We start from the raw sequence: 114,909 nt of genomic DNA, 5'->3' as shown, positions 1-114,909 counted from the left end.
AGACCCAGGCGACCTGCAGGGTGTCCCAGAGCAGCGGCAGGGTCACCCGGAAGAACATGTTCACCCGGTTGGCGCCGTCGATGGTGGCCGCCTCGTAGATGTCCTTCGGGATCGAGGCCATGCCCGCGGAGAAGAGCACCACGTAGAAGCCGACCGCCTGCCACACCAGCACCGCGATGACGCACCAGAGGGCGATGCCGGGGTCGGCCATGAACAACAGCGGTTCGAGGCCGACCGCGCCCAACGTCGCGTTGAGCAGGCCGCTCTCGTCCGGGGCGTAGACCCGGCCGAAGATCACGGCGACGATCACGACCGCCAGGATCTGGGGGAAGAAGAACACCACACGGTAGAACTTCGACCCCCAGACCCCGGTCATCGCGCCGCCGCGGCCGCCCCCGCCCACGTTGAGCATGAAGGCGAAGAAGAGCGCGAGCACGATCGTGATCAGCGGCATGGCCAGCAGCAGCACACCGTGGTGACGCAACGCCGTCCAGAAGACGTCGTCCTGCAGCAACCGCTCGAAGTTCTGCAGGCCGACGAAGCTCGGGTTGGCGTCCACCCCCCGCCAGCTGGTCATCGCGACGTAGAACGCCTGGGCGTACGGAGCGATGACGAAGGTCACGTAGATCGCGACCGGCGCCGCGAGGAACCCGACGATGAACGGGTACTTGCCGTGCCGCATGGTCCTATCTCCTACGCCGGCTCAGCGCTTGAACTTCTCGATGGACGAATCCTTCTTGACCGCGTCGGCGGCCTTCTGCATGCGGTCGCAGAACTTCTGTGCGGTCCCGCCCCGGAACATCAGCTCGTTGGTGGCCGACCGCGCCTCGTCGTCGAGCTTCTTGTACCAGGTGTCGAAGCGGTAGGCGAAGTAGTCGCTGCCGGCGGCGGTGAGCATCGCGTTGCTGCTGGTCAGGCCCGGCGAGATCTCCAGCCCGTCGACCGCGCCCTTGACCACCGTGAGCACCTTGGTCAGCTGGGTGAAGCCCTTCGCGCCCTCCTTGGAGAGCATGTGCCGCAGGTACTCCATGCCGCCGCGCGGGTTCTTGCCCTTGGCGGCCACGAAGTACATCTCGCCGGCCGCGGCGTAGACCGCGGTCTGCGGCAACTTGTCCGCGCCGGTGACGCTCGGAGTCGGCATGACGGCGTACTTGAAGCCGGGCGGGGTGTCCTTGGCCTGCTCGTTCTCCAGCCACGACCCGCTGGGGTAGAACGCCACCTTGCCCTGGTTGTGCTGCAGCTGAACCTCGGTGTGCTTGAGGCCGAGGTGCGCCTTGTTGCCGTACTTGGCGCCGATCTCGGCCCACGCCTCGGCGGCCTGCTTCACCGCGTCGGCCTGCCAGGCGCCGTCCTCGAGGTTATCGATGTTCTTGAGGACGTCCGGGCCGCCGATCTTCGCGGCGCTGGTCAGCATCACGAGGTACTGGTAGTAGGCGGCGTTCGCGCCCGCGTACGAGTAGGGCGTGATGCCGGCGGCCTTGATCTTGTCGCAGAGCGCCGTGAACTCGGCCCAGGTCTTCGGCGCCGTCCAGCCGTTCTTCTCGAACAGCGCCGCGTCGTACCAGAGGCCGAAGACGGTGAACGCGTAGTTCAGCACGTACGGCTTGTCGTTGAAGGTGCCCTGCGCGATCGTGCCCGGGATCAGGGTGTCCTTCACCTTCATGCCCGGCTGGTCCAGCGACTCCGCCTCGAACAGCTCGGTCAGGTCCTGCACCTGGCCCGCCTGCACCAGCGCGCCCTGGTCCATCAGCTTGGAGCCGGCGTTGTTGACCATGTCCGGCGGGGTGTTGCTGGTGAACCGGGGCTGCAGGACCGTGCCGACCTCCTGCGTCTCGGAGAACTTCACGTTCGCCTTCGGGAACTTCTTCTTGTACGACGGGATGTGCACGTCGGTGGCGTACTTGCTGCCCAGGCCGCCGTTGAAGATCACGATCTCCAGCTCGGCGTCCTCCTTGACGCCCAGCGGGTTGTCCGCGCTCTTCTCGCCCTCGGCCTTGGGCCCGGAGTCGCCGCCGCCGCTGACACAGCCGGCGAGCAGGCCGGCGGCCGGGGTGGCGAGCAGGCCGGCGGCCGCGGCCCGCTGCAGCAGACTGCGCCGGCTGAGGTCGGACGTGCTGTCGGGGGTTACAGACATCTCTGGCTCCTCGGATCGGAAAAATCGCGTCGGGTCAGGCGGTCCGCCGAATGCGCCCGGCGTACCGCGACTCAAGAGCATGGTTGTGGTCGTCCCCGCCGGGGACGTTCGCGGAGAGGTAGATCGGGGGCGCCTCCCCGGCGAGGTGGAACCGTCGCACGACCTCCGCGGTCAGCAGCTGCGCCAGCAGCGCAGCGGTGACCGATGAGACCGCGCAGACCGCGCCGCCGCCTTCCAGCGGCAGCAGTGCATCGCCGTACGGCGCGCCGTTGTCCAGCACGACGTCCGCGAGTTCGGCGAGCCGTCGACCGGACGGGTGCCGCGGGGGCACCCGCGCGGTGTGCTCGACCGAGGTGACCGCGATCAGGTGATGACCGCGCTCCTTGACCAGCCTCGCCAGCTCGACGACCGAGCCGTTGATGCCGGACTGGGACGCCACCACGAACACGTCCCGCGGCTGCGGGGCCGCGAGCGCGTAGATCTGGTGGGCGATGGTGGGGTCGCGCTCGAGCTTGGGGTCGTCGAGCACCCGCGGTGCGGCGCCCCCGTACACGACGAGGTCGCGCACCGCGAGCTGGTTGGTGGGGACCAGGCCGCCGGCCCGGGCCACGAGCTCCGCGGCGAAGACCTCGGAGTGGCCGGCGCCGAAGGCCTGGAGCACGCCGCCGTCGCGAAGGCTGGCGGCGATCAGGTCGGCCGCCCGGGCGATGCCGGCGGCCTCGCGGTCGACGAGCCGGTCCAGGATCGGGCGGAGGGCGGCGACGTACCCCTGCATGCTGATCATGCCGATCGCACCTCCTTGCCGGCCTTGTGGCCGTCGACGGCCCGGGCGGTGCTCCGGAACGCGGCGTGCGCCCGGTCGTGGGTGCGCTGCGCCACGGCGATGTAGAGCAGGTCGAGCACGACGAGCTGCGGATGCCGGGCCGAGAGCGCGTCGGGCCGGAACGTGGTCGCCTGGGTGGCGGTGACCAGCACGATCTCGGCGAGCTCGGCCAGCGGCGAGCGCGGGAAGCTGGTCAGCGCGACCGTGGTGGCGCCGTGGCTGCCCGCCTCCGCGAGCATCTCGATCGTTTCGCGGGTCTGACCGCTGTGCGAGATCCCCAGCGCGACGTCGCCGGCACGCATCAGGGCGGCGCTGGCCAGACCGTTGTGCACGTCGGTCCAGGCCCAGGCCGGTACGCCGATGCGGTGCAGGCTGAACTGCAGCTCCTCGCCGACCAGGGCGCTGCCGCTGGCGCCGAAGATGTTGACCCGCGACGCCCCGGCGACCGCGTGCGCGGCCCGCTCCACCTCCGCGAGGTCCAGCAGCGCGGCCGTGTCGTGCATCGCGCGGGTGTCGGCCGCCATGATCTGCCCGAGCACCCGCTCCAACGGGTCGCCCGGCTGGATCTCGCGTCCGATGTCGACGGTCCAGCCCGCGGACCGGGCGCGCCCGGTTTCCGCGGCGATCCCCAGCCGCAGGTCGGCGTAGCCTTCGAAGCCCAGCGCGCGGCAGAACCGCGTGACGGTCGCCGGCGATGTGCCGCTCCGCTCGGCCAGCTCCACGATGGTCGCCCGGGCCGCCGCGCCCGGGTCGGCGAGCACCTGCTCGGCGACGCGCCGCAGGGCGCCGGTGAACTCCGGCAGCCCCGACCGCACCCGCGCCAGCACGCTGTCGGTCGGCGACAGCCTGGCGGTCACCGGGGCATCGACCACCGCGGTCCGCGCGGCGGTCTCGGCCTCGTGATCAACCATCGGCGGTCGCCTTTCGGAAAACGTTCTTTACTGATAGTGGTAAAAGTTCTTACTGCGGGCCCTCTCTTGTCAATACCGTGGGCGAAGTTTTCAAACTGTTACCTGCCCCGGGGCTTGCCGCACCGGCCCGACGGTCGCAGCATTGTCCGAGGTAACCGGGGCGATGGAGGGCGCACGACGGATGTCAGCGGCGATCGTGGTGGGCCTCGACGTCGGCGGCTCGACGACCCGGGTGACCGTCGTCTCCGTGCACGGCGAGTGGCTCGGCGCCGGGCGGGCCGGGGGCGGCAACCCCACCACCCACGGCGCCGAACGCGCCGCCGAGCAGCTGCGGGCCGCGCTCACCGAGGCTCTGTCGAGTGTGGACCCCGGCGACGCGCGCGCCGGGGTGATCGGGCTCGCCGGCGCCGGACGACTGCTCGCCGACCCGGCCGGGCGCGCCGCCTTCGACGCCGTCTGGCGCGCGGTCGGGCTCCGCTGCCCCTACACGGTGCTCGGCGACGCCCTGGTGGCGTACGCCTCCGGCACCCCGGCCCCGGACGGCACCGTGCTGATCGCCGGGACCGGGGCCATCGCCGCGGCCGTGCGCGCCATGACCCTCGACCGGGTCGCCGATGGCCACGGATGGCTGCTCGGCGACGCCGGCTCCGGCTTCTGGCTCGGACGCGAGGCCGTCCGGCACACCCTGGCCGGGCTCGACGCCGGCGGCGGGCCCACGCCGCTGGCGGCCCTGGTGCTGACCCGGCTGCTCGGCTCCACCGCGATCGCGCCGCGCCGGCGCGACACCGTCGACGCGGTCGTGCAGACCGTCACCCGGCGGCCCCCCATCGAACTCGCCGCGCTCGCGCCGCTGGTACTCACCGCCGCCGACGACGGCGACCCGGCCGCGACCGCGATCCTCGCCGACGCGGCCCGGCACCTTGTCACCACCGCGGCCCGGATCCGCGCCGCCGACGAGACCGGCCCGGTCGTGCTCGGCGGCGGGCTGCTCACCGGGCACACGCCGCTGGCCGACGCCGTGACCGCGGCGCTGCGGGACCGCTGGCCGCAGGCGCCGCTGCTGGTCGCCGGCGACGGCGCCGCCGCCGCGGCCTGGCTGGCGGCGCGCTCCCTGCCCGGCGTGGACGCCGACGCCCTGCACCACCGGCTGCTCCCGCAGAGCGGTGCGTGACGGTGCCGCGCGCCGGCACCATCAACTCTGGGTCGGGAAGCCCAGATTCACCCCACCGTGCCGCGGATCGAGCCAGCGGCTGGTCACCACCTTGCCCCGGGTGAAGAAGTGCACGCCCTCCCGGCCGTGCGCGTGCGTGTCACCGAAGAGCGACGCCTTCCACCCACCGAACGAGAAGTACGCCATCGGCACCGGGATCGGCACGTTGACGCCGACCATGCCGACCTCGACCTCGTGCTGGAAGCGCCGGGCCGCGCCACCGTCGTTGGTGAAGATCGCCGTGCCGTTGCCGTACGGGTTGGCGTTGACCAGGGCGAGCGCCTCGTCGTAGGAGGCGACCCGGACCACCGACAGCACCGGCCCGAAGATCTCATCCGTGTAGATCGACATCTCCGGGGTGACGTGGTCGAAGAGCGTCGGCCCGAGCCAGAAGCCACCGGGCTCGCCGTCGGGCTCCACCGTACGGCCGTCCACCACCGCCGTCGCGCCCGCGTCCACACCGGCCTTCACATAGGAGACCACGCGGTCCCGGTGGGCGCCCGTGACCAGCGGCCCCATCTCGCAGCCCGGCCGGCGCCCGTCGCCGGTGCGCACCCCGTCGAGCCGCGCCGCGATCCGGGCGACCAGCTCGTCGGCGACCGGCTCCACCGCCACCACCACCGAGATCGCCATGCACCGCTCCCCCGCCGAGCCGAACCCGGCGCTCACCGCCGCGTCGGCGGCCAGGTCCAGGTCGGCGTCGGGGAGCACCACCATGTGGTTCTTCGCCCCGCCCAGCGCCTGTACCCGCTTGCCGGCCGCGGTGCCGCGCTGGTAGACGTGCCGCGCCACCGGCGTGGAGCCGACGAACGACACCGCCCGCACCCCGGCATGGTCCAGCAGCGCGTCGACCGCCTCGGCGTCGCCGTGCACCACGTTGAAGACCCCCGGCGGCAGCCCCGCCTCGGCGAACCACTGCGCCAGCAGCGTCGGCGCGGACGGATCCTTCTCCGACGGCTTGAGCACCACCGCGTTGCCGCAGGCGATCGCGATCGGCACGAACCACAGCGGCACCATGGCCGGGAAGTTGAACGGGGAGATCACCGCCACCACGCCGAGCGGCTGTCGCAGGCTGTAGGAATCGACCTCGGTGGAGACGTTCTCGCTGAACCCGCCGCGCAGCAGCGTCGGGATGCCGCAGGCGTACTCGACCACCTCCAGCCCGCGCTGCACCTCCCCGGCGGCGTCGGAGAGCACCTTGCCGTGCTCGGCGGTGATCGCCGCGGCCAGCTCGTCACGCCGGGCGTGCAGCAGCTGGCGGAAGGCGAACATCACCGCCGTGCGCCGCGCCAGCGACGCGTCCCGCCACTGGCGCGCCGCACCGGTGGCGACGTCGACCGCCGCGGCGACGTCGGCGGTGGAGGCGAAGGCGACCTCCGCGCTGACCTTGCCGGTGGCGGGGTCGTAGACGTCGCCCCGGCGGGTCGACCGACCGGTCCACGGCGCGCCGCCCACGAAATGATTGATCATGACGCAGCGCCGATCGCGTCGACGAGAATCGCCAGGCCCTCGCGCGCCTCGTCCTCGGTGAGCGTCAGCGGCGGGCCCATCCGGATCACGTTGCCGTACAGGCCGCCCTTGCCGACCAGCAGCCCGCCGCGGCGGCACTCGTCGAAGACCCGCGCCGTCGCCACCGGATCCGGCTCCCGGGTGCCCGGCCGGGTGAACTCGACGGCGAGCATCAGCCCCTTGCCGCGCACCTCCGCCACGATCGGGGACCGCGCCGCCGCCGCGCGCAGCCCGTCCCGCAGCACCGCGCCGACCCGCGCCGCGTTGGCCTGCAGGTCGTGCGCCAGCAGGTAGTCGAGCACCGCGTTGCCGGCCGCGGTGGAGACGGGGTTGCCCCCGAAGGTGGAGAACGAGATGGCGGGCACGCTCTCCATCACCTCGGCGCGGCCGACCACGCCGGCCAGCGCGAAGCCGTTGCCGATCCCCTTCGCGAAGGTGAGCAGGTCCGGCGTCACCCCGTGCGCCTGGTAGCCCCAGAAGTGCTCGCCGGTGCGGCCCCAGCCGGTCTGCACCTCGTCCGAGATCAACAGGATGCCCGACTCGTCCAGCACCTTCTTCCAGGCGCCGAAGAGCCCGTCCGGCGCGTGCACGAAGCCACCGACCCCCTGGACGGGCTCGGCGATCAGACACGCCACGTCGCCGGCCGTCTGCGTCGCCAGCACCTCGCGCAGGTCGTCGACGGCCGCCTCGACGTGCGCGTCATCGTTCAAATGCGACAGCAGGCCGCGCAGCCGGTCGCCCGAGTGCAGCCAGCTCACCTGCAACGGGTTGAGCCCACTCGCCGACCAGCCGCGGTTGCCGGTGGCGCCCATCGTGCCGTACGACCGGCCGTGGTAGCTGTTGCGGACCGCGAGGATCTGGTGGGAGCGCCGGTAGTTGGTGGCCATCAGCAACGCGGCCTCGTTGGCCTCCGTGCCCGAGTTGGTGAAGAAGACGCGGGCGTCCGGGATGCCGGAGAGCCCGGCGATCTTCTCGGCCAACTCGACCTGCTGGCGGATCAGGTACAGCGTGGAGGTGTGCACCACGCCGGTGCGCAGCTGCCGCTCGACCGCCTCCCGCACCTCCGCGATGTCGTAGCCGAGCATGTTGGTCAGCACGCCACCGAAAAAATCCAGATAGGTGCGCCCGGCCGCGTCGGTGACGCGGCGGCCCGCACCCGAGACGATCTCGATCGGTTCGTCGTAGTAGAGCGGCATCCAGGACGGCAGCACGGCCCGGTGCCGGGCCAGCAGATCGTCGGTCGTCATAGTGAGCAACCCCTCGCCGGGTACGTCGATCACTGCACGCTTTCACCGCCGACGCCACCCGGGCAACTGCCAGCCTGTCGCACACCGATGCCGATGCGCTGACAGACCGTCAACCCGGGTCCTGCCCGGTCCGGCGACGGCACGCCGCACTCCCCGACCCGCCGCACTCCCCGACCCGCCGCACTCCCCGACCCGCCGCGCTAGCCTGGTCCCCGCGGCGCCGTGCGGCCTTTGCGGAGCGCCACGAACAGCCGCCACCCGATCAGCAGCGCCGCCGCGGTCACGGCGCAGCGCCGTCTCCACCGTCACAACCTAGGGGCGCACGAGCAGGCGGGTTGGTTCCGACCCGTCCGGCTTTTTTCCGCGCGGGTCAGGCCGTGTCGCGGATGGCCTGCACGAACACCTCGGAGCGGTGCTCGAAGTTGCGGAACCGGCCGTAGCTGGGCGCCGCCGGCGACAGCAGCACCACCCCGCCGACCGGGGTCAGCTTGCGGGCCAGCCGCACCGCCGCGACGAGATCGTCGGTGACCTCCGTGCGGACCTCCGGCAGGTCGCGCAGCGTCGCGATGATCCGCTCGCCGCTGTCCGGGATGCCGATCACGGTGAGCCTGCGCGTCGCGAGGTGCTCGCGCAGCGGCGTGTAGTCCAGACCCCGGTCGGTGCCGCCGACGATCACGGTCAGCGGGCGGTCGTCGTACGCGTCGATCGCGTGCATCGCCGAGTACGGGCTGGTCGACAGGGTGTCGTCGACGAAGGTGATGCCGGCCGGATCGAGGATCTCGGCGAGCCGGTGCGGCAGCCCGGCGAACGCGGCAACCGCCCCGGCCAGCGTTTCCCGCTCGGCGACGCAGTCGATCCCGAGCGCCTCCAGCACCGTCAGCGCGACGCAGAGGTTGCGCTCGTTGTGCCGGCCGACCAGCGGCAGCGCGGCGCGCGGGAAGAGCGGCAGGTCGGCCCGGAAGACGTACGGGGCGCCGTCGGGGCCGGGCGCGACGTGGTAGCCGGGGGGCACCGCCGCCGCGACCGCCGGGCGGTCGCCGATCATCGCGGTCAGCCGCTCGTCGGTGCCGTTGAAGACGACGGTCTCCGGGTCGTGCGCGATCAGGTTCAGCTTGTCGCGGTAGTACTCGGCCTCCCCGCCGTGCGCGTCGAGGTGTTCGGGGAAGAGCGAGGTCACCACCGCGACGCGGGGCGAGTCGGCCAGGTCGCTGCACTGGTAGCTGGAGAGCTCCAGGACGTACAGGTCGCTTTCCGGCAGGTCCAGCAGCGGCACCCCGATGTTGCCGCCGAAGACGTTGGGCCGGCCGACGGCGGTCAGCAGGTGGCTGATCAGGCTGGAGGTCGTGCTCTTGCCCTTGCTGCCGGTCACCCCGACGGTGCGGGCGGCGTGCTCGGCCATCCACAGCGCCGTGCCGCCGGTGATCGTGACCCCGCGCCGACGCAGCTCGATCACCCACGGATGGGTCTGCGGCACCCCCGGCGAGCGCACCACCACGTCCGCCCCGGCGAGCTTGGCGAACGCCTCCTCGCCGGTGAACAGCGGCGCCGCCGCGGCCAGCGCGCCGTCCCACGACAGTGAGAGGAAATTGGCGCTGTCGTCGACGGCGACCAGCTCGGCCGGGGAGTGCGCGGCGATCGCGGTGACGGCGGCCCGGCCCTCCCGGCCGGTCCCCCAGACGGCGACGGAACGGCCGCGAAGGTCAGCCAGGCGCACCGGAACTCCTTCTGTCAAAACGGGCACGACTAGTATGGCTCGCCGGAACACAGTGAGGAGCTACGGGTGGCGCACGAGCAAATCCGGCAGATGACCGAGTTCGGCTTCCCTTCCTACTCCTTCGATCCCGGCACCGGCGTGGCCAGCTTCGAATACGCGCTGACCGGCCCCGCGGGGGACCTGCGGTTCGCCGAGGAGATCACGTTCCCGCTCCCCGCGGCCGCCCCGGACCCGGCGACGCTGTCGAGTTTCCACCGGGTGCTCGAGCTGCTGCACCTGGTCGCCGGGGTGAGCTACTACAAGGTCGCCGCCCCGCCCCGGCTGGTGGCGCCGGCGCCGCTGTCGGCGGCCGCCGTCGCGCTGATCGAGGCCGTCTACACCAAGGGCCTCGCCGAGTACGCCTACCGCAATCAGCTGTCGCACGTGCTGGAGCTGACGCTGACCGTCCCCGACGGGGTGGCGGCCACGCCGGAGCCGGTCGACACCAGTGACCGTCGGCCGCTGTCGGCCGTCGGCGGCGGCAAGGACTCGATCGTCAGCCTGGAGGCGCTGCGCCGCGCCGGCTTCGACCCGGTCCCGTTCTCGGTCAACCCCAACCGCGTGATCCTGTCGGTCAACGACGCCTCCGGGCTGCCCGCGCTGGCCGCCCGCCGCCGGATCGACCCGCAGCTGTTCGAGCTGAACAACGCGGGCGGCTACAACGGGCACATCCCGGTCACCGCGATCAACTCGCTGATCGCGGTCGCCACGGCGGTGCTGCACGGCCTCGGCCCGGTGGTGATGTCCAACGAGCGCTCCGCCTCCGACCCGAACCTGATCTGGAACGGCCACGAGATCAACCACCAGTGGTCGAAGGGGGTCGAGGCCGAGGCGCTGCTGCGCGCCGCGCTCGCCGCGCACGCCGGGCTCACCGAGCCGTACTTCTCGCTGCTGCGGTCCCTGTCCGAGCTGCACATCGCCAAGCTGTTCGCGCAGTTCACCGGGTACGACGCGGTGGTCACCAGCTGCAACGCGGCGTTCAAGCTGCACGGGGCGAGCGACCGGTGGTGCGGCGACTGCCCCAAGTGCCGGTTCGTGTTCCTGGCGATGGCGCCGTTCATGCCGCGGCCGCGGCTGGCGGAGATCTTCGGCGTCGACCTGTTCGCCGATCCGGCGCAGGTCCCCGGCTACCTGGAGCTGCTCGGCATCGACGCGCACAAGCCGTTCGAGTGCGTGGGTGAGGTCGAGGAGTCGCTGGTGGCGCTCGGCCTGCTCGCCGAGCAGGAGCAGTGGCGCGACGCCCCGGTGGTGCGGGCGCTGATGGCGGCCGTGCCGGAGTCGGCGTGGGCGGCGGCGTCCCGCTCAGACGTGCTCACGCCCGGCGGCCCGCACTTCGTCCCACCGGCGTACGCCAAGGCGCTCACCGCGCTCGGTTGACCGATCCTGCCGCTAGCCGGCGAGCGCGTTCAGGACCTGCTCGCCGTACTTCGACAGCTTGTTCTCCCCCACCCCGCTGATCCGGCCGAGGTCGGCCAGGGTCTGCGGGGAATCGGTGGCGATCTGACGCAACGTCGCGTCGTGGAAGATCACATACGCCGGCACCCCCTGTTCCTTCGCGGCGGCCGCCCGCCACGCGCGCAGCCGCTCGAACAGCGGCACGGCGGTCGGGGGAAGGTCAACGGCGCCCTTGGCCGACCGCGACGTGGGCGTGCGCGAGCCGGACGCGGTGCGCGTCGGCTCCCGCCGCATCGTCACCTGGCGCTGCCTGCTCAGCACGTCCCGGCTCGATTCGGTCAGCACGAGCGTGCCGTAGTCGCCCTCCACCGCGAGCAGCCCCTGCGCCAGCAGCTGCCGGACCACGGCCCGCCAATCGGCCTCGCTCAACTCGGTGCCGACGCCGAACACGGTGAGGCTGTCATGGCCGTACTGGGAGACCTTGTCCGTTTTCCGGCCGAGCAGGATGTCGATCGACTGGCCGGCGCCGAACTTCTGGTTGCGCTCGCGGTGCAGGCGTAACACGGTCGAGAGCAGCTTCTGCGCCGCGACCGTGCCGTCCCAGGACTCCGGCGGGCTCAGACAGGTGTCGCAGTTGCCACACGGGGTGGCCCGCTCGCCGAAGTACGCGAGCAGTTGGACGCGACGGCACTGCACCGTCTCGCACAGGGCCAGCATGGCGTCGAGGTGGGCGGCGAGGCCGCGGCGGTGCGCGAGGTCGCCCTCGGAACTGTCGATCATCTTGCGCTGCTGCACGACGTCCTGCAGGCCGTACGCCAGCCAGGCGGTCGACGGCAGCCCGTCACGGCCGGCCCGCCCGGTCTCCTGGTAGTAGCCCTCGACCGACTTGGGCAGGTCGAGGTGGGCGACGAACCGCACGTCGGGCTTGTCGATGCCCATCCCGAACGCGATCGTCGCGACCATCACCAGGCCGTCCTCACGCAGAAAGCGCTTCTGGTTCGTCGCGCGCGTCACCGCGTCGAGTCCCGCGTGGTACGGCAGCGCCGGGATCCCGTTCTGGGTCAGGAACTCGGCCGTCTTGTCCACGGACGCCCGCGACAGGCAGTAGACGATGCCGGCATCGCCGGGGTGCTCCGTGCGGAGCAGGTCGAGCAGCTGCTTGCGGGGCTCCCGCTTCGGCACGATCCGGTACTGGATGTTGGGCCGGTCGAAGCTGGCCACGAAATGGCGGGCATCCTCGAGCTTCAGCCGCGACGCGATCTCCGCGCGGGTCGCGCTGGTCGCGGTGGCCGTCAGGGCGATCCGGGGTACGGTCGGCCAGCGCTCATGGAGCATGGACAGCGCGAGGTAGTCGGGGCGGAAGTCGTGCCCCCACTGCGAGACGCAGTGCGCCTCGTCGATCGCGAACAGCGCGATATCGCCGCGGTCGAGGAGCGCGACGGTGGAACCGGTCCGCAGCGCCTCCGGCGCGAGGTACAGCAGGTCGAGCTCACCGGCAAGGAAGGCCGACTCGACCCGGCGGCGCGCGTCGAGATCCTGCGTGGAGTTGAGGAAGCCGGCCCGCACCCCGAGCGTCGTCAGGGCATCCACCTGGTCCTGCATCAACGCGATCAGCGGCGAGATGACGACCCCGACCCCGTCCCGGACGAGCGCGGGGATCTGGTAGCACAGCGACTTGCCGCCACCGGTCGGCATGAGCACCAGCGCATCGCCGCCGCCGATGACCTGGTCGATGATTTCCCGCTGGTTTCCGCGGAACGTGTCGTAGCCGAAGACGCGCCGCAGCGTCCGTAACGCTTCGTCGGTCAGTTGATCGGTCGGGGATGCCACCGGGGGATTTTACGGGAGCGCGGGGGCGGCGCCCATCCGGCCGCGTTACTTGTCGCGGACCGCGTCCAGGGCCAGCAGGGCGACGTGCAGGGACAGGCAGGTCTCGACCGCGTCCAGGTTGACGTCGAGGATGCGGCCGATCCGGAACAGCCGCTCGTAGAACGCCGGCCGGGACAGGTGCGCCGCCGTCGCCGCCGCCGACTTGTTCCGCCCGTGATCCAGGTACGCGCGCAGCGTGCCGAGCAGCTGTTCGCGCGGATGCTTGGCGTCGTACGCCAGCAGCGCCCCGAGCTCACGCTCGACGAACGTCTGCAGCCGCGGCTCCTCGCGCAGCAGGTGCAGCAGGCCGGCGAGGCCGACGTGCGGCAGCCGGAACACCGGCATGTCCCGGGGGTCGCGCCGGGCGGCGTCGGCGATCTGCCGCGCCTCGATCAGCGACCGGCGCGCCTCGCGCGGCGCCGCCACCCCGGTACCGGCGGCGACGATCAGGCCGCGGCGGCCGCTGCCCGCCGGGTCGGCGTCACCGCGCAGCCGGTGCAGCGCGGCGGCGAACGCCGACAGCGCGCGCTCCTCCTCGGCCGCGCCGCGCAGCGTCAGCAGCGCCCCCACCGCGTGCTCGTCGAGCGCGCTGGCCAGCCCGGACAGCTTCGCCTCCCGCAACGCCTGGCTGACCGCCTCGGCCAGATCACGCAGCCGCGCCTGCGCCGCCTCGGTGCCCGGCTCCGCCGCCGGGTCGTCCGTGCGCGGCCGGACCACCACGCCCACCAGGTGCCGACGCTCCAGCGGCACCCCGAGCGCGCGGGCACGCAGCGCCACCTCGTCGACCGGGCGGGCGTGGTCGAGCAGGGCGGTGAGCAGCGTGCGGTGGATCTGGCGTTCCAGCCCCTCGGCGTCGCGCCGGATCAGCCGACCCAGCGCCAGCGTGGAGGCCGCCCGCTCCACCAGGATCGTCAACCGGGTCGGCGGACGGTCGGCGGCCTCGGCCGCCACCCCGGGGGCGGGCCAGCGCAGCAGCAGCCGTCCCCAGTCCTGGCCGCGCGCGCCGACCGTGGTGACCAGCCACCCGGCGTCCGGGTCGTACGCCGTGCGTCCCGCCGGCTGGATCCGCCGCGAGTGCTGCTCCCAGCCGTCGAGCAGCAGCTCGGCGCTGTCGCCCGCGCTGTCGTACGCCAGCACCTGCCGCGACAGGTTCTCCAGCACCACCGGGCAACCGGCCAGCGTGGCGGCCTGCTGCACCACCTCGGCCGGCTCGGCGCCCTCCACCGACAGCTCCGTGAAGCGCTGGTGGATCTCCTCGGTGGCACGCAGCTCGGTCAGCTGCGCGTCGACGATCAGCGCGTGCACCGCCTCGGTGATCCGGACGAACGGGGTGGGCCGGCGCAGCTCGACCAGGGGCAGTCCGTGCCGTTCGGCCGCGGCGGCCATCACCCGCGGAACGCAGCTGTCGTAGCGGCGGCCGAGCTCGACGACCAGCCCCGCCACACCGACGTCGGCGAGGTCGCCGATGAACGCCCGCAGGCCCGCGTCGTCGGCGGGCAGCCCGATCCCGGTGGTGAGCACCAGTTCGCCGCCACCGAGCAGCGACGCGATGTCGGGCACCTCGGCGACGTGCACCCAGCGCACCGGCCGGTCCAGGTGCGCCTCGGCGGCGACGACCCGCGGACCGCCGTGGCGCACGGGGTCGAGGCCCAGAACCTCACGGACGGTAGGGAACACGGCGATCACGGTACCCGTGGGCACGGACCGGAGCCGCCACCCGCTACAGCGGGTCGTCCCGGCCGAGCTCCCAGAACGCCACCGCGGCCGCCGCCGCCACGTTGAGCGAGTCCACCCCGCGCCGCATCGGGATCGCCACCCGCTGGTCGCTGGCGTTCAGCGCGTGCCGCGACAGCCCCGGCCCCTCCGCGCCGAGCAGCAGCGCGGCGCGGGCCCGCTGTTGCGGGGTGAGGCGCTGGATCGGCAGCGCGTCCGGCGCCGGTGTCAGGGCGAGCACCGCGAAGCCGGCCTCGCGCACCCGCGCCAGGCCGTCGGGCCAGGGCGCGAGCGTCGCGTACGGCACGGCGAACACCTCGCCCATGCTCACCCGGACGCTGCGCCGGTAGAGCGGGTCGGCGCAGGACGGCGACAGCAGCACCGCGTCGACGCCGAGCGCGGCGGCGCCCCGGAAAACGGCGCCGAGATTCGTGTGGTTGTTGACGTCTTCCAGGATGGCGATCCGGCGGGCGGTCGCCAGCAGCTGCTCGGGGGTTGGCAAGGGCCGCCGGTGGAACGATGCCAGCACCCCGCGGTGCACGTGGAAGCCGGTCGCCCGTTCCAGCACGTCGGGGTTGGCCGCGTAGACGGGGGCGTCGTGGGTCTGCAGGTCGGCCAGCTGATCCACGCGCTTCGCGTCGACCAGGAACGACCGCGGCGGGTAGCCGGCGCGCAGCGCCCGGCGCAGCACCAGCTCCCCCTCGGCGATGAACAGGCCGTGCGGCGGCTCCCAACGGGTACGCAGCTCGACGTCGGTCAGCGCCCGGTAGTCGGCGATCCGCTCGTCGTCAGGGTCGGTGATCAGTTCGACGGACACACCGCCGATTCTCGCCGGTCACGCTCCGGCGTCGCCGTCGTGGGTGGCGACCGGGGCGTACGCCGCCGGCCGGCCGGCCGCCGCGCCGTCGGAGCCCTGCCGGACCGGCGGCCCGGCCAGCTCGGGACCGCCGACCGTCGGGATCAGCCGGCCGGCGGTCCAGGCCAACCCGATGCCGGCGGCCACGGCGAGCATCGCGCCGACGGTCTGCAGCGGGCCGATGAGCAACCCGGCGACGCCCAGCATCGGCGCGGCGACGATCAGCATCACGCCGTCGACCAGGGAGAAGAGCCGCGACCGCACCACGGCCCACCCGACGAGCAGCCAGCCCACGCTGTAGAGGCTCGCCCCGGCCAGCGTGAACGCGCCGGAGGGGATCACGCCGACCCGGGTCCGGCCGGGCAGCACCACGAATGACAGCATCAACGCCGCGCCGACCAGCCCGACGACGAGTCCGAGCGCGGCGCTGCGCCGCCCGCGGGCCCCGGCATGGATGGCGGCGACCGCGACCAACGCGATCAGGCCCAGGCAGAGCGCGGCGACCCAGCCGATCAAGCGGACCGGCTGGCCGTGCGCCAGGTACGACGACGGGCCGCCGGCGTGCAGGTCGCCGAGGGTGCTCGCGCCGTAGAGCAGGCCGTACACGGGCAGGACCCAGACGGCGGCGCGGGTGAACTGGCGTAGTGACTCGGCCCAACTGCCGTTCGTCGCCGGGGTGCGCGCCCGGTCGGGGCCGGCGGCGGCCAGCACCGCCACCCCGGCGTCGCTGCGGGCGACGACCCGCAGCGACGCGGTCCGCATCACGGCGTAGGCCGTCCTGGGGGGTCGCGTGTTTCGCGCGGTCTGGCTCATCGGGGCACGCGCCTCCTCGCCGCCGCCGAGGGCGTGCGGCTCCCCGGCGCCGGTAACCGGTCCTGGTACGACCCGATCGTGGCAGGCGGGCGGCGCGGACGGGCGGAGTTCAGCGTTTCCGCGACAGCCCGGCGCGGGCGACTGACTACCCGGCGCGCGGCGCCGGTCGCTACCGGCCGGCGCACCCCGCGCGACCGGGGCGCCAGGCCCGCGCCTGGCGCCCCGGTCGCGGGTGTCAGGCCTGCTCGGTCCGGCGGGCGGCGACCGGCGTCGCGGCGCCGGAATCACCGGTCACCGGCGCCGCCGGGACGGCCTCGGCCGCGGGCAGCCCCTGCGGTGCCGTGCCGGAACTGACCTGCGCCTCGGCGGCGCGTACCTCGTCGGTCACCCGGCGCGCCTCCGCCGCGGCGGCCTCAGCGGCCTCGACCGCCTCCCGCTCGACCGCGCCGGCGTCCACAGCCGCCGACGGGACGTCTCCGGCCATCTGGCTCAGCCCGCCGAGCGCGCCGCCGAGCCCCTCCAGCGCCTTGGTCAGCTCGGCCGGCACGATCCACACCTTGTTGGCCTGGCCGTTGGCGATCTGCGGCAGCGCCTGCAGGTACTGGTAGGCGAGCACCTTCTGGCTGGGATTGGCCTGGTGGATCGCGTCGAAGACCGTACGGATCGCCTTGGCCTGCCCCTCCGCCTGCAGGATCCGGGCCTGCCGGTCGCCGTCGGCGCGCAGCACCGCCGCCTGCTTCTCACCCTCGGCGGTCAGGATCTGCGACTGCTTCTGGCCCTCGGCGTTCAGGATCGCCGCCCGGCGGTCCCGCTCGGCGCGCATCTGCTTCTCCATGGAGTCGCGGATGCTCGGCGGCGGTTCGATCGCCTTGATCTCGACCCGGGTCACCTTGATGCCCCAGCGGCCGGTCGTCTCGTCGAGCACCCCCGAGAGGTGGCGGTTGATCTCCTCGCGGCTGGTCAGCGCCCGCTCCAGGTCCAGCGAGCCGATGACGTTGCGCAGCGTGGTCACCGTCAACTGCTCGATCGCCTGCAGGAAGTTGGAGATCTCGTAGGTGGCGCGCACCGGGTCGACGACCTTGAAGTAGAGCACGGTGTCGATCGAGACGACGAGGTTGTCGGAGGTGATCACGGGCTGCGGCGGGAAGCTCACCACCTGCTCGCGCATGTCGACCTTGGTGCGCACCGCGTCGATGAACGGCACCAGCAGGTTCAGCCCCGGGCTCAACGTGCGCTTGTACTTGCCGAGGCGCTCGACGACGTCCATCCGCTGCTGCGGCACGATCCGCACGGCCTTGACCAGAGTGATCACCGCCAGCAGGGCGATCGCCCCGACCAGCACCGCGACCACGGCTTCCATATCCTCACCTTTTCCCGACTAGGGGTTGTCGTCCCGCCAGACCATGGCGGTCACGCCTTTGACCTCGATCACCCGCACCCGCTCCCCGGTCGCGAAGACCTGGGTGCCGTCGTATGAGCGCGCGGTCCACAACTCGCCGTCGATCTTGATCATGCCGCCGTTGACGTCGACCGGCTCCACCACCATCGCCGTGGCGCCCTCCAGCGCCTCCACGCCGAACGCCTTCTCGTCGCCCTCCAGCGCCGGGCGCACCCGGCGCTGGATCGCCGGCCGGGCCACCGCGACGGTCAGCGCCGACACCACGGCGAAGACGATCACCTGCACCAGCACGGGCGCGCCGAGCGCCGCGGCCGCCGCGGCGGCGGCCGCCCCGACCGCGAACATGATCAAGAACAGCGTCGTGGTGAAGACCTCCGCCACCGCGAGCAGCACACCCAGCACGATCCAGATCACGGGCTCCACGGATCGATCGTGACATACGCGCGCACGTGATCACGATCGGTGAAGCTGACCATGAAGACGGTAACGTGAGCCGCGTGGCGGCCGTTGAGCCGGATGGTGTCCGCACCGCGCCGAGCAAAGGAGTCCCCCACCGTGTCGCTGTTGCCGGAAACCGCCCGCCTCGTCGATGCCCTCGTCGCCGAGGCGCAGTCGGTCGGACAGGTCCCCTCGCTGGTCCTCGGCGTCGTCCGCGACGGGGCGCTGGCCCACTTCACCGGCACCGGCGAGCAGCCCCGCCCCGACCCGGGCACGCAGTACCGGATCGGCTCCATCTCCAAGACCATGACCGCCGCGCTCGTGCTGCAACTGCGCGACGAGGGGCGCCTCAGCCTCGACGACCTGCTCTACCGGCACCTGCCCGGCACGCCGGTCGGCAGCGTCACGCTGCACCAGCTGCTCGGCCACGCCGGCGGCCTGCAGCGGGAGCCGGAGGGCGAGTGGTGGGAGCGCAGCGAGGGCGTCGACGTCGACACCCTGCTCGCCGGGCTCACCCCCGACAAGGTGGCGTTCCCGCCGCACCGCAGCTACCACTACTCCAACCTGGCGTACGGGCTGCTCGGCGCCGTCCTGGAGCGGATCACCGGGGAGGAGTGGGCGACGCTGCTGGGCAAACGGCTGCTCGACCCGCTCGGCCTGCGCCGCACCTCGTACCACCCGGTCGAGCCATACGCCCGCGGCTACGTCGTGCACCCCTGGCACGGCACGCTGCGCGAGGAGCCGCGCACCGACACCGGGGCGATGGCCCCGGCCGGACAGCTCTGGTCCACCGCGACCGACCTGGCCACGTGGGCGGCGTTCCTGGCCGACCCCACGCCGAGCGTGCTCGCCCCGGAGACCATCACCGAGATGTGCGCGCCGGTGGTGATCAGCGACCTCGAGTCGTGGACGCACGGGCACGGGCTGGGCCTGGAGCTCTACCGGGTCGGCGAGCGCGTGTACGTCGGCCACAACGGGTCGATGCCCGGCTACGTCGCCTCGCTGGCGGTGCACCGCCCGTCGCGCACCGCCGTGATCGGCTACGCCAACGCGTACGGCCTGCGCGACGGCTCGCTCGGGGCGCTCGGGCTGCGCGCGCTCACCGCCGTGCTCGACCGGGAGCCGGCGCGGCCCCAGCCCTGGCGGCCCGGAACGCCGCCGCCGGAGGAGATCGCCCCGCTGCTCGGACGCTGGTGGTGGATGGGGCGCGAATACCAGGCGAGCTGGGACGCCGAGCGGGACGAGCTGGTGTTGACGTTGACGCGCCCGGCGGGCGCCGCGCCGCAACGCTTCGCGAAGGAGCGCGCCGACCGCTGGCGCGGCCGGTCCGGCGCGAACGACGGCGAAATCCTGACCGTACGCCGGGACGCCGCCGGGGCGCCGGTCGCGCTCGACATCGCCACCTTCGTCTTCCACCGCGACCCGGACAGCGTGGCCTGAACCCGGTGGCGCTGCCGAGGAAGGGCTCGCGCCCGATCACCGTCGACGGGGTCGACTACCGCTGGATGGTCCGCCGGCGCGCCAGCGCGGGACCCGCGCCGCTGTCGTTCGTCGTCGAGCACGCCGACGATCCCGGCGCGCTGCTGGTGGTGTCGCTGCCGTGGGCGCACCCGCGTCCCGGTCAGGGGCGGCCGGGCGAGGTGGTCCGACCCGGGATCGTCGCGTCGGCGATCACCACCGCGCGGGACCGCGGATGGCACCCCGATCAGCCCGGTCCGCCGTTCCCGCTCAGCGGGGACGACCTGTCGCCGCTGTCGTGATCCCCGTGATCAGGGGGCCGGTGCGGCGCCGCGCCGACGACACGCGCGAGCCCGTCCCTGATCACCGTGATCAGGGAGGCGGATCAGGTGGGGTCGGTGACGAAGTCGATCAGGCGTTCCATGGCGTTGATCAGAGGGGTTTCCACGTCGTGGAAGCTGTTCACGCTGGCCAGGATGCGGCGCCACATGTCGGCCGGCTCGGCCACGCCGACGGCGGCGCAGACGCCCTCCTTCCACGGCCGGCCGGGCGGCACCACGGGCCAGGCGCGCAGGCCGACCCGCTCCGGCTTCACCGCCTGCCAGATGTCCACGTACGGATGGCCGGTCACCAGCACGTGCGGCGAGGTGACCGCGGCCACGATCCGGCTCTCCTTCGAGCCGGCCACCAGGTGATCGACGAGCACCCCCAGCCGCCGCCCCGGCCCCGGCCCGAACGCCCGCACCTCCGCGGCGAGCGCGTCGATGCCGTCCAGCGGCTCCACGACCACGCCCTCGATGCGCAGGTCGTCGCCCCAGATCCGCTCCACGAGCGCGGCGTCGTGGATGCCCTCCACCCAGATCCGGCTCGCCTTCGCCACCTGGGCGCGCACACCGGCGACCGCCACCGAGCCGGACGCGGTGCGCCGGGGCGCGGTCGCCACGGCGGTCGGGGCGGGCCGGCGCAGCGTCACCGGCCGGCCGTCGAGCAGGAACGCGGCCGGCATCAACGGGAAGTTGCGACGGCGGCCGCGCCGGTCCTCCAGCACCACCGCGCCGGCCTCCCAGCCGACCACGGCCCCGCAGAAGCCCGAATCGGCGTCCTCGACCACCAGCTCCGGCTCCGCGTCGACCTCGGGCACCACCTTGCGCCGCCGCCAGTCGCCCGAGAGCACGTCCTCGTACCGTCCGTCCCGCACCACGCCCATGGACGCTAGTCGCCGACGGCCCGCCACGCCGATCGGCGCGCCGGGTGAGACGTGACCCGGCCCATGGTGAGCAGCGCGTCGCAGCCGAGACAACACGCTCGGTGCCCCGTACCCTTGCCTGCATGTCTCCCGCAGTGGGCGCGGCGACCCTGGCGTCGCGCCGCTCCAGCCGCTTCGTCGCGTGGGCGCGCGCCTGGCGCGCCGGCCTGGTCCCGTACGACGACATCGCCGACGAGATCGCCGGTGACGAGGAGCACCTGGTCGCCGACGCCCCCGGCACCTGGACCGACGTGCCGCTCCGCGAGGCGCTGCCGACGCTGTCCAAGCTCTCCCCCGACGACATCCGGCTCGCCCTACCGGCGCCGGGCGACCCGCGTGGCCTGCCCGGCCCCGGCCCGTTCACCAACGCGGCGACCGTCGCCGGCGAGGCGGTGATCGCGCGCGGGCTCGGGCTGATTCCCGAGGTACGCAGCCACACCTCCGGTTCCGGGGTGACCTTCGAGACGGTGCTGTGGCGGGTCTACCCGCTGCCGGAGAACGCCCCGGCCGCCGCGCTCGCCGGGCCGAGCCCCGCCGAGGCGGAGGGCGAGCTGGCCGCCGCGCTCGCCGAGGCGACCGCGGCGCTGACCCGACTCGACGTGGCGCACTGGCGCCCGGAGCTGGCCACCGCGCTGGCCGCCCTGCGCCGTCCGGACAGCTCCAGCGAGCTGCCGCCGGGCTTCGACCCGCGCGCCCGCCGCCTCTTCGCCCGCGCCAGCGTCCTGGACCGTGTCCTCGTCCTCGCCGAGCACGTCGCTCCCGGCGGCGCGGTCAACAACTACGAGGTCCAGCAACGCGACGCGGCGCTGCGCCCCCTCACCACGGCCTGCCGCCGCGCCCTGGTCGCCGCCTGCAACGCCCCGCTCCGCCCCTAACCCGAGATCCGCGTGATCAGGGACCGGCTCCGCGTGTCGTCGGCGCGCCGCCGCGCCACTCCGCTGATCACGGCGATCTTCGGTCAGATCTCGTCGATGAGATCGGCGACGGAGTTGACGATGCGGGACGGGCGGTACGGGTAGCGGTCGATCTCCGCACGCGTGCTGATCCCGGTCAGCACCAGGATCGTCTCCAACCCCGCCTCCAGGCCGCAGAGGACGTCGGTGTCCATCCGGTCGCCGATCATCGCGGTGGTCTCCGAGTGCGCCTCGATCGTGTTGAGCGCCGAGCGCATCATCATCGGGTTGGGCTTGCCGACGAAGTACGGCTCCACCCCCGTCGCCTTGGAGATCATCGCCGCGACCGAGCCGGCCGCCGGCAGCGCCCCCTCCACCGACGGGCCCGTCGGATCGGGATTCGTGCAGATGAACCGCGCCCCGTCGTTGATCAGCCGCACCGCCTTCGTGATCGCCTCGAAGCTGTAGGTGCGGGTCTCACCGAGCACGACGTAGTCCGGCGAGAAGTCGGTCAGCACGTACCCGACGGCGTGCATCGCGGTCGTCAGCCCCGCCTCGCCGATCACGTACGCGGTGCCGCCCGGCCGCTGGTCGGCGAGGAACTGCGCGGTGGCCAGAGCCGCCGTCCAGATCGCGTGCTCCGGCACCTCGAAGCCCATCCGGGTCAGCCGGGCCTGCAGATCGCGCGGGGTGTAGATCGAGTTGTTGGTGAGCACCAGGAACGGCTTGCCCGAGGCGCGCAGCCGATTGATGAACTCCGGCGCCCCCGGCACCGGCTGCCCCTCGTGCACCAGCACGCCGTCCATGTCGGTCAGCCAGCTCTCGACCGGCTTACGCTCCTTCACCCCGTCACCCCCGAACCCGCGCGGGCGCGGTGCAGCAGTCGGCCGGGCAGGTGTCCCAGATCGGCAGCTCACCGAGCCGCTCGCGCCGCTGTGTGCCGGGCCCGCCGAGCCGCTCGAGCACCAGCTCGCGGACCATCGCCACGAACCGCGGATGGACGCCGGGCGTGCCGGCGCGCGCGAAGTCGAGGCCGAGCTGCTTCGCGGTCGTGGCCGCCTCGGTGTCGAGGTCCCAGACCACCTCGAGGTGATCGGAGACGAAGCCGATCGGGCTGACCACGACCCCGGTCACCCCGGCCGCCGGCAGCGTCGCCAGGTGATCGTTGACGTCCGGCTCCAGCCACGGCACCTGCGGCGGGCCGGAACGGCTCTGCCACACCAGGTCGTACTCGAGATCCGGCGCGGCGGCGGCCGCGACCAGCCGCGCGGTCTCCCGCAGCTGCGCCTCGTACCGGCCGCCCTCCGGGCCGGCCGTGGCGGCCATCGAGGTCGGGATGGAGTGGGCGGTGAAGACCAGCCGGGTGGTGGCGCGCCGCGCCGGGTCGAGGGTGGCCAGCGCCGCCCGGACCGCCTCCGCGTGCGGCTCGACGAAACCGGGGTGGTCGTGGAAGTGCCGCAGCTTGTCGATCACCGGCGCGTCCGGGCCGACCGCGGCCCGGGCGGCGCCGATGTCCTCCCAGTACTGCCGGCAGGACGAGTATCCGCCGTACGCGCTGGTCGCGAAGCCGAGAGCGCGGGTGACCCCGTCGTCGCGCATCTGCGCGACCGTGTCGGCGAGCATCGGGTGCCAGTTGCGGTTGCCCCAGTAGATCGGCAGGTCGATCCCGTTGGCGGCGAAGTCGGCGCGCATCGCGGCGAGCAGGTCACGGCACTGCTGGTTGATCGGCGAGACCCCGCCGAAATGCAGGTAGTGCTCGGCCACCTCGGCCAGCCGCTCGGGCGGGACCCCGCGACCGCGCGTGACGTTCTCCAAAAAGGGCAGAACGTCGTCCGGGTGTTCCGGGCCGCCGAAGGAGAGCAGCACCACTGCGTCGTACGCCATGGTCACCATTCTTCCCGTCCCGCCGCTGCGGCCGCGGGGCAGGGCCCCGGTCGAGTGACCCGGCGCCCATCGCCGCTTCAGGCGCCGAGCGCGTGGTACCCGCCGTCGACGTGAACGATCTCCCCGGTCGTGGCCGGGAACCAGTCGGAGAGCAGCGCCAGGCAGGCGCGCGCCGCCGGCTCCTGGTCGGTCAGCGACCAGCCCAGCGGCGCCCGCTCGGTCCAGGCGTGCTCGAACTGCTCGAAGCCGGGGATCGACTTGGCGGCCATGGTGCGCAGCGGTCCCGCGGAGACCAGATTGCTGCGGATCCCCTTCGGCCCCAGGTGCAGCGCCAGGTACCGCGACGCCGACTCCAGCCCGGCCTTGGCCACGCCCATCCAGTCGTAGACCGGCCACGCCTTGGTGGCGTCGAAGGTCAGGCCGACCACCGAACCGCCGGGCGACATCAGCGGCAGCGCGGCCATCGCCAGCGACTTGTACGAGTACGTCGAGACGTGCAGCGCCGTCGACACGTCCTCCCACGGCGCGTCCAGGAACCCGCCACCGAGGCAGCTGGCCGGCGCGAAGCCGATCGAGTGGACCACGCCGTCGAGCCCGTCGACGTGCTCGCGCACCTTGTCGGCGAGCCCGGCGAGGTGCTCGGGGTTGGTCACGTCGAGCTCGATCACCGGGGCCTCGGCCGGCAGCCGCTTGGCGATGCGCTCCACCAGCGACATCCGCCCGAAGCCGGTGAGCACGACCGTGGCGCCGTTCTCCTGCGCGAGCTTCGCGACCGAGAACGCGATCGACTGGTCGGTGATGACGCCGGTGACCAGCAGCCGCTTACCGGCGAGCAGTCCAGACACGTGCGGTTCCTCCGTACTCGTTAGTGGCCCATGCCCAGACCGCCGTCGACCGGGATGACGGCGCCCGAGACGTAGCCGGCGGTGTCCCCGGCGAGCCAGGTGACGACCCCGGCGACCTCGTCGGGGGTGGCGAACCGCCCGGCGGGGATCGCCTTGCGGTATTCGGCCTTGCGCTCGTCCGGCAGGGCGGCGGTCATGTCGGTCTCGATGAAGCCCGGTGCCACGACGTTGGCGGTGATGTTACGGCTGCCCAGCTCACGGGTGATGGAGCGGGCGACGCCGACCAGGCCCGCCTTGCTGGCCGCGTAGTTGACCTGGCCCGGACTGCCGTAGAGGCCGACCACCGACGAGATGAAGATCATGCGGCCCCACCGGGCCCGCACCATCTTGGTGGCGGCCCGCTTGGCGCACCGGAAGGCGCCGGTGAGGTTGGTGTCGACGACACTGCTGAACTGCTCCTCCGACATGCGCATCAGCAGCGTGTCGTCGGTGATGCCGGCGTTCGCGACCAGCACCTCGACCGGCCCGAGCTCGGCCTCCACCGCGGTGAACGCGGCGTCGACCGCCGCGGCGTCGGTGATGTCGCACTGCACGCCGAACAGGTCGCCGTCTCCGACGCCGCTGCCCCGGTGCGTGACGGCCACCCGGTCGCCCTGCTTCGCGAAGGCCTGCGCGATCGCCAGTCCGATCCCCCGGTTGCCCCCGGTGACCAGCACGGTTCGGGCCACGGTCTCCCCCTTCAACTGCTCACGTGCGCCGCGCGCCCGTACGGCACGCCTCGCGCGGATGGTGCGCGATGGACACTAGGGGTTACTGACAGGTAAGCCATAACGCCGGGCAGGTCGCGCGCGGTGCGGCCGCCGGCGCTCACCCCCGACGGACTGTCCACTCGGCCCATGCCGCGGCGCCCGCCGCAGGGGTGTACGATCACTGCGGTTCTGAGCCCGGTACGACCGACGGAGGTGATCGCTGTGCGAGATAGCGATCCTCCCAGTCGCAGCCGGGCCGTCGGTCAGCCACGCTGAGCACTCCGCCCTCAGCCCGGTGAGCTGATCCCACTCGCTCCCACACACCGCCTTGCGCGCGTCCCGACCCCTCGGTCGGGGCCCCGCCCGGGTGCACCCGGCGCGGGCGCCGGTGGGGGCCGGCCCGGCTGTGACTTCCGCGCGATTCCCGCCCCCTCGCGCGCACCGGTCGGGCGTCTCCACCCCGACCGGCCGTGCCCCGCCGCCACCGGAGAACCGCCGATGAACCGCTACGTCGCCCCGCTGGGCTTCACCCTCGCCGCCGTCTGGGTCGTGGTCGTCTTCGTCCTCGCCAGCGGCACGCACTGACGCCCCCGTCCCGGTCGATCAAGGGGCCCGCGGCCGGCAATGCCCGGTCGGGCACCGCCGGCCCCTTGATCAACGCGAGCAGCGCGGGCTCAGGGCAGCCTTGAGGTCCACAACAGACTCATGGCGGCCGCGGAGAGCGCGAAGAGCAGCGCCACGCCGGCGTACCACTGGGTCACCTCGCGCGGCACGGTCTGCCGGCCGATCGAGCTCCCCATGTCCTCGTAGACCTGCTTGAGCTCGCTCGCCGACGCCGCCTCGTAGAAGAAGCCGCGCGTGGTCTCCGCCAGCCGCGCCAGCGCGAGCCGGTCCACCGGCACCCGCTGCACCTGCCCGCCGATGTCCACCTCGCCGGCGTCCGTGCCGAACGCGATCGTCGAGACCGGCACGTTCGCCGCCGCCGCGGCCGCGGCCGCCTCCTCGACCGAGCGGCCGGAGGTGCGGTAGCCGTCCGAGAGCAGCACGATCCGCGCCGGCGGCAACCCCTCGGCACCGGCCGCCGGCACCGAACGGATCGCCTCCATGCAGGTGAACACCGCCTCCCCGGTCGCGGTCGCCTCCGCCAGCGTCAGCCCGTCGATCGCCTGCGTCACCGCCGCGCGGTCCTTCGACGGCGGCACCAGCACGTTCGCCGACTTGGCGAACGCCACCAGCCCCAGGTTGTAGCTCTCCGGCAGCTCCGCCACGAACTGCTTCGCCGCCTCCTGGGCCGCCTCGATGCGGCTCGGCGTCACATCGTGCGCCTCCATCGACAGCGACACGTCGATCGCCAACATGATCGTCGCGCGCTCCAGCGGCTCCTCCGTGTCGATCGACGGGCGGGCCATCGCGGTCGCCAACGCGAGCAGGCTCAACAGGAACGCGGCCGGCGCGAGGTGACGCCGCCAGCCCAGGCCGGCCGGCGCCAACGTCCGCAGCAACTCCACGTTGGTGAACCGCACCGCGTACGAGCGCCGGCGAAACTGCCGCCACACGTACGCCCCCGCGACGGCGAGGACCGGCAGCAGCGCCAGCAGCCCCCACGGCTGCAAGAAGCGGATCATCGTGCCCCACCTTCCACCCACGCCGGGCGCGGCGCGCGGACCGTCCCGCGGGTCCGGGCGTGCCGCTGCCCGGCGACGAACCGGACGATGTCCAGCAACCAGTCCGAGTCGGTGCGCAGCCGCAGGTGCGCCGCGCCCGCGGCCCGCAGCTCGTGCGCGATCTCGGCGCGTTGCGCGGCCGCCGCCTCGGCGTACCGTCGCCGCAGCCGCGGATCGGCGGTCTGCACCTCGTGCAGCTGCCCCGTCTCCGGGTCCACGACGGCGAGCACCCCGACGTCCGGCAGCTCCAGCTCCCGCGGGTCGACCACCTCGACCGCGAGCACGTCGTGTCGCACCGCGAGCTTGCGCAGCGGGCGTCCCCACTGCGGCGGCGGCGCGAGGAAGTCGGAGATCACCACGGCGACACCGCGGCGCCGCGGCGGCCGGTTGAGCGCGTCGATGAGCGCGCCCAGGTCGCTGCGCCCGGGCCGCGTCCCGGTGCGCGCCACCGCCCGCATCAGCGCCTGCGCCTCCTTGCGGCCCGGCCGGGCCGGCATCCGGACGATCCCGGCCCCGCGCGCCGGATCGCCGGTGCCGATCACGGCGCCGACCCGGTTGCCTCCGCGCACCGTCAGGTGCGTCATCGCCGCCGCCGCGGCCACCACCAGATCCCGCTTGAGCATCCGCGCCGTGCCGAAGTCGAGGCTGGCCGACAGGTCGATCGCCAGCCAGGTCTCCAGCTCGCGGTCGGCGACGGTCCGGCGTACGTGCGGCAGCGTGGTGCGCGCCGTGACCGGCCAGTCCATCCGCCGCACGTCGTCGCCGGGGAGGTACTCGCGCGACTCGCCCGCCTCGCTGCCGGGCCCCGGCAGCAGCCCCACGTAGTCGCCCTGCAGCAGCCCGTCGAGCTTGCGGGTGACCAGCAGCTGCAGCCGGGACAGCACGGCCTCGGTGCGCGCCGGCGTGACCCCGGACGGGGTGGCGCCGGCCGGGATCACGGCAGCCGTCCGGGCCAGGCGCCGGCCGGCTGGGCCCCCGGCGGGGCGGGCGGCGGCACCGGTGCCGCGTTCTGCCGCGGCGCGACCGACGGCAGCGGAATCGTCGACATGATCCGGCCGACGATGTGGTCGGCGGGCACGTCGTCGGCGAGCGCGTCGTAGCTGAGCACCAGCCGGTGGCGCAGGATGTCCGGGGCGATGTCCTGCACGTCCTGCGGCAGCGCGTAGTCGCGGCCGCGCAGCAGCGCCAGGGCGCGGGTGGCCCGCACGATGCCGAGCGAGGCGCGCGGGCTGGCCCCGTACTGGATGAGCTGCGCGACGTCGGGCATGCCGTGCTCGGCCGGCGAGCGGGTGGCCAGCACCAGCCGCACCGCGTAGTCGACGAGCGCGTTGTGCACGAACACCTGGTCGGCCTTCCGCTGTAGGGCGACCAGGTCGGTCGGGTGGAACACGCGCACCGGCTCCGGCGGGGCGACGCCCATCCGGTAGACGATCTCGCGCTCCTCGATGTCCGTCGGGTAACCCACCACGATCTTCATCAGGAAGCGGTCGCGCTGCGCCTCCGGCAGCGGGTAGACGCCCTCCTGCTCGATGGGGTTCTGCGTCGCCATCACGAGGAACGGGTTCGGCACCCGGTGCGTCTGCCCGCCGATCGAGACCTGCTGCTCGGACATCACCTCCAGCAGCGCCGACTGCACCTTCGCGGGTGCCCGGTTGATCTCGTCGGCGAGCAGGAAGTTGACGAAGACGGGCCCCAGCTCGACGTCGAACTTCTCGCTGGACTGCCGGTAGATGCGGGTGCCGATGATGTCGGCCGGCACCAGGTCGGGGGTGAACTGGACGCGCGCGAAGCTGCCCCCGACCACCGTGGCGAGCGTCTCCACCGCCAGCGTCTTGGCCACCCCCGGCACGCCCTCCAGCAGGCAGTGCCCGCGCGCCAGCAGCGCGACGAACATCCGCTCGACCATCCGGTCCTGCCCGACGATCACCCGCTTCACCTCGAACAGCGCGCGTTCGAGCAGGGTGGCGTCCTGGGCCGGGGTGGTCGGCGGGGCGGCGGGGGCGCCGTCGGCGGCGGAGGGGCCGGCGGATTCCACCGTCGGGGTCGGCGCATCGGGCATGGTCGGCTGGGCCACCGGTCCTCCACAGCGGTCGGTCGTCATCGAAAAGGGTGGCGTGCTGCTTCCGCCGCAGCAAGCCTCGCATGCCGCTGGGACGAACCGGGCGCGGAGAACCGGAATTCCAGCGGGCGGGCGTCGCTGACCAGCGCGGAAACACGGGGGGACACGAACGGGATTTTCGCGTGTACGATTCAGCCGTCGCCGGGCGGCTTCCCCCGTGGCCGCCCGGCGCACAATCCCCTCGCCGTGGCCCGGCTCCCGCCGTGGTCCGCGCAGTCCGACGCGCGGCGGTCGCTCCGTAGACTCGTGCCCGTGACCGACAACCCGCCGCTGATCTGTTCCGCCCGCGGCTGCCCGGCGTCGGCCGTCTGGTCGCTGCAGTGGAACAACCCGAAGATCCATACGCCGGAGCGGCGCAAGACGTGGCTCGCGTGCGGCGAGCACCGTGAGACGCTCGGGGAGTTCCTCGGCGTCCGCGGCTTCCTGCGCGACGTGGCGCCGGTGCGGTGATCCCCTACGCTCGGGGCGTGACCGACGAGCGCACCGACCGCGTCGAGCCGACGGCCGGCCCGATCGACCCGCTGGAGCCCTGGCCCGAGACCGTGCAATGGCGGCCGGTCTCCCCCGACCTGATCTGGGTCGAGCTGGTGCGCCTCGCCGCCACGATCGCGGTGTTCCTGGTCGGTCTCGGCATCGGTTGGGCGCTCACCGGACACCGGCTGTTCGGGTACGCCATGGCGGCGCTGCTCGCGCTCGCACTCTGGCGGGTCGGCGTGATCGTGCGCGCGGTCCGCGCCTGGGGCTACGCCGAACGCGAGGACGACCTGCTCGTCCGGCACGGGCTGCTGGTCCGCCGGCTGTCGATCGTGCCGTACGCCCGGATGCAGTTCGTCGACGTCACCGCGGGGCCGTTGGAGCGGGCCTTCCAGCTCGCCACCGTGCAGCTGCACACCGCCGCCGCCGCGAGCGACGCGCGGGTGCCCGGGCTGCGCCCGGCCGACGCGTCCCGGCTGCGTGACCGGCTCACCGCGCTCGGCGAGCACCGCACGGAGGGGCTGTGAACGACCCGGGCCAGTGGTCCGACGGCGCCGCGGCGCACCACTCCCCCGGTCCGGCCCCGGAGTCGGCGCCCTGGGCCGTGACCGGTCCGGACGCGCCGCCGCCGACCGAGCCCCGCAAGCGGCTGCACCCGCTCAGCCCGGTGCTGCACGGCGCGAAGTCGCTCGCCGTCATCATCGCGGCGCTCTCCTGGCAGACGCTGTCCCGGGTCGGGCTCGGCTGGTTCGTCGCGATCGTCGTGGTCTTCCTGATCGGCGCGCTGGTGCTGTCGGTGGTGGCCTGGTTCAACACCGGATACCACGTCGTCGGCCGCGAGCTGCGCATCCACGAGGGGCTGCTGTGGCGGCGCACCCGCGCCATCCCGCTGGAGCGGCTGCAGGCCGTCGAGGTCGTACGTCCGCTGCTGGCGCAGCTCACCGGCCTGGCCGAGCTGCGCCTGGAGGTGGTCGGCGGGGGCAAGACCGAGGCGCCGCTGGCGTACCTGACGGTCAGCGACGCGGCCGTGCTGCGGGAGCGGCTGCTGGCGCTCGCCGGCCGTCGCCCCCCGCAGGCCGCGGCCGCCGCCGGCGACCCCACCGCCCCGGCGGCGCCGGCACCCGGCCGGCTCCTGCACGGCGTCGCCAACCGGGACCTGGTGATCAGCCAGCTCCTGACCCCGCAGGCGCTGCTGCTCCCGTTCGGCCTGGCCTTCGTGGTCGCCCAGTTCGTCTACGAGGCGACCTGGTCGTTCATCGCCGTGGCCAGCACGCTGACCGCGATGGCCGGCGTGCTGCTGCAGCCCGCCCGCCGGGTGCTCGTCGACTGGAACTTCCGGCTGGCATGCGACGACACCGGGCTGCGGGTGCGCCAGGGCCTGGTGGAGACCCGGTCCCAGACGATCCCGTTGAACCGGGTGCAGGGCGTGCGCGCGACCTGGCCGCTGCTGTGGCGGCCGCGGCGCTGGCTGCGGCTGCGCCTGGAGGTGGCCGGGTACGGCATGCCGGACCCGCAGGAGAACCCCGCCGACCGGCTACTGCCGGTCGGCGATCTCCCCACCGCGGAGTTGGTGCTGGCGGAGGTCCTGCCCGGCGTGCGGCTCGCCGCGCTGCCGCTGACCGCGCCGCCGCGGCGGGCCCGTTGGCTGCACCCGCTGGCCCAACCGACGCTCGGGGCGGCGCTGGCCGAGCAGGTCTTCGCCGTCCGGCACGGCCTGCTGACCCGGCACGTCGTCGCGCTGCCCTACGCCCGCATCCAGAGCGTGCGGGTGGTGCAGGGGCCGCTGCAGCGACGGCTCGGGCTGGCTTCGGTGCACGCCGACGCCGCCGGCGGGCTGACCGCCGTGGCGGGCGACCGGGACGTGACCGAGGCGCGGGCGCTGGCCGTCGAGCTGACCGCGCGGTCCCGCGCCGCCCGCGCTACGACGTGACCGACGGCTCCGCGGCCGGCGGGCCCTCGACGCGTCCCGTCGTCCGCCGGCGCCACCACCGCTCGGCGAGCCCGACCACCAGGAAGGTCATGCCCACGTACGCCCAACCGACGAGCACGTCGATCACGTAGTGCTCGCCGGCGTAGACCAGGGTGAAGGTCATCGCGAGCGGGTAGGCGAGCAGCAGCGGCCACCACCGCCGCCGCACCGAGCCGAGGAAGAACACCACCACGAACAGGGCGAAGGCGGTGTGCAGCGAGGGCATCGCGGCGACGGGGTTGGACGCGATCTGTCCGGCGTTGAGCAGGTTGCCGGCGCCGTGCATGCCGAACGCCCGCCACCCGCGCGTCGAGATCCGCGCAACCTCCTCCAGCAGCCCGTACTTCGCCGCCCACCACGGCGGCGCGGCCGGGTAGAGGAAGTAGGTCACCAGTCCGGTGGCGCACAGGAAGGCCCACCGCCGCATGAACGCCGCCCAGCGATCCCGGTTGCGCAGCCACAGCACCACGGCCGCGGCCAGCGCAACCACGAAGTGTGAGAAGTACACCCAGCTGGCCAGCACGTCCCACCAGCGCACGGCCTCCGGATCGTAGAGCCGCTCCTGCAGCCACACCGTCGGCACGTCGCCGCCGAGCAGCCACCCGAACATCCACCGGTCCGCGGCGACCAGCTCCAGCACGTGCGGCGTCGCGCCGTTGTCGGCGAAACCGCGCGACAGGTTGTAGGCGGCGAGCAGCAGCACGACCGGCAGCCAGTCGCGGGCGAAGCGCAGATGCGTACGCCAGGGCCGGTGGCTGTTCCACGCGACCGTCGCCGTCCAGAGCCAGACGAAGGCGTACAGCGGATCGGTCGGGAGCCCGATGCCGAACCAGCCGGCGACGAACGCGACACCCCAGACGGACATGGCGACGAGGCGCCGGCGCCGGGGCGGCTCGGACGGGGACGGCGGGTCGGCCGGCGGCACGACTGGCGCGGGCTCGGTGGAGGTGACCATAGGGGGTTCAGGTTAACGGCGGCCCACGGCACGGCGAACGAGGCCACCGGGCGGAGTGGCCGGTCACGCCGCTTATGGTCCGACCGTATCGAAAACGCCTACCCTGAACGTCATGGAGCAGAAGCGGGATCCCGGCTTCACGGCCGGGCTGAGCGCCCACGTGGAGCTGACCGTCACCGACTCCGACACCGCCCAGGCGGTCGGCTCCGGCGACGTGCCGGTGCTCGGCACGCCGCGGGTGCTCGCCCTGGTCGAGGCGGCGACCGTCGCGGCGACCGCGACCCGGATGCCGCCCGGGATGACCACCGTCGGCACCCGGGTCGAGCTCGACCACCGGGCGCCGACCCCGGTCGGCCGCACCGTCGTGGCCCGCGCCCGGCTCGCCAAGGTCGACGGGCGGCGGCTGCTGTTCGAGGTGTCGGTCAGCGACGGGGCGACCGTCGCGGCCGAGGGGCGGGTCGAGCGGATCCTGGTCGACCGACATCGCTTCGTGGAGCGGGCCGTCGGCGACCCCGGCCCGGCCGCCAAGGGCGCCGGAACGGCGTGACGCCGACGTTCGTGGAGATCGCCGACGGCGTGCACGTCCTGCGGTATCCACTCCTCGACGTCAACGTCACGCTGGTCGTCGGCGACGGCGCCGCGCTGCTGGTGGACACGCTGTCGACCGCCGCGCAGGCGCGCGAGCTGGTCGCGGCGGCCCGGGCCGTGACCCCGCACCCGTGGACGATCGTCAACACCCACCACCACTTCGACCACTGCTTCGGCAACCCGGTCGCGGCCGGCGACCCGCCGGCCGAGATCGTGGCGCACGAGCAGACCGCGCTGCTGCTGCGCGACGGCGCCGACGCGGTGCGCCGGGAGGCGTACGAGGAGATGCTGCCGCTGGACGGCGCGCTGGCCGCGCAGCTCGCCGGGGCGCCGGTGCTGGCGCCCACCCGCACGGTGGCGCAGCGCTGCACACTCGACGTCGGGGGGCGACGGGTGGAGCTGGCGCACCTCGGACGCGGGCACACCGCCGGGGACCTGGTGGCACACGTGCCCGACGCCGACGTGCTGATCGCCGGCGACCTGGTCGAAGAGGGCGCCCCGCCGGCGTTCCGCGACTCGTTCCCGCTGCAGTGGCCGGAGACCGTGGCCGCGCTGCTGCGGCTGACCGGCCCCGGCACGACGATCGTGCCCGGGCACGGCGCGGTGGTCGACGAGACGTTCGTCCGGGCGCAACACGCGGATCTCGTCACGCTGGAGTGGCTGATCCGCGACGGGTACGGCGACCGGGTCCCGGCCGAGCGGGTGGCCGCCCGCGCCCCCTTCGGCACCGACACGGCGCTCCCGGCCGTACGCCGCGGCTACGCCGAACTCGACGGCCGCACCTGATCCGGCGATCGACCGTCACATGCCTTCCGCCCGGAATCGACGGGCGACGTCGGCGCGGGTGGGCATCGCGACCGCGCCGCCCGGGGACTCGCACACCAGCGCCGCCACCCGCAGCGCGAAGGCGACCCGGGGCAACCAGCCGGACGCGTCGTCGGGAAGGCCCTCGGCGAGCAGTTCGGCGATCAACGCGGCCATCACCGAGTCCCCCGCCCCGGTCGCGTCGACGGCCTCGACGGCCGGAGCCTCGACGAGCACCGTCCCGTCCCCGGCCGCGACCACCGCCCCGGCCGCGCCGCGGGTGACCACGACCGCGCCGGCGCCCGCGGCGCGCAGCCGCCGCGCCGCCTCCTCCGGCGAGGCGCCGTCGTAGAGCACCTCGGCGTCGGCGGCGCTCAGCTTCACCAGGTGCGCCGTCGCGGCGAACTCGGCGACCACGGCGCGGAACCCGGCGAGCGCCGCCGCGTCGGGCAGCATCCGGGGTCGCACGTTCGGGTCGAAGACCCGCAGGCCCCGGGTCGCCGCCCAGGCCTGCCGGGCCGCGGCGAGCACCGGCGGGCAGAGCAGCGCGATCGACCCGCAGTAGAGCACCGCGGCGTCGGCGACCAGTGCCGGATCGACCGAGTCCGGGGCGAGCAGGCCGTACGACGGCGGCTCGCCGTAGAAGCGGAAGTCCGGTTCGGCGCCGGTGAAGGTGGCGACGGCGAGCGTGGTCGGCGCGGCGACCTCGACCACGCCGCGGACGCCGACGCCGGCCGCGTCGAGGAAGGTACGGATCCGGCCGGCGAGGACGTCGTCGCCGAGGGAGCCGGCGAACTCGACGGCGCCGCCGAGCCGGGCGACGCCGACCGCGACGTTCAGCGGCGCCCCGCCGATCGCCTGCCGGTAGACGAGCTGCCCGTCGCACTCTCCTTCGAGCAGGTCGACGAGCGCCTCGCCGAGCACCACCGCATAGCTCATCGCGCTTCCTCCCCTCCCGCGCCGAATGACAGCATGCCCGCTGTCGGGCCGTGGCGGAACCGGCGGGCCCCCCAGTATCGACGTCTGACTATTGATTCGGGCCCCGATCCGTGATGGGATGACGGTGCCGAGGCAGCGCGGGGGCTGACGCGCTGTGCCGGGCGCCGGCAGAAAGTCACGCGAGGGCAGCGGTCCACGACGGACCTTCCATTTCCATGTCCGCAGGATCCCCGTGTCCGCACGTCCGGACGCGCCCCCACCCTGCGGCACTGCTCTCCCAAGGAGTACTCGGTGAAATCTCTTCGCAGAGCGGCGGTGGTCGCCGCCGCCGCGGCGCTCGCCGCCGGCATGCTGGCGGTGGTGAACCCCACCCCGGCGCAGGCGCACGGCGCGGCCATGGTGCCGGGCAGCCGCACGTACCTGTGCTGGAAGGACGGGCTGTCGCCGCAGGGCAACATCGTTCCGCAGAACCCGGCCTGCGCGGCCGCGGTCGCGCAGAGCGGCGCGAACTCGCTCTACAACTGGTTCAGCGTGCTGCGCTCGGACGCCGGCGGCCGCACGGTCGGCTTCGTCCCGGACGGCCAGCTGTGCAGCGGCGGCAACAGCAGCTTCACGGGCTACAACCTGGCCCGCACCGACTGGCCGGTCACGCACCTCACGGCCGGCGCCAACTTCAACTACCGGTACAGCAACTGGGCCCACCACCCGGGCACGTTCTACTTCTACGTCACAAAGGACAGTTGGAGCCCGACGCGGGCGCTGGCCTGGAGCGACCTGGAGAGCGAGCCGTTCCTGACGGTGACGAACCCGCCGCAGAGCGGCGCGGTCGGCACCAACGAGGGCCACTACTACTTCAGCGGGCGGCTACCGTCCGGCAAGAGCGGCCGGCACATCATCTACTCCCGCTGGGTCCGCTCGGACAGCCAGGAGAACTTCTTCGGCTGCTCCGACGTGGTCTTCGACGGCGGCAACGGCGAGGTGACCGGCGTCGGCGGTGGCGGGTCCACCCCGCCGCCGACCAACCCGCCGACCAACCCGCCACCGACCAACCCGCCCACCAACCCCGGTCCGGGTAGCTGCGCGGCCACCTTCCGGGTCACCGGCTCCTGGTCCGGCGGCTTCCAGGGCGAGGTGACCGTGACCAACCGCGGCAGCTCGGCGATCAGCGGATGGACGACGAGCTGGACCTGGCCCGGCGGCCAGAGCATCAACAGCCTCTGGAACGCCAGCTACACCCAGAGCGGCAGCAGCGTGACCGCCAGGAACGCGGCCCACAACGGCAGCCTGGCGCCGAACGCCTCGGCCACGTTCGGCTTCACCGGCACGGGTAGCAGCGCCACCCCAACGGTGAGCTGCGCCAGCTCGTAGCGGCGACGAACGCCACCGGGGCCCGGCGCCGTGCGGCGCCGGGCCCCGATCGTCGCGCCGGTATCAGGAGACCATCGACCCGACGACCGGCTTGGTGAGCAGCGCCGACTGGTTGCGCTGGATGCCGGGGTCGAGGGAACGCTCGACGAAGATCGCGTGCCAGATGCAGAAGATGAGCACGGTCCAGACCTTGCGGGAGTGGTCCGCCTCCTCGCGCTTGTGCTCCTCCAGCAGCCGCATCGCGTACGACAGGTCGAGCAGCTCGCCGGCGCCCGAGGTGGCGAGCACGTGCCGCGCCCACTCGTACATCTCGCCGCGCAGCCACACCCGCGTCGGCGTCGGGAAGCCGAGCTTGCGGCGGTTGACGATCGGCGGCGGCACCACGTCCATCAGCGCCTGCCGCATCGCGTACTTGGTGGCGTCGGAGCGGGGCGGCAGCTTCAGGTCGACCGGGATGATCGAGGCGACCTCGAAGACCTCGCGGTCCAGGAACGGCACCCGCACCTCCAGCGAGTGCGCCATGGAGATCCGGTCGGCCTTGACCAGGATGTCGCCGCGCAGCCACGTGTAGAGGTCGACGTACTGCATCTTGGTCACGTCGTCGAGTTCGGGCACCTCGGCGTAGATCGGTGCGGTGACGTCGGTGTAGCGCACCGACGGGTCGTAGCGGCGCAGCAGTTGCCGCTTCTCCTCCTCGGTGAACATCCGGGCGTTGCCGTAGTACCGCTCCTCGATCGGGGTGGTGCCCCGCTCCAGGAAGCTCTTGCCCTTCACGCCCTGCGGAATGACCTTGGAGACCGCCCGCAGCCCCTTCTGCATGGAGTCGGGCAGGCTGTTGACCGCGTTGAGCGAGAGCGGCTCGCGGTAGATGGTGTAGCCGCCGAAGAACTCGTCGGCGCCCTCGCCGGAGAGGACCACCGTGACGTGCTCGGCGGCCTTCTTCGCCACGAAGTAGAGCGGCACCAGCGCCGGGTCGGCGACCGGGTCGTCCAGGTGCCACACGATCTTCGGCAGGGCGTCGATCATGTCCTGCGGCCCGATCTTCGTCGGGATCGTGGTGACGCCGAGGTGTCGCGCGGAGTCCTGGGCGACGTCGATCTCGGAGTAGCCCGGCACGTCGTAGCCGACGGTGAAGGTGAGGATGTTGGGGTTGAACTCGCGGGCCAGCGCCACCACGGCCGTCGAGTCGATGCCGCTGGACAGGAACGAGCCGACCGGCACGTCCGAGCGCATGTGCATCCGGACGCTCTCGCGCAGCGTCTCCCGGATCCGGTCGTAGAGCTTCTGCGGGTCGTCCACCGGTCCGGGATGGAAGACCGGGCGGTACCAGCGGCGCACCCGGGCGCCCTCCGCCGCCGACCAGGTGAGGGACTCCCCCGACCCGATCCGGTTGATCCCCCGGTGCAACGTGCCGGGCTCGGGCACGTACTGCAGGGTCAGGTAGTGGGACAGGTTGGCGGTGTCGATCCCGGCGTCGCCGGTGTTCGCGGCCGCGGAGAACGGCAGCAGCGCCTTCTTCTCCGAGGCGAGGTAGACGCCGTCGGCGGTCTGCAGGTAGTGCAGCGGCTTGATCCCGAAGTAGTCACGGGCGGCGAACGCGCGACGCTGCTCCCGGTCCCAGATCACGAACGCGAACATCCCGCGGAGCCGCTTGAGCACCGCCTCGCCCCAGTAGTGGTAGCCGGCGACGATCACCTCGCCGTCGCCCTGGGTGGCGAACTCCGCGCCGAACTCGCGGATCAGCTGCTCCCGCAACTCGATGTAGTTGTAGATCTCGCCGTTGAACGTGAGCAGGTAGCGGCCGTTCGCGTACGCCAGCGGCTCCTGACTGGAAGCCACGTCGATGATCGCCAACCGCTTGTGGGCGAAGACCGCGTCCGCGAAGTGCCCGGAGGCGTCCGCGACGACCTCGACACCGGTCTCGTCGGGTCCCCGATGGTGCAGGCATTCCAACGCGCTGGAGATCGCATCGCGGTGCGCGCCGGCGTCGCCGCGGGCGCTGAAGAAGGCCAGGAGTCCGCACATGGCAGACATCTTTCCACGCGCGGCCCGCGCGTCCGCCGGCACCGCTGCGGGCACCCCGCGACCGGCTCCGCGCCCGCGCGGTACGGTTCGGGGGCGGGAAACCGGACGGAAGGCGGCGGCATGGGCGAGGAGCGGACCGAGGGCACGGCCGGGCAGGCGCGCACGGAGTCGCATGATCCGGACTTTCCGGAGAAGTTCCTGCAGTTCATGCGGAGCGGCTGGCGCAACGACGACCTGACGGTGACGCCCCGCGCCGAGGTGCCCAACTACGCGAAGCGGCGCGCCGCGCTCTCCGCCGCCTTCGGTGGGCAGACGCTGGTGATCCCGACGGGCACGGAGAAGGTGCGCGCGAACGACACCTACTACCCGTTCCGCCCGGGCAGCGACTTCGTCTACCTCACCGGCGACCACGACCCCGACGGCGTCCTCGTGATGCGCCCCAACGGCGACGGCCACGACGCCGTCCTCTACACCCGGCCCCGCTCGTCGCGGGAGAACGACGAGTTCTTCCGCAGCCGCGACGGCGAGCTGTGGGTGGGCCGCCGGCTGGCCCTGGAGGAGAAGGCGGCCGAGCTGGCCGTGGAGACCGCCCCGCTGAGCGACCTGCCGGCGGCGCTGGCCGACTGCGCGCCGCGCCGGACCCGCGTGCTGCGCGGTCACGACGCGTGCGTCGACGCGGCGGTCCGGCCGTACGACGCCGACGGGGCGGGCGCTCGCGACCGGGAGCTGGCCGCGACGATCGCGGAGCTGAAGCTCGTCAAGGACGAGTGGGAGCTGGCGCAGCTGCAGGACGCGATCGACGCGACGGTGCGCGGCTTCGAGGACGTGGCGCGGGTGCTGCCGGCCGACCGCTCGGTGTCGGAGCGGCTGCTGGAGGGGGTCTTCGGGCTGCGCGCCCGGCACGACGGCAACGACGTCGGCTACGGCTCGATCGTGGGCGCCGGCCCGCACGCGACGATCCTGCACTGGGTGCGCAACACCGGCGCGACCACGCCGGGCGAGCTGCTGCTGATGGACATGGGTGTGGAGAACCGGCATCTCTACACCGCCGATGTCACCCGCACCGTGCCGGTCTCCGGCACCTTCACCCCGCTGCAGCGGCAGGTCTACGACATCGTCTACGCGGCGCAGCAGGCCGGCATGGAGTTCATCAAGCCGGGCGTGAAGTTCTCCGACGTGCACCGGACCTGCATGCGGGTGCTCGCCGAGGGCCTGGCCGAGCTGGGCATCCTGCCGGTCAGCGTCGACGAGGCAATGGAGAAGGAGTCGACCGTCTATCGGCGCTGGACGCTGCACGGCTTCGGGCACATGCTCGGCATCGACGTGCACGACTGCGCGCGCGCCCGCGCGGAGCGCTACCGCGACGGCGAGCTCGGCGAGGGGTACGTGCTGACCGTGGAGCCGGGGCTCTACTTCCAGCCCGAGGACGACCTGGTGCCCGAGGAGCTGCGTGGCATCGGCATCCGGATCGAGGACGACGTGCTGGTCACCCCGGCCGGCGCGGTCAATCTGTCGGCCGGCCTCCCGCGGCGCGCGGTCGAGGTGGAGGAGTGGCTGGCGGCCCAACGCGAGGCCGGCCCCCGCCTCCCCGGCTGACCTCCGGGTTGATCAAGGGGTCGACAGGAGCGGACCGCCGGCCCCTTGATCGACCGCGACCGGGCGGTGTGAGGGGGGGCCGGCTGGGGCAGCGGTTCAGCGCGTGTCGCGGTTCCCGCCTACCCAGGCTAACGGGCAGATTCCCCTACGATGCTCCTAAATCGGACCGATTGGCGTGTGGTCGATCGGTGCCGACGGGGGGACATATGACAGCGATCTTGATCGCCGACGACGATCCGGACATCCGGGACCTCGTCGCCTTCAAGCTCGAGCAGGCCGGGTACGACGTGCGCGCCGTCGACAACGGACTCGCCGCGCTCTCCGCGGCCCGCGAGAACCCGCCCGACCTCGCGGTACTCGACGTGATGATGCCGGGAATGTCCGGCGTGGACGTCTGCCGCGAGCTGTACGCCAACCCCGCCACCGCCACGCTGCCGGTGATCCTGCTGACCGCGCGCGCCCAGGAGGGCGACGTGGAGGTCGGCTTCGGCGCGGGCGCGGTCGACTACGTCATCAAGCCGTTCAGCCCGCGCGAGCTGGTCAGGCGCGTCGAGGCGGTGCTCGCCCGGACGCGGGCGTGACGTGGTCGGGATCGCCACCGGCGCCCTGCTGGTTCTCACGGCGGTCACCGTCGTCCTCGCAGCGGTGATCATTTTCGGCCGCGCGGCGCGCCGGATCGGCGACGCCCGGCGCGCCCGTCTCGCCGCGCCGGCCCGTCGTGCTCTGCTCGCGCTCGCCGCCGGCGACGACGAGCAGGCGAACTTCACGACGCTGGCGAGGCTGGAACCCGGCGTGTGGCGCGCCGTCGAGCCCACCGCCGTCGCACTGCTCGGCAAGGTACGCGGGGAGGCCCGCGCCGTGCTGGTCTCGGTCTTCGAGGAGCGCGGGTCGGGCGAACGGGCGCTGCGGCAGACGCGCCGCGCCGGGGCGGTGCGGCGGGCCCGCGCCGCCGAGGTGCTGGGCAACCTGCGGCGGCGCGACGCCGTGCCGACGCTGGTCGCGCTGCTCGCCGACCCGGACCCCGACGTGCGCGCCGTGACGGCCCGTGCCCTGGGCCGGATCGCCGACCCGACGGCTGTGCCCGCGCTGCTGGCCAGCCTCGTCGGGCCGCGGCCGGTTCCGCCGCAGGCGGTCGCCGACGCGGTGCTGCGGATCGGCGCCGACGGCCGGGACGCGCTCGTCGGGGCCCTCGACCACCCGGCCGAACTGGTCAGGGTCACCGCCGTCGAGGTGCTGGGCCTGGTCGGCGCCATCACCGCCGCGGGCCGCGTCATCGAGGTGCTGAGCGGCGACGCGTCGCCCGCGGTGCGGGCACGCGCGGCGGTCACGCTGGGACGGCTCGGCACCCGGCAGTCGCTGGGCCCGTTGCTGACCGCGGTCGAGCCGACCCAGCCGCCGGCCCTGCGCGCCGCCGCGGCCCGCGCGCTCGGCGACCTGGGCGCGGTGGCGGCCGCCCCCGCGCTCGGCACGCTGCTGGCCGATCCGGACCACGACGTCGCGCACGCGGCCGCGTACGCGCTGCTGCGAATGGGCGACGCCGGGCGGGCGGCGCTGGCGCGCGCGGCCCACGCCGCACCGGCCGGGTCCGACCCGCCGGTCGAGACCGCGACGGCGCGGGCGGGGGCGTACGCCCGGGAGGCGCTGGCGGTCGCCGAGCTGGAGGCGCGCCGACGCGTCGGCGCGGCCGCGGCCGCGGCGGTGCGGTGATGACGACGGACGGGGTTCTCGACGTCGTCCGGGACGTGCTGCGGGTGACCGACGGCGTGATTCTCGGCTACTTCCTGTTGATCAACACCAGCTATCTGATCCTCATCGCGCTGGCGACCGTCGAGTTCGCGCGGCACGTCCGCCGGGCGCCGCTGGCCGGTTTCGAGGAGACCTACCGGTCGCCGCTCACGCAGGCGATCTCGGTGGTCGTGCCGGCGTACAACGAAGAGGTCGGCATCGTCGAGTCGGTGCAGGCGATGCTCGCGCTGCGGTATCCGGCGTTCGAGGTGGTGGTCGTCGACGACGGCTCCACCGACGCGACGTTCGAGCGGCTCGCCGCGGAGTTCGACCTCGTGGAGGTGCCGCGCGTGATCCCCGACGCGGTGCCCACCCGCGGCGCCGTCCGGTCGGTGCACGTGCCGCGGCTGCGACCCGAGCCGCTGGTGGTGGTCCGCAAGGAGAACTCCGGCCGCGCGGACGCGCTCAACGTCGGCATCAACGCCGCCCGGTCCCCGTTGGTCTGCATGGTCGACGCGGACTCGCTGCTGGACCCGCAGTCGCTGCTGTCGGTCGCCAAACCGTTCGTCGACGACCCGTTGCGGGTGGTCGCCGCCGGTGGCGTGGTCCGGATCGCGAACGGCTCCTCCGTGGTCGCCGGCCGCATCGTCGAGACCCGGATGCCGCGCGGCTGGCTGCCCCGCATCCAGGTCGTCGAGTACCTCCGCGCGTTCCTGCTGGGGCGCACCGGCTGGTCCCGGTTGAGCGGGCTGCTGGTCATCTCCGGGGCGTTCGGGCTGTTCCGCCGGGACGTACTGCTGGAGGTCGGCGGCCTGGACCCGGACAGCATCGGCGAGGACGCCGAACTGGTGGTCCGCCTGCACCAGCACCTCCGGCGCGCCCGGCGCGACTACCGGATCGTGTTCGTGGCCGAGCCGGTGTCCTGGACCGAGGCGCCGAGCACACGGTCGGTGCTGGCGAGCCAGCGGCGGCGCTGGCACCGTGGGCTGAGCGAGATCATGACCAAGCACCGGCGGATGATCGGCAACCCCCGGTACGGGCGGATCGGGCTGGTCGCCCTCCCCTACTACCTCGTCTTCGAGCTGCTCGCGCCGCTGGTCGAGCTCGCCGGCCTCGTGCTGGTGCCGCTCGGGTTCGCGCTCGGCGCGGTGGACTTCGGGTTCGCCTGGCGCTTCGTTCTGGTGGCGTACGGCTACGCGATGCTGATCAATCTCGTCGCGTTGGCGGTGGAGGAGTACACGTTCCACCGGTACTCGCGCTGGCGCGACCTGGCCGCCGCCGTCGCCGCGTCGATCCTGGAGAACATGGGATACCGGCAGCTGACCGCGGTGTGGCGGGTCCAGGGCGCCTGGTCGGCGCTGCTGCGCCGCCGCCACGAGTGGGGGGTCATGACGCGGACGGGTTTCGGCGGCCCTCCCACCTCCGACTGATCCGCCGGCTCAGCGGGCCACGGGTGCGCGCAGTTCGGCGGCGAGCGCGTGCAGGAGCGGGGTGAGCAGCGCGAGCTCATCGTGGAGCCGCCGCAGGGTCGGCTCCGGGTCCGGCAGCGCTCCGCGGCAGGCCCGCTGCTCGAGCTCGTCGAGCAGCCCGGCCAGGATGGTCGCGCCGAGGTTGGCGGCCGAGCCCTTGAGCGCGTGCGCGCCCTCCCGCACCGCGACCGGGTCACCGTCGCGCAGCGCGTCGCCGAGCCGCGCCAGCGCCTCGGGCGCCCGGGTCGTGAAGGAGCCGAGAATTCTGACCAGCAGCGCACGTCCGGCCTCCCCCTCGTCCGGGTCGCCCAGTTCCGCGAGGCGCTCCCGCAGGTCGGCCTCGCGTGGGTCGTTCCCTCGTGGGTCGGCGGCCGTCGGCGGCGGCGGTCGGTCGTCGGCGGCGTCGCGGGCGAGCGGACGCAGCGGGGCCAGCACCGTGGCGAGTTCGTGCGCCCGGACGGGCTTGGCGAGGTAACCGTCCATGCCGGCCGCCGCGCAGGCGGCGCGGTGCTCGGGCAGCGCGTTCGCGGTCAGAGCGACGATGCGGGGCTGCCGGTGGGCGGGCAGTTCGGCCCGGATCCGCCGGGTGGCCTCCAGCCCGTCGAGGACCGGCATCTGCACGTCCATGAACACGACGTCGTAGTCCGCGCGGTGCAGGGCCTCGACGGCCTCCGCGCCGTTGGCGACGGCGTCGACGCGGTGGCCGAGCCGGGACAACATCAGCCGCGCGACCCGATGGTTGACCTCGTTGTCCTCGGCGACCAGGACCCGCAGCGACGGGGTCCGGGGCGTGGGCGGGGCCGCCGGCTCCGGGGCCGGCGCGGGCTCCGGCCGCTCGACGGCCGGACGCAGCAGGGCGGTCAGCGTGAAGACCGAGCCCGCCCCCTCTTCGCTGCGCACGGTGATGTCGCCACCCATCGCCCGGGCGAGCCGGCGGCTGATCGCCAGCCCCAGGCCGGTGCCCCCGTACATCCGGGTGGTCGACGCGTCGACCTGACTGAAGGATCGGAACAACCGGTCCATCCGATCGGCGGGGATGCCGATGCCGGTGTCCCGCACCGCGACCCGCAGCCGCACCGCGTCGCCGGTTCGCTCCGCGCCGACGGTGGCGACCACCTCGCCGCGCTCGGTGAACTTGACCGCGTTCGAGAGCAGGTTCACCAGGATCTGCCGCAACCGCGTCACGTCACCGCGCAGCAGCGTCGGGCAGCCCCGCTCGACCCGACCGACCAGCTCCAGGCCCTTCCGGGCGGCGGGGACCGCGACCAGCGCGAGCGCCCCCTCCAGACACTCGCGCACGTCGAACGCGGCGTCCTCCAGGTCCAACTGGCCGGAATCGATCTTCGAGAAGTCGAGAATGTCATCAATGATGACGAGCAGCGCCTCACCGCTGTCCCGGACGGTGGTGACGTACTCGCGCTGCGCGGCCGTCAGCTCGGTCTCCAGCAGCAGGCCGGTCATGCCGATCACGGCGTTCATCGGGGTGCGGATCTCGTGGCTCATGGTGGCCAGGAACTCCGCCTTCGCCGACGCGGCCGCGAGCGCCTCGTTGCGGGCGACCAGGATCGCCTCGTTGGCGGCGCGGACCCGCCGGTACAGCAGGGTCACCTCGCGCAGCAGCGACGCGAGCACGACCAGCGCGGCGAGCAACGCCAGCACCCGGGCGCCGTACCAGCCGATCGTGTACCGGGACCGGGCGAACAGGGTCAGCATCGTGTCGCCGCACGACGCGGCGACGGCCACGAACGCCCACGCTTCCAGCCCGGGCGCCGTGCCGCGTCGGAACCGGGTCGCGGCCAGCAGCAGCGCCGCCGCGTTCACCGCGATGATCGCCGGCCCGAACTGCCGCGTCAGAATCGAGTAGTCACCGTTACGGATGATCACGGGTACGTGCGGGTGGCCCGCGGTGACCAGCCACGTCACCCCGACCACGCTCACCAGGACCAGCCCGGCGACGACGGCGATCGCGCCGAACCGGCGCCGTACGGGGCGGTGCCGGGGGCCCCGGGCCCACGCCTTCGCCGGCCACGGCGCCATCGCCACCCCGATCAGCAGCGGGAATCCGACGTGCCACGCGGTCCACAACCACGGAGCGCTGCTCGGGACCGCGTTCAACAACCCGGTCGGGGTGAACAGGCCGGGGAAGACCATCGCGTGCGGCACGATCACCGCCGACGACCACAGGTACGCCGCGGCCAGCGCCAGCAGCCGGGGCGAGGAACCCGCGGCGAACTGGTTGAAGAGCAGGAGTGCGGTCAGCAGGTCCAGCACCCAGATCACGGCCAGGAACGCGGGCAGGAACGCCGGCACCGACCCGAGCTGCCGATCGGCGAGCAGCCAGAGCACGATCGTGAGGCCCGCGGCCGCGGCAGCGAGCAGCACCGGGGCGCGGCCGGCCCGGACGGGCCCGCCCGAGACCAGGGGCGGAACGGACAACGTCATGGAGAACCAATCGGCTCCGATCAGACAAAGTCACACAATATCGGAGCCTTCCTCGCGCTATTGGAAAAATGTCCCAGCCTGGGCCCACGTGACACCGACCGGACCGACCACATCGGCTGATCAGCGTGCGGCGGCCAGCTCGACGGCGAGCGTGGCGACGAGCTCGGCCGCGGGCAACGGGCGGATGTCGCGCCACCCCTGGCCCGTCCACAGGTGCACCGTGTCGGCGTCGCCCCGCTCGGCCGCGGCGGCGCGCAGCGGACGCGTCAGATGGTGCACCCACGGGTACGCCGCCGGGGCGTCGGCGGTGTGCTCGCGCAGGAAGTCGTTGACCAGGCCGCGCGCGGTGCGGCCGGTGAACGCCCGGGTGAACGCGGTCGCCGTGAAGCGCGGGTCGGCCAGGGCGCGCCGGTGGGTCTCGCTGGTGCCGGCCTCCGGGCAGCACAGGAACGCGGTGCCGAGCTGCCCGGCGACCGCGCCGGCGGCGAGCGCGCCGGCGATGTCCGCGCCGGTCATCAGCCCACCGGCGGCGATCACCGGCGGCGGCGCGGTCGGGGCGAGTTCGGCGAGCAGCGTCGCCAGCGGACGCGCGGCGCCGCCGAGCGGCGTGTGCGGATCGTCGTCGAAGCAGCCCTGGTGGCCGCCGGCCTCGGCGCCCTGCGCCACCAGCGCGTCCGCCCCGACCCGCTGCGCCTGCACCGCCTCGGCGGGGCTGGTCACCGTCACCGCGACGAGGCTGCCGGCCCCGTGCAGCCGCTCCACGTCCTGGGCGGAGGGGCAGCCGAAGGTGAAGGCGACCATCGGCACCCGCGCCGCGACCAGCAGCTCCAGCTTGCCGGCGTACCCGTCGTCGTCCCAGCGCCCGTCGCCGAGCGGGACGCCGAGCCGCTGCGCGACCGGCGCGAGCCGCAACGCGTAGCGGTCGAGGGCGGCGACGTCGACCGACGACGAACCGGGGACGAAGACGTTGACCCCGAATGGCCGGTCGGTGAGCGCGCGGGTCCGGGCGATCTGCGCCTCGAGCTGCACGGCGCTGCGGTAACCCGCGGCGAGGAAACCCAGCGCGCCCGCCTCGCCGACCGCGGCGACCAGCTCGGGCGTGGACGGGCCACCGGCCATCGGCGCGACGACGACGGGCAGCGGCACACCGAGGCGGGCGAGCGGACCGGATGGCATGTCGCCCAGTCTGCCCGCCCGCCGGTCGGATCACGCGGTGCGGCGCGGAAGACGAGTCCCGGTCACTTCTGGACGAAAACCGCCACGCTGCGGGCCGGCACGGTGAAGGTGCCGGTCGCGGCGTCGAAGCGCGCGGTGCGCAGCGCCGGATCGGCCGACGTGGCCAGCACCGGGTGCAGCGCGACGTCCGCGCCGCGCAGCCCCCCGACGGTCTGGGTGACGGTCGACGGCGTGGCGTTGAAGACCACGGTGATCGAGCTCCACCGCTTGTCGAGGCCGGTGCCGTCGAGCCGCATGGTGAGCACGCCGGGGGTCTCGCCGGTGCCGGAGAGCGGGAACGACACCCGCTGCTGCACCTGCGCAGCGGTGGTCAGCCCGAACACCGGTGACGAGGCCCGGATGCGGAGCAGTTCGGCGTAGCGCGCGTCGGCGAGGTTGATCGCCGCGCAGTCCGGCACCAGCTTCGGGTCGGCCAGCAGCGGTTTCGCGTACGGCCACTTGTCGCGGTTGTCGGCGGCCGGGGGCAGCCCCGCGCCGAAGCCGTTGCCAGCCGCGCAGTCCCAGCGGATCTGGTTGAACCAGTCGCCGGAGTTGAAGGAGTTGCGGTCCAGCGACTTGGATCGCAACCGCTCGGAGCCGGTGGTGACGAAGCCGGTCCCCTGCCCCATCACGACGGTGGCCAGCGCCAGCACCTGCATCCGGGCCCGGTCGGTCGCGGAGGTCGCCGCGGGCAGCTTGTACGCGAGCGCGTCGTACAGGATCTCGTTGTCGTGCGCGTCGACGTAGGTGACCGCCTCCCCCGGCGCCGCGGTGTAGCCGGCGGGCGCGCCGTTGTAGTCGATCTCGGCGCCGGTGACGGTCCGGCCCGACGAGTCGACGAACCGGTAGCCGGCGAGGTTGCCCACCAGCCCGACCTTGATCTGATCGTGTTGCCGCAGCAGTCGGGCGCGCTGCGCCGCGGGGTCGCCGTTGACGTCGTCGCCGTTGGGGTCGGTGAAGAGCCCGGAGGCGAAGCCCTGGCTGCGCGGGTTGGCGTCGAACGGCCCGCCGCCGCGGACGGCGTCGCGGAGCCGGTCGTTGAAGGTCCCGATCCCGGTGCCGGCCATGTTGGCCTGGGTGGCCTGTTCGAAGCGGGCGTCGCCGGCGACCTCGCCGAAGTCCCAGCCCTCCCCGTAGAGCAGGATCGACTTTCCGTCGACGCCGTCGCGGGCGACGGTGAGCGTGTCGAGCGCGGCCCGCACGGCCAGGATGTTGGCCTTGGGGTGGTGACCCATCAGGTCGAAGCGGAAACCGTCCACCTTGTACGCCCTGGCCCAGGTGACCAGCGAGTCGACCACCAGCTTGCCCATCATCGCGTGTTCGGGGGCGGTGTTGGCGCAGCAGGTGGAGGTGGCGACGGCGCCGTCGTCGAGCAGCCGGTGGTAGTAGCCGGGCACGATCTGGTCGAGCACCGACTTCGGGTCGGTGCCGGACGCCGAGGTGTGGTTGTAGACGACGTCCATCACCACGCGCAGCCCGGCCGCGTTGACCCCGGCGACCATCTGCCGGAACTCGCGGGTGCGCGCCGCGCCGGCCGGGTCGACCGCGTACCCGCCCTCCGGCACGGTGTAGTGCAGCGGGTCGTACCCCCAGTTGTAGCCGTCGGTCTCCGCGACCGCGGCGACGCAGGCCTGCTGCTGGTCGGAGTCGGGCGGCAGCGCGGCGAGGTCGCAGGCGGGCTGCTTCTGGTCGGCGCGGCGTTCCGGGATGGTGGCGAAGTCGAAGGCCGGCAGCAGGTGCAGGTGGGTGACGCCGGCGTCGGCCAGCGCCGTGAGGTGGCGCATGCCGGCGGTGGTCGGGTCGGTGAACGCCAGGTAGGTGCCGCGACGGTCGGCCGGCACGGTCGCGTCGGCGATCGAGAAGTCCCGGACCGAGAGCTCGGAGATCTGGGTACGCGTCGCGGGCACGGCCGGCGGCTTGGGCACCGTCGCCCAGCCGGCCGGGGCGAGCGCCCGGTCGGTCAGGTCGACGAGCTGGCTGTGCGTGGAGTCGGCGGCCAGCGCCAGCGAGTACGGGTCGGTGACCGCCGCGGTGATCACCTTCTGCGCGGCCGGCTGCCACGCCCGCACCTGGTAGCGGTAGTACGCCCCGCGCCACTGCCGGTCGCCGGTCACCGACCAGACGCCGGTGGCGTCGTCGCGGCGCATCGCCACGGTGCGGGGCGTCGCGGTCGGGGTGTCGAAGAGCTGCAGGCTGACCCGCTGCGCGGTCGGCGCCCAGAGCGCCAACTTCGGCCGGCCGCCGGCGAAGGTCGGGCCGAGCCGGCTCTTCGTCGCGGCGGCGTAAAGGTCGTCGAGGACGCCGGGAAGTTGCACGCCGGTCGCGGCGAGCAGGTTGCCCTCGTGGTCGCGCTCGGTGACCAGGACCTGTCCGCGCAACGCGCGGGCCAGCGTGGCGCGGTCGGTGGCGTCGACGGTGAACGCGGCGTAATCCCACAGGTGCGGGAAGGCCGCCCGCTGCGCCTCGGTGAGCCCGTTGCGCCGCGCGGACAGCGGGATCGCCGAGTACGTACCGGTGAGCTTGCCGTCCGCGATCGCCAGCCCGCCGTTCGGGGACCAGACCAGCTCGTAGCGTTTGCCGTCGGTGGGCCCTGTCCGCCAGGCGACGGTCGTGCGGTCGATCCAGTGCGCCCGCTGCTTGGTGACGTCGAGGTCGCGCCCGGCGGTGGCGGTCACCGGCAGCAGCCGCCCGGGGGTTGCCGACAGCAGCCACGCCTCGCGCCCGGCGGTGGCGAAGTCGAGCCGCTGGTCGCCCGGAAGGTCCTTCGTGTCGCCGGAGTGGATGATGTAGTTCAGCCCGGTGGCCCCGGCGGCGAGCGGCACCCGGAAGGTGACGCCGTACGCGTCCCGCGCGGCCGGTGCGAGCGGGGTCGACCAGTCGGTGGGGTTCGCCGCGCCGTCCCAGACGTGCAGGCCCCAGCCGTCATAGTTCCCGTCGGCGCGCCGGTAGTGCAGCACCGCGGTGTCGGTGTCGACGGGCGGATCCGGTTGCCCGGTGGCCGCCTGGCGGCTGAGGTGGAGCGCCGGGTCGCCCTGCTTGACCCAGACCTCGCCGGTCTTCGTCACGTCGACCGTGCGGTCGACCGCGCCGTCCTTGTTGCCCGCCCGGTCGACGACCAGGAAGCCGACGGACCTGGCGCCCGGCTTGAGCTTGACCCAGGCGAACCGTCCGTAGCTGTCCTCCCCGACGAACGGCTGTCCGGCCGGCCACGTGGTCTGGTACGCCGGGTCGATGTCACCCCAGGCGTACAGCCCCCAGTCGTCGTAGCCGCCGGCGGGGCGCTGGTAGTGCACGACCAGCCAGTCCCGCGAGGCGGCCGGCGGCGGGGTGCCCACCGTCGCCCGGGATTTCGCCGTCGCGGTCCGGCCCTTGCTGTCGCGCACCACCGCCTTGTACTCGATCGGCGTGCCCGCGGGCAAGCCGGTCAGGTCGTGGAACACCCGATAGGGGGCGCGGTCGGCGGTGCCGAGCAGCGTCCACGCGCCGCGGCCGACCCGGGCCGCCACGGTGACCGTCGACAGCGGGTCGCCGGTGACCTCGGCGACGATCTCGGCGCGGGTGGCGACGGCGGCGCCGTCGGCGGGCCCGGTGATCCGCACGGTCGGCGCGGCGGCCGGGGTCGGGATCGGCGCGCCGGCCCGGTGGACCACCGCCGACAGCGCCGGCACGGTGAGGGTGAGCTTCCCGTCGCCGTCGGCGGCGGTGGTGTCCGAGGCGCCGTAGACGCCGCGGAACGCCGTCCCGGCCGACCAGGTGTCGAGCGTGACCCGCTGCGCGGTGGTCGCGTTGTTGACCGCGACGACGTACTCGACGCGGTCGCGCGGGTCGATCCGGGAGACGGCGAAGACGCCGGGGCCGTCGGCCGCGTGCCGGGTGACCTGGACGCCGTCGCGCAGCGCCGGGTGCGCCCGGCGCAGCGCGCCGAGTTCGGCGATCGCCCGGTAGAGCGGGTGCGCGGTGTCGTACTGGTCGGCGGCGTGGGTGCGGTCGGTGCCGAGCAGGTCGTCGTCGAGGTAGTCGGCGACCTCGGAGGCGAACATGTCCTGCCGGGCGTCCTTGTCGCCGCCGGCGCCGGTGAAGCCCTGCTCGTCGCCGGAGTAGATCACCGGCTGGCCGCGGGTCAGGAACATCAGCTGGTGCGCGAGCACGTCGCGGCGCAGGTGGCTGGCCGGGTCGGTGCCGCCGGTGGCGATGAACGTGCCGATCCGGCCCATGTCGTGGTTGCCGAGGAAGGTCGGCAACCGGCCGGCGTCGGTGCCGCGGGCGGTGTAGAGGTCGTCGCGGGCGTACAGGTCGGCGAGCGCCCTGGCGGAGCCGTCGCCGGCGACGTAGCCACGGGCCGCCTCCTGGAATGGGAAGTCCAGCGTGGCCGGCAACTCACCCTGGCGCACGTAGGTCGAGGTGAGCTCGGGGTCGCCGCTGTAGACCTCGCCGAACATGAAGAAGTCGGGCTTGCCGGCGCGCCGGGCGGCGTCGGTGACGCCGCGGCTGAACTGCGGCCAGAACTCCATGTTGACGTGCTTGACGGTGTCGATGCGGTAGCCGTCCACCCCGGTCTTCGCGACCCAGTCGGAGAAGATCTTCGTCATCCCCCGGACCACCTCGGGCCGCTCCGTCCACAGGTCGTCGAGGCCGAAGAAGTCGCCGTACTCGCTGTTCTCGCCGGCGAAGGTGGAGTCGCCGCGGTTGTGGTACATGGTCGGGTCATTGAGCCAGGCCGGCGCCTTGACGGTGGCGTCGGCCGGGGTCGGGAAGACCGGCGTGTACGGGAACGACGTCGCGTTCACGGCCGGGAACGGGCGGCTGCCGTCGGCGTAGTTGCGGTCGTCGAAGGCCCTCCCCTGCGCGTCCCGGTACGGCTTCGTCGCCTTGTCCACGTAGGAGTACTGGTTCTCCGCGTACCGGATCACGTCCGCGGTGTGGTTGGTGATCACGTCCAGGTAGATCTTGATGCCGCGCTGGTGCGCGAGCTTCACCAGCCGCTTCAGGTCCTCGGTGGTGCCGAAGTGCGGGTCGATCCGGGTGAAGTCGGTGATCCAGTAACCGTGGTAACCGGCGGAGATCTCGGCGCCGCTGCCCTGCACGGGACGGTTCTTGAAGACCGGGGCGAGCCAGATCGCGGTCGTGCCGAGGCCCTGGATGTAGTCGAGGCGGTCGATCACGCCCTGCAGGTCGCCGCCGTGGTAGAAGCCCTTGTCGGCCGGGTCGTGGCCGGTGCGCAGCCGGTCGCCGGTCAACCCGCCCCGGTCGTTGCGCGGGTCGCCGTTGGCGAACCGGTCCGGCAGGACGAAGTAGAACTGCTCGGCCCGGTCGCGGGTCGCGGCGCCGGCGTTCGCCAGCGTCGCCGCCGACGGCTCGGCGCTCCACCGCGCGGCGCCCGGGGCGGCGGGCGTGGGCGTCGGGTGCGGCGGCGCCGCGGCCGCCGGGGACGCGGTCAGGGTGAGGGCGAGCAGCGCGACGGCGGCGAGCAGACGGGTACGGGGGCGGGGCGAGGTAGGCATCGACGGCCCTTCCTGTGTCGCTGGCTGCCCGCACGCTAGCCGTTGCCGAAACCGTCTGCAATACCCTGCAAATAAAGTCGTAACCCGTGCATCATCTTGCGCAAGTCGCCGTGCGTTCCGTCCCGGCGCGGGAAAAACCAGGCGCGCCCGGCCGGTCGCTGTCGGTAGCATCCGCCGGGCCCCGCAGGGACGGAACCATGGAAAGCAGACGTGCGATGGAACGGGTGACCGAGCAACAGATCCGCCGGTCGATGGTCAACTGCTCGCGCGGCGAGGCGTCGGGCATGTCGCTGCCAAAGGAGCTCGACCAGCTCGATTGGGCGAGCTGGGACTTCCTCGGCTGGCGCGACGCGAAGGCACCGCTGCGCGGCTACATCGTCGGCTGGCGCGACGGACAGCCGGTCGGGATGGCCCTACGCGCCGCCGACTCCACGATGGGCCGCGCCCGCAGCGCGATGTGCTCGCTGTGCCGCTCCGTGCACTCCGCGGACGCCGTCTCGCTGTTCACCGCCCGCCGCGCCGGCGCGGCCGGCCGCAACGGCAACACCGTCGGCATCTACATCTGCGCGGACCTGGCGTGCTCGGCGCACATGCGCGTCAAGAAGCCGGGCGCGCCGATCCAGCCGGATCAGGGGATCGACCTGGCCGAGCGGTCGAGGGCGCTGCTCGCGCGGCTGGACGCGTTCCTCGACGACGTGCTGCGGGCGTAGCGGCGCGGTCAGCGCATGTGGATGACGGTGCAGATGGCCGGGCCGCGCTCGGCCATCCGCAGCAGGTAGCGGAAGCCCTCGCCGGGCACCGACCGACCCTGGCTGTCCAGGTACTCCCACTCGACGGTGACCATCGACAGCGCGGTCGACAGCCGCTGCACGTCCAGGATCCGGGCGTGCGCGGCGACCAGCTCCCGATCCTGGTAGCCGGGAGCGGCGCCGATGAAGGACAGCGCGATCGCCGCCGCCGAGGTGAAGGAGAAGCTGTAGCCGTCGGTGATCACGATGCCCGGCAGCGCGTAGCAGCGTGCGATGGCGGGCACGTCACCGGCGGTCAGGGCGGCCCCGTACCGGTCGAAGAAGTCGCTCAGCGTCGCCAGTTCGGTCGAGGTGTCCACGGCCGCTTCCATTTCCGGCGCGTCACCTCGGCAAACCTCCGGCCCGCGGTTTCATGATCGCGAAGCAGCCGGCGCGCCATGACCGCCCGGATCCCTCGCGATCACGCGTCGGGCGGGATCCGCACCGCGATCTCGGCGCCCAGGCGCACGCCCGGCGGCAGCGGAAGGTCGTCGCCGCTCCAGAACCGCCCGGGGTCGTACCAGTTCGGGCGGCGGCCGGCCGGCAGCAGCCCCATCGCCTCGTACGTCACCGCCACCACCTCCGCGCAGTACGCCGTCTCCAGCGTCGCGTCGCGACGTCCGCGTCCGACCGCCGGCACCCGGCCGCGCAGCCACCGCCACGCGAGCTGGGCGGTCGACGGGAACGGCGTGCCGTCGAGCCGGGCGACGGTGCGCAGCGCGGCGTTCTCCATCTCCCGGGTCGCCGGCGGGTCGAGTTGGCGCAGCCAGGCGCGCTGGCCGTACCGACGCGCCCAGACCAGCACGGCGGAGCGCAGGTCGTGCAGTTGGACTCCCCGCTGGTGCGCCCCGGCCCAGAGGTCGGGCAGCGAGCGCCCGAGCTCGGCGTGCCACATCAGCGGGGGCAGGTCGTCGATGACCACGGCCATGCCGACGTGGTTGACCGGGCTGTTGGTGGTGAGCTGGATGGCGCGGTCGGGCCCGCTGCGCCCGCGGAAGACCCAGACGTCTCCGGTGCGCGTCAGGTCGACGGCTTCATCGAGACCGATCACCCTGCCTACGATAGGCGGATGCGGGGTCGGATGCGTTGGTGGAAGCTGCTCGGGCTGGCCGGATTCGTCGGCGTCGCCGCGACCGGAGTCGTCGTCGCGCGCGCCGAACGGCGCCGCCGGGCGTACACCCCGGAGGAGATCCGCAGTCGGCTCCGCGAGCGGATCACGGAGCCGTCCGGCTCGGATTCGTAGCCCCCGCCCCGCCAGTGGCGCGGGGGCGCGGGCGCGGCGTGCTGGATCATGATGGGCACCCCGGTGTCCCAGAGCGTGGGGCACGCTTGCGTTACTAACAAGACGGACGTACGGTTTTGTAGATGCACGAGGGTGGGCGGTAAGTCTCACCTAAGGCGCGACGTGCGGTGACCCGTACGAAAGACTGCTCAGGACTATTCACGGTCGCTGGTGTGAAGGAGTACGACGTGGCGAGCCTCGACACCTTCGGTGCGAAGAGCCAGCTCCGCGTCAACGACGCGAGCTACGAGATTTTCGGGATCAGCAAGGTCGACGGGCACGAACGCCTGCCGTACAGCCTGAAGATCCTGCTGGAGAACCTGCTGCGCACCGAGGACGGCGCGAACATCACCGCCGACCACATCCGGGCGCTCGGCGCGTGGGACCCCACCGCCGAGCCGAGCGTGGAGATCCAGTTCACCCCCGCGCGGGTGCTGATGCAGGACTTCACCGGCGTGCCCTGCGTGGTCGACCTCGCCACCATGCGGGAGGCGGTCCGCGAGCTCGGCGGCGACCCGACCAAGGTCAACCCGCTGGCCCCCGCCGAGCTGGTCATCGACCACTCCGTCATCGCCGACCTCTTCGGCCGCGAGGACGCCTTCGAGCGCAACGTGGAGCTGGAGTACGAGCGGAACAAGGAGCGCTACCAGTTCCTGCGCTGGGGCCAGAGCGCGTTCAACGAGTTCAAGGTCGTCCCGCCGGGCACTGGCATCGTGCACCAGGTGAACATCGAGTACCTGGCCCGCACCATCATGGAGCGCAACGGCCAGGCCTACCCGGACACCGTGGTCGGCACCGACTCGCACACCACCATGGTCAACGGCCTCGGCGTGCTCGGCTGGGGCGTCGGCGGCATCGAGGCCGAGGCCGCGATGCTCGGCCAGCCGGTCAGCATGCTGATCCCGCGGGTCGTCGGCTTCAAGCTCTCCGGCGAGATGCCGGCCGGCACCACCGCCACCGACCTGGTGCTGACCATCACCGAGATGCTGCGCAAGCACGGCGTGGTCGGCAAGTTCGTCGAGTTCTACGGCCCCGGCGTGAGCGCCGTGCCGCTGGCCAACCGGGCCACCATCGGCAACATGTCCCCGGAGTACGGCTCCACCGTCGCGATCTTCCCGATCGACGAGGAGACCGTGAAGTACCTCAAGCTCACGGGGCGCACCGACCAGCAGGTCGCGCTCGTCGAGGCGTACGCCAAGGAGCAGGGACTCTGGCACGACCCGGCCGCCGAGCCGAACTACTCCGAGCGCCTCGAGCTCGACCTGTCGACGATCGAGCCGTCGCTGGCCGGCCCGAAGCGCCCGCAGGACCGGGTGCCGCTGGGCAACGCCAAGACGATGTTCCGCTCCTCGCTCAAGGACTACGTCGCCGACCACGAGCTGGGCAGCTCCGCCGACGGCGAGGGCGGCGTGCGGAACAACCCGCCGTACGGGGTGGCGGGGCGCGCCGACGAGGCGAGCGCCCAGTCCTACCCGGCCAGCGACCCGCCGGCCGCCGACGCGGCCAACGACCCGGAGGACCGCCCGCACGACCCGGTCGAGGTCGGCCAGGGCGGCGGCGGCCGGCCCGCCAAGCGGGTCCGGGTCACCGGCGAGGACGGCACCGAGTTCGAGCTCGATCACGGCGCGGTGGTAATCGCCGCGATCACCTCCTGCACCAACACCTCCAACCCGCAGGTCATGCTCGGCGCGGCGCTGCTCGCCCGCAACGCCGTCGAGCGGGGCCTGACCCGCAAGCCGTGGGTGAAGACCACGCTGGCGCCCGGCTCCAAGGTCGTCATGGACTACTACGACCGCGCCGGACTCACGCCGTACCTGGAGAAGCTCGGCTTCCACCTGGTCGGCTACGGCTGCACCACCTGCATCGGCAACTCGGGCCCGCTGCCCGAGGCGATCTCCGCCGCGGTCAACGAAAACGACCTCGCCGTCGTGTCGGTGCTCTCCGGCAACCGCAACTTCGAGGGCCGGATCAACCCCGACGTCAAGATGAACTACCTCGCCTCCCCGCCGCTGGTGGTGGCGTACGCGCTGGCCGGCACGATGGACATCGACCTGGCCAACGAGTCGCTCGGGACCGGCGCCGACGGCCAGGAGGTGTTCCTGCGGGACATCTGGCCGAGCAACGCCGAGATCCAGGACGTCATCGCCTCGGCGATCGGCGCCACCGGCTTCGGCCAGGCGTACTCGGACGTCTTCGCCGGCGACCAGCGCTGGCAGTCGCTGCCGACGCCGACCGGCGACACGTTCGCCTGGGCGGACGAGTCGACGTACGTGCGCAAGCCCCCGTACTTCGAGGGGATGGCGCACGAGCCGCGGCCGGTCAGCGACATCGCCGGCGCCCGGGTGCTGGCCAAGCTCGGTGACTCGGTCACCACCGACCACATCTCGCCGGCCGGCGCGATCAAGGCCGACTCCCCCGCCGGCCGCTACCTGGCCGAGCACGGGGTGCCGCGGCACGAGTTCAACTCGTACGGCTCGCGGCGCGGCAACCACGAGGTGATGATCCGCGGCACCTTCGCGAACATCCGGCTGCGCAACCAGCTGGTGCCGGGCGTCGAGGGCGGGTTCACGGTCAACCACCTGACCGGCGAGCAGACCACCATCTACGACGCCTCGGTGGCGTACGCCGAGGCCGGCGTGCCGCTGGTGATCCTCGCCGGCGCGGAGTACGGCTCGGGCTCCTCGCGGGACTGGGCGGCCAAGGGCACGATGCTGCTCGGCGTGCGCGCGGTGATCGCCGAGTCGTACGAGCGGATCCACCGCTCGAACCTGATCGGCATGGGCGTACTGCCGCTGCAGTTCCCGAAGGGGCAGAACGCCGAGTCGCTCGGGCTGACCGGCGCCGAGACCTTCACCATCACCGGCGTGGAGGCGCTCAACGAGGGCCGGACCCCGCGCACGGTGAGGGTCACCACCGACACGGGGATCGAGTTCGACGCGGTCGTCCGCATCGACACCCCGGGCGAGGCCGACTACTACCGCCACGGCGGCATCCTGCAGTACGTCCTGCGCAAGATGCTCCAGTCCTAACCCGCACGCGGAGTGGGGCCCGGGCGCTGCGCGCCCAGGCCCCTCTCCGCGTCTCCCCCGCCGATCTTGCACTTCTGGCCGCCCTTTCGCCCGCTTTTGAGGCGCTTCACCGGGGCCGTAACTGCAAGATCGACGGGGGCAGGGCGGGGCGGGATGACGCACGCTGTGCCAGGCTCGGGGGCATGGACGATGCGGCGGTGCTGAGGCGGATCCACGAGCTCGTCGACGAGGAGCACCGACTACGCGGTCAGCTGACCAGCGGGGCGATCTCGTCCGAGGACGAGCAGGCGCGGCTGCGCGAGCTGGAGGAGTCCCTCGACCAGTGCTGGGACCTGCTGCGGCGCCGGCGCGCGGCCCGCAACTCCGGCGACGATCCGGACCGCGCACAGCCACGCGGCAAGCCCGAGGTCGAGGGCTATCTGCAGTAACGGATCGCGGCATGCCCGGATCGCCAGAGCGGACGCGTCACATCGTCAGGCGGCGGCGAGCACGGTGGCGAGCGCCGCGATCACGCTCTCGCTCATCCGGGTCGGGGCGAAGCGCGTCTCCAGCCAGCTCCGCCCGCGGTGCAGCCACACGCTCGGCAGCCCCATCGCGGCGGCACCCCCGATGTCGGCCTCGGGGCTGTCGCCGATGATCCAGGCGCCATCGAGCCGCATCCGGACCCGTTCGGCGGCGAGCGCGAAGATCCGGGGATTCGGCTTGCTCACGCCGGCCTCCTCGGAGATCACCCAGTCCGCGACGTAGCGGTCCAGGCCGGTCCTGCGGATCTTCGCATCCTGCTGTCGGACGGCGCCGTTGCTCACCACCACCGGGATCCAGCCGGCGTCGTCGGCGATCCGCAGCGCGCAGGCGACCAGCGGGTCGAGCCGGGTGTACTCCACGACGCCGTCATGCAGCGCCTCGACGAGATCGAGCACAGAGTTCCGCAAGCGGTAACGGTCGCGGATCGCGTCGGCGAGATCCCATCGGTCGGTCAGACCATCGGCATCAACGGAGAGTAACCAGTCGATGTCACGCGTTGGCGCGTCGATGGCGGTCAGAAAATCCGTTCCCCAAGCCCGAAACGCCCCGGCCCGATCGAGCAGGGTGTTGTCCAGATTGAGGAGCAGGAGCGGCACTCGGGCACCCTACGTGACCTGTGCCACGTCACAACAGACCCGTCGTGTTAACAAAAATTAGCCCCCCAGCACGGTCCGGGCCTCCCCCTGATCGGCAAGCCGGTCCCGCAGCATGCTGTGCGCGGCCCGCGTCGCGGCGAGCTCGGCCGGATCGAGCACCGCCACCAGCACCGCCTCGCCGGAGTCGCCGCCCCGGACCAGCGGCCGGCCCTCCGGGTCGTACACCGCCGCCCCGCCGTTGAACCGCCACGGCTCCGCGCCGCCGACGGCGTTAGCGAACACGACGTACATCGTGTTGTCCAACGCCCGCGCCGCGTAGTAGAGATCACGGCGGTGCTCGGAACCGACGACGTAGCCGCTCGGGCACAGATAACCGTGCGCCCCCGAGGCCGCGGCGGCCCGCCCGTGCTCCGGGAAGCAGCCGTCGTAGCAGACCCCGAGCCCCAGCCGCCAGCCGTCGACCGCCAGGGTCGCCCCGCGCCGCCCCGGCGCGAACAGCTCGTTCTCGTCCGGTCCCCACAGGTGCTGCTTGTCGTAGGCGGCCGCGATCCCGCCGGCACGGTCGACGACAAGCGACGCGCACGCCGGGCGCCCGTCGTGGTGCCGCACCGCCGCGCCGACCACCACCACCACGCCGCGGTCCCGCGCCGCCGTCGCCAGCGGGTCGAGCCGCGCGTCGGCGACGCGGCGGGTCTCGTCGGCGGCGAGGTAGGTGCCGTCGGGATCGGCACGCAACGTCGGCGGATGGTAGGCCGGCAGGAACAGCTCCGGGAGTACGACCACCGCGGCGCCGGCGTCGGCAGCCCGGTGGACGAGACGGGCGGCGGTCGCGGCGTTGCCGGTCAGGTCGCCGGGGACGGGCTCGGCCTGCACGGCGGCGACGGCGAGCGGGTGACCGGGAAGAGCGTCATCGGCTGCGGACACAGCTGGATCGTAACGGGCGCAACTCAACAAGCCGTACGTACGGATTGCATAGGCCCCCGCCACCTGCCACGATCGACTCATGCCCCGGGTGAGTCAGGACCAACTCGACGCGCGCCGCCACGAGATTCTCGCGGCGGCCCGAGACAGCTTTGCCCGGCACGGCTACGAGGGCGCGACCGTCCGGGTGCTCGAGGAGGCGACGGGACTCTCCCGCGGCGCCATCTTCCACCATTTCCGCGACAAGGAGTCGCTGTTCCTCGCCGTCGCGGAGGACGACGCGGTCGCGATGGTGGAGACGGTCGCACGCAACGGCCTGGTGCAGGTGATGCGCGACCTGCTGGAACGCGCCAAGTCCCCGGACACGACGGGCTGGCTCGGCACCCAGTTGGAGGTGTCGCGGCGGCTGCGCACCGACCCCGCGTTCGCGAAGCGCTGGTCCGAACGGTCGGCGGCGATCGCCGAGGCGACCCGGGAGCGGCTGCGCCGACAGCGCGACGCCGGGGTGCTCCGCGACGACGTGCCGATCGACGTGCTCGCGCAGTTCCTCGAGCTCGCGTACGACGGTCTCGTGCTGCACCTGGCGATGGGGCGCCCCGCCGGCGACCTCGGGCCGGTGCTCGATCTCGTCGAGGAGGCGGTCCGCCGGCCAGCCGCCAAGAGCTGACCAACCCGGCCGCCGGTAACCCATCTTGGCAGCGTGGCACGCCTGTCCCACAATGAGGCCCAGCCACCTCTTTGGACGACAGGAGCACCGACGATGACGGTCGTCGCCGCCCCCGGGGACACCTGGGGCATTTCCGGTCCCGCGTTCCTGCTGATCTTCTCTCTCGCGGCCGCCGCGCTGGTCCTGGCCGCCCTGCTGCACCGCAACCTCATCTTCGCCGGCCCGCGGGACCGCCGCGCCCCCCAACTGACGCCGGAGCAGGCGGCCTACCTCAACGGCGGCGACCGGCTCGCCGTTTACACGGTCGTCGGCGGCCTGCGCGCGGCCGGCGCGCTCGGCACGGCCCCCGGCGGGTCCCTCACCGTCACCGGCCCGATGCCGACCGGGAGCACCCCGCTCGCCCAGGCGGTCTACAACGTCGCCGCGCAGGGCACCCGGACCCGTGCCCTGGCGACGCACCCGTGGGTGACCGCCGCGCTCGGGCGGCTGCGCGACGGGCTCGAGCGGGACGGGATCGCCGCCTCCGCGGCCCAGCGCCGCGCCGCCCGCCGGATTCCGCTGCTGCTGCTGGCCCTGGTCGGCCTCGGCGTGGTCCGACTGGTCGCCGGGTTGGCCGCCGACCGGCCGGTCGCGTTCCTGGTGCTGCTGCTGTTCGCCGTCACCGGCGTGACGCTGGTGCTGCTGGTCGCGGTGCCGCGGCAGACGCGGGCGGCGAAGGCGGCGCTGCGCGAGCTGCGGACCACCCACCGGCACCTCGCGCCCGCCAGTTCCCCGGCGTACGCCACGTACGGCGCGACCGGCGTGGCGATGGGCGTCGCGCTCTACGGCACCGCCTCGCTCTGGGCGATGGACCCGGCCTTCGCCCAGCAGGCCGAGATCGAACGCCAGATCCAGAACGCCAGCAACGGCGGCACCAGCTCGTGCGGTGCCGGCAGCTCCTGCGGCGGGGGCGGCGGCTGTGGCGGCGGAGGGGGCTGCGGCGGATGACCGCCCAGCCGTACGGCGTGGGGATCGGGTGGCGGCCGGAGATCGACGGCTTCGTCGCCGAGCTGCCCGGACTGCGGTTCGTCGAGGTCGTCGCCGAGGGCGTGCCCGGCACGGGACCCGTTCCCGACGGGCTGGCCGCGCTGATCGCGCGGGGCGTCACGGTCGTACCCCACGGGGTGCGGCTCTCCCTCGGCGGCGCCGAACCGGTCGAGCCGCAGCGGGTCGGGCACCTGGCCCGGGTCGCCGAGCTGCTCCGGGCGCCGCTGGTCAGCGAGCACATCGCGTACGTCCGGGCCGGCGGGATGGAGGCCGGACACCTGCTGCCGCTGCCGCGCACCCGGGCCGCCGTCGACGCGGTGGTGGCCAACGTCGCGCGTACCCGGGCCGAGCTGCCGGTGCCGATCGCGTTGGAGCCGATCGCGGCGCTCTTCGACTGGCCGGACGACGAGCTGACCGAGGCGCAGTTCCTCACCGAGATCCTCGACCGCACCGACGCGTTGCTCCTGCTCGACATCGCGAACGTCTACGCCAACGCACGCAATCGCGGCACGGATCCGCTCGCGCTGCTCGACGCGCTGCCGCTGGACCGGATCGCCTACGTGCACGTCGCCGGCGGCGACGAGCACGACGGGATCTACCACGACACGCACACCCACGCGGTGCCGGAGGCGGTGCTCGCGCTCATCCGCGAGCTGTGCGCCCGGCAGCGACCGCCGGCGCTGCTGCTGGAGCGCGACGGCGACTACCCGCCGGCCGACGTGCTCCGCGCCGAACTCGATGCGATCGCGGCCGCCGCCGACTACCCGACGGTGACGTGACCGGCGGGCACGACCTCGCCGCGCGGCAGGCCGAACTGGTCGCCGCGCTGGTGGCGGGGGCGCCGATCCCGGCCGGTTTCGACCAGCGGCTCGTCGGCGCCGCCCGCGCCGCGCTGCTGCGCAAGCGCGCCGGGGAGGTGGCACGGCACTGGCCGCTGCTCGCCGCGGCGTTCGGGCCGCGCTGGCCCGCCACATTCGCGCGGTGGGCGGCGGGACGGCCGACGCAGGGCGGGCTGCGCGACGGCTGGGATCTGGCGCGCACGCTGGTCGGCCGGGACGAGCTGCCCGCCGCCGCGGTCGAGGAGTTGGCCGTCCGCGACGCCGGCTGGCGGTACGACGGCACGTCCGCGCCCCGGCGCCGCCGGCTTCCGGCGCTGCGGCGTACGCCCGGCGCTGTCGTGCTCCAGGTGGCGGGTCGGGTGCGCGTGCTGCGGCCGGGCGGGGGCGGGTAGCGCGGCGACCGGCGCGGTACGGCAGGATCGGCACATGGATCTCGGGCTCACAGACCGCGTGTACGTGCTGACCGGCGCCTCCCGGGGCCTCGGGTTCGCCACCGCCCAGGCGCTGGTGGCCGACGGGGCGCGGGTCGTCATCTCGTCGCGGGACGAAACGAAGGTGACCGATGCCGTCGCGACGCTCGGCGGCCCCGACCGCGCGGTGGGCGTCACGGGCGACCTGGCGGAACCGGAGCTGGCGCAGCGCCTCGTCGACCTGGCGCGGGAGCGTTTCGGGCGGCTCGACGGCGCGCTGATCTCGGTGGGCGGGCCACCGCCCGGCACGGCGGCGCAGGCGACCGACGAGCAGTGGCGGAACGCGTTCGAGACGATCTTCCTCGGGATGGCGCGGGCCGCCCGCACGGTGGCGGCGGCGTTGTCCGACGGAGGCGCGATCGGGCTGGTGCTCTCCACGTCGGTGCGCAGCCCGATCGCCGGGCTCGGCATCTCCAACGGGCTGCGGCCGGGGCTGGCCGGCATGGCCAAGGACATGGCCGACGAGTACGGCCCGCGCGGCGTACGGGTGATCAGCCTGCTGCCGGGGCGGATCCTGACGGATCGCAACCGGGAGCTCTTCGGCGCGGCCCCCGACCCGGAGGCGGCGCGGGCCCAGGCGGAGGCGGGCATCCCGCTGCGCCGGATCGGTGACCCCGCCGAGTTCGGCCGGGTGGCCGCGTTCGCCCTCTCCCCCGCCGCCAGCTACCTGACCGGCATTTCGCTCCCGGTCGACGGCGGCGCCCTCCGCCCGCTCTGACCACCCTGATCCGCGTTGTGCAGCGATAAGCCCGGGATCGTCGCGATCACGGCGGGCGCCGTGTGGTGAGGCCGACGCGGGAGGATCTCATCGCGGCGGCGGGGCGGACGATTGCGGACGTTCTTCGTCCGGATTTGACCGTGCTGTTCTGCGGGATCAACCCGAGCCTTTACTCGGCGGCCACCGGGCACCACTTCGCCCGCCCGGGCAACCGCTTCTGGCCGGCGCTGCACCGCGGCGGATTCACGTCGCGGCAGTTGGCGCCGGCCGAGCAGCACGAGTTGCTCACCGCGGGGCTGGGCATCACGAACCTGGTCGCCCGGGCCACCGCCCGCGCCGATGAGCTGCACCCCGACGAGCTGGCCGCGGGCGCGGAACGTCTCACCGAGAAGGCGCGGCAGCACCGGCCCCGCTGGGTGGCCGTGGTCGGGGTGACGGCGTACCGGATCGGGTTCGGCCGGCCGAAGGCCGCGCTCGGGCGGCAGCCGGAGACCGTGGCGGGCGCGGGACTGTGGGTGCTGCCCAACCCGAGCGGCCTCAACGCGCACTACACGGTGACGACGCTCGCCGCGGCCTTCGCTGAGCTGCGGGCCGCGACGCTGGTGCCGTCGCCGCTCAGTCGTCGTAGCCGTGCGGCGGAATCGTGACGACCGGCTCCGGCCCCACCTCGTCGACGTACGGCGCCGGCGAATCGGCGACCGCGAACTGGGTCCGGTAGAGCTCGGCGTAGAGCCCGCCGGCCGCGACCAGCTCCTCGTGCCGCCCGCGCTCCACGATCCGACCGCCGTCGACGACCAGGATCTGATCGGCGTCACGGACGGTGGAGAGCCGGTGCGCGATCACCAGGGCGGTCCGCCCGGTCAACGCGACCGACAGCGCGCGCTGCACCGCCGCCTCCGACTCCGAGTCGAGGTGCGCGGTGGCCTCGTCGAGGATCACGATCGACGGGGCCTTGAGCAGCAACCGCGCGATCGCGATCCGCTGCTTCTCCCCGCCGGAGAACCGGTACCCCCGCTCCCCCACCATCGTGTCCAGGCCGTCCGGCAGCGAGCGCACCAGGTCGGCGACCTGCGCGCCGCGCAGCGCCGCCCACAGCTCCTCGTCGGTCGCGTCCGGCTTGGCGTACCGGAGGTTCTCCGCGATCGTCTCGTGCAGCAGGTGCGAGTCCTGCGTGACCACGCCGATGGTGTCGCGCAGGGAGGCCATCGTGGCGTCCCGGACGTCCACCCCGCCGACCCGGACCTCGCCGGAGGTCGCGTCGTAGACCCGCGATGCCAGCATCGCGGTGGTGGACTTGCCGGCCCCGGAGGGACCGACCAGCGCCACCATCTGCCCGGGCTCGACGGTGAACGAGACCCCGCGCAGCACCGGCTCGGCCACGGTGCGGTCGAGCGCCGCGACGTCCTCCAGCGAGGCGAGCGAGACCTCGGCGGCGCTGGGATAGCGGAAGTGCACGTCCCGGAACTCGAGTCGACCGGAGCCGGCCGGGATCGCGACCGCATCCGGCTTCTCGGCGATCGACGGGTTGAGGTCGAGGACCTCGAAGACCCGGTCGAAGGAGACCAGAGCGCTCATCACGTCGACCCGGACGTTGGAGAGCGCGGTGAGCGGGCCGTACAGCCGGGTGAGCAGCAGCGCGAGGGTCACGACGGTGCCGGCGCTGACCGCGCCGGTGACGGCGAGCCAGCCGCCGAGGCCGTACGTGAGGGCCTGGGCGAGCGAGGCGACCAGCAGCATCGCCACGAAGAACACCCGTGAGTACATCGCCGACTGGATGCCGATGTCCCGGACCCGCTCGGCCCGCTCCGCGAAGCGACGCGCCTCGACCTCGGGCTGTGCGAAGAGCTTGATCAGCAGCGCGCCGGCGACCCCGAACCGCTCGGTCATGGTGGCGTTCATCCGGGCGTCGAGGTTGTACGCCTCGCGGGTGATCTCGGCCAGCCGGCGGCCGACCCGGCGGGCCGGCACGATGAAGATCGGCAGAAGGATCAGCGAGAGCGCGGTGATCTGCCAGGAGAGCGTGAACATCACCGCCGCGGTCAGCACCAGCTGGATCACGTTGCTGACCACGCCGGAGAGCGTGGAGGTGAAGGCGCGCTGCGCGCCCAGCACGTCGTTGTTGAGGCGACTGACCAGCGCCCCGGTCTGGGTGCGGGTGAAGAACTGCAGCGGCATGCGCTGAACGTGGTCGTAGACCCGGGTGCGCAGATTGAGGATGATGCCCTCGCCGATGCGCGCCGAGTACCAGCGCTGCGCCAACGACAGCAGCGCGTCGGCGATCGCGAGCCCGGCTATGAACAGCGCCAGCCGCACCACGATCGTGCCGGCCTCCGGGCCGCCGCGCGTGATCGCGTTGATCACGTCACCGGCGAGCACCGGGGTGGCGACTCCGATGACCGCCGCGACCACCACAGTGACCAGAAAGACGGCGATGTCGCGCCGGTACGGCCGCGCGAACGCGGTGATCCGCCGGGCCGTGCCGCGGCTGACGCGGTGGCCTCGTACGTCGTCGCCGTGCCGCATCGACCGCAGCATGCTCCAGCCGCCCATGCCACCGGCGCCCATGCCACCGCCGCCCATGCCACCGGGCCCGGCCATCGGGTTGGGAGACACCCGTTACCTCCGTGTCGTCGTCAGTCGGCTTCAGTCTCGCCGACGACTACGACAACCACGGAAGTAACCGCCTTCTTCCCGACACGGTCCTTACAGCCCGCGGCTACTCGCCGTGCCCGGCCAGGTCCCGCAGCCGGCGCGTCTGCGCCTCCCGCTCGGCCCGCTGCTGATCGGCGTGCGACCGACCGGACGCCCCGGCGAGCAGCGCCTTGATCTCGATCACCGCATCCCGGTTGCCGGCCAGCAGCGCGGCGGTCAGGTCCCGCACCGCGGAATCGAGCTCCGCGCGGGGCACCACGACGTTGGCCAACCCGATCCGTTCGGCCTCCGCGGCATCCAGGCGCCGCCCGGTCGCACAGATCTCCAGCGCCCTGGTGTAGCCCACCAGCTCCACCAAGCGCTTCGTGCCGGCCAGATCCGGGACGAGCCCGAGCATCACCTCGGCCATCGACAGCCGCGCGTCGTCGGCGAGAACCCGCAGGTCGCAGGCGAGCGCCAACTGGAAGCCGGCGCCGATCGCGTGTCCCTGCACGGCCGCGATGGAGATGATGTCCGGCCGGTGCAGCCAGGTGAACGCCGCCTGGAACTCCGCGATCCGGTCCGCGCACTCCTCCGGGGGCAGGCGAACGAGATCGACGAAGGATGACCCGTCGGCGTGTTGCGACGGCGCCGGCGCGGCGCCGCCGGCGACGCCGCCGGCGACCGAAAGGTCGAGCCCGGCGGAGAACGCCCGCCCCTGCCCGCGGACCACCACCACGCGTACGTCACCGGGAAGTTCGCGCGAAAACGCGAGCAGCGCCCGCCACATGGCCGGGGTCTGCGCATTGAGCACGTCGGGCCGGTCCAACGTCACCGTTGCGACCGGCCCGTCGCAATCCAGCCGCACTCCGCCGTTCGACGTCATCTGGGGCACGCGCCGACGGCGGAGGCGGAACGGGCTGATGTGCTGGTCACGCCTTCTTACGGCGACGCGCGCCGCCGCGCTGGCGCAGTTGCACGCCGGATTCGGTGAGCACACGGTGGACGAACCCGTATGAACGGCCCGTGGAGGCCGCCAGAGCACGGATGCTCTCTCCCGAGGTGTACCGCTTGACCAGGTCCTTCGCGAGCGTCTGCCGCTCGGCACCGACGATTCGGCGACCCTTCTCAGTGCTGGTGGCTGTGCCAGTGGCTGCCATCTTGATTCCTCACGTCCCAGACTGTGCGGTTCGGTACGGTCCCACCTATTAGACCGCCTCGGACGATCATGCGCTAGATATCGAATGTTCGCCAACCGACACGCACAGCACTGTCGCTAACCCGATAGCGTGTTGCGGCGTGGTATGTGAAGGGTCTGAGACATGTCGCCGAAACGCCCGGCGCGACCTGCGCTTTGGTTCGGCCTGACATTTTTCGGAATGACGTTCACCTATTTCGGGGCACGGCGCGGCACACGGCTCCGCGCGGGCCGCGTGCCGTTTCCGGAGGCACCGCGCCGGCCCCGGCGGCGTCGCTCAGGCGAGCTCCACCAACTCCAGCAGGTCATCGCTCCAGGCGTCCTCGTCGCCGTCGGGCAGCAGGATCGCCCGGTCCGGCTTGAGCGCCTGAACCGCGCCGGGGTCGTGGGTGACCAGCACGATCGCGCCGGGATACCGCGCGATGGCGTCGAGCACCTGCTCGCGACTGACCGGATCCAGGTTGTTCGTCGGCTCGTCGAGCAGCAACACGTTGGCGCCGGAGCAGACCAGGGTGGCCAGCGCCAGCCGCGTCTTCTCGCCGCCCGACAGCACCCCCGCCGGCTTGTCGACGTCCTCGCCGGAGAAGAGGAACGCGCCGAGGATCTTGCGCAGGTCCGTGTCGGACTGCTCGAACGCCGCGCTGCGCATGTGCTCCAGCACCGTACGGTCGACGTCGAGCGTCTCGTGCTCCTGCGCGTAGTAGCCCAGCCGCAGTCCGTGCCCGGGCCGCACCTCGCCGGTGTCCGGCTCCAGCAGCCCGCCGAGCATCCGCAGCAGAGTGGTCTTGCCGGCGCCGTTGAGGCCGAGGATGGCTACCCGCGAGCCGCGGTCGACCGCGACGTTGACGTCGGTGAAGATTTCCAGCGAGCCGTACGACTTCGACAGGCCGGCCGCGGTCAACGGGGTCTTGCCGCACGGCGCGGGATCGGGGAAGCGCACCTTGGCGACCCGGTCGGCGACCCGCACCTCCTCGAGCCCCGCCATCAGCTTCTCGGCGCGGCGCGCCATGTTCTGCGCGGCGACGGTCTTGGTCGCCTTGGCGCGCATCTTGTCGGCCTGCGCCATCAGCGCGCCGGCCTTCTTCTCGGCGTTGGCGCGTTCGCGGCGGCGGCGCCGCTCGTCCGTCTCGCGGGCCTCCAGGTACGCCTTCCAGCCCAGGTTGTAGACGTCGACCACCGACCGGTTGGCGTCGAGGAACCAGACCTTGTTGACGACGGCCTCGAGCAGCGAGACGTCGTGGCTGATCACGATCAGGCCGCCCTTGTGACCGGAGAGGAACCCGCGCAGCCAGGTGATCGAGTCGGCGTCGAGGTGGTTCGTCGGCTCGTCGAGCAGCAGGATGCCGCCGCCGTTCTCGCCGGCGTCCCGGAACAGGATGCGGGCCAGCTCGATGCGGCGGCGCTGGCCGCCGGAGAGGGTACGGATGGGTTGGGCGAGCGCGCGGTCCGGCAGGCCGAGATTCGCGCAGATCCGGGCCGCTTCGGCCTCGGCGGCGTACCCGCCGAGCGAGGCGAACTGGTCCTCGAGCGCGCCGTAGCGACGGACCAGCTTGTCGTCGGCGCCGTCGGCGAGCCGCTCCTCGAGCGTCTTCATCTCGGCCATCAGCACGTCGAGGCCGCGCGCCGACAGCACCCGGTCCCGGCCGGTGACCTCCAGGTCGCCGGTGCGCGGGTCCTGCGGCAGGTAGCCGATCGCGCTGCGCCGCTCGATCTGCCCGGCGTAGGGAATGCCCTCGCCGGCGAGCACCTTCAGCGTCGTGGTCTTGCCCGCGCCGTTACGGCCGACCAGACCGATGCGGTCTCCCGGCTGGACGCGCAGCGTCGTGTCGGACAGCAGGATCCGGGCGCCGGCGCGCAGTTCCAGGCCGGTGGCAGTGATCATATCCTCGGACTCGCTCTCCAGGGCTCGAAGGCTGACTCACGGCACAGAAGAACGCCGACGGGCGGTGAGGTCTTCCCGTCGGCGCTGGGCATTCAGCCTCGGCAGAGCAGCACGCGGCCATTGTACCGGCCGCCGTCAGACCACGAACCGGATTACCGATCAAGATCAACGGGTACGGATCGGCAACGGCGATTGCATCACGGGACGGATCGGCGATCGGGGCTGCCATGGAACTCAACGAGAACGCGCGCATCGACACGAGTCAGGTGGAGGACCGCCGCGGCGGCGGCGGCGGACTGGCCGGCAGCGGCATTCCGATCCCGATCCCGACCGGCCGGGGCGGCATCGTCGGTCTGATCATCGCGGCGCTCGTGGCGCTGGTCGGCGGCGGATTCGGCATCAACGCGGCAACCAGCGGGGGCGGCGATCAGGGCGACAACGCCGCGATCGAGCAGCGGTGCGCCGCGAACGACGCGCTGCAGCAGCTGGACTGCCGCAACACGCTGTTCGTCAACTCGATCCAGGCGTACTGGCAGACCGCGCTGCCGCAGCACTTCGGGGAGCGCTACCAGCAGGCGGACACGGTCTTCTTCCAGCAGGCCGTGAACACCGGCTGCGGCGCGGCGGATTCGGGCGTCGGTCCGTTCTACTGCCCCGCCGACCGGCACGTGTACATCGACCTCGGCTTCTATCAGGTGCTGGCCCAGCAGCTCGGCGCGCGCGGCGAGTTCGCCCAGCCGTACGTGCTCGCGCACGAGTACGGCCACCACGTGCAGACCCTGCTCGGCACCGAGGCGCAGATGCGGCGTCAGCAGCAGCGGGACCCCGGCAACGCCAACCGGCTGTCGGTGATGCTGGAGCTGCAGGCCGACTGCTACGCGGGGGCCTGGGCACGGAACGCGACCGGCACGGCCGACGCCGGCGGCCAGAAGATCTTCAAGAGCATCAGCGCGGCCGACATCCGCGAGGGACTCGACACCGCGGCGGCGATCGGCGACGACACCATCCAGCGGAAGTCCGGCGGACAGATCAACGAGTCGAAGTTCACGCACGGCAGCTCGGCGCAGCGACAGCAGTGGTTCAACCAGGGGTACGAGAGCGGCGACCCGAAGAGCTGCGACACCTTCAACGGCCAGGTCTGACGCCGCCGCCCCGCGCGCGTCAGCGCCAGCGGCACGGCCACCCCGGCCCCGCGCTCGCGCGCGGGGCCGGCGCGGTTCCGGCGGAGGTGCGGCGCGGGTCCGGCGGGGTGCGGCGCCGGGTCCGGCGCACCGCCGCTCGGTCCGGGATACCGCGCTCGCCACCTTTGCTCTGCTTACCTAGCGGAAACGCCCGGCGTCCGGTAACCGGACGGCGGGTGTTTCCCATGCGTAAGCAGAGCAAAGGGGGGCGGCGGGTAACGGTCGGGGCGCGGCGGACGGCGCGGACGGCCCGGCGGACGGACGACGCGGCGGGCAGAAGGCGCCGCGGACGGACGGCGCGGCGAGCGCCGCGGACCGGCGGACGACGGCGCGGCGGGCGCGCGGAAAGCGTTAGGCGGGCTGCGGGTCGCGGACGACGATCCGCACGGCGCGCGCGGCGCCGATTGCCTCGACCAGGACAGCGTGCCGCGGCTCGGGCACGTCGAGCAGCCGCTCGACCCGGAGCGCCGCGAGCGGGGCGAGCCGACGATCGCCGAGGATGGTGTCGACGGTCCGCCGGTCTCCCCCGCAGACCAGCGCGGCGAGCGACCCGACCTCGGGGAGCAGCAGCCGCACCGCGAGATCGGCCGCGTCGCCGGCCGCCGCCTTCGCCTGGTTGTCGCGACGGCGCGCGAACCGCTGCTGCGACCAGCCGCCCGCCGCCGTACGGCCCTGCACGTACCGGCTGTCCACCTTGGACGCGACAAGACGCTCACCGTCGGCCACCCCGACGGCGACGGCCCCCTTGCGGGCGAGCAGCAGCCCGAGCCGGCGGGGCGTCGCCGCAGCCGCCAGGAAGCCGGGCAGGCCGACGTCGGTCGGCGCGCCGGGCGGGGCGTGCAACTCGGCGGTGGCGCCGTCGGGAGCGGTGAGCAGCACGCCGTACCCGAACGGCGCCGCTTGCGGCGCGCCGTGCCGGCCCGCGAATCCCTCGATCCAGCGCGACACCCGGGCCGGGTCGACGTCCACCCACCGCCCGCCGCCCGCCGCCGGACGGCTGCTCATGATGGAACCTCCGTGTCCATGCCCAGACCGTACGCGCGGCCGGGTAGCAGCCAGACAGTGAGGACGCCGATCACCGTCGCCCGATCGAGAAGGTTTTCGCCGGGACATCGACCGCCATGCGTCTTTCCGGCTACCATCCGGTAACCAAAACGTTTCGGTCTCCTGCCGCCGCGGCGGCGGGCCCGGCCTCCGCCGGGAGCTCCACGGTCACTGTCCCCGCACCGATGGAGGGGATCCCGCCCATGAGCCGACGTGTCATCGACCGGACCCTCGCGGCCGCCACCGCCGCCGCCACGGCGGTCGCCCTCAGCCTCGTCGTCCCCGCCGGCGCGCCGGCCGCCGCTTTGCCGCCCGCCCCGGCGGTCGCGTCGTTCGCCGCCGACGACTACTGCCTGGGCCAGTGCGCGGACATCCTCCCGCCGGGCCAGAACGGCAACGCGACCCTCGTCGACATCCGCGGCCACCAGACCCTCGGCACCATGCCGCGGCACACCGGCGACCAGCTCGACCGGTACGCCGACCTCGTCTACGGCTACGCGGGGCTGCGCGAGGACCAGCTGGACCGCTTCTTCAACGACGCCTCGTTCGGCGTCCCGCCCGGACAGGTGGAGCGCACATACTCCCCCCGCGCGGACGTGACGATCGTCCGGGACACGGCCACGGGTGTCCCGCACATCACCGGCACGACCCGTGCCGGCACGATGTTCGGCGCCGGCTACGCCGGCGCCGAGGACCGGCTGTTCACCATGGACCTGTTGCGACACGTCGGCCGGGGCACGCTGACCTCCTTCGCCGGCGGCGCGCCCGGCAACCGGGCGCTGGAGCAGAGCGTCTGGCGCAACTCGCCGTACACCGAAGCCGACCTGCAGGCGCAGGTGGACGCGCTACGCCGGCAGGGCGACCGGGGCGAGCTGCTCCACGGCGACGTGCACAGTTACATCGCCGGGGTCAATGCGTACATCGACAGGTGCATGGCCCGCCGCAACTGCCCCGGCGAGTACGTGCTGACCGGGCACCTCGACGCGATCACCAACGCCGGCGGGCCGCAGCGGTTCACGATGACCGACCTGATCGCGATCGCCGGCGTGGTCGGGGGGCTGTTCGGCGGGGGCGGGGGCGCGGAGATGCAGTCCGCGCTGGTGCGGATCGCGGCGCGGGCGCGATACGGCCCGGCCGAGGGAGACGCCGTGTGGCGCGGCTTCCGGGCGCAGAACGACCCCGAGACGGTGCTGACGCTGCACGACGGGCAGAGCTTCCCGTACGGCGACGCCGCCGACGACGCGCCGAGCGTGGTGCTACCGGACGCCGGCTCCGCGACCGTCGAGCCGGTGACCCGCGCGCCCACCGGCTCGGCACGGTCGGCCGCCCCGGCGCCCGGCGCCGACCTCGCCGCCGCGCTGGCCGGACTGACGCTGCGTCGCCCCGGCATGTCGAACGCGGTGGTCGTCTCGGGCGCGCACACCACCACCGGAAACCCGGTCGCCGTGTTCGGCCCGCAAACCGGCTACTTCGCGCCGCAGCTGCTGATGGTCCAGGAGCTGCAGGGGCCGGGGATCAGCGCCCGCGGCGCCGCGTTCGCCGGCCTCAACCTCTACGTGCTGCTCGGCAGGGGCCAGGACTACGCGTGGAGCGCCACCTCGTCGATCCACGACATCACCGACACGTACGCCGTGCCGCTGTGCACGGTGGACGGCAGCGCGCCGACTCTGGCCGCCACCCACTACCGGTACCGCGGCCAGTGCGTGGCGATGGAGAAGCTGTCGCACGTCAACCGCTGGTCCCCCACGGTCGCCGACCCCACCCCGCCCGGCTCGTACGAGCTGGTGGCCTGGCGCACCAGGCTCGGGCTGGTCGCCTGGCGCGGCACCGTCGACGGCGTCCCGCACGCCTTCGCCCAGCTGCGCTCGACGTATCGCCACGAGGCGGACTCGGCGATCGGGTTCCAGATGTTCAACGACCCTGCCGCCATGGGCAGCGCCCGGGCGTTCATCGATGCCGCCGCGCACATCGGTTACACGTTCAACTGGTTCTACGTCAGCTCGACCGAGGCCGCGTACTTCAACTCCGGGCTCAATCCGGTGCGTCCGGCCGGCGCCAACCCGAACCTGCCGATGCGGGCGGAACCGGCGTACGAATGGGAGGGGTTCGACCCGGCGGCCCACACGGCCCGCTATGCGCCGCCGGCGCAGCATCCCCAGTCGGTGAACCAGGACTACTACGTCAGCTGGAACAACAAGCAGGCGAAGGACTTCGGGGCGGCGGACGGCAACTTCAGCTTCGGCTCCGTGCACCGCGGCGAGCTGCTCGACGCGCCGGTGCGGTCGGCGCTGGCGGCCGGGCGGAAGTTCGACCGGGCTGGCCTGACGCGGCTGGTCGCCGAGGCCGGCGTGACGGATCTGCGCGGGATCGCGCCGCTGGACGCGCTGCTGCGGGTGCTGACCGCACGACCGGTCACCGATCCGGCGCTGGCGACGGTGATCGACCAGCTGAAGGCATGGCGGCAGGCCGGCGCGAAACGCGAGGAGACCGCCGCCGGGTCAAAGACGTACCGGCACGCGACCGCGATCCGGGTCTTCGACGCCTGGTGGCCGCTGCTGGTCCGGGGGCAGTTCCGCGCCGGGCTCGGCCCCGAGCTGTACCAGGCGCTGGTCAACGCGTTGCAGATCAACGAGTCGCCGTCGGGGCAGCAGCGCGGCGACGTCTCCACGCTGCCCGGCTCCGCCAACGAGGCGCAGGCCCACAAGGGATCGTCGTTCCAGTACGGCTGGTGGGGGTACGTCGACAAGGACCTGCGGGCGCTGCTCGGCGAGCCGGTGTCCGGCGGACCGGGGCGGGTGTACTGCGGCGGCGGCGCCCTGGACGCGTGCCGGCAGATGCTGCTCGACACGCTGCGGGCGGCGGCCGCCCAGCCGGCGACCGAGGTCTATCCCGGTGACGAGCACTGCGCGGCCGGCGACCAGTGGTGCGCGGACGCGATCGTGCAGTCGCCGCTCGGCGGGATCACGCACGACCCGATCGCGTGGCAGAACCGCCCGACCTACCAGCAGGTGGTGTCGTTCCCGGCCCGGCGCGGCGACCACGTCGGCACGGTCGACGCGCTCGGGGGCACCCGCCGCGTGGCGGATGCCCCCGATTGGACGCGCGGAGAACTCAGACGTTGAAGCCGAGCGCCCGGAGCTGCTCGCGGCCCTCGTCGGTGATCTTGTCGGGGCCCCACGGCGGCAGCCACACCCAGTTGATCCGGATGTCGGAGACCAGCCCGCCGCCCGGTCCGGTCGTCAGCGCCTGGCGCGCCTGGTCCTCGATCACGTCGGTCAGCGGGCAGGCCGCCGAGGTCAGCGTCATGTCCAGGGTCGCCACGTTCTCGTCGTCGACGTGGACGCCGTAGACCAGCCCGAGGTCGACGACGTTGATCCCCAGCTCGGGGTCGACGACGTCCTTCATCGCCTCTTCGATGTCCGCGATCGCCGCCTTCTTACCGGCTGCGGGTTCTGCCGCCGCCGGCGTCGCGGTGTCCTGCTCGCTCATGCCTTCACCTCCGGGCTCACGCCCACACCGGCGCGCGCCGCGGCGTCCTTGAACGCCATCCACGGCAGCAACGCGCATTTCACCCGCGCGGGATAGCGGGCCACCCCGGCGAACGCCACCCCGTCACCGAGCACGTCCTCGTCCGGCGTGACCTGGCCACGCCCGGACATCAGCTCCAGAAACGCCTCGTGCACCTCGAACGCGGCGTCGACCGGCCGGCCGCGCAGCAGCTCGTGCAGCACGCTCGCCGACGCCTGGCTGATCGAACACCCCATGCCGTCGTACGACACGTCCGAGATCCGGTCGCCGTCGACGGCCACCCGGATCGTCACCTCGTCGCCACACGTCGGGTTGACGTGGTGCGCCTCGCCGGACCGGTGCGGGGCGCCGTCCGCCGACAGAGCCGGCTCACGCAGCCCCCGGCCGTGCGGGCGCTTGTAGTGATCCAGGATGATTTCCTGGTAGAGCTGGTCGAGCTGCATTACGCGAAGACCTTCCGCACCTGTTCGAGGCCGCGCACCAACGCGTCGATCTCGTTGGTGGTCGTGTAGAGGTAGAACGACGCGCGGGTGGTCGCCGGCACGCCGTAACGCACGCAGACCGGCCGGGCGCAGTGGTGCCCCACCCGGACCTCAATCCCTTGGGCGTCGAGCACCTGCCCGACGTCGTGCGGGTGGATCCCCTCCAGCGCGAACGAGATCGTGCCGCCCCGGCCGACCGGCACCGTCGGACCGAAGATCCGGAGCCCGGGCACGGTCGCGAGCGCGTCCAGCGCGTACGCGGTGATTTCCTTCTCGTGCCACTGGATCGCCCGCATGCCGATCCCGGACAGGTAGTCCACCGCCGCGCCGAGCGCGACCGCCTCGGCGATCGGCGGCGTGCCGGCCTCGAACCGCGCCGGCGGGGGCGCGAAGGTGGAGCCGGTCAGGGCCACGGTCTCGATCATCGAACCGCCGCCGAGCACGGGCGGCATCGCCGCCAACAGCTCGGCGCGACCCCAGAGCACCCCGATGCCGGTCGGGCCGCACATCTTGTGCCCGGTGAACGCGATGAAGTCGACGTCGTAGTCGACCACGTCCATCGGCATGTGCGGCACCGACTGCGAGCAGTCCAGCATCAGCAGGGCTCCGACTTCCCGGACCCGCTCCGTGATCCGGGAGGTGGCGTTCACGGTGCCCAGGATGTTGGACATGTGCACCAGCGAGACGAACTTCGTCCGCTCGTTGATCAGCTCGTCGAGGTTGGACTCGTCGAGCCGCCCCTCGTCGGTGACGTTGAACCAGCGCAGCGTGGCGCCGGTCCGCTCGCAGAGCAGTTGCCACGGCACCAGGTTCGAGTGGTGCTCCATCTCGGAGATCACCACCTCGTCGCCGGGGCCGAGCCGGAACCGCGGATCGCCGGCGGCGCTGGCCGAGGCGTTGGAGAAGGCGTACGCGACCAGGTTGATCGCCTCGGTGGAGTTCTTGGTGAACACCACCTCGTCGGGGCTGGACGCGTTGATGAACGCGGCGATCTTCGCCCGCGCTCCCTCGTACGCCTCCGTCGCCTCCGTGCCCAGCGTGTGCACCGAGCGCGAGACGTTGCCGTTGTGCCGCTCGTAGTGCTCGCGCAGCACGTCCAGCACCTGCCGCGGCTTGTGCGAGGTGTTGGCGCTGTCCAGATAGACCAGGGGGTGGCCGTTGACCTCCCGACTCAGGATCGGGAAGTCGGCGCGCACCGCTTCGACGTCGAAGCGGGGTACGTCGTCGAACTGCGGCATCCCCTCAGGGATCACGATGGTGGTCATCGGGACAGCACCCTTCCTCGAACGGACCGGACCAGGCGAACGGGTCGGCTCAGGCCTTCGCCGCGCCCGCGCCCGCGACGTACCGCTCGTAGCCCTCGGCCTCGAGCTTCTCGGCCAGCTCCGGGCCGCCCTCCTCAACGATCCGGCCGGCGACGAAGACGTGCACGAAGTCGGGCTTGATGTAGCGCAGGATGCGGGTGTAGTGCGTGATCAGCAGCAGGCCGGTCTCACCGGTGTCGCGGACCCGGTTGACGCCCTCGCTGACCACGCGCAGCGCGTCGATGTCGAGACCGGAGTCGGTCTCGTCGAGGATCGCCACCTTCGGCTTGAGCAGCTCCAGCTGCACGATCTCGTGCCGCTTCTTCTCACCGCCGGAGAAGCCCTCGTTCACGTTGCGCTGCGCGAACGCCGGGTCCATCTGCAGACGCTCCATCGCGCCCTTGAGCTCGCCGGCCCAGGTGCGCAGCTTCGGCGCCTCGCCGTCGACCGCGGTCTTGGCGGTGCGCAGGAAGTTGGCGACCGAGACGCCGGGCACCTCGACCGGGTACTGCATGGCCAGGAAGAGGCCGGCGCGGGCCCGCTCGTCGACGGACATCGCCAGGACGTCCTCGCCGTCCAGCGTCACCGAACCACCGGTGATCTCGTACTTCGGGTGGCCGGCGATCGAGTAGGCCAGGGTGGACTTACCCGAGCCGTTCGGGCCCATGATGGCGTGGGTCTCCCCCGACCGCACGGTCAGGTCGACCCCGGCCAGGATCGGCTTGAGCTCGCCCTCGGGCAGCTTCACCGACACCTGCAGGTTTCGGATCTCCAGAACGCTCACGGTGCTGTTACTCCATTGCTCGGGGTCAGACTGATGTAGATGCCGCCGTCGCGGATCTCGACGGGGTAGACGGGCACGGGTTCGGTGGCGGGCAGCCCGGTCGGCTCACCGGTGCGCAGGTCGAACCGGGAACCGTGCAGCCAGCACTCCAGCGTGCACCCCTCCACCTCCCCCTCCGACAGCGCCACCGCGGCGTGCGAGCACTCGTCCCGCACCGCGTAGAACTGGTCGTCCTCGGCGTGCACGATCGCGATCTGGGTGCCGTCGACGTCGGCGCTGATCGCCGTGCCCTTGGGCACGTCCTCCGTCGAACAGATCAGCACGGGCTCGGACATGATCAGGCAGCCGACTTCTGCAGGCGCTGCTCGATCGCGTCGCCGAGCCGCTCGCGCAGCGCCTCGACCGGGACCTTGTTGAGCAGCTCGGCGAAGAAGCCCCGCACCACCAGCTTGCGCGCCTCGCCCTCGGGGATGCCGCGCGCCATCAGGTAGAACAGCTGCTCGTCGTCGAAGCGGCCGGTCGCGCTGGCGTGCCCGGCGCCGGCGACCTCGCCGGTCTCGATCTCCAGGTTCGGCACCGAGTCGGCGCGGGCGCCGTCGGACAGCACCAGGTTCCGGTTGATCTCGTACGTGTCGGTGCCGGTCGCCGCGGCACGGATCAGCACGTCGCCGACCCAGACGGTGTGCGCGTCGTCGCCCTGCAGCGCGCCGCGGTAGCCGACGTAGCTGCGGCAGTCCGGCACGGTGTGGTCGACCAGCTGCCGGTGCTCCTGGTGCTGGCCGGCGTCGGCGAAGTACAGGCCGTAGAGCTCTGCCTCGCCGCCCCGCCCGGTGTACTCGACGGTGGTGAACTGACGCACCGCGTCGCCGCCGAGCGTCACCTGCACGTGCGTGACCTTCGCGTCCCGGCCGAGCCGCACCTTCAGGTGCTGCGCCTGCACCGCGTCGGCGGCCCAGTCGGTGACCGTGACCAGCGTCAGCTTCGCGCCGTCGGCGACGGCGACCTCGACGTTGTCGGCGAGGGTGGCCGAGCCGACGTGCTCAAGCACGAGGGTGACCTCCGCGAACCGGCCGACCTCGACGAAGGTGTGCCCGTACGCGACGCCCTCGGCGCCGCCGCCGACCACCCGCACCACCGCCGGCTCGGCGACCTGCGCGTCGGGCGCGACCGTGACCAGCAGCGCCTGCTCGGCGCGGCCGTAGGCCAGCGCGCTGATCCGGTCGAACGGGGTGAGCACGCTGCCGACGCGCGGGTCGGCCTTGTCGATCATGGCGGCCGTGACGCCGTCCGGGAGCTGCGCGTACTCGTGCGTGACCGACGCCGTCGCGGCCGGCTCACCGCCGGCCAGGCCGCGGAACCGCTTCAGCGGGGTGAAGCGCCACTCCTCCTCCAGGCCGGTCAGGGCCGGGAAGTCGGCGACGTCGTACGAGCGCAGCGCCTGCGACTTGGTCGTCGGCGGCGCGAAAGCCTGTGTGCTCATCTCTTCCTTGGTCTTTGTCTCGCGAATGTCGACCTGGACAGTGCGCCCGGGCGGGGCGCCGTGCGGGGGCGATGGGCTCCCGGTCCACCGGCCCCCGGGCCGTCGGCCCGGGGGTCGGCCGCGGGCGGCGTCAGCCGACCGCGCCCTCCATCTGCAGCTCGATCAGGCGGTTGAGCTCCAGCGCGTACTCCATCGGGAGCTCCTTGGCGATCGGCTCGATGAAGCCGCGCACGATCATCGCCATCGCCTCGTCCTCGCTCAGGCCCCGGCTCATCAGGTAGAAGAGCTGGTCCTCGCTGACCTTGGAGACGGTCGCCTCGTGCCCCATCGCCACGTCGTCCTCGCGGATGTCCACGTAGGGGTACGTGTCGGAGCGGGAGATCGTGTCGACCAGCAGCGCGTCGCACTTCACCGTCGAGGCGCTGTGGTGCGAGCCCTCCAGCACCTGCACCAGACCGCGGTACGAGGTGCGGCCACCACCGCGGGCGATCGACTTGGAGACGATCGTGCTCGAGGTGTGCGGCGCGGCGTGCACCATCTTGGCGCCGGCGTCCTGGTGCTGGCCCTCGCCGGCCATCGCCACGGAGAGCACCTCGCCCTTGGCGTGCTCGCCGGTCATGAAGACCGCCGGGTACTTCATGGTGACCTTGGAGCCGATGTTGCCGTCGATCCACTCCATGGTCGCGCCCTCGTGGCACACGGCGCGCTTGGTGACCAGGTTGTAGACGTTGTTCGACCAGTTCTGGATGGTCGTGTAGCGGCAACGGGCGTTCTTCTTGACGATGATCTCGACGACCGCGCTGTGCAGCGAGTCGGACGAGTAGATCGGGGCGGTGCAGCCCTCGACGTAGTGGACGTACGCGCCCTCGTCCACGATGATCAGCGTCCGCTCGAACTGGCCCATGTTCTCGGTGTTGATCCGGAAGTAGGCCTGCAGCGGGATCTCGACGTGGACGCCCTTGGGCACGTAGATGAACGAGCCACCGGACCACACGGCGGTGTTGAGCGCGGCGAATTTGTTGTCGCCGACCGGGATCACCGTGCCGAAGTACTCCTGGAAGAGCTCCGGGTGCTCCTTGAGGGCGGTGTCGGTGTCGAGGAAGACGACGCCCTGCTCCTCGAGGTCCTCACGGATCTTGTGGTAGACGACCTCGGACTCGTACTGGGCGGCGACACCGGCGACCAGCCGCTGCTTCTCCGCGTCGGGGATGCCCAGCTTGTCGTAGGTGTTCTTGATGTCCTCGGGAAGCTCGTCCCAGGTGGTCGCCTGCTTCTCGGTCGACCGGACGAAGTACTTGATGTTGTCGAAGTCGATGCCGGTGAGGTCGGCGCCCCAGGCGGGCATCGGCTTGCGGTCGAAGAGGCGCAGCCCCTTCAGTCGCAGGTCGAGCATCCAGGCCGGCTCGTTCTTTTTGGCCGAGATGTCGCGGACCACGGCCTCGCTGAGCCCCCGCTGAGCAGCCGCACCGGCCACGTCGGAGTCGGCCCAGCCGTATTCGTACTTCCCCAGGGCAGCGAGCTGCTCCTCCTGGGTCAGGGGCTGGACGATCTGCTCGGTCATCTATCTGTCCTCACAGTGGTGACGGTGGTGTTACCGGTCGGAGCGCGTCGGGGATCGGGAATGTGCGTGGTGCACACCCCGTCGCCGTGCGCGATGGTGGCCAGGCGCTGCACGTGGGTGCCGATCAGGCGGGAGATGACCGCCGTCTCCGCCTCGCACAGCTGAGGAAACTCGGCGGCCACGTGCGCCACCGGGCAGTGGTGCTGGCACAGCTGGCCGCCGGAGGCGATCGTGGACGCGTTGGCAGCGTAGCCCTCGGCCGTGAGCGCCCCCGCAAGCGCCTCCGCCCGCGCGAGCGGGTCCGGGCCGGCGCCCTCCATGGCGGCGCGGCAGCGCGCCTCCAGCGCGGCGACCTGCTCGGCCGCGAACGCCTCGACGGCCTCGGCGCCCCCGTGCCGGGAGATCCAGCGCAGGGCCGCGGTGGCCATGCCGTCATAGGTGTGGGTGCCGCAGCGGATCCGCGCCGCGTCGGTCAGCACGAAGACCTTGGCCGGACGGCCCCGGCCGCGCTGACCGCGCACCGGCTGTTCCCGCGCGACGACGTCGCCGTCGGCGAGCAGCGCGTCGAGGTGCCGGCGGATCGCCGCCGGGCTCAGCCCCAGCTCCGCGCCCAACTGGGCGGCGGTCGCCGCCCCGTGCTCCAACAGCAGCTGCGTCACCCGGTCCCGGGTGCGCCCGTCGGAGCCGGCCGGATTCGCCGGGGAGCTGGCGGCGCCGACGACCGGATCGGTCGCCGGCTGAGGCTCGGAGAGCACCGCCAGGTTTTTCACAACGCCAACGTTACGTATTTCGCGACCGACCCGCAAACGCGAGCCCCGGTGATCCCCACCACCGGGGCCCACCGGACGCGCCCGAACGCAGAACTACGCTGCGTAGGATTGCGCGCGTGAAGCGATCCGACCGGTTTCCGGTCAGCACCCACCTGCTCCGGCGTATCGCGCTCGCCTCGCTGATCGCCAATATCGTGATCGTGGTCACCGGCGCGGCCGTCCGACTCACCGGCTCCGGGCTCGGCTGCCCGACCTGGCCGCGCTGCACCGACGATTCGTACACCGCCACCCCGGCGATGGGCATCAACGGCGCGATCGAGTTCGGCAACCGCCTGCTCACCTTCGCCGTCGCCGCCGCCGCGCTGGCCGGGCTCGTCGCCGCGCTGCTGCACCGGCCGCGCCGCCGGTCGGTCGTGCTGCTCGCCGGCGGCGTGCTGGCCGGCATCCCGGCCCAGGCCGTGATCGGCGGCATCACCGTGCTGACCAACCTCAACCCGTGGGTGGTCGGCCTGCACTTCCTCGCCTCGATGGGCGTCATCGCCGTCGCGTACGCGTTCTGGCGGCGCGTCGACGAGCCCGACACCCCGGCGATCCCGGCCGTGCCGTCCCCGATCCGCGCGCTCGCCGGGCTCACCGTCGTGGCCAGCGCCGCCGTGATCGTCGTCGGCGTGATCGTGACCGGCAGCGGACCGCACGCCGGCGACGCCGACGCCAAGCGCAACGGGCTGGACCCGGCGACGATCTCCCAGGTCCACGCGGACCTGGTCTTCCTGCTGCTCGGTCTCTCCGTCGCGCTCTGGCTCGCGCTCAAGGCCGTCGGTCCCGCTTCCGCGGCCCGCGCCGCCGGCGTGCTCGTCGTGGTCGAGCTGGCCCAGGGGATGATCGGTTTCGTCCAGTACTTCACCGGCCTGCCGGTGATCGCGGTCGGCGCGCACATGCTCGGCGCCTGCCTGGTCTGGGTCGCCACGCTCGCCGCGCTCTGGTCGACCCGCACCCGCCGGCCCCGCACCGACGACGCCGCCACCGCCTCCGCCCGCGCCGCCGATCAGGGACTGGTTCACGCGCCCTGACCCCGGGCGGGGATCCCGTCAGGGCAGGCGGCGGACGATCGCGTCGGCGAGCCGGTCGGCCGCACCGTCGGCGTGGCCCAGGAAGAGCGACGGCTCGGTCAGCTCCAGCTCGACCAGGATCGGCGTGCCGTCCGCCCCGGGGATCAGGTCGACGCGGGCGTAGAGCAGCGGCTCCATGTCCTCCGGCAGCGCCGCGAGGACCTGACGGGCCGCGGCGTGCTCGGCGTCGCTCGGGGTCCGCGGCGTGATCTTCTCGGGCTGGTAGAGCGAGTTGGTGGCCGCGTCCGGACCGGTCAGCATCGCGCCCTTGCGGATCGCGTGACTGAACTCCAGCCCGTCCGGGCCGGCGAGGAAGAGCAGGGCGGTCTCGCCGTACGTGTCGACGGCATCGAGGTAGGGCTGCACCATCACGAGCCGGTCGGCGGCCTGCAGCCGGGCGACGTGCGCGACGGCGAGCGCGCGCTGGTCGGCGTCGGCCAGGTCGTAGCGGCCGGTGTCCTGGCTGCCGGCGCTCACCGCGGGCTTGACGACGTACTCCCCCGTCTCCGGCGGCGTCCACTCGTCAGCGGCGCCGAGCCAGTCGGTCGGCACGGTCGGCACGCCCGCCGCGGCGAGCTCGCGCAGGTAGCGCTTGTCGGTGTTCCACCGGACGGTCAGCGCCGGGTTGGCCAGCGCCGGGACGCGGCGCGCCCAGGCGACGAACTCGTCGCGCCGCGGCACGTAGTCCCACGGCGAGCGCAGCACCGCGAGGTCGTAGTCGCCCCAGTCGACGTCGGGGGCGTCCCAGACGACCGGCTCGGCGACGACGCCGCGGGCGGCCAGCGGTGCCAGAACGAGCTGGTCGTCCGGCTCGAGCTCGGGAAGGTCGGCGCAGGTAACGAGAGCGACCCGGGCGCGGGCCCGGGTCGCCGTACGGTCGTGCTCGGATGTCACAACTGGTGCCTGTCGGTCGGAAAGGGATGGGAAGCGCGCCGCAGGCGCACCGGGGGGTGGGAAGCGCGCCGGAGGCGCATCGGGGGGGTGGGAAGCGCGCCGGAGGCGCATCGGGGGGGGTGGGAAGCGCGCGAGCGCGCTCGCCGGAGGGGGATTCGAATTCAGCGGGCCAGGGCCCGGCGGGACATCGAGCGCCAGATATCGGCGTTGGGCGCCATCTCGTCCATCAGCTCCCGCTCCCAGCCGTTCTCCACCGCGACGCCGGCCTTGACGCACGCGGCGCGCGCGACGTCGGTGCCGTCGGCGAACTGGTCCGCCCAGACGCCGTCGGAGCCCACCAGGACGATCCGGGCGCCGCGCTTGCCGACGTACTCGATGACGGCCTTGGCGCCACCGTGCGCGGAGGCGAAGGACTTGATGCCGCCAACCAATCCGCTGGGCGCCCCGGGGAGCGTCTCGGTCGCCAGCGTCGTATCGGAACCATCTGCCATGAGCCGAGCCTATGCAGACCAGCCGCGGTAAGTCGTTCACCTACTGGGGGATTGTGACGCCAATTACCTACGGGTTTAACAATTGCCAGGGAACGTTTAGCCCGATTTTTCCGACACGGGTGCCGGATTTGGCATCAGGAAATGAGCGCGGCAAGGGATTCAAAGCATTAATCGGGCATTCCGCCCAAACACGATCGGGTTACAAGAGCGCGTCGACGGCGACCGCGACGAACAGGATCGTCAGGTAGGTGGTCGACCAGTGGAACAGCCGCATCGGCCGCAGCGGCTCACCCCGGCGCGCCCGCCCGGCCAGTCGGTGCGCCTCCAGCAGGAACAGCGCGCCCACCACGACGGCGGTGAGCCCGTAGACCGGGCTCATCCCGAGCGGCCACACGGCCAGCGACGCCGCGACCGTCAGCCAGGTGAAGAGGACGATCTCCAGGTTGACCCGGCGGACCGAGGCCACCACCGGCAGCATCGGGATACCGGCCCGCGCGTAGTCGTCCTTGTACTTGATGGCCAGCGCGTAGAAGTGCGGCATCTGCCAGAAGAAAACGACCGCGAACAACGCCCAGGCGGCCGGCGACAGCCCGCCGGTGACCGCGGCCCAGCCGATGAGCACCGGAGCGGCGCCGCAGATCCCACCCCAGAACGTGTTCTGCGGCGTCGTGCGCTTGAGCCACATCGTGTAGATGACGTCGTAGTAGACGATGGCGGCGAGCGTCAGCGCGGTCGCGAGCCAGTTCGTGAAGGCCGCCATCAGGGCCACCGAGACGGCGGCGAGCACCAGGCCGAAGACCAGCGCCGCGCGCGGGGTCACCGTGTGCGCCGGCAGCGGTCGGCGCTTGGTCCGACGCATCAGCTGGTCGATGTCGCGGTCGATGTAGCAGTTGAGGGCGCTCGCCGCCCCGGCCGCGAGCGCGCCGCCGACCAGCACCACCGCGACCAGCCAGAGCGAGGGCAGGCCACCGGCCGCGAGCATCATCGCCGGCACGGTGGTGACCAGCAGCAGCTCGACGATCCGCGGCTTGGTCAACGCCACGTACGCCTTGATGATCGCCGGGATGTCCCGCCCACCCGCCGCGGCGGCGCCCTCCGGCCCGGCGGTCGGCGACCCGGCAACCGGCTCGGCCGCATCCTCGGACGGACCCGCCGCCCGCCCGTAGGCAGGGCGCTCGGTGATCATGCTCACGGATTGCACCTTCCGGCGTCGGCGCTGGCGATCGGACGGCGGGCCCCCGCATGGTCAGCGCGCCGAACGACAGCGTACGCGCAGGCATTCGCCCTGCCCGGCCGACCCTTCACGGGTGCGGGCGATCACACAATCGGGCGATCCGGGCCTCCCCGACCGGCTCGACCACGCCACACCGCACCGGGTTGACGTGATCGGCGCACGGAGGTTTAGAAGGGGCCGATAGGGTCATCAGAGAGGGTTCCGCCCACCTGCCGAGGAGCACAACCATCGTGGCTGCCACAGATTCCGCGCAAGCGCCCTTGAATTGGTCTGATCTGGACCGCCGAGCGGTCGACACCGCCCGCGTGCTGGCGATGGACGCCGTCGAGAAGTCGGCCAACGGTCACCCGGGCACGGCGATGAGCCTCGCGCCCGCCGCGTACCTGCTGTTCAACCGCGTGATGCGGCACGACCCGAGCGACGCCGGCTGGGCCGGCCGCGACCGCTTCGTGCTCTCTGCGGGTCACTCCAGCCTGACGCTCTACATCCAGCTCTACCTCTCCGGCTACGGCCTCAGCCTCGACGACCTCAAGTCGCTGCGGCAGTGGGGCTCGCTCACGCCGGGGCACCCCGAGCACGGGCACACGCTCGGCGTCGAGACCACCACCGGCCCCCTCGGCCAGGGCGTGGGCAACGCGGTCGGCATGGCGATGGCGGCGCGCCGCGAGCGCGGCCTGCTCGACCCGGACGCCGCCCCCGGCGGGTCGATCTTCGACCACCACGTCTACGTGATCGCGTCCGACGGCGACCTCGAAGAGGGCATCAGCCACGAGGCGTCCTCGCTCGCCGGGCACCAGAAGCTCGGCAACCTGATCATGATCTACGACGACAACGAGATCTCGATCGAGGACGACACCCGGATCGCGAAGAGCGAGGACACCGCCGCGCGCTACGAGGCGTACGGCTGGCACGTGCAGACCGTCGACTGGCGCGCGGGGCACGACGCGGGCGACGGCGAGTACCGCGAGGACATCGAGGCGCTCTACGCGGCGCTGCAGGCGGCGAAGGCCGAGACCGGCCGTCCGTCGATGATCGTGCTGCGCACGATCATCGGCTGGCCCGCGCCGAACAAGCAGAACACCGGCAAGATCCACGGCTCCGCGCTCGGCGCCGACGAGGTCGCCGCCACCAAGCAGGTGCTCGGCTTCGACCCCGGCCAGAGCTTCGCCGTCGACGACAAGGTCCTGGCCCACGCGCGCGAGGTGCTCGACCGGGGCCGGCAGGCGAACGCGCGCTGGAAGGACGACTTCGCGGCCTGGGCGCAGGCCAACCCGGAGCGCAAGGCGCTGTACGACCGGCTCGCCGACCGGTCGCTGCCGACCGGCTGGACCGAGGCGCTGCCGAGCTGGCCGGCCGATCCGAAGGGGGTCGCCACCCGGGCCGCCTCCGGTCAGGTGCTCAACGCGCTCGCCCCGGTGCTGCCCGAGCTGTGGGGCGGCTCGGCCGACCTGGCGGAGAGCAACAACACCACGATGAAGGGCGAGCCGTCCTTCATCCCCGAGGAGTTCGCCACCAGGGAGTTCCCGGGCAACCCGTACGGGCGCACGCTGCACTTCGGCATCCGCGAGCACGCGATGGGCGCGATCATGAACGGCATCGCGCTGCACGGCGGCACCCGGCCGTACGGCGGCACGTTCCTGGTCTTCAGCGACTACATGCGCCCGTCCGTGCGGCTCGCGGCGCTGATGAAGCTGCCGGTGATCTACGTCTGGACGCACGACTCGATCGGCCTCGGCGAGGACGGCCCCACCCACCAGCCGGTGGAGCACCTCTCCGCGCTGCGCGCCATCCCCGGCCTCGACGTGGTCCGGCCCGCCGACGCCAACGAGACGGCCTGGGCGTGGCGGATGGCGCTGGAGCACACCGACCGCCCCACCGCGCTGTCGCTGACCCGGCAGAACGTGCCGATCGTCGACCGTGAGAAGTACGGCTCGGCGGAGGGCGTCCGGTACGGCGGGTACGTGCTGGCCGACGCCGGCAACGCCCAGCCGCAGGTGATCCTGATCGCCACCGGGTCGGAGGTGCCGCTGGCGCTGACCGCCCGCGAGCGGTTGGAGGCCGAGGGCGTCCCGACGCGGGTCGTCTCGATGCCCTGCCAGGAATGGTTCCGCGCCCAGGACGAGGCGTACCGCGAGTCGGTGCTGCCGCGGGGCGTGCGGGCGCGGGTCAGCGTCGAGGCCGGCATCGCGATGTCCTGGCACGACCTGGTCGGCGACTGCGGCGAAACCGTCAGCCTTGAACACTTTGGGGCCTCCGCGCCGTACACCGTGCTGTACGAGCAGTTCGGCTTCACCCCCGACCGCATCGTGGCGGCGGCGCACGCGTCGCTGACCCGGGTCGGCGACATCACCGGTAGCACCACCGGAAACTGAGGGAGACCGCACTATGACTGACCGTTTGGGCGAACTCACCGCCGCGGGGGTGGCGGTCTGGTTGGACGATCTGTCCCGGTCGCGACTGACCGGCGGCAACCTCGACCAGCTGCGCCGGGAGAAGCACGTGGTGGGGGTGACCACCAACCCCACCATCTTCGCCAAGGCGCTCAGCGACGCCGACGCGTACAACTGGCAGCTGCGGGACCTGGCCGCGCGCGGCGTCACCGTCGACGAGGCGGTCCGGATGCTGACCACCTACGACGTGCGGTGGGCCTGCGACGTGATGCGGCCGGCGTACGACGCGTCGGCCGGCGTCGACGGGCGGGTCTCGATCGAGGTGGACCCGCGGCTGGCGCACGAGACGGAGAAGACCGTCGCCGAGGCCAAGGCGCTGTGGTGGCTGGTGGACCGGCCCAACCTGTTCATCAAGATTCCGGCGACGCTGGCCGGCCTGCCGGCCATCACCGCCACGCTCGCCGAGGGGATCAGCGTGAACGTCACCCTGATCTTCTCGCTGGAGCGGTACACCGCCGTGATGGAGGCGTTCCTGGCCGGGCTGGAGCAGGCGAAGGCGAACGGCCACGACCTCACGAAGATCGGCTCGGTCGCGTCGTTCTTCGTCTCGCGCGTCGACACCGAGATCGACAACCGGCTCGACAAGATCGGCGGTGACGCGGCGAAGGCGCTGAAGGGTAGGGCCGGGGTCGCCAACGCGCAGCTGGCGTACGAGCGCTACACCGAGGTCTTCTCCTCCGAGCGGTGGCAGGCGCTGGCCGACGCGGGCGCCCACCCGCAGCGCCCGCTCTGGGCCTCCACTTCGACGAAGAACCCCGACTACCGGGACGTCATCTACCTCGAGGAGCTGATCGCTCCGGGCACCGTCAACACGATGCCCGAGTCGGCGATGAACGCGTACGCCGACCACGGCGAGACCCGCGGCGACACCGTCACCGGCTCGTACGGGACGGCCCGGAAGGTGATGTCCGACCTCGCGGAGGCCGGCGTCGACTTCGGCGACGTGGTCGCGGTGCTGGAGCGCGAGGGCGTGCAGAAGTTCGAGGCGAGCTGGCAGGAGCTGCTCGCCGGCGTCCGCGAGTCGCTGGAGGCCGCGGCGGAGGGCTCGCGCCGTCCCAACGCGGCCGCCCAGGGCCACGGCGAGAAGGCGGAGCAGGCGGGAGGCAACGCGTGACCGACTTCCTGGACGGCGGCGTCGAGGCGGCGGCGGGGCTCGCCGTCTACGGCGCCGAGGCGATCGACAAGTCGGCGCCGGCCTCGACCCGGGAGGCGCTGGTCGCCGACGGGGTGCCGGCCCAGCTGGCCGGCAAGGACCCGACGCTGTGGGGCCCGGAGGCCGAGGCCGAGGCGCGGATCCGCCTGGGCTGGGTGGACACGCACCGGCGCAGCCGCGAGCTGCTCCCCCAGCTCGCCGAACTGCGGGCCGAGCTGGGCGACCTCGACCACGTGGTGCTCGCCGGCATGGGCGGCTCGTCGCTGGCGCCCGAGGTGATCACCCGTACGCTCGGCCGGCCGATGACCGTGCTCGACACGACCGATCCCGGCCAGGTGCGGGCGGCGCTGGGCGACCGGCTGGAACGCACCGTCGTCGTGGTGGCCAGCAAGTCGGGCTCGACGGTGGAGACCGACAGCCACCGGCGCGCCTACTGGCAGGCGTTCCTCGACGCCGGAATGACCGAGGCCGAGGCGGGGCGGCACTTCGTGATCGTCACCGACCCCGGCTCGCCGCTGGAGGAGACCGCCCGGCAGATGGGCGCGTTCGTGGTGCTCGCCGACCCCGAGGTCGGCGGCCGCTACTCGGCGCTGACCGCCTTCGGGCTGGTCCCGTCGGCGCTGGCCGGCGTCGAGGTCGGCTACCTGCTCGACGAGGCCGACGCGCTGGCCGAGTCGCTCGGCCGGGACGCCGACAACCCGGCGCTCGCGCTCGGCGCGGCGCTCGGCACCGCCGCCACCACCGGCCGCGACAAGGTCGCGCTGATCTCGGACGGCACCGGCATCGACGGGCTCGGCGACTGGGCCGAGCAGCTGATCGCCGAGTCGACCGGCAAGGGCGGGCTCGGCATCCTGCCGGTCGTGGTGGAGAGCCCGGAGAGCCCCGGCGCGACCGGCGACGACGTGCTGACCGTGACGTACGGCGGGTCGCAGGCGCCGAACGCGGTGCCCGGCGGCGGGGTCCGGCCGCACCTGGCGGTCAACGGACCGCTGGGCGCGCAGTTCCTCGCCTGGGAGTACGCCACCGCCGTCGCCGGCCGGGTGCTCGGCATCGACCCGTTCAACCAGCCGAACGTGACCGAGTCGAAGGAGAACACGGCGCGGCTGCTGGAGTCGGGGCTGCCCGCCGAGAAGCCGGCGTTCGCCGAGGGCGCGATCGAGGTGTACGGCCCGGCCGGCGGCCCCGGCACGGTCGCCGAGGCGGTGCGCTGGCTGATCGGCAGCGTGATCGACGAGGGCTACATCGCGATCATGGCCTACCTGGACCGCGCCGCCGACGCCGACGCCGCGCAGCTGCGCCCGCTGGTGGCCGAGGCCGCGCGCCGGCCGGTCACCTTCGGCTGGGGGCCGCGGTTCCTGCACTCCACCGGCCAGTACCACAAGGGCGGACCGCAGGTCGGCTCGTTCCTGCAGATCACCGGGGCGGTCAACGAGGACCTGCCGGTGCCGGGCCGCCCGTACACCTTCGGGGAACTGCAGGCGGCGCAGGCCGCCGGCGACCGGCAGGCGCTCGCCGCCCGGGAGCGGCCGGTGCTGCGGCTGCACCTCACCGACCGCGTGGCGGGTCTCGCACAGCTGGTTGCCGCGATTCGCGGCCTCGCGGGCTGACAATGATCAGCACGAGCACGATCTGAAGGAGGCGACGTGAACCCGTTGCGCGACCCGCAGGACCGGCGGCTGCCGCGCATCCCGGAGCCCTGCGCTCTGGTGATCTTCGGCGTGACCGGCGACCTGGCCCAGAAGAAGTTGCTTCCGGCCGTCTACGACCTGGCCAACCGGGGGCTGCTGCCGCCCGGCTTCGTCGTGCTCGGCTTCGCCCGGCGGGACTGGGGCGACGGTGACTTCGAGGCGCTGGCCTACGAGTCGGCCCGCAAGTACGCCCGTACCCCGTGGCGGGACGAGGTGTGGGGGCGGCTGGCCGGCAACATCCGCTTCGTCGGCGGCTCGTTCGACGACGACGCCGCGTTCGACAAGCTCGCCACCTGCCTCGACGACCTGCGCGCCAGCCACGGCATTCCGGGCAACGCGGCGTTCTACTTCTCGATCCCGCCGGCCGCGTTCCCCACGGTGCTCAAGCAGCTCGCCCGCACCGGGATGGCCGACAACGACCGCTCCGGCGGGTGGCGCCGCGTCGTGGTGGAAAAGCCGTTCGGGTACGACCTGCCGTCGGCCAAGGCGCTCAACGACCTGGTCGACGACGTGTTCACCCGCGACGACGTCTTCCGGATCGACCACTACCTCGGCAAGGAGACCGTCCAGAACATCCTGGCGCTGCGGTTCGCCAACAGCCTGTTCGAGCCGCTGTGGAACTCCACCTACGTCGACTCCGTGCAGATCACGATGGCCGAGGACGTCGGCATCGGCAGCCGCGCCGGCTTCTACGACGCCGCCGGCGCGGCGCGCGACGTGGTGCAGAACCACCTCCTCCAGCTGCTCGCGCTGGTCGCCATGGAGGAGCCGACCAGCTTCGACGCCGCGGAGATCCGCGCCGAGAAGCTGAAGGTGCTCAGGGCGATCAGCCTCCCCGAGGACATCGCCGCCGGCTCCGTGCGCGGGCAGTACCTGCCCGGCTGGGTGGCCGGTGAGCGGGCCGTCGGCTACCTGGAAGAGCCGAACGTGCCGCAGGACTCGACGACCGAGACGTACGTCGCGGTGAAGCTCGCCATCCAGAACCGCCGGTGGGCGGGGGTGCCGTTCTACGTCCGCGCCGGCAAGCGGTTGCCGCGCCGGGTCACCGAGGTCGCCATCATGTTCAAGAAGGCGCCGCACCTGCCGTTCAACCGCGCCGACGTGGAGATGCTGGGCCACAACCAGCTGGTGATCCGGGTGCAGCCGGACGAGGGCGTGGTGCTGAAGTTCGGCTCCAAGGTGCCCGGCACGACGATGGAGCTGCGCGACATCGCGATGGACTTCCAGTACGGCGAGGCGTTCACGGAGTCCAGCCCGGAGGCGTACGAGCGGCTCGTGCTGGACGTGCTGATCGGCGACCGCACGCTCTTCCCGGACGCCGCCGAGGTGGAGCAGAGCTGGCAGGTCGTGGACCCGCTGGAGGAGGCCTGGGCGGGCACCCGCCCCGAGCCGTACCGGTCCGGTGAATGGGGCCCGCGCGCGGCCGACGAGATGCTGGCCCGCGACGGCCGGGCATGGAGGAGAGCATGATCAGCCTGTGGGACACCACCGGCACCGAGGTGGTCAAGGCGCTCGCCGCCGAGCGGCGCAGCGCCGGGGGCGTCGCGAGCGGCATGGCGCTCACCCTCATCGTGGTGGTCGACGAGAAGTCCGTACGGGAGGCCGAGGCGGCCGCCACCATCGCGGCGGCCACCCACCCGTGCCGGCTGCTGGTCGTGGTCCGCTCCGACATCGAGCGTGACCGCAGCCGCCTGGACGCCGAGATCGTCGTCGGCGGCCGGCTCGGGCCGTGCGAGGCCGTCGTGATGCGGATGTCGGGACGGCTCGCGCTGCACGCGGAATCCGTCGTGATGCCGCTGCTCGTGCCCGACGTTCCGGTCGTCACCTGGTGGAACGGGGTGCCGCCCGAGGAGATCGCGACCGACTTCCTCGGCGTGGTCGCCGACCGGCGGATCACCGACTCGGCGCAGGCCGCCGATCCGGTCGCCGCGCTGCGGCAGCGCGCCATCGACTACGCCCCCGGCGACACCGACCTCGCGTGGACCCGGATCACGCCGTGGCGCACCCTGGTCACCGGCGCGTTCGACACCGCCGAGGCCCGGATCGTCGGGGCGACCGTGGTGGCCCCGAGGAGCGACCCGACCGCCGCGCTGATGACCAGTTGGCTGGCCGCGCGGCTCGGGATCCGGCCGGAGTGGCAGGAGACGACCGAGTTCCCCCGGATGCGCGCGGTCGAACTGCGCTGCGCCAACGGCGACCAGGTGCTGCTCACCCGGGAGAACGGCTCGGCGATCTTCACGCGGACCGGGCAGCAGGAGCGGCACCTGCCGCTGGTGCGGCGCCCGCTCGGCGAGGAACTCGCCGAGGAGCTGCGGCGCCTCGACGCCGACGACGTCTACGCCGAGGCGCTGGGCACCATGGCCGGGCTGCCCGGACTGCGGGCCCGGCCGGCGCGGCGGGTGCACGTCTGGAAGGACCCGGCGCTCGCCCAGCGGGCGGAGGCGTCGGTCGGCGCGATGGCCGGTCCCGGCGGGTCGGCCGCGTGAGCGAGCGAACCACCGGGCTCCGCGCCGCCGGTCACGGCGGCACCCGGCGGAGCGGGGTGACGGCGTGACCGAGACCAGCGTCGTCGTGCACGCCGACCCGGACGTGCTCGCGCAGGCGGTCGCCGCGCGCCTGATCGTGAAGCTGATCGACGCGCAGGCGGAGCGGGGCGAGGCCGCCGTCGTACTCACCGGCGGGCGGGTCGCCGCCGCCGTTCAGCGCGCCGTCCGCACGCTGCCGGCCCGCGACGCGATCGACTGGTCGCGGGTGGACGTGTGGTGGGGCGACGAGCGGTTCCTGCCGTCGGGTCACCCCGACCGCAACGAGACGCAGGCCCGGGAGGCGCTGCTCGACGCGTTGCCGCTGGACCCGGCGCGGATACACCCGATGCCGGCGAGCGACGGCCCGGACGGCGACGACCCGGAGGCGGCGGCCGCGCGCTACGCGGCGGCGCTGGCCGCCGCGGCCCGGCCGGGCACCGCCGCGCTCCCCCACCTCGACGTGCTGATGCTGGGCGTCGGCGAGGACGGGCACATCGCGTCGGTCTTCCCCGAGCACCCCGTCACGTACGAGACACGGCCGGTCAGCGCGGTGCGGGGCAGCCCGAAGCCACCGCCGACCCGGATCACCCTGACGATCCCCACCATCAACGCCGCCGAGGAGATTTGGCTGGTCGCCGCCGGCGCGGACAAGTCGCGGGCGGTCGGGATGGCCATCGCGGGCGCCGGCCCGGTGCAACTGCCGGCGGCCGGCGTCACCGGGGTCGAACGCACCCTGTGGCTGCTCGATCGGGCCGCGGCAGCCGACGTGAAGCGGAGCGTCCGCAGCCTGCGCTGATGCCGACGCTCAGCGCTGGCCGCGGCGCTGGCGCAACGCGGCCAGCGCCTCGGCGAGCAGCGCCTCGCCGTCGGCCTCGCTGCGCCGCTCCTTCACGTACGCGAGGTGCGACTTGTACGGCGCGCTGCGCGCCGGTCCGGGCGGGTCGTTCGGGTCCTGGCCGGCCGGCTTCCCGCAACGCGGACACTCCCAGATCGCCGGGGCGTCCGCGTCGGCCGCGAGCAGGATCTCGACGTGATGGCCGTTCCCGCACCAGTACGAGACCGGACGACGTGGAGCGGGTTCGCTTCGTCCCGGGGGTCGGGCGGGGCCGGCTCCGACCCGGCTGCCGCGGATGGCGCTGCTCGGCACGGTGGTTCGCTCCTGTCGTCGAAAGGGGTGTCGCCGCCGGGGGTTGGCGGCGCGACGCGGTGAAGCGGGAAAAGTACTGCGCGCGGCCCGTCGAACGACGGACCGCGCGCAGTCTATGACGAATGGGGGCCGGTCAGGCAGTCCCGGCCGTCGCGAGTTTCAGCCAGAGGCCCAGCCCGATGATGGAGGCGAACCAGACGATGCCCACGAGCACCGTGTAGCGGTCGAGATTCTTCTCCGCGACGGACGAGCCGGCGAGGCTGGAGCTGACACCACCGCCGAACATGCTGGAGAGGCCGCCGCCCTTGCCCCGGTGCAGCAGGATCAGCAAGGTGAGCAGGACGCTCGTGATGATCAGCAACACGATCAACGTGTATGCGAACCAGATCGGCATGGTGACGGTCAGTCCTCTCGAAATGGGGGCCCGCCAAGAATAGCGGCAGGTGACGTTCCGCGGTGCACCCGGCCGGCCGGACGGCCCCGCCGAACGTCGGCGGGGCCGTGGCCGGTCACCGCGCGATGTGCTCCGGGAAACGGCAGATCTGCGTGAACTCCTCGGCGTCCAGGCTCGCCCCGCCGACCAGCGCGCCGTCGACGTCGGGTTGGGCCATGATTCCCGCGATGTTCGCGGCCTTGACCGAGCCGCCGTAGAGGATCCGGACCCGGTCGGCGGTCTCCTGGCCGTACTTCTCGGCCAGCCGCTGCCGCAGCGCGCCGCAGACCTCCTGGGCGTTCTCCGGCGTCGCGGTCTTGCCGGTGCCGATCGCCCAGACCGGCTCGTACGCCACCACCACCTTCTCCACCTGGTCAGCCTTGAGACCGGCGAGCGCGGCGTCGAGCTGGTCGCGGCAGTACGCCACGTGCCCGTCCGCCTCGCGGATCTCCAGGCCCTCGCCCACGCAGAGGATCGGCGCGATGTTGTTGCCCAGCGCGGCCTTCACCTTCGCGTTGACCAGCGCGTCGTCCTCGGCGTGGTAGGCGCGCCGCTCCGAGTGCCCGACGACCACGTACTGGCAGCCGAGCTTCGCCAGCATCACCCCGGAGATCTCCCCGGTGTAGGCCCCGGAGGAGTGCGCGGACAGATCCTGCGCCCCGTAGCCGATCAGCAGCTTGTCGCCGTCGACCAGCGTCTGCACGCTGCGCAGGTCGGTGAAGGGCGGCAGCACGACCGCCTCCACGTCGGTGAGCTGCTGCTCGGTCAGGCTGAACGCCAGCTTCTGGACGAGCGCGATGGCTTCCAGGTGGTTCAGGTTCATCTTCCAGTTACCGGCCATCAGCGGCCGGCGTGCGAACTTCTCAGCCATGTGCTCAGCTCTCCAGAGCGGCGACGCCGGGGAGGGTCTTGCCCTCCAGGTACTCCAGCGAGGCTCCCCCGCCGGTCGAGATGTGCCCGAACGCCGACTCGTCGAGCCCCAGCGCCCGTACCGCCGCCGCCGAGTCGCCGCCGCCGACGACGGTGAAGCCGTCGACCTTGGTGATCGCCTCGGCGACGCCGCGGGTGCCGGCCGCGAACGGCGCGAGCTCGAACACACCCATCGGGCCGTTCCAGAAGACCGTCTTCGCCGCCGCGATCGCCTCGGCGAAGGCGGCCACGCTGCGCGGCCCGATGTCCAGGCCGAGCCGGTCGGCCGGGATCGCCGCGGCGTCGACCACGTCGTGGTCGGCGTCGGCCGCGAAGGCGGTGGCGGCGACCACGTCGGTGGGGAGCAGGATCTTGCCCTCGCCCCGCGCGAGCAGCTCGCGGCAGGTGTCGACCATCTCCTCCTCCAGGAGGGACTTGCCGACCTCGTGCCCCTGGGCGCGCAGGAAGGTGAAGCACATCCCGCCACCGACCAGCAGCCTGTCCACCTTCGGCAGCAGCGCCTCGATCACCGCGAGCTTGTCGGAGACCTTGGAGCCGCCGAGCACCACCACGTACGGGCGGTCCGGCTCGCCGGTCAACCGCGACAGCACCTCCAGTTCGCGCAGCACCAGGCGGCCGGCGACGTGCGGCAGCCGCGCCGGCACATCGTGGACGCTGGCGTGCTTGCGGTGCACCGCGCCGAACGCGTCGTCCACGTACGCGTCGGCGAACTCCGCCAACTGGTCGGCGAAGGCGCCGCGCTCGGCGTCGTCCTTGCTGGTCTCGCCGGCGTTGAAGCGCAGGTTCTCCAGGAGGGCGACCTGCCCGTCGGCCAGCGACGCGACCGCGGCGCGGGCGGACTCACCGACCGTGTCCTCGGCGAAGGTCACCGGGGATCCGAGCAGCTCCCCGAGCCGGGTGCCGACCGGGGCGAGACTGTACTTCGGATCCGGCGCGCCCTTCGGGCGGCCGAGGTGCGAGCAGACGATCACCGCCGCGCCCGCGTCGCGCAACGCCACCAGGGTGGGCAGCACGGCGCGGATGCGGCCGTCGTCGGCGATCACACCGGGGTTCTCCTTCTCGAAGGGAACGTTCAGGTCGGCGCGAACGAGCACGCGCCGACCCGACACCCCCTCGGCGAGAAGATCGTCGAGAGTCCTGACCGTCGCGCTCACAGCGACGAGCCCACCAGCTTGACCAGGTCGACCAGGCGGTTCGAGTAGCCCCACTCGTTGTCGTACCAGCCGACGACCTTGACCTGGTTGCCGATCACCTTCGTCAGCGGCGCGTCGAAGATGCACGACGACGGGTCGGTGACGATGTCGGTGGAGACGATCGGGTCCTCGCTGTAGGTGAGGAAGCCCTTGAGCGCGCCCTCCGCGGCCGCCTTGACCGCCGCGTTGACCTCCTCGACCGAGGTCTCACGGCTCGCGGTGAAGGTCAGGTCGGTGGCCGAGCCGGTCGGGATCGGCACCCGGATGGCGAAGCCGTCGAGCTTGCCCTTCATCTCCGGCAGCACCAGCCCGATCGCCTTCGCGGCACCGGTCGAGGTCGGGACCATGTTCAGCGCCGCCGCGCGGGCCCGGCGCAGGTCCGAGTGCGGGCCGTCCTGCAGGTTCTGGTCCTGGGTGTACGCGTGGATCGTGGTCATCAGACCACGCTCGATGCCGATCGCGTCGTTCAGCGCCTTCGCCATCGGCGCGAGGCAGTTGGTGGTGCAGGACGCGTTCGAGATGATCGTGTGCTGCGCGGGGTCGTACGTGTCGTGGTTGACGCCCATCACGACCGTGACGTCCTCGTTCTTCGCCGGCGCCGAGATGATGACCTTCTTCGCGCCCGCCTCGACGTGCGCCCGCGCCTTGGTGGCGTCGGTGAAGAAACCGGTCGACTCGATCACCACGTCGGCGCCCAGGTCCGCCCAGGGCAGCTTGCCCGGGTCCCGCTCGGCCAGCGCCTTGAACGTGTGGCCACCGACGGTGATCTCGTCGGCGGTGGCCTTCACCTCGTGCCGCAGCCGGCCGAGGATGCTGTCGTACTTCACCAGGTGCGCGAGCGTCGCGTTGTCGGTGAGGTCGTTGACGCCGACCACCTCGATGTCCGCGCCGGACTCGAGCGCGGCCCGGAAGAAGTTACGGCCGATGCGGCCGAAGCCGTTGATGCCAACCCGGATGGTCACAGGTCCCATCTCCTCGCGTTTCAGGTCCGCCGGCAGAAGCCCGTTGACCGACGGACGTTTCTGCGCCGACCGGTGGCGGTCGGCCGCTGATACGTCAACCCGGCCGCCCCGCCACGGTCCTGCAGGGACCTGACCGCCCGAGGCGGTGAGCACGGCGGCGGCGCCGGGTGCCGGCCACGTCGCCGTATGTTGCCGACCCTATCCGAGAGGGCGCCGACCGGGTGAGGCGGGGCACATCCGCCCCACCCGTGTCGCGCGTACCGGGGTCAGCCGACGAGCATGTCGGCGGTCACCGCGGCTTCGGTGTCCGGAATGCCCAGATCCCGCGCCCGCTTGTCCGCCAGCGCCAGCAGCCGCCGGATGCGTCCCGCGATCGCGTCCTTGGTCAGCGGCGGATCGGCCAGCGCGCCCAGTTCCTCCAGCGAGGCCTGCCGGTGCTCCAGCCGCAGCCTCCCGGCCGACGTGAGGTGGTTCGGGGCCTCGTCGGCGAGGATCTCCAGCGCGCGCGTGACCCGCGCCGCCGCGGCGACCGCCGCCCGTGCCGAGCGGCGCAGGTTCGCGTCGTCGAAGTTGGCCAGCCGGTTCGCCGTGGCGCGCACCTCGCGCCGGACCCGCCGCTCCTCCCAGGCCAGCACGCTGGCGTGCGCGCCGAGCCGGGTGAGCAGCGCCGAGATCGCATCGCCGTCCTTGACCACGACCCGGTCCACGCCGCGGACCTCGCGCGCCTTGGCGGTGATCCCGATGCGGCGCGCCGAGCCGACCAGCGCGAGCGCCGACTCCGGGCCCGGACAGGTGATCTCCAGGGCGCAGGAGCGCCCCGGCTCGGTCAGCGAGCCGTGCGCCATGAACGCGCCGCGCCACGCGGCGACCGCGCAGCAGACGTTGGCCGAGACGACGTGCGGCGGCAGGCCGCGCACGGGACGGCCCCGCACGTCGAGCAGGCCGGTCTGGCGGGCGAGCGCCTCGCCGTCCTTGACCACGCGCACGATGTAGTGGCTGCCCTTGCGCAGCCCTCCGGACGCGAGCACGTGGATCTCGCTGGGGTAGCCGTACACCTCGGCGATCTCGCGGCGCAGCCGGCGCGCGACCGCGCCGGTGTCCAGCTCCGCCTCCACCACCACTCGCCCGGAGACGATATGCAGACCCCCGGCGAAGCGCAGCAGGGCAGCCATCTCCGCCCGCCGGCAGCAGGGCTTCGGCACATCAACCCTGCTCAGCTCGTCCTTGACCGCAGCGGTCATCGCCATTGTTTCGTCACCTCGTGGGGCCGGTCCCGGCGTGTTGCCGGTGATTCGTACGTGCTTAACGATCGGCGCCCAAGACAGGCACCAGTGCGGCTCCCAGCGCCTTGAAATCATGCCGGGGACTTCCGTCCGCTACCGCGAGCGGCGCGAGCACCAGCCGCGCACCCAGCGATTCTGCCGCACGATCGACCGGTTCGGGGTCACCTACGGCTTTCCCGTCGGCGAGAACTGTGTCGACATGTAATTCCGGTAGGTACCAGGACAGGGCGGCAAGGTGGTCGGCGACCGACAATCCGAGGGTTTCCTTCTCGGACGCCAGGTTCAGGGTGACCAGCCGGCGGGCCGGGCTGGCCACGATCGCCGCCGCCAGCTCGGGGATCAGCAGGTGCGGGATCACGCTGGTATACCAGCTCCCGGGACCGAAGATCAACCAGTCGGCGGTGGCGACGGCCTCGAGCGCCTGCGGGCACGCGGGCGCCGCCTTCGGCGTCAGCCGTACGATCTCGACCTGGCCCGGGGTGACGGCGACCGCGTGCTGCCCGCGGACCGTGACCACCTCGTGCGGGCGCTCCGGGTCGACGCCGCGCACCTCCGCCTCGATCCCCAGCGGCTGGCACGCCATCGGCAGCACCCGCCCGGTGGCGCCGAGCATCCGGCCCACGTGGTCGAGCGCGGCGACCGGGTCGCCGAGCATCTCCATCAGGCCGCAGAGCACCAGGTTGCCCACGGCGTGACCGGTGAGCGGGTCGGTGGGCAGCTCCACGCCGGGGTCGGCGACGACGCGACAGCCGGCGGTCTCGCCGCCGGCGTCCGGCGCCGCGGGCGTCGCCTCGAAGCGGTGCTGGAACAGCTCGGCGGTGACCTGGTTGAGCCGCTCCGGCCCGGCCAGCGCGGCCAACGCCTGCCGCAGGTCGCCGGGGGGCAGCGCGTCGCGCTGCGCACGCAACCGACCGCTGGAGCCGCCGTCGTCGGCGACCGTGACCACCGCGGTGATGTCGAGATCGAGGCCGTGCGCGTGGCGCAGGGCGCGCAGTGAGGCGGACAACCCGTGCCCGCCGCCGAACGCGACGACCTTGATCGCGGTCACTCGCGCCCCAGGTCGCGGTGCTGGGCGTTCGCCGCCAGCCGCGACTGGCGCAGCTTGCCGGCCAACTCCTCGGCGATCGCGACACTGCGATGCTTCCCGCCGGTGCAGCCGACCGCGACCGTGAGGTAACGCTTCCCCTCACGCTCGAAGCCCGAGGCCGTCGCATTGATCAAACTGGCGTAGTTCTCCACGAACTCAACAGCGCCGTCCTGACCCAGAACGTAACCGCTGACCGCCTCCTCGCGGCCGGTGTGCTCGCGCAGCTCCGGCACCCAGTACGGGTTCGGCAGGAAGCGGGCGTCCAGCACGAAATCGGCGTCCGGCGGCAGCCCGTACTTGAAGCCGAACGACAGCACCGTCACCCGCAGCCGCCGGGCGTCCTCGCCGCCGAAGAGCTCCTCGACCCGCCGCCGCAACTGGTTCACGTTCAGATGCGTCGTGTCGATGATCACGTCGGCCTGCTCGCGGGCCTCGGCGAGCAGCTCCCGCTCCGCGGCGATGCCGTCGGCGAGCCGCCCGTCGCCCTGCAGCGGGTGCGAGCGCCGCACGCTCTCGAAGCGACGGATCAGCACCTCGTCGTCGGCGTCGACGAAGACCACGCGGGGGTGGAAACCGCGCTCCTTGAGCGCCCGGATCGCTCCGGCGAGGTCGGTCGAGAAGGCCCGGCTGCGCACGTCGAGCACCATCGCCGTGTGCCGCGCCGCGCCCCCGGCCTTCAGTGCCAGCTCCGCCATGTCGAGCAGCAGGGCCTGCGGCAGGTTGTCGACGACGTAGAAGCCGACGTTCTCCAGCGCCCGCGCGACGGTGCTGCGGCCACCGCCGGACAGCCCGGTGACCACGACGAGGACGTTGTCGGCGCCCACCGTCTCCGGCTGCTGCCCCGCTTCGTCCGTGATCTGCTCGCTCGGTTGCCGCACGCTCATCCTGTCCGGGTCGGGGGGTGAACTGTTGGTACCTCGTCCTGGTGCCAGATTCTAGGCATCCGTTCCGGCCCGCCCGGGCATCGACCCGTCGGGCGTGGCCTGGTCAACTGCGGATTCGTCCGGCGCCACCGCGGCGGCATCGACGTCGACGGGCGGCGCGCCCGCGGGCGTGGCCGGACGGGCGGCGTCGCCGTTGAGGGCGTCGATGATCGCCTGCGCGGTCCGCTGGCCGATCCCCGGCACCTCGGTGATCTCCTCGACGGTCGCGCCGGCGAGCCGCCTCAGCGACCCGAAGTGCCGCAGCAGCGCCTTGCGCCGCACCTCCCCCAGGCCCGGAATGCCGTCCAGTCCCGACTGCGTCATCCGCTTCGAGCGTCGCTGCCGATGGAACGTGATCGCGAAGCGGTGCGCCTCATCGCGGACACGTTGCAGCAGGTAGAGCCCCTCGGAGGTGCGCGGCATGATGACCGGGAAGTCATCCTCCGGCAGCCACACCTCCTCCAGCCGCTTGGCCAGGCCGCAGAGCGCGATGTCGTCGATGCCCAGCTCGGCCAGGACCGCCGCCGCCGCATTAACCTGCGGCTGGCCGCCGTCGACCACGACCAACTGCGGTGGATACGCGAACCGGCGCGGCCGCCCGGTCGACGGGTCGATCCCGGGCTTGTCGGGATCGGCCGCCATCTCGTCACCCAGCTCCCCGGTCTCGGCGCGCGCGTCCAGGTACCGCGCGAACCGCCGACGCAGCACCTCCGACATCGCCGACAGATCGTCGGTCGCGCCGCGGATCGCGAACCGCCGGTATTCGTTCTTGCGCGGCAGCCCGTCCTCGAAGACGACCATGCTGGCGACCGCGTCCGTGCCCTGGATCTGCGAGATGTCGTAGCACTCGATGCGCAGCGGCGCCGTCTGCATGCCGAGCGCGTCCGAGATCTCCTCCAGAGCCCGGCTGCGTGTGGTCAGGTCGGAGGCGCGGCGCAGCTTGTGCCGGTTGAGCGCCTCGGCGGCGTTGCGCGCCACCGTCTCCAGCAGCGTCTTCTTGTCGCCGCGCTGCGGCACCCGCAGCGCCACGCGGCTGCCCCGGTGCTCCGAGAGCCAGTCGGTCAGCGCGTCCGCGTCCGCCGGCAGCGCCGGCACCAGCAGCTCCCGCGGCACGTCGGCCTCGCCGCGCTCGTCACCGTAGACCTGCGTGCAGAAGTGGTGCACCAGGTCGCCGGTGGTCAGGTCCTCCACCTTCTCGACCACCCAGCCCCGCTGGCCGCGGATGCGGCCGTCCCGGACATGGAAGACCTGCACCGCCGCCTCCAGGGGGTCCTCCGCGAACGCCACCACGTCCGCGTCGGTGCCGTCGCCGAAGACCACGGTCTGCTTCTCCATCGCGCGCCGCAGCGCCGCGATGTCGTCGCGCAGCCGCGCCGCGCGCTCGAACTCCAGCTCCTCGGAGGCCTGCGTCATGTCGCGTTCGAGCTTGCGCACGAACGCGTCGGTGCGCCCGGCCATGAAGTCGCAGAAGTCGTCCACGATCCGTCGGTGCTCGTCCGCCGAGACGCTGCCGACGCAGGGCGCCGAGCACTTGCCGATGTAACCGAGCAGGCAGGGGCGGCCGATCTGCCCGGCGCGCTTGAACACCCCGGACGAGCAGGTGCGGGCGGGGAACACCCGCAGCAGCAGGTCGAGCGTCTCCCGGATCGCCCACGCGTGCGAGTAGGGCCCGAAATAGCGCACGCCCTTGCGTTTCGCCCCGCGCATCACCTGCAGCCGCGGGAACTCCTCGTCCAGCGTCACCGCGAGGTACGGGTACGACTTGTCGTCGCGGTACTTGACGTTGAACCGCGGGTCGTACTGCTTGATCCACGTGTATTCGAGCTGCAGCGCCTCGACCTCGGTGCCGACGGTGACCCAGTCGACCGAGGCGGCGGTGGTCACCATCTGCTGGGTGCGCTGGTGCAGGTGCCAAAGGTCGCCGAAGTAGGAGTTGAGGCGGCTGCGCAGGCTCTTGGCCTTGCCGACGTAGATGACCCGACCGGTCGGGTCGCGGAACCGGTAGACCCCGGGGGCGTCCGGGATCGTGCCCGGCGCGGGACGGTACGTCGAAGGGTCTGCCATTGCGGAAAGACTAGTCCGTGGGTGCGACATGATCCGTCGCACGCGCCCCCGGCGCCGCCGCGACGTGACGCGCGCGACGCCGGACGGCGCGGACGGTTCAGGCGAGCACGATGTTGCCGCCGTCGACCTTGACCTGCTTGGCCGGCAGCGGGCTCGGCGCCGGGCCGCCCTTGACCGAGCCGTCCTCGATCGAGAACTTGCTGTTGTGGCAGGTGCAGTTGATGGTGCCGCCGTCGATGCTCGACACGGGGCAGCGCTGGTGGGTGCAGATGTTGCTGAACGCCTTGAAGTTGCCCTCGCTGGGCTGGGTGACCACGACGCCCTGCTCCGCGAAGATCTTGCCGCCGCCGACCGGGATCTCCTCCGCCTTGGCGAGCGCGGTCGTGCCGGTGTCGCCGCCACCGGCCGGCGCGCCGGAGGTCGTGCCACCGGCCGGCTGGCTCTGGCCGGTCGTGCCGCCGTCGCCCAGGTCGGTGTCGCTGCCGGTGCCGCACGCGCTGAGCGCGACGGTCGCGCCCACCGCGCCCGCGCCCAGCAGCAGGGCTCGCCGGCTGGGGCTGCTCGCCCCGGTCACGGCCTGATCCTCACTCATGCGAAGCCTCCCTGTCGGCTGCCCGCGGCCGGTGCTGCCGCGGCCCACGACAGTACACACGGCGGATTGGCGGGCCCGGTTCACCGCGGGCGCGATATTGCGAAAAATCCGTCCCGTACCGCCGGCGTCACGACGAGAAAAGGGGGCGTCGCGGCGCGCGGCCGCGACGCCCCCTTCGGAGGCAACCGATCGTGCTACGCGCCGGCCTTGGCCGGCGCACGGCGGGCGCGCGGCTTCTTCGCCGCGGCGTCACCGCTCGGCTCGGCACCGTTCGCCTTGGTCCCGTTCGCCTTGGCCCCGTTCGCCTTGGCGCCCCCGGTGGCCTTGGTTCCGCCGGCCCTCGTGCCGTTGGCCTTGGGCCCGCCACCGGCCTTCGTGCCGTTCGCCCTCGCCGCCCGCGACGTCGCCTCGGCCGCGCCGGTCCCCGCGCCGTCGAGCCCGAGCACGGGCCGCAGGAAGCGCCCGGTGTGGCTCTCCGGCACCTCGGCCAGCTCCTCCGGCGTGCCGGCGGCGATCACGGTGCCGCCCTTGTGGCCGCCCTCCGGGCCCATGTCGATCAGCCAGTCGGCGGTCTTGATGACGTCGAGGTTGTGCTCGATCGTGATCACCGTGTTGCCCTTGTCCACCAGGCTCTCCAGCACCCGCAGCAGCTTGCGGATGTCCTCGAAGTGCAGACCCGTGGTCGGCTCGTCGAGCACGTAGACCGTGCGCCCGGTGGACCGCTTCTGCAGCTCGGAGGCGAGCTTCACGCGCTGCGCCTCGCCGCCGGAGAGCGTCGGCGCCGACTGGCCCAGTCGCACGTAACCGAGGCCGACGTCGACCAGGGTCTTGAGGTGCCGGTGGATCGCCGGGATCGCCTCGAAGAACTCGGCGCCCTCCTCGATCGGCATGTTGAGCACGTCCGAGATCGTGCGGCCCTTGTAGTGGACCTCCAGCGTCTCCCGGTTGTAACGCGCCCCCTTGCAGACCTCGCACGGGACGTAGACGTCGGGGAGGAAGTTCATCTCGATCTTGAGCGTGCCGTCACCCGTGCACGCCTCGCAGCGCCCGCCCTTGACGTTGAACGAGAAGCGGCCCGGGCCGTAGCCGCGCACCTTCGCCTCGGTGGTCTCCGCGAACAGCTTCCGGATGTGGTCGAACACGCCGGTGTAGGTCGCCGGGTTCGAGCGCGGGGTGCGCCCGATCGGCGACTGGTCGACCCCGACCACCTTGTCGACGTGTTCGAGCCCGGTGATCCGGGTGTGCCGGCCGGGCACCATCCGGGCGCCGTTGATCTGGTTGGCGAGCACCGTGTAGAGAATGTCGTTGACCAGCGTGGACTTGCCGGAGCCGCTGACCCCGGTGACCGCGATGAACTGCCCCAGCGGGAACGCGACCGTCAGATTCTTCAGGTTGTGCTCGCGCGCGCCCTGCACCACCAGCTCACGGCCGGGCGTGGCCGGGCGGCGCTGCGGCGGCACGGGGATCGCCCGGCGACCCGACAGGTACGCCCCGGTGAGCGACTCCTCGTTCTTCAGCAGCTCCGGCACCGACCCGCTGTGCACGATCCGGCCGCCGTGCTCGCCCGCCCCCGGGCCGATGTCGACGATCCAGTCCGCCGTGCGGATGGTGTCCTCGTCGTGCTCCACGACGATGAGCGTGTTGCCGAGGCGCTTGAGCCGGACCAGCGTCTCGATCAGCCGGTGGTTGTCGCGCTGGTGCAGCCCGATCGACGGCTCGTCGAGGACGTACAGGACGCCGACCAGCCCGGAGCCGATCTGGGTGGCGAGCCGGATCCGCTGCGCCTCGCCGCCGGAGAGGGTGCCCGCCGCGCGGTCGAGGGAGAGGTAGTCCAGCCCGACGTCGACCAGGAACCGCAGCCGCGCGTTGATCTCCTTGAGCACCCGCTCGGCGATCAGCTTCTGCCGGTCGGTGAGAACCATCCCGCCGAGCAGCTCGGCGCAGTCCCCCACCGACATGTTGCAGACCTCGGCGATATTGCGCCCCGCGATCGTCACCGCGAGCACCTCCGGCTTGAGCCGGGTGCCGCCGCAGCTCGCGCAGGGCACGTCGCGCATGTAGCCCTCGTACTTCTCCCGCGACCACTCCGACTCGGTGTCCGAGTGCCGGCGCTCGATCCACTGCACCACGCCCTCGAAGCCGGTGTAGTAGGAGCGCTCACGGCCGTACTTGTTGCGGTAGCGGACGTGGACCTGGTCGTCGGAGCCGTACAGGATGGTCTTCTGGGCGCGGGCGGGCAGCTGGCGCCACGGGGTGTCGAGGGTGAAGTGCTCGGCCTCGCCGAGCGCCGTCAGCAGCCGGAGGAAGTACTCCAGCGTGTGCCCGCCGGACCACGGCTGGATCGCGCCCTCGCGCAGCGTGCGCTCGACGTCCGGGACGACCAGTTCGGCGTCGACCTCCTTCTTCGTGCCGAGGCCGGTGCACTCGGGGCACGCGCCGTACGGGGCGTTGAAGGAGAAGACGCGCGGCTCGAGGTCCTCGATGGCGAGCGGGTGGTCGTTGGGACAGGCGAGGTGCTCGGAGAAGCGCCGCTCCCGCTGCGGGTCGTCCTCGGGCAGGTCGACGAAGTCGAGCACGACGATGCCGCCGGCGAGCCCGAGCGCCGACTCGACCGAGTCGGTGAGGCGCTGCTTGGCGCCGGCCTTGACGGTGAGCCGGTCGACGACCACCTCGATGGTGTGCTTCTCCTGCTTCTTCAGCTTCGGCGGCTCGGTCAGCGGGTGCACCACCCCGTCGACCCGGGCCCGCGCGTAACCCTTGGACTGCAGCTCGGCGAAGAGGTCGACGTACTCCCCCTTGCGGCCACGCACCACGGGGGCGAGCACCATGAAGCGGGTGCCCTCCTCCATCGCCAGCACCCGGTCGACGATCTGCTGCGGGCTCTGCTTCGCGATCGCCTCGCCGCAGACCGGGCAGTGCGGCTCGCCGACGCGGGCGAACAGCAGGCGGAGGTAGTCGTAGACCTCGGTGATGGTGCCGACGGTCGAGCGCGGGTTGCGGGAGGTCGACTTCTGGTCGATGGAGACGGCCGGGCTCAGCCCCTCGATGAAGTCCACGTCCGGCTTGTCCATCTGGCCGAGGAACTGCCGCGCGTACGACGACAGCGACTCGACGTAGCGCCGCTGCCCCTCGGCGAAGATCGTGTCGAAGGCGAGGCTGGACTTGCCGGATCCGGACAGACCGGTGAACACGATCATGGCGTCGCGGGGCAGGTCGAGGCTGACGTCACGCAGGTTGTGCTCGCGCGCGCCACGGATGATCAGTCGGTCGGCCACTGTCCGCCCACTCCCGGGAGAAAAAAGACGATATGTCGAACTGGTGCCCGCACACGCGAGCCAGGTAACGGCGCGAGTCACGCCCGCGGCAACTCTAGCCGCGGGTTATGACACTTTCCCTCGACCGGACATTCCCGCAGATCACCGACGCGACGCGCGCCACGGCCGCGACGTGCGGTCGTTCACCCGGACGGGGTCGCGCGCCGGCCCGGCATCGGAGAACGGAAATATGGGGTATCTCCCACATTATCGACACAGCCCGCGTAGCGTAAAGGCCAGCGATCCGCCTCCGGAAGCCGGGCCGGTTCGTCCTATCGGGGGGTGGGACGGACCGGCCCTCTCCTCGTTCGGGGGCCGCCGCACCCGCCCCGGCACGGACGCGGCCGGCCCGACGAGCCGCGCCGAGCCCCGCCGGCGTCAGCCGCCGGCGGAGAGCCCGCGCGGGCGGCCGCTCCGCCGGGCGGCCCGCTCCCGCGCCGCCAGCCGCGCGTTCTTCCGGCCGGTCTCGAACGCCACCTCGCGCTGCAGCTTCCGCCAGCTCTCCCAGCGCCGCCCCGTCAGCTCGCCGGACTCCAGCGCCGCGGCCACAGCGCAGCCCGGCTCACCGCCGTGCGCGCAGTCCGCGAACCGGCAGGTCGCGGCCAACGCGACGATGTCGGCGAACGCGTTGTCCAGCCCGGCGGCCACGTCGAGCAGCCCGACGGCGCGGATGCCGGGAGTGTCGATCACGGCCCCGCCGTCGGGGATCGGGATCAGCGCCCGGTACGTCGTGGTGTGCCGCCCCTTGCCGTCCACCCGACGGATCGCCTGGGTGGCCATCACCGTCGCCCCGGCGAGCCCGTTGACGAGAGTGGATTTCCCGGCGCCCGACGGCCCGAGCAGCGCGAGGGTGCGTCCGGCGGCGATCCGGGGCCGCAACGCTGCCAGGCCGAGGCCGCGCTGCGCGCTGACCGGCAGCACCTCCACGCCGGCCGCGACCCGCGCGACCTGTCCCGCGACCGCCGCCGGATCCGGGGCCACGTCGCATTTCGTGAGGACGACCAGCGGCTGCGCCCCCGACTCCCAGGCGAGCGCGAGCAGCCGCTCGATCCGGGTCAGGTCGGGCGCCGGGTGCATCGGCTCGACCACCGCCGCGGTGTCGGCGTTGGCGGCGAGCACCTGTGCGGTCGAGTCCTTGTCGGCGGTCCGACGCAGAATCGCCGTACGCCGGGGAAGCACGACCTCGGCGGTGACGCGCCCGTCCGGCCAGCTCCGGACGGCGACCCAGTCGCCGGCGCAGGGCAGGCGGACCGGGTCCCCGGCGGCGGCGGCGAGCACCGTGCCGGCGAGCGTGGCCCGCACGGTGCCGTCCGCACCGAGCACCGTGCACACGCCACGGTCGGCGCGGATGACCCGGCCGGGCCGGAGGTCGGGAGGCAGCCGCCGCAGCGCGGCGGTGAGCGGGGCGTCCCAGCCGAGGGACGTGAGATCGAACGTCATCGGAACCCTTACGAGCGGGGGCGGTGCGCGGCCGGCGGGCCGTCAGACGCCCGGCGAGGTGGGGACGACGTGCACATCGCCCCCTTCCAGGTCCTGCGTGACGCGTCGGCACCGACGGTAGATGGCGCCGGTGAGCGGAGAAAGTGATTTCCGGCGGGCCCGGCGGCGCGGACGCGGTTAGGGTCGGGGGGTGACCGTTGACCCGCTCGGCCTGATGGCCGAGGTGGACCGCGCCACCGACCGGCTGTTGCGCACCGTCGCCGGCCTCCGCGACGACGAGCTGCGCACCCCGTCACTCCTGCCCGGATGGACCCGCGGTCACGTACTGGCGCACATCGCCCGCAACGCCGACGGCTACGTCGACCTGCTCACCGCCGCCGCCACCGGCGCACGCGTCCCGCAGCGGGTCAGCGTCGCTGCGCGGGACACCGACATCGAGGCGGACGCGCACCGGCCGCTCGCCGCGCACCTCGCCGACCTGCGGGACTCGGCGTCGCGCTTCGCCGACGCGGTCAACGCGATGCCGGCGCCGGGGTGGCGCGTCGAGGTCGAACCGAGCCTGGGACCGCGGCGTCCGGCGGCGATGCTCATGTGGGGGCGGCTGCGCGAGGTGGAGGTGCACCACGTGGACCTGCGCGCCGGGTACACCGCCGCCGACTGGCCGGAGGCGTTCAGCCATCGGCTGCTGCACGAGGTGGTTACCGGGTACGGGGGCCGGGGCGACGCGCCACCGCTCGTGCTCTCCCCCGCCGACGCCGGGCATGCGCTTATGATCGGCGAGGCCGACGGCGCGCCGAGGGTGTCCGGTCCGGCGCACAGTCTCGCCGGCTGGTTGACCGGCCGCGGCGACGGCGACGGGCTCACCATCGCGCCCACCGGACCGCTGCCGACCCCGCCGATCTGGATGTAGAGGTCCCACCATGGCTTACACCGGCGACGTGACGACCGGCGGCGCGCCGGACGTCCGCGAGCTCGACGCCCTCACCATCACGAAGGTGTCGGTCGGCCCGATGGACAACAACGCCTACCTGCTGCGGTGCCGCGCCACCGGGGAGCAGGTGCTGATCGACGCGGCCAACGAGGCGCCGCGGCTGCTGGAGCTGGTCGGCGAGGCGGGCCTGACGGCGGTCGTCACCACGCACGGGCACATGGACCACTGGGTGGCGCTGGAGGAGGTCGTCGCGAAGACCGGGGCGCGGCCGCTGGTGCACGCGGCCGACGCCGACGCGCTGCCGATCGAGTCGGGAGCGCTCGCCGACGGCGACACGGTCCGGGTCGGCGACTGCGCGCTCGAGGTGATCCATATCGTCGGGCATACGCCGGGCTCGGTCTGCCTGCTGTACCGCGACCCCGCCGGCTCCCCGCACCTGTTCACCGGCGACTCGCTCTTTCCCGGCGGCGTCGGCAACACCGACCGCGACCCCGTCCGGTTCGCCTCGCTGATCGGCGACGTGGAGCACAAGCTCTTCGAGCGGCTCCCCGACGACACCTGGTTCTACCCGGGGCACGGCAGGGACAGCACGCTCGGCGCGGAGCGCCCGGCGCTGCCGGAGTGGCGCGCCCGCGGCTGGTGACCCGCGCCGGCCGTTACTGTTCGGAGTCGTTCGATTACTCCTAGTGGCCTAGGTCACGTCCGGTTATTCGCATCCGCGCGTTCCTGCGCCGAATAGTCACGTGGCGCAGGTCATAACGCCGGACCGCGCCCCTGTACCCGCAGGTGTCCGCGCCGCAAGCCGTCCGAGCCGACGCACGGCGCACCGCCACCGCCGCAGGCACGCGTGCGCGCGTCTCCTGCCCGTGCGCACCGGACGCCGACCGGAGCAGGTGTACCCGACGGCCGGCGCAGACAGGAGCATCATGACCCAGGGCAGCATCCATTCGGGAGGAACGCGGCGTTCGCTGCGGCAGCGGTACGCGGACACCCGCATCGGCACGAAGTTCGGCGTGACCGTCGCCGCGCTAACGCTCGCCGTCGTGTCCGTGGCCGGCGTCGGCATCTGGGGATCGTCCAAGCAGGGCACCACCCGGACCGAGGTGTCGCAGCTGCACACGATGCGGCACGAGATGCAGCTTCTGGAGTGGTACAACCTGGACCTCATCGCGTGGCAGGCCTGGTACATCCTGGACGGCTACGCGAAGAGCCCGCGGGAGTCGGTGGATCCGGCCAGCCCCAACCGGGCGGGTTACCTCAAGGCGGTCGAGGACCTGAAGGGCGTACTCGGCGGCATCCACGAGGAGTGGATGACCGACCAGGAGCGGGCGGCGATGGCCGAGCTGCGCCAGCAGTATGAGACCGTCTTCGCGACCGACGCCAAGATCGTCAGCACGCTGCAGGCGAACACGCCGACCAGCGCCCACGAGGCCGTGAAGATCCTCAACGGCGACTCGAACGACCTGTTCGGCGCCATCGGCAAGACCACCAAGTCGCTCGTCGACTCGGTGGGCCAGCGGTCCATTCAGGCGAACAAGGACGCGGACGCCGTCGCCCGCAACGTGCTGCTGCTGACCATCGCCGCCGCCGTCGCCGGGCTGCTCATCGGCGGCGCGCTCGCGCTCTGGACCGCCCGCCTCATCGTCGCCCCGGTGCGCCGGGTCCGGGACGTGCTCGGGAAGATGGCCGACGGCGACCTGACCGAAGCGGTCGAGGTGAACAGCCGCGACGAGGTCGGTCAGATGGCCGCGGCGCTCGAGCGGATGCGGGTGTCGCTGGGCGACGCGGTGGCCGCCATCGTCACCACCTCCGGCGCGCTGTCGGCCTCCTCCCAGCACCTCAACGAGGTGAGCAGCTCCATGGCGGCGTCCGCCCACGAGATGTCCGCGCAGGCCAACGTGGTGGCCGAAACCGCGGACCAGGTGTCGCGCAACGTGCAGACCGTCGCGGCCGGCTCGGAGCAGATGGGGGCCTCCATCGGCGAGATCTCCCACAACGCGAACGAGGCCGTCACGGTCGCCGGGAAGGCCGTCGAGGTCGCCGCGAACACGACCGGAACCATGAGCAAGCTCGGGGACTCCTCGTCCCAGATCGCCGACGTCGTCAAGGTGATCACCTCGATCGCCGAGCAGACCAACCTGCTGGCGCTGAACGCCACGATCGAAGCGGCGCGCGCCGGGGAAGCCGGGAAGGGCTTCGCCGTGGTGGCCAGCGAGGTCAAGGACCTCGCCCAGGAAACGGCGCGGGCGACCGAGGACATCGCCCAGCGCGTGCAGGCGATCCAGGGCGACACCGCGGGGGCGGTCGAGGCGATCGCGGAGATCAGCGCGATCATCGGCCGGATCAACGACTACCAGCTCACGATCGCCTCAGCCGTGGAGGAGCAGTCGGCGACCACCGCCGAGATCACCCGGAGCGTCTCCGACGCCGCCACCGGCAGCACGGAGATCGCGTCGAACATCGCCAGCGTCGCCGCGGCCGCGGGCGCGACGACGCAGGGCGTGACGGAGGCACAGCACGCGGCCGAGGAACTGGCCCGGATGAGCGACGATCTGCAGCAGGTGGTCGGCCGCTTCCGCGTCTGACACAACTCGCCGCTGGCGCCGGGGGACCGAGAACGGTCCGTCGGCGCCAGCGGCGTTTCCCGCTGGCGAACGCGCACCGGGTCAGCCGGTGCGCAACCGGCCGATCAGCTGCGTGGCGCTGCCGTCCCAGTCCGCCAGCGCCGCGGCGACCCGGCCGGGCGGCGGCGCTCCGAAGAAGACCGGCTGATCGTCGACGGCAAGGGTCGGGACGCCCCGCACCCCGACCGCCGCCGCCTCCGCGCGCAGCTGCCGCAGCCGCAGCTGCAGCGCCGGCTCCCAGGCCGCGGCCACCGCGTCCGCGGCGCCGAGGTCGCACTCCCGCGCCATGCGCCCCAGCACCCGCTCGTCGCCGACGTCGCGGCCCTCGACGAAGAACGCGCGCTGCGCCGCCGTACGCCACGCGCGTCCCGCGCCCTGCTCCTGCGCCCACAGCCCGGCGGCGAGGACGAGCGTCGACCGCGGCTGGTGGACCGGCACGTGGATCTCGATCCCGTACGCGACCGCGAGCGGATAGACGTGATCACGCCAGTGGTCGCGGATGTACGTGCCGCGCGGATCGGGCAACGGGTCCGGGGCGGGACGCAGCTCGAACGGGACCCACTCCACCGCGAGCCCGGCGTCCTCGGCGGCCTCCACCTCGGGCATCAACAGATAGCTGTACGGGCACACGACGTCGAAGTAGTACCGGAGCATGCCGGGCACGTTCCCCTCCCCGGTCGCGGCGACACCTGCGGGCGCGGCGCGCGATGACGAATCGCGTCATCACCCGGCCGTCAGCGGCGCGGCCGCAGCACGCTGGTCTGGGTGAGCTCCGCGTCCGGGAATGCCTCCAGCGGCGGCCCCCGGTAGCTCTCCACCACCTCCAGCCGCTCCTGCGGCAGGTGATGCCGACCGGGGTCGCCGACCAGTACCCGCGCGCCGCGCGCGGTGACGCGCTCCAGGAAGCGCAGCACGCGCCGCGCCAGGGGCGGGTCGTACAGGACGTCACCGGCGAGCACGACGTCCGCGTCGCTGCCGTCGCCGTCGAGCAGGTCGCCGTCGCGCAGATCGACGCGGACGCCGTTCGCCCGGGCGTTCAGCGTGATCGCGGCGAGCGCGTACGGGTCGACGTCGTTGGCGATCACCTCGGCGGCCCCGGCCATGCCGGCGGCGATGCCCGCCAGCCCGGAGCCGGCGCCCAGGTCGAGCACCCGCTGCCCGGCGGCCGCCTCGGGATGGTCCAGCACATATCTGGCGACGGCCTGTCCGCCCGCCCACGCCGACGCCCAGTACGGCGGCGGCAGGGCGTCGCGCGCCTCCGCCTCCATCCGGGCCCACCACACGATCGCGTCCTCGGCGAGGTACAGCCGGATCTCGGGCACGAACGGCACGGCGAGCAGGCGGAGCCGGTCCAGGCCGCCCGCGTCGGGCCCGGAGATCTTCCGCTCGAGGTCCGCGACGGCTCGCCCCACCCGGCTCATCACCCGTCCAGCATGGCCGACCCGCGCCGTGCCCGCGGCGACTCCGCCGGCGCGGTCCCGACCAGTCGGGCCCGAAAAGCCGTCCGGGCGGCTACTGTCGGGAGGCGTGGGTCACACATCGGGCCGCGGCACGTGGGGCCCGCAACGCGGAACCCACATGGTCAAGGAGAAATGCATGGCAACCGGCACGGTCAAGTGGTTCAACTCCGAAAAGGGTTTCGGGTTCATCGAGCAGGACGGCGGAGGCCCGGACGTCTTCGTCCACTACTCCGCGATCTCCATGGCGGGCTACCGCGAACTCCAGGAGGGCCAGAAGGTGGAGTTCGAGGTGACGCAGGGGCAGAAGGGTCCGCAGGCGGAGAACGTGCGGGCGGCCTGACGGCTGCCCGCCACGCCGGGCGCCCGGCCGGCACGGATCGCCCCCGCGCCGCGCGCCCCCCAGGTGGTGGCGGGCCGGAGCGCCGGCGTCCGGCGGCGGTGGCCCCTGGGCGGATTGTCGGTGAATTCGCCGATCGCCTCTTCCGTCCGGCTCGTCTGATGCCGAGACTGGGGACGACCCGCGGGACGGGTCGTCCAGCTCCGTCTCCCCCGCATCGGAGGTTCCGTTGACCCCCACCATCGGTACGCCCCGGCAACCCTCCCGGTACCGCCTCGCCCGTAGCCTCGCCGCGCTGGCGGCGTTGGTCGCGGCCACGCTGCTCGGGCCGTCGGTCGTCGCACCCGCCCAGACCAGCGCGGCCTCCGCCGCCGTCTACGGCTCGTGCACGATGGCGCGCTGCGCCGACGCCCGCGACGCCCGCGCCGGCTGGTCCGGCAAGGGCTTCCCCACCTCCCGCGGCTGGTACGCGTGGAGCGGCGGGCTCTCGAACTTCGCCGGTGGCCAGTTCATGAACTACGAGGGCCAGCTACCCGGCGGCGCCACCTACCACGAGTACGACGTCTACCCCCGCCGCCAGGGCGCCGCCCGCGACGCCTACCGCATCGTGGTCAACCGCAGCACGGGGGCGACCTGGTTCTCCCCCAACCACTACACCGACTTCTACCGCCTGTAGCGCCCAGCGTCCCCGGTGGGCGCGGCGTGCCCACCGGGGGCCGGAGGTACCCATGCACGACTCCACGTCGGCGCCGACCGGCGCCGCGATCCCGGCCTGGCTACGGGTGTCGAGTGACGCCCCGCCCGCGGACGCCACCGTGGTCGGCGGGCGCGCGTGCCGCACCCGCTCCGGCCTGTTCGCCGAGTGGGCCGGGGCGCTGGGGCTGCCGGAACACTTCGGGCACAACTGGGACGCGCTGGCGGACAGCCTGCACGACCGACTGCCCGACGACGGGCTGACCATCGTCGTGGCGCACGGGGAGCAGCTGCTCGCCGACGAGGCCCCCGGCCAGCTGCGCGCGCTGCTCGCCGTGCTGGCGCACGTCGGGCGGGGCGACCCCGCCCGGCTTCGTTTCGTCCTGCGCACCGCGCCGGGGCGCGAGCCGGAGGTGCGCGAGCGACTCGCCGCCGCCGCGGCACACTGATCCGACGGCCGGCACCCACTTCGACGCCGGGCGCGTGCGACCCGTGGTGGAGCGGTGCGGCCCCGCGGCGTCAGTCGGCGACGCCGGCCGTTCGCAGCCGCCGGCGGGCGCCGAGCAGCACGATCCAACCGACGACGAATCCGATCGTCACGGTGACCACCATCGGCAGCGCCCCGCCCGGCAGAAGTCCGCCGAGCGAGCGACCGACCACCCCGAGCAGCACGTAGAGCCCGGCCCAGAGCGCCGAGCCGAGCGTCGCGGAGGCCAGGAACCGCCGGTACGACATTCGGAGCCCCCCGGCCGCCAGCGGCACGAGCGCGTTGAGCACCGGCAGGAACGGGGCGAGCACGACCAGCCGACCGCCGCCGCGGCCGAGCGCGCCCTCGGCGGCGCTCCAGCGCGCCTCACCGATCCACCGGCCGACCCGACCGCGGCGCAGCCGGTCGCCGAAGTGCCGCCCGGCGAGGAAGCTCAGGGACCAACCGGCGACGCAGCCGGCGACGACCGCGGCGAACGCCAGCGCGCCGCCGCCCGGGGCGCCGACACCGATCGCGGCGAGCACCGCGACGTCGCCGGGGACCAGAACCCCGATCAGCGGGATCGCGTCGAGCATCATGACCAGACCCAGCACCCCGACGAAGAGCAATTCCGGCAGCTCCGCGACCGTCCCCCACCATTGCGCCATGATCCGGAACGCTACGACCGGCGCGGGTCGCGGCGCGTCGGGGACCACCCCGGTATGGCGCGCGCCGCACCCCTGATCTTGCTCAGGGTCGCGCCTCCGGGGCCTCCGTCGCCC

At 72.9% G+C, this 114,909-nt stretch carries 101 protein-coding genes and 1 pseudogene (1 of these 102 running past the window's edge); 40 read left to right on the top strand and 62 right to left on the bottom strand.

The annotated features are described in order from the left end of the window. The 4 genes in view from BLW47_RS17015 to BLW47_RS17000 are tightly spaced (at most 34 nt apart) and all read right to left on the bottom strand, a layout consistent with a single transcriptional unit that may run on beyond the window. Window positions 1–682: the 5' portion of a carbohydrate ABC transporter permease gene (locus BLW47_RS17015; protein ID WP_091558041.1), read on the bottom strand. The gene continues 230 nt to the left of window position 1, outside the view; 682 of the gene's 912 nt are visible here — the first part of the coding sequence; the start codon lies at window positions 680–682; its stop codon lies off the left edge, out of view. Window positions 683–703: 21 nt separating this feature from the next. Further along, on the bottom strand, window positions 704–2,134 hold the full coding sequence (gene ngcE, locus BLW47_RS17010; protein ID WP_091558037.1) for an N-acetylglucosamine/diacetylchitobiose ABC transporter substrate-binding protein: 1,431 nt from the start codon (window positions 2,132–2,134) through the stop codon (window positions 704–706). A gap of 34 nt (window positions 2,135–2,168) precedes the next feature. Further along, on the bottom strand, window positions 2,169–2,918 hold the full coding sequence (locus BLW47_RS17005; RefSeq protein ID WP_091558033.1) for a sugar isomerase domain-containing protein: 750 nt from the start codon (window positions 2,916–2,918) through the stop codon (window positions 2,169–2,171). Then, the gene (locus BLW47_RS17000; RefSeq protein WP_091558030.1) at window positions 2,915–3,868 is read right to left on the bottom strand and encodes a MurR/RpiR family transcriptional regulator; all 954 of its coding nucleotides are present in this window, start codon (window positions 3,866–3,868) and stop codon (window positions 2,915–2,917) included. Before BLW47_RS17000 ends, BLW47_RS17005 begins: the two co-directional genes overlap by 4 nt. Window positions 3,869–4,049: 181 nt before the next feature. Here BLW47_RS17000 and BLW47_RS16995 point away from each other — a divergent pair, with 181 nt between their 5' ends. After that, window positions 4,050–5,039 carry an N-acetylglucosamine kinase gene (locus BLW47_RS16995; RefSeq protein WP_091558026.1) on the top strand — a complete coding sequence of 330 codons (990 nt, stop codon included), beginning with the start codon at window positions 4,050–4,052 and terminating at the stop codon, window positions 5,037–5,039. Window positions 5,040–5,060: 21 nt separating this feature from the next. On the opposite strand, the gene BLW47_RS16990 is transcribed toward BLW47_RS16995, so the two are convergent. From BLW47_RS16990 to murD, 3 genes are all read right to left on the bottom strand, one after another. Further along, the gene (locus BLW47_RS16990) at window positions 5,061–6,548 is read right to left on the bottom strand and encodes a CoA-acylating methylmalonate-semialdehyde dehydrogenase (RefSeq protein WP_091558023.1); all 1,488 of its coding nucleotides are present in this window, start codon (window positions 6,546–6,548) and stop codon (window positions 5,061–5,063) included. Next, complete coding sequence (locus BLW47_RS16985; protein ID WP_091558020.1) at window positions 6,545–7,834, bottom strand: aspartate aminotransferase family protein; 1,290 nt, start codon at window positions 7,832–7,834, stop codon at window positions 6,545–6,547. The genes BLW47_RS16990 and BLW47_RS16985 overlap by 4 nt, the downstream gene beginning before the upstream one ends. Before the next feature lie 370 nt (window positions 7,835–8,204). Continuing rightward, window positions 8,205–9,548 carry a UDP-N-acetylmuramoyl-L-alanine--D-glutamate ligase gene (murD, locus tag BLW47_RS16980; protein WP_091558016.1) on the bottom strand — a complete coding sequence of 448 codons (1,344 nt, stop codon included), beginning with the start codon at window positions 9,546–9,548 and terminating at the stop codon, window positions 8,205–8,207. Window positions 9,549–9,614: 66 nt separating this feature from the next. On the opposite strand from murD, the gene BLW47_RS16975 reads away from it, so the two are divergent. Continuing rightward, window positions 9,615–10,964, top strand: a complete 1,350-nt coding sequence (locus BLW47_RS16975; RefSeq protein ID WP_091558011.1) for a MurL-like N-terminal domain-containing — start codon at window positions 9,615–9,617, stop codon at window positions 10,962–10,964. A gap of 12 nt (window positions 10,965–10,976) precedes the next feature. Here BLW47_RS16975 and recQ read toward each other — a convergent pair whose 3' ends face one another. From recQ to BLW47_RS16945, 6 genes are all read right to left on the bottom strand, one after another. Then, the gene (recQ, locus tag BLW47_RS16970; protein ID WP_091558007.1) at window positions 10,977–12,812 is read right to left on the bottom strand and encodes a DNA helicase RecQ; all 1,836 of its coding nucleotides are present in this window, start codon (window positions 12,810–12,812) and stop codon (window positions 10,977–10,979) included. A 45-nt stretch (window positions 12,813–12,857) separates the two neighbouring features. Next, the gene (locus BLW47_RS16965) at window positions 12,858–14,528 is read right to left on the bottom strand and encodes a PucR family transcriptional regulator (RefSeq protein WP_425435409.1); all 1,671 of its coding nucleotides are present in this window, start codon (window positions 14,526–14,528) and stop codon (window positions 12,858–12,860) included. A gap of 43 nt (window positions 14,529–14,571) precedes the next feature. Beyond that, complete coding sequence (locus BLW47_RS16960) at window positions 14,572–15,381, bottom strand: TrmH family RNA methyltransferase (protein WP_091558004.1); 810 nt, start codon at window positions 15,379–15,381, stop codon at window positions 14,572–14,574. A gap of 18 nt (window positions 15,382–15,399) precedes the next feature. Further along, window positions 15,400–16,185 carry a hypothetical protein gene (locus BLW47_RS16955; protein WP_139307323.1) on the bottom strand — a complete coding sequence of 262 codons (786 nt, stop codon included), beginning with the start codon at window positions 16,183–16,185 and terminating at the stop codon, window positions 15,400–15,402. 283 nt (window positions 16,186–16,468) lie between these two features. Further along, window positions 16,469–17,593, bottom strand: coding sequence for an SPFH domain-containing protein (locus BLW47_RS16950; protein ID WP_091557998.1), 1,125 nt, complete (start codon window positions 17,591–17,593; stop codon window positions 16,469–16,471). 18 nt (window positions 17,594–17,611) lie between these two features. Further along, window positions 17,612–18,055 (bottom strand): NfeD family protein, encoded by a 444-nt coding sequence (locus tag BLW47_RS16945; RefSeq protein WP_091557994.1) that lies wholly within the window; start codon window positions 18,053–18,055, stop codon window positions 17,612–17,614. Between the two features lie 132 nt (window positions 18,056–18,187). Here BLW47_RS16945 and BLW47_RS16940 point away from each other — a divergent pair, with 132 nt between their 5' ends. After that, window positions 18,188–19,510, top strand: coding sequence for a serine hydrolase domain-containing protein (locus BLW47_RS16940; RefSeq protein WP_091557992.1), 1,323 nt, complete (start codon window positions 18,188–18,190; stop codon window positions 19,508–19,510). 5 nt (window positions 19,511–19,515) lie between these two features. Further along, window positions 19,516–19,830: a hypothetical protein gene (locus BLW47_RS16935; protein ID WP_091557990.1), complete on the top strand. Its 315-nt coding sequence runs from the start codon at window positions 19,516–19,518 to the stop codon at window positions 19,828–19,830. An 83-nt stretch (window positions 19,831–19,913) separates the two neighbouring features. Here BLW47_RS16935 and BLW47_RS16930 read toward each other — a convergent pair whose 3' ends face one another. Further along, window positions 19,914–20,726, bottom strand: coding sequence for a DUF3097 domain-containing protein (locus tag BLW47_RS16930; protein WP_245736709.1), 813 nt, complete (start codon window positions 20,724–20,726; stop codon window positions 19,914–19,916). A gap of 131 nt (window positions 20,727–20,857) precedes the next feature. Between BLW47_RS16930 and BLW47_RS16925 the strand changes: the two genes are divergently transcribed. Then, complete coding sequence (locus tag BLW47_RS16925) at window positions 20,858–21,649, top strand: hypothetical protein (protein WP_091557983.1); 792 nt, start codon at window positions 20,858–20,860, stop codon at window positions 21,647–21,649. A gap of 83 nt (window positions 21,650–21,732) precedes the next feature. Here the strand turns inward: BLW47_RS16925 and BLW47_RS16920 are convergent, their stop codons facing one another. The 7 genes from BLW47_RS16920 to BLW47_RS16890 form a co-directional block, all read right to left on the bottom strand. Continuing rightward, window positions 21,733–22,512, bottom strand: coding sequence for an HAD-IIA family hydrolase (locus tag BLW47_RS16920; RefSeq protein WP_091557979.1), 780 nt, complete (start codon window positions 22,510–22,512; stop codon window positions 21,733–21,735). A 4-nt stretch (window positions 22,513–22,516) separates the two neighbouring features. After that, a complete protein-coding gene (locus BLW47_RS16915) occupies window positions 22,517–23,551 on the bottom strand; it encodes a ferrochelatase (protein ID WP_091557976.1) in 1,035 nt (344 codons plus the stop codon). A gap of 77 nt (window positions 23,552–23,628) precedes the next feature. Next, window positions 23,629–24,396 carry an enoyl-ACP reductase FabI gene (fabI, locus tag BLW47_RS16910; RefSeq protein WP_091557974.1) on the bottom strand — a complete coding sequence of 256 codons (768 nt, stop codon included), beginning with the start codon at window positions 24,394–24,396 and terminating at the stop codon, window positions 23,629–23,631. A 20-nt stretch (window positions 24,397–24,416) separates the two neighbouring features. Then, window positions 24,417–25,124, bottom strand: coding sequence for a 3-oxoacyl-ACP reductase FabG (fabG, locus tag BLW47_RS16905; protein WP_091557972.1), 708 nt, complete (start codon window positions 25,122–25,124; stop codon window positions 24,417–24,419). 695 nt (window positions 25,125–25,819) lie between these two features. Next, window positions 25,820–26,770, bottom strand: a complete 951-nt coding sequence (locus tag BLW47_RS16900) for a VWA domain-containing protein (protein ID WP_091557967.1) — start codon at window positions 26,768–26,770, stop codon at window positions 25,820–25,822. Next, window positions 26,767–27,765, bottom strand: a complete 999-nt coding sequence (locus BLW47_RS16895) for a DUF58 domain-containing protein (RefSeq protein WP_091558238.1) — start codon at window positions 27,763–27,765, stop codon at window positions 26,767–26,769. The genes BLW47_RS16900 and BLW47_RS16895 overlap by 4 nt, the downstream gene beginning before the upstream one ends. Continuing rightward, on the bottom strand, window positions 27,744–28,883 hold the full coding sequence (locus BLW47_RS16890) for an AAA family ATPase (RefSeq protein WP_425435408.1): 1,140 nt from the start codon (window positions 28,881–28,883) through the stop codon (window positions 27,744–27,746). Before BLW47_RS16890 ends, BLW47_RS16895 begins: the two co-directional genes overlap by 22 nt. Window positions 28,884–29,180: 297 nt before the next feature. Between BLW47_RS16890 and BLW47_RS16885 the strand changes: the two genes are divergently transcribed. The 3 genes from BLW47_RS16885 to BLW47_RS16875 are packed head-to-tail and all read left to right on the top strand — an operon-like array spanning window position 29,181 to window position 31,332. Then, window positions 29,181–29,378, top strand: coding sequence for a hypothetical protein (locus tag BLW47_RS16885; RefSeq protein WP_091557963.1), 198 nt, complete (start codon window positions 29,181–29,183; stop codon window positions 29,376–29,378). Window positions 29,379–29,395: 17 nt separating this feature from the next. Continuing rightward, window positions 29,396–29,929, top strand: coding sequence for a PH domain-containing protein (locus BLW47_RS16880; protein ID WP_091557960.1), 534 nt, complete (start codon window positions 29,396–29,398; stop codon window positions 29,927–29,929). After that, window positions 29,926–31,332, top strand: coding sequence for a PH domain-containing protein (locus BLW47_RS16875; protein WP_091557956.1), 1,407 nt, complete (start codon window positions 29,926–29,928; stop codon window positions 31,330–31,332). The genes BLW47_RS16880 and BLW47_RS16875 overlap by 4 nt, the downstream gene beginning before the upstream one ends. Here BLW47_RS16875 and BLW47_RS16870 read toward each other — a convergent pair. Then, the gene (locus BLW47_RS16870) at window positions 31,322–32,236 is read right to left on the bottom strand and encodes a phosphatase PAP2 family protein (protein ID WP_245736707.1); all 915 of its coding nucleotides are present in this window, start codon (window positions 32,234–32,236) and stop codon (window positions 31,322–31,324) included. The genes BLW47_RS16875 and BLW47_RS16870 overlap by 11 nt on opposite strands. A 202-nt stretch (window positions 32,237–32,438) precedes the next feature. On the opposite strand from BLW47_RS16870, the gene BLW47_RS16865 reads away from it, so the two are divergent. Both BLW47_RS16865 and BLW47_RS16860 read left to right on the top strand, forming a co-directional pair. Then, window positions 32,439–32,873 carry a thioesterase family protein gene (locus BLW47_RS16865; protein WP_091557947.1) on the top strand — a complete coding sequence of 145 codons (435 nt, stop codon included), beginning with the start codon at window positions 32,439–32,441 and terminating at the stop codon, window positions 32,871–32,873. Continuing rightward, window positions 32,870–33,700: an MBL fold metallo-hydrolase gene (locus BLW47_RS16860; RefSeq protein WP_091557944.1), complete on the top strand. Its 831-nt coding sequence runs from the start codon at window positions 32,870–32,872 to the stop codon at window positions 33,698–33,700. Before BLW47_RS16865 ends, BLW47_RS16860 begins: the two co-directional genes overlap by 4 nt. Window positions 33,701–33,715: 15 nt before the next feature. Here the strand turns inward: BLW47_RS16860 and BLW47_RS16855 are convergent, their stop codons facing one another. Continuing rightward, window positions 33,716–34,657 (bottom strand): PfkB family carbohydrate kinase, encoded by a 942-nt coding sequence (locus BLW47_RS16855; RefSeq protein WP_091557940.1) that lies wholly within the window; start codon window positions 34,655–34,657, stop codon window positions 33,716–33,718. A gap of 348 nt (window positions 34,658–35,005) precedes the next feature. Here BLW47_RS16855 and BLW47_RS16850 point away from each other — a divergent pair, with 348 nt between their 5' ends. Beyond that, window positions 35,006–36,025: a lytic polysaccharide monooxygenase auxiliary activity family 9 protein gene (locus tag BLW47_RS16850; protein WP_091558231.1), complete on the top strand. Its 1,020-nt coding sequence runs from the start codon at window positions 35,006–35,008 to the stop codon at window positions 36,023–36,025. Window positions 36,026–36,088: 63 nt separating this feature from the next. On the opposite strand, the gene asnB is transcribed toward BLW47_RS16850, so the two are convergent. Then, on the bottom strand, window positions 36,089–38,050 hold the full coding sequence (gene asnB / locus BLW47_RS16845; RefSeq protein ID WP_091557937.1) for an asparagine synthase (glutamine-hydrolyzing): 1,962 nt from the start codon (window positions 38,048–38,050) through the stop codon (window positions 36,089–36,091). A 120-nt stretch (window positions 38,051–38,170) separates the two neighbouring features. Between asnB and BLW47_RS16840 the strand changes: the two genes are divergently transcribed. From BLW47_RS16840 to BLW47_RS16825, 4 genes are all read left to right on the top strand, one after another. Further along, the gene (locus BLW47_RS16840) at window positions 38,171–39,646 is read left to right on the top strand and encodes an aminopeptidase P family protein (protein ID WP_091557934.1); all 1,476 of its coding nucleotides are present in this window, start codon (window positions 38,171–38,173) and stop codon (window positions 39,644–39,646) included. A 206-nt stretch (window positions 39,647–39,852) separates the two neighbouring features. Beyond that, the gene (locus BLW47_RS16835) at window positions 39,853–40,227 is read left to right on the top strand and encodes a response regulator transcription factor (RefSeq protein ID WP_091557932.1); all 375 of its coding nucleotides are present in this window, start codon (window positions 39,853–39,855) and stop codon (window positions 40,225–40,227) included. Window position 40,228: 1 nt separating this feature from the next. Next, window positions 40,229–41,353: a HEAT repeat domain-containing protein gene (locus tag BLW47_RS16830; RefSeq protein ID WP_091557929.1), complete on the top strand. Its 1,125-nt coding sequence runs from the start codon at window positions 40,229–40,231 to the stop codon at window positions 41,351–41,353. Continuing rightward, the gene (locus BLW47_RS16825) at window positions 41,353–42,801 is read left to right on the top strand and encodes a glycosyltransferase family 2 protein (RefSeq protein WP_091557926.1); all 1,449 of its coding nucleotides are present in this window, start codon (window positions 41,353–41,355) and stop codon (window positions 42,799–42,801) included. The genes BLW47_RS16830 and BLW47_RS16825 overlap by 1 nt, the downstream gene beginning before the upstream one ends. Window positions 42,802–42,810: 9 nt before the next feature. Here the strand turns inward: BLW47_RS16825 and BLW47_RS16820 are convergent, their stop codons facing one another. The 3 genes from BLW47_RS16820 to pulA form a co-directional block, all read right to left on the bottom strand. Continuing rightward, window positions 42,811–45,282, bottom strand: coding sequence for an MASE4 domain-containing protein (locus tag BLW47_RS16820; protein ID WP_091557922.1), 2,472 nt, complete (start codon window positions 45,280–45,282; stop codon window positions 42,811–42,813). A gap of 120 nt (window positions 45,283–45,402) precedes the next feature. Continuing rightward, on the bottom strand, window positions 45,403–46,458 hold the full coding sequence (locus BLW47_RS16815; RefSeq protein ID WP_091557919.1) for an NAD(P)H-dependent flavin oxidoreductase: 1,056 nt from the start codon (window positions 46,456–46,458) through the stop codon (window positions 45,403–45,405). 62 nt (window positions 46,459–46,520) lie between these two features. After that, a complete protein-coding gene (gene pulA / locus BLW47_RS16810) occupies window positions 46,521–51,998 on the bottom strand; it encodes a pullulanase-type alpha-1,6-glucosidase (RefSeq protein ID WP_091557918.1) in 5,478 nt (1,825 codons plus the stop codon). A gap of 197 nt (window positions 51,999–52,195) precedes the next feature. On the opposite strand from pulA, the gene BLW47_RS16805 reads away from it, so the two are divergent. Next, window positions 52,196–52,708 carry an FBP domain-containing protein gene (locus tag BLW47_RS16805; protein WP_245736697.1) on the top strand — a complete coding sequence of 171 codons (513 nt, stop codon included), beginning with the start codon at window positions 52,196–52,198 and terminating at the stop codon, window positions 52,706–52,708. A gap of 8 nt (window positions 52,709–52,716) precedes the next feature. Here the strand turns inward: BLW47_RS16805 and BLW47_RS16800 are convergent, their stop codons facing one another. Next, window positions 52,717–53,106, bottom strand: coding sequence for a hypothetical protein (locus BLW47_RS16800; protein ID WP_091558228.1), 390 nt, complete (start codon window positions 53,104–53,106; stop codon window positions 52,717–52,719). Between the two features lie 101 nt (window positions 53,107–53,207). Then, window positions 53,208–53,837 (bottom strand): hypothetical protein, encoded by a 630-nt coding sequence (locus BLW47_RS16795; RefSeq protein WP_217634869.1) that lies wholly within the window; start codon window positions 53,835–53,837, stop codon window positions 53,208–53,210. 18 nt (window positions 53,838–53,855) lie between these two features. On the opposite strand from BLW47_RS16795, the gene BLW47_RS25175 reads away from it, so the two are divergent. The 3 genes from BLW47_RS25175 (at window position 53,856) to BLW47_RS16785 (ending at window position 57,525) form a co-directional block, all read left to right on the top strand. Then, window positions 53,856–54,029 (top strand): hypothetical protein, encoded by a 174-nt coding sequence (locus tag BLW47_RS25175; protein ID WP_175543645.1) that lies wholly within the window; start codon window positions 53,856–53,858, stop codon window positions 54,027–54,029. Window positions 54,030–54,241: 212 nt separating this feature from the next. Next, entirely contained in the window at window positions 54,242–57,097 is a 2,856-nt protein-coding gene (locus tag BLW47_RS16790) for an aconitate hydratase (RefSeq protein WP_091557911.1), read from the top strand. Window positions 57,098–57,279: 182 nt separating this feature from the next. Then, the gene (locus BLW47_RS16785; protein WP_091557908.1) at window positions 57,280–57,525 is read left to right on the top strand and encodes a DUF2630 family protein; all 246 of its coding nucleotides are present in this window, start codon (window positions 57,280–57,282) and stop codon (window positions 57,523–57,525) included. Window positions 57,526–57,570: 45 nt separating this feature from the next. On the opposite strand, the gene BLW47_RS16780 is transcribed toward BLW47_RS16785, so the two are convergent. After that, entirely contained in the window at window positions 57,571–58,218 is a 648-nt protein-coding gene (locus BLW47_RS16780) for an HAD family hydrolase (protein ID WP_091557905.1), read from the bottom strand. Window positions 58,219–58,275: 57 nt separating this feature from the next. Then, a complete protein-coding gene (locus tag BLW47_RS16775) occupies window positions 58,276–59,142 on the bottom strand; it encodes a carbon-nitrogen hydrolase family protein (RefSeq protein WP_245736696.1) in 867 nt (288 codons plus the stop codon). 79 nt (window positions 59,143–59,221) lie between these two features. Between BLW47_RS16775 and BLW47_RS16770 the strand changes: the two genes are divergently transcribed. From BLW47_RS16770 to mug, 6 genes are all read left to right on the top strand, one after another. Next, complete coding sequence (locus tag BLW47_RS16770) at window positions 59,222–59,806, top strand: TetR/AcrR family transcriptional regulator (RefSeq protein WP_091557897.1); 585 nt, start codon at window positions 59,222–59,224, stop codon at window positions 59,804–59,806. 93 nt (window positions 59,807–59,899) lie between these two features. Then, on the top strand, window positions 59,900–60,793 hold the full coding sequence (locus BLW47_RS16765; protein WP_091557894.1) for a TIGR04222 domain-containing membrane protein: 894 nt from the start codon (window positions 59,900–59,902) through the stop codon (window positions 60,791–60,793). After that, window positions 60,790–61,611, top strand: coding sequence for an MbnB/TglH/ChrH family RiPP precursor modification enzyme (locus BLW47_RS16760; RefSeq protein WP_091558220.1), 822 nt, complete (start codon window positions 60,790–60,792; stop codon window positions 61,609–61,611). The genes BLW47_RS16765 and BLW47_RS16760 overlap by 4 nt, the downstream gene beginning before the upstream one ends. Then, window positions 61,608–62,063 (top strand): SCO6045 C-terminal-like domain-containing protein, encoded by a 456-nt coding sequence (locus BLW47_RS16755; protein WP_091557890.1) that lies wholly within the window; start codon window positions 61,608–61,610, stop codon window positions 62,061–62,063. The genes BLW47_RS16760 and BLW47_RS16755 overlap by 4 nt, the downstream gene beginning before the upstream one ends. Window positions 62,064–62,097: 34 nt before the next feature. Then, window positions 62,098–62,859 (top strand): SDR family oxidoreductase, encoded by a 762-nt coding sequence (locus BLW47_RS16750; RefSeq protein ID WP_091557888.1) that lies wholly within the window; start codon window positions 62,098–62,100, stop codon window positions 62,857–62,859. Window positions 62,860–62,999: 140 nt separating this feature from the next. Then, entirely contained in the window at window positions 63,000–63,506 is a 507-nt protein-coding gene (mug, locus tag BLW47_RS16745; protein ID WP_342709408.1) for a G/U mismatch-specific DNA glycosylase, read from the top strand. Here the strand turns inward: mug and BLW47_RS16740 are convergent. The 4 genes from BLW47_RS16740 to BLW47_RS16725 all read right to left on the bottom strand — a co-directional run bounded on the left by BLW47_RS16740 (window position 63,475) and on the right by BLW47_RS16725 (window position 68,570). Next, entirely contained in the window at window positions 63,475–65,424 is a 1,950-nt protein-coding gene (locus BLW47_RS16740; RefSeq protein ID WP_091558217.1) for an ABC transporter ATP-binding protein, read from the bottom strand. The two genes, mug and BLW47_RS16740, sit on opposite strands and share 32 nt — an antisense overlap. Window positions 65,425–65,575: 151 nt before the next feature. After that, window positions 65,576–66,376 carry an enoyl-CoA hydratase/isomerase family protein gene (locus BLW47_RS16735; protein WP_091557880.1) on the bottom strand — a complete coding sequence of 267 codons (801 nt, stop codon included), beginning with the start codon at window positions 66,374–66,376 and terminating at the stop codon, window positions 65,576–65,578. A gap of 46 nt (window positions 66,377–66,422) precedes the next feature. Continuing rightward, window positions 66,423–66,650: a helix-turn-helix domain-containing protein gene (locus tag BLW47_RS16730; RefSeq protein ID WP_085066491.1), complete on the bottom strand. Its 228-nt coding sequence runs from the start codon at window positions 66,648–66,650 to the stop codon at window positions 66,423–66,425. A 315-nt stretch (window positions 66,651–66,965) separates the two neighbouring features. Continuing rightward, the gene (locus BLW47_RS16725; protein ID WP_091557877.1) at window positions 66,966–68,570 is read right to left on the bottom strand and encodes an ABC-F family ATP-binding cassette domain-containing protein; all 1,605 of its coding nucleotides are present in this window, start codon (window positions 68,568–68,570) and stop codon (window positions 66,966–66,968) included. A gap of 227 nt (window positions 68,571–68,797) precedes the next feature. On the opposite strand from BLW47_RS16725, the gene ypfJ reads away from it, so the two are divergent. Further along, window positions 68,798–69,712 (top strand): KPN_02809 family neutral zinc metallopeptidase, encoded by a 915-nt coding sequence (ypfJ, locus tag BLW47_RS16720; RefSeq protein WP_091557875.1) that lies wholly within the window; start codon window positions 68,798–68,800, stop codon window positions 69,710–69,712. Window positions 69,713–70,102: 390 nt separating this feature from the next. Here ypfJ and BLW47_RS16715 read toward each other — a convergent pair whose 3' ends face one another. Next, complete coding sequence (locus BLW47_RS16715) at window positions 70,103–70,756, bottom strand: acVLRF1 family peptidyl-tRNA hydrolase (protein ID WP_091557872.1); 654 nt, start codon at window positions 70,754–70,756, stop codon at window positions 70,103–70,105. Window positions 70,757–70,998: 242 nt separating this feature from the next. On the opposite strand from BLW47_RS16715, the gene BLW47_RS16710 reads away from it, so the two are divergent. Continuing rightward, on the top strand, window positions 70,999–73,917 hold the full coding sequence (locus BLW47_RS16710; protein WP_091557870.1) for a penicillin acylase family protein: 2,919 nt from the start codon (window positions 70,999–71,001) through the stop codon (window positions 73,915–73,917). Here BLW47_RS16710 and BLW47_RS16705 read toward each other — a convergent pair. From BLW47_RS16705 to BLW47_RS16670, 8 genes are all read right to left on the bottom strand, one after another. Then, a complete protein-coding gene (locus BLW47_RS16705) occupies window positions 73,907–74,284 on the bottom strand; it encodes a metal-sulfur cluster assembly factor (RefSeq protein WP_091557868.1) in 378 nt (125 codons plus the stop codon). The genes BLW47_RS16710 and BLW47_RS16705 overlap by 11 nt on opposite strands. Next, a complete protein-coding gene (gene sufU, locus BLW47_RS16700; RefSeq protein WP_091557865.1) occupies window positions 74,281–74,766 on the bottom strand; it encodes a Fe-S cluster assembly sulfur transfer protein SufU in 486 nt (161 codons plus the stop codon). The genes BLW47_RS16705 and sufU overlap by 4 nt, the downstream gene beginning before the upstream one ends. Further along, window positions 74,766–76,070, bottom strand: coding sequence for a cysteine desulfurase (locus BLW47_RS16695; protein ID WP_091557862.1), 1,305 nt, complete (start codon window positions 76,068–76,070; stop codon window positions 74,766–74,768). Before BLW47_RS16695 ends, sufU begins: the two co-directional genes overlap by 1 nt. A 49-nt stretch (window positions 76,071–76,119) precedes the next feature. Next, window positions 76,120–76,893 (bottom strand): Fe-S cluster assembly ATPase SufC, encoded by a 774-nt coding sequence (gene sufC / locus BLW47_RS16690; RefSeq protein ID WP_091557857.1) that lies wholly within the window; start codon window positions 76,891–76,893, stop codon window positions 76,120–76,122. Then, entirely contained in the window at window positions 76,890–77,228 is a 339-nt protein-coding gene (locus BLW47_RS16685) for a non-heme iron oxygenase ferredoxin subunit (RefSeq protein WP_091557854.1), read from the bottom strand. The genes sufC and BLW47_RS16685 overlap by 4 nt, the downstream gene beginning before the upstream one ends. Window positions 77,229–77,230: 2 nt before the next feature. Continuing rightward, entirely contained in the window at window positions 77,231–78,373 is a 1,143-nt protein-coding gene (sufD, locus tag BLW47_RS16680; protein WP_091557851.1) for a Fe-S cluster assembly protein SufD, read from the bottom strand. 130 nt (window positions 78,374–78,503) lie between these two features. Further along, window positions 78,504–79,934: a Fe-S cluster assembly protein SufB gene (gene sufB, locus BLW47_RS16675; RefSeq protein WP_091557848.1), complete on the bottom strand. Its 1,431-nt coding sequence runs from the start codon at window positions 79,932–79,934 to the stop codon at window positions 78,504–78,506. Then, a complete protein-coding gene (locus BLW47_RS16670) occupies window positions 79,931–80,704 on the bottom strand; it encodes a helix-turn-helix transcriptional regulator (RefSeq protein WP_175543663.1) in 774 nt (257 codons plus the stop codon). The genes sufB and BLW47_RS16670 overlap by 4 nt, the downstream gene beginning before the upstream one ends. A 98-nt stretch (window positions 80,705–80,802) precedes the next feature. On the opposite strand from BLW47_RS16670, the gene BLW47_RS16665 reads away from it, so the two are divergent. Further along, a complete protein-coding gene (locus tag BLW47_RS16665; RefSeq protein WP_175543670.1) occupies window positions 80,803–81,774 on the top strand; it encodes a COX15/CtaA family protein in 972 nt (323 codons plus the stop codon). Between the two features lie 18 nt (window positions 81,775–81,792). Here the strand turns inward: BLW47_RS16665 and BLW47_RS16660 are convergent, their stop codons facing one another. From BLW47_RS16660 to BLW47_RS16650, 3 genes are all read right to left on the bottom strand, one after another. After that, window positions 81,793–82,707 (bottom strand): ATP-grasp domain-containing protein, encoded by a 915-nt coding sequence (locus tag BLW47_RS16660; protein ID WP_091557842.1) that lies wholly within the window; start codon window positions 82,705–82,707, stop codon window positions 81,793–81,795. 161 nt (window positions 82,708–82,868) lie between these two features. Beyond that, the gene (locus BLW47_RS16655; protein WP_091557839.1) at window positions 82,869–83,198 is read right to left on the bottom strand and encodes a hypothetical protein; all 330 of its coding nucleotides are present in this window, start codon (window positions 83,196–83,198) and stop codon (window positions 82,869–82,871) included. 199 nt (window positions 83,199–83,397) lie between these two features. Then, the gene (locus tag BLW47_RS16650; protein ID WP_425435407.1) at window positions 83,398–84,390 is read right to left on the bottom strand and encodes a heme o synthase; all 993 of its coding nucleotides are present in this window, start codon (window positions 84,388–84,390) and stop codon (window positions 83,398–83,400) included. Between the two features lie 272 nt (window positions 84,391–84,662). On the opposite strand from BLW47_RS16650, the gene tkt reads away from it, so the two are divergent. The 6 genes from tkt to pgl all read left to right on the top strand — a co-directional run bounded on the left by tkt (window position 84,663) and on the right by pgl (window position 93,044). Next, a complete protein-coding gene (gene tkt, locus BLW47_RS16645; RefSeq protein WP_091557835.1) occupies window positions 84,663–86,804 on the top strand; it encodes a transketolase in 2,142 nt (713 codons plus the stop codon). 13 nt (window positions 86,805–86,817) lie between these two features. Beyond that, window positions 86,818–87,996: a transaldolase gene (gene tal / locus BLW47_RS16640; RefSeq protein WP_091557831.1), complete on the top strand. Its 1,179-nt coding sequence runs from the start codon at window positions 86,818–86,820 to the stop codon at window positions 87,994–87,996. Continuing rightward, a complete protein-coding gene (locus BLW47_RS16635) occupies window positions 87,993–89,642 on the top strand; it encodes a glucose-6-phosphate isomerase (RefSeq protein ID WP_091557827.1) in 1,650 nt (549 codons plus the stop codon). Before tal ends, BLW47_RS16635 begins: the two co-directional genes overlap by 4 nt. Before the next feature lie 36 nt (window positions 89,643–89,678). Continuing rightward, a complete protein-coding gene (zwf, locus tag BLW47_RS16630) occupies window positions 89,679–91,193 on the top strand; it encodes a glucose-6-phosphate dehydrogenase (protein ID WP_091557824.1) in 1,515 nt (504 codons plus the stop codon). Beyond that, window positions 91,190–92,209 (top strand): glucose-6-phosphate dehydrogenase assembly protein OpcA, encoded by a 1,020-nt coding sequence (locus tag BLW47_RS16625; RefSeq protein ID WP_091558208.1) that lies wholly within the window; start codon window positions 91,190–91,192, stop codon window positions 92,207–92,209. The genes zwf and BLW47_RS16625 overlap by 4 nt, the downstream gene beginning before the upstream one ends. A gap of 64 nt (window positions 92,210–92,273) precedes the next feature. Beyond that, window positions 92,274–93,044 carry a 6-phosphogluconolactonase gene (gene pgl, locus BLW47_RS16620; protein ID WP_091557820.1) on the top strand — a complete coding sequence of 257 codons (771 nt, stop codon included), beginning with the start codon at window positions 92,274–92,276 and terminating at the stop codon, window positions 93,042–93,044. Between the two features lie 9 nt (window positions 93,045–93,053). Here the strand turns inward: pgl and BLW47_RS16615 are convergent, their stop codons facing one another. The 12 genes and pseudogenes from BLW47_RS16615 to rsgA form a co-directional block, all read right to left on the bottom strand. Further along, window positions 93,054–93,395 carry an RNA polymerase-binding protein RbpA gene (locus BLW47_RS16615; protein ID WP_091557816.1) on the bottom strand — a complete coding sequence of 114 codons (342 nt, stop codon included), beginning with the start codon at window positions 93,393–93,395 and terminating at the stop codon, window positions 93,054–93,056. Between the two features lie 133 nt (window positions 93,396–93,528). Beyond that, a complete protein-coding gene (secG, locus tag BLW47_RS16610) occupies window positions 93,529–93,789 on the bottom strand; it encodes a preprotein translocase subunit SecG (protein ID WP_091557812.1) in 261 nt (86 codons plus the stop codon). 115 nt (window positions 93,790–93,904) lie between these two features. Continuing rightward, a complete protein-coding gene (tpiA, locus tag BLW47_RS16605; RefSeq protein WP_091557808.1) occupies window positions 93,905–94,699 on the bottom strand; it encodes a triose-phosphate isomerase in 795 nt (264 codons plus the stop codon). Window positions 94,700–94,703: 4 nt separating this feature from the next. After that, window positions 94,704–95,912: a phosphoglycerate kinase gene (locus BLW47_RS16600; protein ID WP_091557805.1), complete on the bottom strand. Its 1,209-nt coding sequence runs from the start codon at window positions 95,910–95,912 to the stop codon at window positions 94,704–94,706. Continuing rightward, window positions 95,909–96,913, bottom strand: coding sequence for a type I glyceraldehyde-3-phosphate dehydrogenase (gene gap / locus BLW47_RS16595; RefSeq protein ID WP_091557802.1), 1,005 nt, complete (start codon window positions 96,911–96,913; stop codon window positions 95,909–95,911). The genes BLW47_RS16600 and gap overlap by 4 nt, the downstream gene beginning before the upstream one ends. Window positions 96,914–97,179: 266 nt before the next feature. Beyond that, window positions 97,180–98,160, bottom strand: a complete 981-nt coding sequence (gene whiA / locus BLW47_RS16590) for a DNA-binding protein WhiA (RefSeq protein WP_091557799.1) — start codon at window positions 98,158–98,160, stop codon at window positions 97,180–97,182. Between the two features lie 55 nt (window positions 98,161–98,215). Then, window positions 98,216–99,244, bottom strand: a complete 1,029-nt coding sequence (locus BLW47_RS16585) for a gluconeogenesis factor YvcK family protein (protein ID WP_091557794.1) — start codon at window positions 99,242–99,244, stop codon at window positions 98,216–98,218. Further along, complete coding sequence (gene rapZ / locus BLW47_RS16580; RefSeq protein WP_245736695.1) at window positions 99,241–100,167, bottom strand: RNase adapter RapZ; 927 nt, start codon at window positions 100,165–100,167, stop codon at window positions 99,241–99,243. Before rapZ ends, BLW47_RS16585 begins: the two co-directional genes overlap by 4 nt. Before the next feature lie 51 nt (window positions 100,168–100,218). After that, window positions 100,219–102,270, bottom strand: coding sequence for an excinuclease ABC subunit UvrC (uvrC, locus tag BLW47_RS16575; RefSeq protein WP_091557791.1), 2,052 nt, complete (start codon window positions 102,268–102,270; stop codon window positions 100,219–100,221). Window positions 102,271–102,367: 97 nt separating this feature from the next. Continuing rightward, the gene (locus BLW47_RS16570) at window positions 102,368–102,862 is read right to left on the bottom strand and encodes a Rieske (2Fe-2S) protein (protein ID WP_091557786.1); all 495 of its coding nucleotides are present in this window, start codon (window positions 102,860–102,862) and stop codon (window positions 102,368–102,370) included. A gap of 320 nt (window positions 102,863–103,182) precedes the next feature. Then, window positions 103,183–106,137, bottom strand: a pseudogene (gene uvrA / locus BLW47_RS16565) (excinuclease ABC subunit UvrA); the annotation flags it as partial. Between the two features lie 417 nt (window positions 106,138–106,554). Then, window positions 106,555–107,616 (bottom strand): ribosome small subunit-dependent GTPase A, encoded by a 1,062-nt coding sequence (gene rsgA / locus BLW47_RS16560; protein ID WP_091557780.1) that lies wholly within the window; start codon window positions 107,614–107,616, stop codon window positions 106,555–106,557. Window positions 107,617–107,806: 190 nt separating this feature from the next. Between rsgA and BLW47_RS16555 the strand changes: the two genes are divergently transcribed. From BLW47_RS16555 to BLW47_RS25650, 3 genes are all read left to right on the top strand, one after another. Further along, window positions 107,807–108,526: a maleylpyruvate isomerase family mycothiol-dependent enzyme gene (locus BLW47_RS16555; RefSeq protein ID WP_091557778.1), complete on the top strand. Its 720-nt coding sequence runs from the start codon at window positions 107,807–107,809 to the stop codon at window positions 108,524–108,526. Window positions 108,527–108,536: 10 nt separating this feature from the next. Beyond that, the gene (locus tag BLW47_RS16550; RefSeq protein WP_091557775.1) at window positions 108,537–109,190 is read left to right on the top strand and encodes an MBL fold metallo-hydrolase; all 654 of its coding nucleotides are present in this window, start codon (window positions 108,537–108,539) and stop codon (window positions 109,188–109,190) included. A gap of 283 nt (window positions 109,191–109,473) precedes the next feature. After that, window positions 109,474–111,132, top strand: a complete 1,659-nt coding sequence (locus BLW47_RS25650; RefSeq protein ID WP_091557771.1) for a methyl-accepting chemotaxis protein — start codon at window positions 109,474–109,476, stop codon at window positions 111,130–111,132. Window positions 111,133–111,213: 81 nt separating this feature from the next. Here BLW47_RS25650 and BLW47_RS16540 read toward each other — a convergent pair whose 3' ends face one another. Then, window positions 111,214–111,825 carry a DsbA family oxidoreductase gene (locus tag BLW47_RS16540; protein WP_091557768.1) on the bottom strand — a complete coding sequence of 204 codons (612 nt, stop codon included), beginning with the start codon at window positions 111,823–111,825 and terminating at the stop codon, window positions 111,214–111,216. Window positions 111,826–111,905: 80 nt separating this feature from the next. Beyond that, window positions 111,906–112,592 (bottom strand): class I SAM-dependent methyltransferase, encoded by a 687-nt coding sequence (locus tag BLW47_RS16535; RefSeq protein ID WP_091557764.1) that lies wholly within the window; start codon window positions 112,590–112,592, stop codon window positions 111,906–111,908. Window positions 112,593–112,767: 175 nt separating this feature from the next. On the opposite strand from BLW47_RS16535, the gene BLW47_RS16530 reads away from it, so the two are divergent. From BLW47_RS16530 to BLW47_RS16520, 3 genes are all read left to right on the top strand, one after another. Further along, window positions 112,768–112,971, top strand: coding sequence for a cold-shock protein (locus BLW47_RS16530; protein WP_091557761.1), 204 nt, complete (start codon window positions 112,768–112,770; stop codon window positions 112,969–112,971). 226 nt (window positions 112,972–113,197) lie between these two features. Continuing rightward, entirely contained in the window at window positions 113,198–113,644 is a 447-nt protein-coding gene (locus BLW47_RS16525) for a ribonuclease domain-containing protein (RefSeq protein WP_245736694.1), read from the top strand. A gap of 52 nt (window positions 113,645–113,696) precedes the next feature. Beyond that, window positions 113,697–114,110 carry a barstar family protein gene (locus BLW47_RS16520; RefSeq protein WP_091557758.1) on the top strand — a complete coding sequence of 138 codons (414 nt, stop codon included), beginning with the start codon at window positions 113,697–113,699 and terminating at the stop codon, window positions 114,108–114,110. Window positions 114,111–114,180: 70 nt separating this feature from the next. On the opposite strand, the gene BLW47_RS16515 is transcribed toward BLW47_RS16520, so the two are convergent. Then, entirely contained in the window at window positions 114,181–114,795 is a 615-nt protein-coding gene (locus tag BLW47_RS16515; RefSeq protein WP_091558199.1) for a DedA family protein, read from the bottom strand. Window positions 114,796–114,909: the final 114 nt, after the last annotated feature.

Origin of the sequence: Micromonospora pattaloongensis, assembly GCF_900107255.1 — a bacterium.
GTDB classification, from domain to species: Bacteria; Actinomycetota; Actinomycetes; order Mycobacteriales; family Micromonosporaceae; genus Micromonospora_I; species Micromonospora_I pattaloongensis.
This window is presented reverse-complemented; position numbering and strand designations above follow the sequence as displayed.

What these genes read in the sequence shown, in the direction of transcription:
- BLW47_RS16705 (WP_091557868.1), bottom strand. Translation starts at nt 74,284, where the DNA reads ATGAGCGAGCAGGACACCGCGACGCCGGCGGCGGCAGAACCCGCAGCC.
- BLW47_RS16815 (WP_091557919.1), bottom strand. Translation starts at nt 46,458, where the DNA reads ATGCCATCCGGTCCGCTCGCCCGCCTCGGTGTGCCGCTGCCCGTCGTC.
- BLW47_RS16835 (WP_091557932.1), top strand. Translation starts at nt 39,853, where the DNA reads ATGACAGCGATCTTGATCGCCGACGACGATCCGGACATCCGGGACCTC.
- BLW47_RS16535 (WP_091557764.1), bottom strand. Translation starts at nt 112,592, where the DNA reads ATGAGCCGGGTGGGGCGAGCCGTCGCGGACCTCGAGCGGAAGATCTCC.
- BLW47_RS16925 (WP_091557983.1), top strand. Translation starts at nt 20,858, where the DNA reads ATGTCTCCCGCAGTGGGCGCGGCGACCCTGGCGTCGCGCCGCTCCAGC.
- BLW47_RS16625 (WP_091558208.1), top strand. Translation starts at nt 91,190, where the DNA reads ATGATCAGCCTGTGGGACACCACCGGCACCGAGGTGGTCAAGGCGCTC.
- BLW47_RS16730 (WP_085066491.1), bottom strand. Translation starts at nt 66,650, where the DNA reads ATGGCAGCCACTGGCACAGCCACCAGCACTGAGAAGGGTCGCCGAATC.
- BLW47_RS16715 (WP_091557872.1), bottom strand. Translation starts at nt 70,756, where the DNA reads ATGAGCAGCCGTCCGGCGGCGGGCGGCGGGCGGTGGGTGGACGTCGAC.
- BLW47_RS16985 (WP_091558020.1), bottom strand. Translation starts at nt 7,834, where the DNA reads ATGACGACCGACGATCTGCTGGCCCGGCACCGGGCCGTGCTGCCGTCC.
- tal (WP_091557831.1), top strand. Translation starts at nt 86,818, where the DNA reads ATGACTGACCGTTTGGGCGAACTCACCGCCGCGGGGGTGGCGGTCTGG.
- BLW47_RS16710 (WP_091557870.1), top strand. Translation starts at nt 70,999, where the DNA reads ATGAGCCGACGTGTCATCGACCGGACCCTCGCGGCCGCCACCGCCGCC.
- BLW47_RS16540 (WP_091557768.1), bottom strand. Translation starts at nt 111,825, where the DNA reads ATGCTCCGGTACTACTTCGACGTCGTGTGCCCGTACAGCTATCTGTTG.
- BLW47_RS17000 (WP_091558030.1), bottom strand. Translation starts at nt 3,868, where the DNA reads ATGGTTGATCACGAGGCCGAGACCGCCGCGCGGACCGCGGTGGTCGAT.
- uvrC (WP_091557791.1), bottom strand. Translation starts at nt 102,270, where the DNA reads ATGGCAGACCCTTCGACGTACCGTCCCGCGCCGGGCACGATCCCGGAC.
- secG (WP_091557812.1), bottom strand. Translation starts at nt 93,789, where the DNA reads ATGCCGATCTGGTTCGCATACACGTTGATCGTGTTGCTGATCATCACG.
- BLW47_RS16695 (WP_091557862.1), bottom strand. Translation starts at nt 76,070, where the DNA reads ATGACCACCATCGTGATCCCTGAGGGGATGCCGCAGTTCGACGACGTA.
- BLW47_RS16805 (WP_245736697.1), top strand. Translation starts at nt 52,196, where the DNA reads ATGGAAAGCAGACGTGCGATGGAACGGGTGACCGAGCAACAGATCCGC.
- BLW47_RS16950 (WP_091557998.1), bottom strand. Translation starts at nt 17,593, where the DNA reads ATGGAAGCCGTGGTCGCGGTGCTGGTCGGGGCGATCGCCCTGCTGGCG.
- BLW47_RS16850 (WP_091558231.1), top strand. Translation starts at nt 35,006, where the DNA reads ATGCTGGCGGTGGTGAACCCCACCCCGGCGCAGGCGCACGGCGCGGCC.
- BLW47_RS16750 (WP_091557888.1), top strand. Translation starts at nt 62,098, where the DNA reads ATGGATCTCGGGCTCACAGACCGCGTGTACGTGCTGACCGGCGCCTCC.
- rsgA (WP_091557780.1), bottom strand. Translation starts at nt 107,616, where the DNA reads ATGACGTTCGATCTCACGTCCCTCGGCTGGGACGCCCCGCTCACCGCC.
- BLW47_RS16570 (WP_091557786.1), bottom strand. Translation starts at nt 102,862, where the DNA reads ATGAGTGAGGATCAGGCCGTGACCGGGGCGAGCAGCCCCAGCCGGCGA.
- BLW47_RS16655 (WP_091557839.1), bottom strand. Translation starts at nt 83,198, where the DNA reads ATGGCAGATGGTTCCGATACGACGCTGGCGACCGAGACGCTCCCCGGG.
- BLW47_RS16990 (WP_091558023.1), bottom strand. Translation starts at nt 6,548, where the DNA reads ATGATCAATCATTTCGTGGGCGGCGCGCCGTGGACCGGTCGGTCGACC.
- sufD (WP_091557851.1), bottom strand. Translation starts at nt 78,373, where the DNA reads ATGAGCACACAGGCTTTCGCGCCGCCGACGACCAAGTCGCAGGCGCTG.
- BLW47_RS25175 (WP_175543645.1), top strand. Translation starts at nt 53,856, where the DNA reads ATGCGGGGTCGGATGCGTTGGTGGAAGCTGCTCGGGCTGGCCGGATTC.
- BLW47_RS16770 (WP_091557897.1), top strand. Translation starts at nt 59,222, where the DNA reads ATGCCCCGGGTGAGTCAGGACCAACTCGACGCGCGCCGCCACGAGATT.
- BLW47_RS16530 (WP_091557761.1), top strand. Translation starts at nt 112,768, where the DNA reads ATGGCAACCGGCACGGTCAAGTGGTTCAACTCCGAAAAGGGTTTCGGG.
- BLW47_RS16520 (WP_091557758.1), top strand. Translation starts at nt 113,697, where the DNA reads ATGCACGACTCCACGTCGGCGCCGACCGGCGCCGCGATCCCGGCCTGG.
- BLW47_RS16765 (WP_091557894.1), top strand. Translation starts at nt 59,900, where the DNA reads ATGACGGTCGTCGCCGCCCCCGGGGACACCTGGGGCATTTCCGGTCCC.
- sufB (WP_091557848.1), bottom strand. Translation starts at nt 79,934, where the DNA reads ATGACCGAGCAGATCGTCCAGCCCCTGACCCAGGAGGAGCAGCTCGCT.
- ngcE (WP_091558037.1), bottom strand. Translation starts at nt 2,134, where the DNA reads ATGTCTGTAACCCCCGACAGCACGTCCGACCTCAGCCGGCGCAGTCTG.
- BLW47_RS16550 (WP_091557775.1), top strand. Translation starts at nt 108,537, where the DNA reads ATGGCTTACACCGGCGACGTGACGACCGGCGGCGCGCCGGACGTCCGC.
- ypfJ (WP_091557875.1), top strand. Translation starts at nt 68,798, where the DNA reads ATGGAACTCAACGAGAACGCGCGCATCGACACGAGTCAGGTGGAGGAC.
- whiA (WP_091557799.1), bottom strand. Translation starts at nt 98,160, where the DNA reads ATGGCGATGACCGCTGCGGTCAAGGACGAGCTGAGCAGGGTTGATGTG.
- BLW47_RS16825 (WP_091557926.1), top strand. Translation starts at nt 41,353, where the DNA reads ATGACGACGGACGGGGTTCTCGACGTCGTCCGGGACGTGCTGCGGGTG.
- BLW47_RS16725 (WP_091557877.1), bottom strand. Translation starts at nt 68,570, where the DNA reads ATGATCACTGCCACCGGCCTGGAACTGCGCGCCGGCGCCCGGATCCTG.
- BLW47_RS16900 (WP_091557967.1), bottom strand. Translation starts at nt 26,770, where the DNA reads ATGATCCGCTTCTTGCAGCCGTGGGGGCTGCTGGCGCTGCTGCCGGTC.
- BLW47_RS17005 (WP_091558033.1), bottom strand. Translation starts at nt 2,918, where the DNA reads ATGATCAGCATGCAGGGGTACGTCGCCGCCCTCCGCCCGATCCTGGAC.
- pulA (WP_091557918.1), bottom strand. Translation starts at nt 51,998, where the DNA reads ATGCCTACCTCGCCCCGCCCCCGTACCCGTCTGCTCGCCGCCGTCGCG.
- sufU (WP_091557865.1), bottom strand. Translation starts at nt 74,766, where the DNA reads ATGCAGCTCGACCAGCTCTACCAGGAAATCATCCTGGATCACTACAAG.
- BLW47_RS16995 (WP_091558026.1), top strand. Translation starts at nt 4,050, where the DNA reads ATGTCAGCGGCGATCGTGGTGGGCCTCGACGTCGGCGGCTCGACGACC.
- BLW47_RS16735 (WP_091557880.1), bottom strand. Translation starts at nt 66,376, where the DNA reads ATGACGTCGAACGGCGGAGTGCGGCTGGATTGCGACGGGCCGGTCGCA.
- BLW47_RS25650 (WP_091557771.1), top strand. Translation starts at nt 109,474, where the DNA reads ATGACCCAGGGCAGCATCCATTCGGGAGGAACGCGGCGTTCGCTGCGG.
- BLW47_RS16760 (WP_091558220.1), top strand. Translation starts at nt 60,790, where the DNA reads ATGACCGCCCAGCCGTACGGCGTGGGGATCGGGTGGCGGCCGGAGATC.
- tpiA (WP_091557808.1), bottom strand. Translation starts at nt 94,699, where the DNA reads ATGGCTGAGAAGTTCGCACGCCGGCCGCTGATGGCCGGTAACTGGAAG.
- BLW47_RS16685 (WP_091557854.1), bottom strand. Translation starts at nt 77,228, where the DNA reads ATGTCCGAGCCCGTGCTGATCTGTTCGACGGAGGACGTGCCCAAGGGC.
- BLW47_RS16870 (WP_245736707.1), bottom strand. Translation starts at nt 32,236, where the DNA reads ATGTCCGTCTGGGGTGTCGCGTTCGTCGCCGGCTGGTTCGGCATCGGG.
- BLW47_RS16840 (WP_091557934.1), top strand. Translation starts at nt 38,171, where the DNA reads ATGGGCGAGGAGCGGACCGAGGGCACGGCCGGGCAGGCGCGCACGGAG.
- BLW47_RS16515 (WP_091558199.1), bottom strand. Translation starts at nt 114,795, where the DNA reads ATGGCGCAATGGTGGGGGACGGTCGCGGAGCTGCCGGAATTGCTCTTC.
- BLW47_RS16915 (WP_091557976.1), bottom strand. Translation starts at nt 23,551, where the DNA reads ATGGCGTACGACGCAGTGGTGCTGCTCTCCTTCGGCGGCCCGGAACAC.
- BLW47_RS16740 (WP_091558217.1), bottom strand. Translation starts at nt 65,424, where the DNA reads ATGGGCGCCGGTGGCATGGGCGGCTGGAGCATGCTGCGGTCGATGCGG.
- BLW47_RS16855 (WP_091557940.1), bottom strand. Translation starts at nt 34,657, where the DNA reads ATGAGCTATGCGGTGGTGCTCGGCGAGGCGCTCGTCGACCTGCTCGAA.
- BLW47_RS16785 (WP_091557908.1), top strand. Translation starts at nt 57,280, where the DNA reads ATGGACGATGCGGCGGTGCTGAGGCGGATCCACGAGCTCGTCGACGAG.
- BLW47_RS16865 (WP_091557947.1), top strand. Translation starts at nt 32,439, where the DNA reads ATGGAGCAGAAGCGGGATCCCGGCTTCACGGCCGGGCTGAGCGCCCAC.
- asnB (WP_091557937.1), bottom strand. Translation starts at nt 38,050, where the DNA reads ATGTGCGGACTCCTGGCCTTCTTCAGCGCCCGCGGCGACGCCGGCGCG.
- rapZ (WP_245736695.1), bottom strand. Translation starts at nt 100,167, where the DNA reads ATGAGCGTGCGGCAACCGAGCGAGCAGATCACGGACGAAGCGGGGCAG.
- BLW47_RS16820 (WP_091557922.1), bottom strand. Translation starts at nt 45,282, where the DNA reads ATGACGTTGTCCGTTCCGCCCCTGGTCTCGGGCGGGCCCGTCCGGGCC.